The sequence below is a fragment of the Paludibaculum fermentans genome, assembly GCF_015277775.1.
In the GTDB taxonomy this organism is placed as follows: domain Bacteria; phylum Acidobacteriota; class Terriglobia; order Bryobacterales; family Bryobacteraceae; genus Paludibaculum; species Paludibaculum fermentans.
In genome coordinates, this window is record NZ_CP063849.1 from 4436990 (window position 1) to 4552332 (window position 115343).

The window sequence follows — 115343 nt, forward strand, 5'->3', positions numbered from 1 at the left end:
CTGCAGCACCGGCACGCCAAACGAAATGTTGGGCACAAAATGCCCGTCCATCACGTCGAAATGCAGAAAATTCACCCCCGCTTCGGTCACCTGGGCGATCTGTTCGCCAAGGCGAGCGAAGTCCGCGGCCAGAAGGGACGGCAGGATTTCGATCATCGGGAGGATCCCTCCATCTTAACCTTTCGTGCGGCAGCCGCGCGCGTTCGAAGTCGTCATTCCTACTCCGGCTGTACCAGGACTGCGGCGAAGAATCCGTCACCCGGATCCCGCCCCGGCAGTCTCTGTACCACGCGTTGGACGCGCGCCGCCGCCACCCGGTTAACCACTTCTTTGTTTTCTTCCGGTTCCAGTGAACAGGTGGAGTAGACCAGGCGCCCACCCGGACGCAGGCACGCTAATGCATTGCGCAGGATACGGATCTGCCGCTCCGCCTGGCGCGTGATCTCTTCCGGAGCCAGCCGCCACCGGATCTCCGGATTCCGCGCCAGCGTCCCCGTCCCCGAACACGGCGCATCCACCAGGATCCTGTCGAACACCCGCCCGAACGGCAGCGCCTTCTCCGCATCCAGTTGAACCCGCGGACATTGCGCCATGAACGCCCTCAGACGCGCCGCGCTGGAATCGCACGCCACCACCTTCACCGGCGTCTCCATGGCCTGCAGCGTCTTGTTGCCCGGAGCCGCGCACAGATCCAGAAATCGTTGACCCTCTTGCAGTTGCAGGTAGGGCACAATCGACTGCGACCCCACGTCCATTACCCGTGAACCCTCCGGCACCGGCCCCTCCAGGGTGTCGCCGGCAACGGTTTCGCCACTCGCGGTACGCAGCCAGGTCTCCGGCTCGTGCAGTCCCGCTTCGGCCACCAGCACAGCCGCCGCGCCGCCCAGGTTCTTGCGCCAGCGCGCCCACAGCCACTCCGGCATGGAGTACCGGACTTCATCCGACGGCCACTCCGCCGGAATCTCCGGCAGCCGCCGCAGCACCGCATTCGCAAAGCCCGCGGCCGACTGCTTCCCCGCCATCTTGACCAGGTCCACACTCTCGCCCACAGCGGCATGCGGCGGAATCTTCGACAGAAAGCGCAGTTGGAACGCGCCCATGCGCAGGGCGCGCACGACGGAAGAGTCCATTTTCGACACCGGCCGCGAGGCGGCTTGGGTGATCAGGTAGTCCAACTGGGCGCGGCGGCGGAGGACGCCAAATACAATCTGAGTGACCAACCCCGCGTCGCGGGCGTCCAGGCGCACAATGCGCTCATCCAACAGATCGGCGGCAAATCCCCCTCTGTCCACCGCGCCAAGGATCTCGAAAGCGATACGGCGCGCAGGGGTCACACTTTATAATAGGGATTTGGAACTCCAGAAAGTCATCCTCCGCAAAGTCGGCGAAGCCATCACCCGGTTCAAGATGATCCGGGAAGGCGACCGCGTGGCCGTCGGCTTCTCCGGCGGCAAAGACTCCCTCACCCTGCTCGAAGCGTTGTTGCTCCTGCGCGACCGCGCTCCCATCAATTTCTCCGTCTGCGCGTTTACCATCGACCAGGGTAAGTTCCTCAAACCCATCGAGCCCTTTCGCGAGTACCTCACCAGCCGCGGCGTCGACTGGACCCTGCGCGTCGACGGCCCCTCCGTGCGCCTGATCACTGAACAGCCCGAGCATGGCTGTGACGTCTGCAGCCGCTTCCGCCGCCGCGCCGTTTACCAGATCGGCCGCGAACTCGACGCCAACGTCATCGCCTTCGGCCACACCGCCGACGATTTCTGCGAATCGTTCCTGCGTAACGCCATGTTCACCGGCCGCATCAGTGCCCTGCCCCCCGTAACTTACTCCAGCAAAAAGGACTTCCGGCTCATCCGCCCGCTCCTCTACGTCACTGAGGACCTCACCCGCGCCTTTGCCGGTGAAACAGGAGCCCCGGTCATTCCCTGCGGCTGTTCGCTGAAAACAGGCACCGTCCGGCGCTCGATTCGTGATATCTTTGCGGACCTGGAGAAAGACTACCCGCACTTAAAGCACACTCTTCTTTCCGCCATGGGAAACATCAATCCCAGCCGTCTGTTAGACCTCCGTTACCTGGACCTGGACAACGCCACCGACGAGGCCGAATCCAGCCTCCTGCCGGTGCTGCAGGACGAAGTATTCACCAAATCGTAACCCTGCACAAGTTGACCCGGCCCCCGCTCCCTCTGAGATAATCTTGTTTCCGCCCCGAACTGTAGATAGGCCTTCCGGCCGACCCTCCCAGGACGGATGAGTTTGCATTGAGGCTGTATGAGGCTTCTTCCTCGCGAAGAAAAATTCTTCCACTACTTTGTTGAACAGGCACGGCTGATCGCACAGGCATCCCAGGTGCTTCGCCAAGCCGCGGAAAAGGGCCCCAGCGCGCTGCGCGAGGCCGAAGTCGCTATTGCTCGCCTGGAACAGAAGGGCGATGAAATCATCCACGAGATCTTCACCCGCCTGAACCAGACGTTCATCACCCCCCTGGATCCCGAGGATATCCACTCCCTCGGCTCCCACATGGACGACGTGCTGGACGGTATCGAAGACTCGGTGCACCGCCTGGTCGCCTACAAGATCGATCCCATCCCGCAGCCCATGATCGAGGTCTGCCGCGTCATCGAGGGCTGCGCCCTCATGCTCGAGAAAGCCTTCGAGGCGCTCAACGCCGAGAAGCCCCTGCTCGACCACTGCATTGAGATCAACAGGCTGGAGGATACCGCGGACCACATCGTGCGCGCCGCCATCGCCGACCTGTTCGATAAGGAGAAGGACCCCTTCTCCCTCATCAAGCAGAAAGAGATTTACGAGTTCCTCGAAATGACCACCGACTACTGCGAAGACGTCGCCGACGCCCTGCAGAACGTCATCGTCAAGAACGGGTAGCACCACGGTGGCGATCGACTCAACTTTGATTCTGGTGACGCTGATCGTGGTGGTCGCCTTGGTGTTCGACTACATCAACGGCTTCCACGATGCCGCCAATTCCGTGGCCACCGTCGTGGCCACCCGCGTTCTTACACCTTTTCAGGCCGTCCTTTGGGCGGCCTTTTTTAATTTCACGGCCGCCATCCCGCTGCTCTTCTGGGACGAAGCCGGCGTCGCCAAAACCGTCGGCCAGGGCATGGTCAAGATGGAAGTCGTCTCCGAGTACGTCCTGCTCGCGGGCCTCATCGGCGCCATCTTCTGGAACCTCTTCACCTGGTACTATGGCATCCCCTCCAGCTCGTCGCACGCCCTCATCGGCGGCTACGCGGGCGCGGCCATGGTGAAGGTTGGACTCACGCAAGGCTTCGGCCACTGCATGGAAGCCATCGTGGTCTCCGGCTGGATCACGACCATGACGTTCATCGTCGTGGCTCCGCTGCTGGGCCTCGTCCTGGGGTACGCCCTCATGGTGGCGATCTACTGGATGTTCCGGCACTCCTCGCCCAAAAAGATGGACCGCTGGTTCCGCCGTCTGCAGTTGGTCTCCTCGGGCCTGTTCAGCTACTCCCACGGCTCCAACGACGCCCAGAAGACCATCGGCATCATCACGGGCGTGCTGCTCACCGCCGGCTACATCAAGACCTTCCACGTGCAGTGGTGGGTCGTCCTCGCCGCCTTCTCGGCCATCGCCCTGGGCACCATGAGCGGCGGCTGGCGCATCGTCCACACCATGGGCGGCAAACTCACCCGCCTGAAGCCCCGTGGCGGCTTCTGCGCGGAAACCGCCGGCGCCATCGCAATCCTGTTCCCCACTTACCTCAAGATCCCGGTGTCCACGACACACGTGATCACGGGCGCCATCGCCGGAGTCGGCTCCATCCAGCGCATGAAAGCGGTGCGCTGGGGCCTGGCCAAGAATATCCTCTGGGCCTGGATCCTCACGCTCCCGCTCTCCGCCGCTGTCGGTGGACTGGCCTTCGCCTTCATCCACATGGTGTCGGGCAAACAGTAACTGCCGTTCCGAAGTCGTAAGTGACGGGCTGGGCCCGTCCTTACGGCAGCGTCTCCGCCAGAATCTTCTCCGTCTGCGACGCCCGGAACTCATCCAGCTTCGCCGCCAGTCCGGCATCGGCCAGCCCCAGCGTCGCCACAGCAAACAGCGCCGCATTGATCGCCCCGGCCTTGCCGATCGCAAACGTCGCCACGGGAATACCGCCCGGCATCTGCACAGTGGACAGCAGCGAATCCAGGCCGTCCAAAGCCCAGCCCTTCATCGGAACGCCCAGCACCGGCAGAGGAGTGTGCGCCGCCACGACGCCCGCCAGGTGGGCCGCTCCGCCCGCCGCCGCGATAATAATCTTCACGCCGCGTTCCTTCGCGGTGCGTGCAAACTCGGTCGCCGCCTCCGGAGTCCGGTGCGCCGAACAGACCCGCTTATCGTGCGCGATCCCAAACTGCGCCAGCGTATCGCAGGCGTGCTTCATCGTCTCCCAGTCGGACTTACTGCCCATAATTACGGATACAAGTGGAGTGCTGCTCATAGTGGTGTCTTGGTTGTGGTCAGGAACGAGGTGGGGGCGCGAGGCCCTCTTCTCTAGTATCCGATAGCTTTGCGCCGCGCGCAGCCCACAAATGAGTCAGGAACAATCCCGCCCGCACCTGGTGTCTATCCAGGCATCATGGCCTTCACCAACAGCAGTGCCCGCGGAGCTGAACTGAATGTCACGCCCCTCATCGACATCCTGCTCGTGCTCCTGATCATCTTCATGGTGATCACACCGCCCAAAACCCTGGGCCTCTCCGCCGCCCTGCCGCAGCCCGGTGGCGACCCGCCCACCAACAGCCCGGCCGACCGCTCCGTCGTCATCCAGCTCGATGGCGATTCCAACCTGCGCATCAACACCGAACCCATCCGCCTACCCGACCTCGGAGCCCGCCTCCTCGACATCTTCAAGACCCGAGCCGAGCGTGTCGTCTTCGTCCAGGCCAGAGCCGACACCGAGTTCCAGTACGTCGCCCAGGTCGTGGACATCGCCAAAGGCGCCTCCATCGACCATGTCGGCCTGCTCACGGCCCGCCTCGACGACGGACGCTGAAACGCGAAAGAGGGCCGGCATGCACCGGCCCCCTTTCATCCTCAAGCTGACAACTGCTTCTAGAACTCGATCCGCGCGCTCACCTGTCCCGTACGGCTGCCGCCAAATTCGGAAGCCCGCGCGGAAGTGATCTTGCCGAAACTGCTGCTGTCGATCGACAGATTCGGATCAGCCAGATTCGTGTGATTCAGCACGTTGGTGAACGTACCCTCCACCTTCAGCTTGAACCGCTCCGTCAGGTTCACCGTCTTGGCCAGGCCGGCCGACAGGTTGATGGTGCTGGGACCGTGGATGATGCCCACCCCCGAGTTCCCAAACCGCCCGATCGGAGCCGGATCCGACGTTGGGCTGATACCCGTCCGGCAAGGCTTCGTCGCCTGCCAGTTCGGCGATCCGGGACACACGAACGCCCCGATATCGGCCCACTTGTCCCGAGTCGGATTCGACAGGTTCCCGTCGCCCACCCGATCCGGGTGCTGCGTCCGGCCGATGCGGCCCGAGCCCGTACCCGAAGGATCACCGCCGCTGAACGTCGGCGTCATGTACGGCCCGCTCTGCGCCAGGAAGCTCGAGCTCAGCCGCCATCCGCCGATCACCGCGTCCGCCGCCTTGTTCATGTGCGAGCCATACGTCCGCCCGCGCCCGAAGGGCAGCTCGTACACCGCCGTCGTGATCCAGCGATGCCGCCGCGTCGCATACACCGGACCATGCTCCGACGCCCGGTTGTACGTATCCATGCTGCGCCCGCCGCCCGTCTCGCCCGCGAAACCCGTCGAACTCGGCCCCTGGTTGTCCGCCAGGTTGCTGGCAAACGTGTAGGTCGAATTCAGTTGCAGCGTGCTGCTCAGGTGATGGTTCAGCTCCACCTGGCCGGCATGGTAGATGGCGCTCGCGCCCGTGGCGCGCGTATTCACCACACCCCAGTTCGGGAACGGCCGCCGGCTCAAGGGCTGCGCCGCATAGAACTGCGTCGAGTAGTACGACTGGTTCAGGTCCGGAGCCCACACCAGCGACAACGTCCGCTGGCCGATGTACGACACACGCAAGCCGGTCGACCGCGCAATCTCCCGGTCCACCGAGAAGTTCCACTGGTACGACTTCGGATCCTTGAAGTCGATCGAGTTCGCCGTGCCGAAGTACGCATTGCCAAACGAGTCGCTGACAATGCCGCTGCCGCCCGCGTTGATGTTCGGCCAGGCAAACGTCGGCTTGCCCTGCAGGTCCGGATTCAGGAACTGCCGCGCATCCGACTGGAGCGTCCCGGTCAGCGAGTAGAACACGCTGCCCAGCACGACCACGTTATACAGGCCCGCACCGCCGCGGATCACCGTCTTGCCGTTCGTAAACGGCCGGTAGGCGAAGCCAAAGCGCGGCAGGAACCGCAGCTTGGGCACGAATCGCAGACCTTCCGGAAGACCCGCCGCCGACGCCGAGAACACCGGTGTACACGGAGCCCCGTTCGCCGACGGACCCGCCGTACTGTTGAACGCCGGGCAGGCATTGAACGACGCCAGGTACCCCGGAGCCAGGTTCGCCTCCGTCCCCGTCGGATACACTACCCGGCCCGACTTCGGCACGCTGGGATCGAAGTTCCCGATATTGCCGCCCGAGTCCTTGTACGACGGGTGGTACTCATACCGCAGCCCGAACTCCAGCGTCAGCTTCGGACTCACCCGGTAGCTGTCCTGCGCATACACCGCATAGTGGTTAGTGCGCCCGTCATTGTCGTTCTTCACAATCGCGAACGCCGTGCCCACCGGCAGCCCCAGCAGGAAATCACCCACCGCGTTCTGCGAAAAAGTGCCGTCAAACGAGTAGTTGCCGTAGTTGTCGCCACCGATAAAGCCCAGGTCCGACCCCGCCCGCATGTGCCGGATGTCGCCGCCGAACTTCATCGTGTGCCGCCCCTTGATCCAGGTCAGGTTGTCCGTGTACTGGAAGGTGTGCGACTTCCCAAACCCGTCCACGCGGTCGACGTCCAGCGACTGGACCTGCCCGTCGATGTCGATGTCCGGCAGGCCGTTGTAGGGGAACTTCGGCCCAATGCCCACCAGCCCCAGCGAGTTCGTGAACCTCGGCCCGTCGAAGGGCATCGCGTTGGCGTTGTCGAATAGCGAGAACCCGAAACGGAACTCGTTCAACAGATTCGGCTTCAGCGTGTAGTTGTGCGAGACCACGAACATCTTGCTGTTCTCGTCCGCGGTGCCGGAAGGCAAAGCCAGCGGCTTCGGCGTGTTGGTGGTCGTCTTGAGCCACGTCCAGCGCGCGTACACCGACTGCTTCGACGTCAGGTAGTGGTCCACCCGGATGTCGTACTGGTTCGAGTTGTAGCTGTTGTCGCGATTGGCGATGAAGTTGGCATCGTGGATCTTCGTCAGGTCGCCCGCGTTCGGCAGCGGGTACAACGACAGCAGCTTCTTCGACACATCGCTGATGCGATTGGCCGGTATCACATTGTTGGCGAACGGCTGGCCCGTCGTCGGGTCGTACACCGTCACACCTTCATTGCGGAAGTCGCCGTTGCGTACCGCTTCGGTCGGCACGCGATTCTGGATCGTCGCGCCGCGCGGGAAGGTGAACCGCTCGAAGTCGGCAAAGAAGAATGTCTTGTTCTTGCCGTTGTAGACGTGCGGGATCGTCACCGGACCGCCGCCGCTGCCCCCAACATCGTTCGCGACCTTCTGCGGCTTGGTCAGCGCGCCATAGCGGTTCGCGTCCAGCGCGCGATTCTGGTGATACCAGAAGGCCGCGCCATGGAAGTCGTTCGTCCCACTCTTCGAGATCGTCGTGACGTCGCCGGACTGGCCATACTCAGCCGTATTGCCCACGCCCTGCACCTTGATCTCGGCGATCATCTCCATCGACGTGAAGCTCTTCCGCGACGGCCCGTTGCCCGTCACCTGCGTCGTCGAAATGCCGTCCACCGAATACTGCGTCTGCGACGGCAGGTTGCCCTGGATCGTGAAGTTGCCGCTGTTGTCAGACTGCACGCCCGGCAGCAGTGCAATCAGGTTGTACGGACTCGTGCTGTCCGCCGCGCGCACATTGCCCGGCAGCGTCGCCAGCTTCTCCGCATTGATGGCCGTGGCGACCATCTGCGTGTCAGTCGTGATCACGCCGGTCGACCCTTCCACGTTCACCACTTCACTCACATCGCCCACCTTCAGCGCCATATCGACGCGCAGCGTCTGGCGGGAAGTCAGCGTCAACTCGGACGCCGTGGACAATTGAAAGCCCTTTGCCGAAGCCTCCACTTTGTAATGCCCCGGCTTCGAATTCACGGCTTCAAATGAGCCGCTTTCGTTGGTCGTCAGTTCGCGGACGGTATTTTCATCTGTGTTTGTAATCCGGATCACGGCGCCGGCGACCGCCGCACCCGAAACGTCCGTCACCGTTCCGAGTATCACGCCGAAAGTCGACTGTGCTATCGACACAGCCGACAACACTGAACACACGACAAGCGCGCGCAGCCAGTGGTTGCGAATTCCCATGTTGCTTACTCCCTTGGTTACGTTCGTCCACCCCTCAGGCGAACGACTCAGCGGCGAGGATAGCAACGGAGCATTGACCAGCCGTGAATAGAATATTTCTATTCCATGAAAGGAACTAAATCAAGAGATTCCGCTACCACCGGATCTTCGCCGGGAAATACTCGGCGATCAGTTCCTGGTAATAGGGGGTCAGCTTCTCGGCGTCAGGCTTGGTGTTGCCCTTGGAGTACAGATCGTACGGGTTGAACTTCCGCACCCAGTCGAACATGGCTTTGTCATGCTCATTCATGAGGTATTCGTACTCCCCCTCACGGTGGATCGGGTAGCAGGAGTGATACCGGATCATGTAGAGCGCCTCTTCCGGCATGTAATTCTTCACTACATGGTAGAGATACTCGTCATGGCCGAAAGAGAGGTTCACCTGGTCCAGCCCGCAGTTTTCGGAATAGACGCCCAGCCGCGTCTGGTACTCCGGCACCGCCGCATCGGAATTGGCCTGAAAGTACTCGGGGAAGACGATCTTGTTCGACCACGCGCAGCCCACCGGGAAGGTGTCGCCCACCACGGCCCACTGCGGTTCGCCCCACAGCCATAGAACCTTGCCCAGGTCGTGGATCAACCCGGTCAGTTGGAACCAGCGAGGATGCCCGTCCGCCCGGATGGCTTCCGCCGTCTGCAGGTTGTGCTCGATCTGGGAGAGGTCAGTGTCGGGATCGGAGTCGTCCACCAGCTTGTTCAACTCGACCATCAGGTCCCACACGCTCATCTCAGCATGGTCGAGATTCAACCACTTACGACGCATCTGCTGATTGAACGCGACCGTCTGGTTAGTGTGGTTGAGCCGGTAAAACTCACGCACGACGGGCGGCGTGGCATCGTCGTATTGACGGTACTCTTCGGTCTTTCGGCCCTCTTGATAACGCGCGGCGAGTGTCGACATGGCATCCCCTCCTGACTGCTCTCAGCATATCAGGAGGGGTGCCTCGTTGTAAGCCGTACTCTTTGGGCTAGATTGCCCAGCGCCAGAGATTGGCGCCTACGGTAAAGCCTGCTCCAACGGCCGCGAACAGCACCAGATCGCCCTTCTGCAGACGGCCCGTGTCGATCGCTTCCCGCGTGGCGATCGGGATCGTCCCGGAAGTCGTATTGCCGTAACGCTCGATGTTGATCAGCACCTTGTCGTGCGGAATGCCGAGGCGGTCAGCGCAGGCCAGAATGATCCGGCGGTTCGCCTGGTGCGGAATCATCAGCTTCACATCCGAAGGCTTCAGGTTGTGGGCCGCCAGCAGCTCAGAGCTGATCTCGCCCATGCGGCGCACCGCGAACTTGAAAACGGCCTGCCCTTCCTGGTGAACGAAGTGCAGCCGCTGGTCGATGGTCTCGTGCGTAGGGGGCATTCTGGAGCCGCCGGCGGGCATCTTCAGCGCTTCCCCGCCCGATCCGTCCAGTTCATTCCGGAACCCGATGAATCCCGGGCCGCCCTCTTCCCCGGGCTCAATCAGGAACGCGCCCGCGCCATCGCCGAAGAGCACGCAGGTCGAACGGTCCGTGTAGTCGATGATCCGGCTCATCGTGTCCGAGCCGATCACCAGTACCTTCTTGTGAGACCCACTACCCACCAGGTGGGCAGCGGTGGTCAACCCGTAAACAAAACTGGAACACGCGGCCACTAGATCGAATCCCCACGCATGCTTCGCCCCGAGCTTGTGCTGGATGATGCAGGCCGTGGACGGGAACATGTGGTCTGGCGTTACCGTGCAAAGGATGATCGCATCGACATCCTCCGCCGTCGTGCCACGCTCTTCCAGCGCGATCCGCGCCGCATTCAGGGCCATGTCCGACGTGGCGATCTCAGGATCGGCAATGTGCCGCTCCCGAATTCCGGTTCGCTCCAGAATCCACTCATTCGTGGTATCGACCATCTTCTCCAGGTCTGCATTGGTGAGTACGCGCGGCGGCACCCACGCGCCAACCGCACTGATCTTAACGTTCCGCAAAATGCCTCCCGTCCGTGCAATGCCGCCGGGCTGGCAGAGCCAAGGCTCCGCGGCCGGCGACGTGGCGACCGGTTCCGGATAAAGTTGTGTGAATCAGACGCAAAACTCCATTGATATGCTATTCAGAAGAGGGATGCAAGTCCTGGGCGATTATCCTACCGAATCCACCGAGCAGATCTTTGCCCGCGTGTACTCCGACATAGCACGCGGAAAGTCCGTGGGTGCAGTGGTTTGCATCGTCCGGCCCTACGTCAACACAATGGGTAAAATCCATTTGAAGGGCGATGATCTGGAAGTGCGCCTCAGCGAGCTCATTGCGGGCGCGCCCGGCACCGTGCGCGAAGCTTTGGCCTGGATCCTGATCTCCAAACTCTTCCGCCGCCAGGTCCCCCAGCACTGGCTGCTCCACTACCGCCGCTACATGAACCGCCGCGAGGTCCGGCGGACCCACCAGGTGGTCCGGCAGTTGCGTGGCCGCAAGTACGTCTCCGGGCCAAGCGGCGATCACCACGACCTGGATCCGCTTTTCGATGCGATAAATCTGAAATACTTCGGCGGCTTGATGCAAAAACCCCAACTGGGTTGGAGTCGTAAACCCTCCCGCTGGCTGCTGGGTCACTTCGATTCAGTGCACAACGCCATCATCATCAGCCGTATCCTCGACCAGGAGAATATCCCTAGTCTCGCGGTGGAGTACGTGCTCTATCACGAGATGCTGCACCTGAAGCATCCCGTGGAACACAAGGGCTCCCGGCGGTGTGTCCATTCACGAGAGTTCCATCTGGACGAGAAGCTGTTCGACGGGCTGAAGGAAGCGAAAGCAATCTTAAAGCATCTCTGACGGTCGCTCGCTGACCCGCCTGCTCGTGGATACAAACCCAATGCGCAGCCCGGAATATCGGCCGCCAATCTTCCGATATAAGAGAATTTGTGAGCCGAAAAACCTGAAGAATTTCCTAAGGTCCCCGACTGCGGGCGGCTCAGGATTGACTCAATTGAGTAGCGAAAATTTGGACAACTGCGCCGCATGCCCCGGCCCAACGGCAGCAACGGCAGCAACGGCTAACCGTAGCATCCACCACGGGTTGCTAGGCTGCGGTAGGTGCAAACATTGGTTCCGGAACGAACAGCTTGGCCGCACCCTGGAAGGTCTGGACCAGCTTGGCCGGATCCACTTCGCAGATACCGAACTGGTACAAAGCGAGTTCGGCCCGCACCATCCACCACGAGCGGAGGAATTCCAGCCGCAGCCGGAAAAGCTGGTCCTGCAGGCCCGGCGTGTGGTGGCCAGAGATCAGTAACGCTTGTCCTACCGAGTGCAGCCGGTCAAAGTCCTGCCGCATGCCCAGGAGATAGGCGGAGAAAATGGCAATCCGGCGGGAGCGAAGCCGTTTCTCCAGGCCAGGCCGGTAGCCGGCCAGTGTCTGGACAAACTCGAAATCTTCCTTCGCCAACAACCGTGTCAGGGGGGCGTACCGGTCCGGCGAAAACTCCTGCCACCACTGCTCACTGACACCTTCGCCAGAGCGCGAGACCGAGATGCGCCTGTAGATCCACCCGAGGACAAGGATGAATGCGGCAGAGCTCAGAATGGTGATGACGAACGGTGACATGGCTTCTCCAGCTCTATACGATTCGCACTATCGTACTCCCGATCCACTCCAAGGGCAATAAAAATGTTCCACTATTAAGAAAGTTTTTCCACGAATCAGGCGGATTTCCTGACGCTGAGAATTGCCCGATTCATCGACTCCAACCGCTGTAATACCTGCACTTGATGTGCACTGCTCACCGCAAATACCACCCCCGTCGACTTCTCCTCCCATTCGCGCCGGAAGAGGAATACCCAGCAGCCCAGGCAGGCCGTGTCGATGCCCATGCGCAAGGTGCTGCCCAGGCGGGCGCCCATTCCGCCCGGCGATTTCCGCCCCATGTAGATTCCGACGGAACTGGCGGCGAAGAAAACAGAAAACACGAAAATGTAGTGCAACAGGTTCTTCCGCAGCGGCCCCGGATACCAGAAGAGGAACAGGCCCAGCGCCGCCAGAAAACCCAGCAGCATGACATAAAGCGCGCTCTCACCCGCCAGGTACAGGCTCAGGATCTTCTGGGGGCTGGATTGCACACCGAACTCGGTCACGTGGATCCACAGCGATGCGGTAATGCTCACCGCGAATACGGCCACCACAAAACCGCGCCCTAGAAAGGAAATGCCCTGATAGGCCTCGAACACCTGGCCGTATATCTCCAGCGCCACGAAGAGGTAAGCCAGCAGCAGCAAAGGCTGGGAAAGCAGGTACACATACGCGTAAGGCAGTGAGTTCACCTTCAGGGGTAGCAATACCAGCGTGCGCGCCGTCGCCAGGATCATCGCAATGCACAGGGCCTTGTACCGCGGAGCCAACCCAATGGCGAAAAGCTTCCATAGCAGGACGACCTTCAGGATCAGATTCGCGTACCAGAAAAATTGCTCAATCGGGAGGATTTTCACCATTCAATACGTCACCTGGATCCGGCATCCTACGCAGTCCAGAATATCAAATGCCTTGGCCAGGGATGACGTAGACCCTACTGTTGGCACGGCCCAGGCCGTGCATGGATCTGGCTCCGGGCGGAACCCCGTTTCCGGCCGCCCCGCCCGGACACCGAACTAGAGCGGGTTCACCGCGGACGCTGCGGCACTCGACGTGACTTCAGGCCCAATTGGGCACGACGGGAAGCAACCGGGCATAGGGTCGCTCCGGAGGTCGGAATTGGCGGTACCCACCACCGGCAGAAGCAAGAAAACAAGGAGAAGAAGGCGTTTCATCTGGGGTCTCTTTGGGTGGAAAAGTGTTTCCGAACAAAGCGTACCCAGGGTTTGGCGCGATCTTGATCTTTTGGTTTACATTTTCGGAAATCGGAACAGGCTGCCGTTTCACCGCAGCCGGCACGTCAGGCGCGCCGGCGCGCAGTTCCTCTGAAATATCGATTGACGACAGGATATGGATTCTGAATAAGATGGAGTTCGAGAGAGGTGGCTTGACCAGCGAAGGCAGGATGGAAACCGGACGGCGGCCCGCCGAGGACCTGTGGCGCAGGACGCTGTCACAGCTACCGACAATTTACGGCCGGCTGGTCTACCTGTCGACCCTGCGCAATTCAGACAGCGGCCGCTATGAACACCACGGCCTCAGTGTCTTGTTCGGGGAGGATCAGGCCGATCAGGCCATGCGCGAAAGCCATTTGGCTAGTTTTCGTGAATGGCTGAAATTGAATCTCGAACAGCAGAAAGCCGACCTGGATCTGTACCTGTGCGGCCTGCCCACCGATCGCCGGACCCTCGTCGAAAGCTGGTCCCGCCTCGCGCCTTACCGCAATCTCTCGCCCGCTGCAGCCTCAGATCCGGAAAGAATGTTGTTTCTCGAAGACCTCGAGATTCTTCTCGAAACCCTCAGGAACGAGTACGCCTCGGCGGCCCGGCGTCCAGACGATTCGCGACGCCAGTAACCTGGCCGATCACATCCACCTCGGACGGGTACTGAAACACAACAGGTGCGCACCCTGATGCAGGATGGGGCTGCACAATCAGCGTATCTTCCACCAGGCTGCACCACCCGCACATCCACCCATCCCGATGCTCCAGGAAATAAACCGGACGGTCGACCATGCCCGCCCAGGGTCCGGCGGCGATCTTCTTCCGGCTTTCATCCAGCAGCAGCAGGCTGCCTGGCAGCAGCATCGGATACATGAACCAGTCGTCCGTCCCGACATAGGCGTACCGGTGGCCCTTCAAATCCAGGCCCGCCACCAGCATCAGGGGCAGGACACCCCAGCTTTGGATGAACCTCGTCAGGAACGTGGTTTTCGACAGATCCAGACCCGGGTCCAGCGACAACGGAACCTGGATATCACCCGACTGCATCGATCCGAATTTCTCGCGCCCCAGGCCGATCAGATGCGACTTCTCCGGACTCAACGCCGCGGCATCCGTCACTAACTGGCTCACTTCCACGCCATACCAGCGCACCACTTCCGCCAGATCCAGCCGGTAAATCGCGCACAGCGAGTAGAGCTTGAAGATGCTTGGCACTACACCGCGGTTCTCGATATCGGAGAGCCGGCTTAGCAGGATACTGAATTCGCTGTTCTTCCGGCGGTCGGCAATCTGCTGGCTGAACTCCTCGACGTCCCGGTAGCGTAGCCCCAGACGCTCCCGCGCACGCTTTAGCTTTTGACCTGGGTCGTCCATGTTAGGTTCGGGGGCGCCTTGAGACTCTCTTCAGACCGCTCGGGGATGTTACTGTAGACAAGGTCAACTACTTTTCTTGCAGTAACATACTGAGAGGGGACCGGCTTCGTCTGCAGATGTCTTATTCGATTCTGTTCTGAATTCGGAACAGTTGCAAGCTGCATCAATGAAATTCGCCACCGCCAGACGCTTCTGTAGTACTCTTTCTCTCATCCCTGACTTCTATGCCTCCTAAAACTAAACCGTTTCAGGCTGCGTTCCAAGGCGAACTCGGCGCTTTCAGCCAGGAGGCCGCTATGCGGCTGCTCGGCCCCGAAGTCCATGTCCAGCCTTGCCAGCGCTTCGAGGAAGTCTTTCAGTCTCTACGAGATGGGAAAGTCGATGCCGCCGTCATCCCCATCGAGAACACACTCCACGGGTCCGTTCACGAGAACTACGACCACCTTTTGCACTTCGATCATAAGATCGTCGCCGAGACCAGCGTCCGCATTGTTCACAACCTGATCGCGCCGCCCGGCGTCCGATTCAAAGATATTCGACGCACTTTCTCGCACCCGGTCGCCCTGAACCAGTGCCTCCATTTCCTCGCCGCCAACCCCCAGGTGGAGCGCGTCCCCTTCTACGACACCGCCGGTAGCGTCAAAATGGTCATGGAAGACGGCCTCAAAGACGCCGCCGCCATTGCCTCCGCTGTCTCGGCCACTATCTATGGAGCCCATATCCTCAAGCGCTCCATCGAGGACGACCGCCAGAACTTCACTCGCTTTTTCCTGCTGCGCCGTTCCGATCAACCCGAACTCAAGCTGGAGGAGCCCGCGAAGAAGGGCTGGAAAACTTCGCTCGTGTTTTCCACCAGGAATCAGCCCGGCTCTCTCTTCAAGGCGTTGAGCGCCTTTGCCCTCCGCGATTTATCCCTGACCAAGATCGAATCGCGGCCCCTGCGCGGCAAACCCTGGGAATATCTCTTCTATGTCGATTTCCTCGGTAGCGTCGAGGAAGAGCGCGTCAAGAAAGCCCTCGGCCATTTGCAGGAATTGGCCGACCTGCTCCGCGTCCTCGGCTGCTATCGCGCCTAAACGACAACTGTTGTTTAGTGTACCGGTCCGCCAATAGCCCTAAACGACAAGTGTTGTTTAGGGCTAGGAACCGTTCGGCCGGCGGCCTGGAACACCGGCCACAATCCGGGCCTGCACCGTCTCAGGCCGCAGCACCCGTTGACCGTTGAGCGCAAAGCCTTTACGGTTGTCGAACGGGTCCATCGTGGCCTCCACCGCCACCACCGGTTGCACCGTCAAATGACCGTAATTGCGGTACACCTGGGCAAACAGCGAAACCTCCACAAAACCCGTCCAATCCGCCAGCGTCAGGAACTTCATGGTGCCGTTCTCCGTCGGATGATGGCGGTCCGCCACCACCAGGCCGGCCGCCCGCACTTCTTTCCCGTACAGGCTATGCTGGTGCGCCGCCAGTTCGGAAGACGACTGGAACCGGTCCCAGTTCAGCCCCGGCGCGAAGTAGTCCAGCGGATGAATGCTCACCGGGAACCCCAAAGTCTCGTGCTCCCAACGCGCCCGCGACTCCGGCGTGGCGTCAAACGACTCCGGTAGGTCCGGCTCGATCATCGGCTTCCGCTCCACCTGGGACGACGCCTCCAAACGCTGTAACCGCCAGAAAATACGGCCCCGCGGCTCCTGAAAGACGTCCAGCGCCCCGGCCTTCAACAGCGACAGCCACTCAGCCCGGCTCGGTTTCACCGCCCGGAAGAAGTCGCCGATGTCCTCGAACGGCCGCCGCCCGGTAATCCGGTCCAGCGCCGCCGAACCCAAACCGCGCACCTGGTCGATGGGCAGCCGGATCGTGTTGTCCTTCACCAGAAACCGATGCGGGTCAGAGACATGCAGGTCGGGCAGCAGGAACTTCGCGCCGTTGCGCAGCGCCTCCATCACGTACAGCAGCGGCGAATAGAAGCCGCGCCGCGACGACAGCACAGCCGCCAGAAACTCTACCGGATAGCGCGTCTTCAGCCAGGCGCCTGTAAACGCCTCCACCGCATACGCCGCCGAATGGGCTTTATTGAACATGTAGCCGGCGAAATCGTGCAGCAGCTCCCAGACCCGCTCGGTCTCCTCGGCCGTGCGGCCCAATGCCTGGGCGGCCTCGCGGAACTCGCGGCCCAGCGACTCGATGCGCTCGCGGTCTTTGTTCTTCACCAGGGCTCGGCGCAACAGGTCGGCCCGGCCCCACGGCATGCCGGCAAAGCCGTTTGCTACCAATAGGATATGCTCCTCGAACGCCATCAGTCCGTAGGTGTCGTGCAGCAGATTCTCGAGCGACGGATGGGCATAGGTCACCGGCTCCAGCCCCTGGTGCCGGCGCGCATAAGCCCTTTTCTTCCCTTCGTTTGCAGCGCCGGGCCGGATGATCGATTCCACCGCCGTCAGGCAGTCGATGTCGCGGCAGTTGGTCATCACCAGCAGGTTCGTCATGGCCGGAGACTCTATGTGGAAGACACCACGGGCTTTACCGGTAGCGATGGCCTCCCAGGTCTCGCCGTCCGTCCAGTCGAGCCGCTCCAGATCCGGCTTGGGCTGACCGTTCTCCTCCAGATTCACGAGCGTGTCGTGCAGCACGGTCAGCCCAGCCTGCCCCAGTAGGTCCAGTTTCAAAAGCCCTAATTCCTCAACGTCATCCATGGCATAGTGCGTGGTCATCAGGCCCTTGGCCGATTCAAACAGGGGGATGCGCTCAGTGATGCGGTCGCCGCTGATCACCAGGCCGCACGGGTGCATCGAGAAGTGGCGGGGGATGCCATCGAAGCTGCCGGCCATGGCCAGTACGGTCTTGTACGGTTCCTGGTCGAGGGGCAGGTCGCGGCACTCGGGTGTCTGGCGGGCGGCCTCGGCCGTGTCGCCGCTATGCCAGGGCAGATGCGCGGTAAAACGGCGCACTTCGCGCTCCGGAATACCGTAAACTTTGGCGATATCGGCCACGGCGGAGCGGCCCTGGAACGTATGGACCGCCCCGATCATGGCGACATGCTCGCGCCCATATCGTTCAAAGACATACTGGATCACTTCGTCTCGCCGGTCCCAGGGCAGGTCCAGATCGATATCGGCCAGCTTGGCGAACTGCATCCGCTCGCGGTTCAGGAACCGTTCAAAGCAAAGGCCGAAGCGGAACGGGCAGACATTCGAGATGCCCAGCAGGTAGCAGACGAGGCTGCCGGCCGCGCTGCCGCGCGCCAGGGTGGCGATGTTCTTCGTGGCGCACCACTCGACAATGTCGGCAAAGACAAGAAAATACTCGGCATAGCCAACCTCTTCGATGATCGCCATCTCGCGCTGCAGCCGCTCGTGGACCTTCGCCTCCGGCTCGGCTCCATAGCGCCGCAGCAGCCCCTGCTCCAGCTTCGACCGCAACAGCGCCACCGGCTGGTCGCACGGGAATTTGGGGAAACGGATGTCGCCCAGCTCGAAGTCGAAACGGCAGCGTTCGGCGATACGCACTGTGTTTTCAATTGCTTGCGGCAGGGCTCCGAAAAACCGGGTGATGTCCTCCTCGGTATGCCAGTGGTGGCGGCCGGGCGGCAGTTTCTCGGCATGCCGTTGATTCAAAAGCGTCAGCGTGCGCATGCTCTGCAGGATGTCGTAGCGCAGCCGCTCGTCCGGATTGGCGTAATGCACGTCGACCGAGGTCGTCAGGGCAATGCGATTCTTGCGGGACAGATCAGAGAACAGGCGTGCGATGCGCAGGTCGTCTTCGTTGTGCGGCGAGATCTCCAGGGCCAGGTTCCGTCCATAGATATCAAGCAGTTGCCGCAGCGACGGCTCCACCGGCCGGTTCCCTCGCAACGCCTGGGCCGGCGCGCTGCGCGGGCCTGCCAGGCAGATGAGCCCTTCCTGAAACTGGCCCAGTGTCTCCGGATTCACCCCGGCCGTCAGCAACTGGCACAGGTTGGAGTAACCGCGCTGGTTCTCCACCAGCAGCACCAGTGCGGACTTGTCAGGCAAGGTCACTTCGCTGCCGATCACTGCGTGCAGGCCTAAGGCCCGTGCTTTCTTATAAAACAGGACGGCACCGGCCACCGTATCGCGGTCTGTGATCGCCACGGCGCTCATGCCGGACGCGTGCGCCGCTTCGGCAATCAGCTCGGGCGGCAGCGTCGAATCGAGCATCGAGTAGAAGCTATGGCAGTGCAGCGCAGCGTATGGCATGGCTCTGTATAGTGTAAACATTTACAGTATACCGTCTACTTCCAGGAGGCGAACATAAATCGAATATCAGAGTAGTCCTAGGCAGTACCCCAACAGGCTGGGCGGGCTAGGCGAAGGCCGGAAAACGACCAGGATGTCCGGGCTGTGACATAATTACGACTTCGAGGTCTTTATGGCAAATCCCAAGTACGCCGAGGCGACCCGGCCCATTCCGCAGGCCCAGGAGCTTGGCCTGCTCAGCGACGGAACCAAGCTGATGAAGCGCGCTCCGCGCATTCGTGCGTGTGGGTTGAAGGATGAAAAAGGCAAGCTGTGCGCCGGCCATCTGAAGCGCTGGTACTTCTATGGGGAAGAGCTGAAGGAGAAGTTCGGCGCGGAGGCGGAGTTGTATCGCTGTGAGAAGTGCAAGGCGGTCTATTTGCCGAACGAGGAAGAAGAGCCGCGCAGCGGCACCATCTGTTACTGACGGGCTGTTACTGACGGGCTGTTACTGACGGGATCATTACTGGACGGGTGAGGATTGACGGGGTGGGTGGATTTTCACTTCCATCCTGTCGCGGCGGTCATGCCGCCGCGATCAGGTTGGACTGAGAATCAGCCGCATTGGATCGACTCAGGGAGGAGTCACTCGGATTGAGTCAATCCAACACGGCCAGCCCGGGCTGGGCTTGAGGTACGGCGACGGTAGCCTGGAATCCGCCTAACTTGTGTTCCCTTTCACATCGGAGAAGAAGCCGCGTTCGACTACCCTTCACCATGCGAATCCTGGCGCTACCGATACCCGCTACCCCATGGGGAGATGAAATCGTTGGATGAACTCGAGGGAATTCTACGCCGATGAAACCTGCCACCTTTCGGGAGTTGCGTCCTACAAAAAAAGGACCCTCTGTTGCAACTTGCAAACGGTTGAACGAATGGAAGAGAACTTTAACACCGGCTCCCGCAAGCACGACGTTTCTAACTCCGGTTCGCTCTCCCCGTCAGCCTGTTGCAGCAGAGGGCAGGTTCAAAGAGAGTTCATCAATTCACTGTTGAGTGTAGCAAACTGGTGGCCACGAATGCTGGAGAAAAAAGCCCTTTGTTATCAATATCCGCGGCCGGATTTGGGCCCTTCGGCGAGGTTGGTCGCCCCATGAGGTGTGGCACTGTGACACAGCTTTCCAAAGTGTCCCGGACCTGGACAAAACCGGTTCTGGCAGCTTTATTTGCCCTGACGGTGATGCCCGTCACGGGTCTCGCGCAGGATGTCGACTATCAGGTCTATACGGAGCCGCCGCGGCTGCTGCTGAACCAGCGGCGGTTACGCCTGCTGAAGCGGGAAAGAGAACGCGAGTCTTTGCGCTGGCAGCAGTTCGACAGCCTGATGCGTGGCAAGGCCCGGATGTCGGAACCGGGTTTCGCCCTGGCGCTGTGGGGGACGATCACGGCCAAGATCGAACCGTGCCGTGACGCCGGCGAATGGAGTTTGAAGTCGGCGAACGTGAACGACCCGCGCGACCTGCGGCAGATGGCGCTGGTGTATGACTGGTGCCAAACCTCGATGGACGAGTCGCGTACGTCGATGGTAGCCCGGAAGCTGACCGCTGTTCTCAAGAATCGGCCCACCGAAACGCTCGCCATCCGTTCCCATCTGTTCGCCGCGCTGGCCGTCGCGGACCTCGAGTCCCAGCCCGCCCAGGATTTCATCAAGTACGTCGCCGAGACGTGGTGGAAGAGCAAGATCATGCCTCAACTCCTGGCCGGGCAGAATCCCTTCCCCAAGCGGGAGGATCTCTACGCCATGCTGGAGATCCTGCACAGCATTCGCGACAATACGCGCACCGATATCCGGGAAGGCGCCGGCAAGTGGTTTGAGGAGCTGGCTCCGATGCAGTTGCTCTCCTACTATCCGCAGCCGTGGCCGGCCGCCGAGAACGAGTACCGGATTCCGGCCTATATCGGGAAGGGCGATCCCAGCATGCAGGAGGCTGCCTATTCGCGGGCGGCGGAGATGGCGCTGGTGGCCTATGACGGCAATGCGCAGCCGCACCAATTTCTGCAGGGCTGGATTCTGCAGGACCGGTTTCTGATGCGCGGCGACTTCGGCATCACGTATGAGCTGCTGTGGGCCAACCCTTACCAACCGGGCCTCAGCTTCACGTACATGCCCGACCTGTTCCATGCGCGCGGCCAGTTGCTGACGCGCAGCAGTTGGGACGAAGACGCCACCTGGTTTGGGTTCTGGAACGGGCAGGCGCAGGTTTTCACCAAGGGGCAGAGGGCGACGGTGCGCCTGGATGCCAAGCCGGGTCCGGTCACGCTGGGTCCGGTCAAGGTCTTCTTTGCGTCGGCCGGCCTACGCCTGGAGAGCGGCTGGCTGCCTCCGCCGGAAGAGGGGACGAAGCCGGTGGGGCAGGTGGCGTTCCTGGTGGGGCTGGAGCCGTCAGCCCGCTATGACGTGGAGATCGACGGGGAAGAGATGTTCGAGGCGCAGGCGGATTCGGGCGGGATTTTGGAGTTGAAGTTTGCTCCGGATCATAAGGCGGGCGTGCGGGTGCACAAGGCGCTGTAGGGGGCTCCATGCGGGCTGAGTTCCGCGGTTGTGCCGTGTGGACGCTGGCCCACGAATGGGAGGGCGGACGCCCTCGTCCGCGGCCGGTCCCCTGACCGGCCATTTTCGAGAGTTCCCGCATCGGTCTCGCACTATTCCGGTGTGACGATGTACACCCGGCGATTGCCCCATGTCCGGGAGACCGCTCTTCCCGTGTTTCTCACGTGGGCTGTCCAGGACAGTCTGCCACCTGGCCGGTGCTTCCCTGAGGTATCGGTTTCTTCGGGTCGCGCCTTCGCCGTGATGGATCGGTTGCTGGATGAAGCTCGGGGTGGCTCGTTTCCTCTGAGGCGACCGGCTGTCGCCGACATGGTCGTCGAGGCCATTCGGTATAACGCAGGGACTCTCGGGCAGTATGAATTGCATGCCTACGTGGTGATGCCGAACGATGTACACCTGCTTGTCACGCCGACGGTGGCCATACCGAAGTTGGCGAAATCGCTCAAGGGGATCACGGCGAAACGGGCCAACCAGATGCTGGGCTCTACAGGGCGGCCGTTCTGGCAGGAGGAGTATTATGACCACACTGTGCGCGCGGTTGGCGGGTTTGAGCGGATTCGTGCGTATATTGAGGGGAATCCAGTTCGAGCTGGACTGGCTAGGGAGATCGAAGAGTATCGTTGGTCCAGTGCTGGTAAGGCGAATGCAGGGTTCGCTGGCCCAGGGGAATAGCGGCGGGGTTCCCGGGTGGGGAAGAGGCGACCAGGGGGTCGCCTGCCGACCAGGGGGGCCGCCCTCCTGGTTGATTGCGGCGTGGTTCCTTGGGTGGGGAAGAGGCGACCGGGGGGTCGCCTGCCGACCAGGGGGTCCGCCCTCCTGGTTGATGCGAACTTTGAGTGGCGGAGGGGCGGCCGGAATGGCGGGTGCGGCCGGCGGACCGGTGCGCGAGAACTTGTCAGCGTATCGACGGCAGGAAACTGGTTCCGGTTTTGATGCTCGTTCCAAAGTTCTCCGCTACCGTTTGGCCGATGTCCGCCAAGGAGCCTCGGGTGCCCAGGTTTGCTCCCGATTGGGCTTTCGGACCAAAGGCAATGAGCGGCACGTATTCGCGGCTGTGATCCGTTGACGGCGTCGTTGGGTCGCAGCCGTGATCCGCGGTCAGCACCACCAGATCCTCCGGGCCTAACGCTGCTTCGAGTTGAGGCACCCAGGCATCGACTGCTTCCAAGGCCTTGGAATAGCCTTCCGGGTCGTTGCGGTGTCCGAAGAGCATGTCGAAGTCGACCAGGTTTACGAAGACCAGGCCGCTCTCGATCGACGCCAACGCCTCCAGGGTCTTCGCCATGCCGTCCGCATTCGTCTTCGTCTTGAGCGACCTCGTCACACCGCGCCCCAGGAAGATGTCCGCAATCTTGCCGACACTCACTACCGGCACGCCGTGCGCGGATAGCTGGTCCAGCAACATACCTTCGGGCGGAGGCACCGCATAGTCGTGGCGGTTGGTTGTTCGGGTGAAGTTTGGAGAGACGCCCTCGAACGGCCTCGCAATGACGCGCCCCACTTCGTGCGGGCCGGTCAGTAATGCCCGCGCTATTTCGCAGATCCGGTACTGCTCGGGGATCGGGATGACGCCCTCGTGCGCCGCGATCTGGAAGACGCTGTCGGCCGAGGTGTAGACGATGGGCTTGCCCGTGGCCAGATGCTCGTCGCCGAGTTGCTTGATGATCTCGGTGCCGGAAGCGGCGTAATTGCCCAGCGTGCCGCGGCCGATGCGGCGTTCGAATTCGGCCATCAGATCGGCCGGAAAGCCGTTGGGATAGAGCGGAAACGGCTTCGACAGATGAATGCCGACCATCTCCCAATGCCCGGTGGTGGTGTCCTTGCCGGGGGAGGCCAGCGTACAGCGTCCGAAGGAACCTCGTGGCGCTGAGGCGGCCGTGAGATGGTCGAACGGGCGGATGTTGGCCAGGCCCAACGAGCAGAGATTGGGCAGGTGGAGCGGCCTCAGGCTGGCGCAGTGGCCCAGCGTGTCGCCGGCCCTGTCGTCGCCGAAGGCCTGCCAGTCTGGCATGGCTCCGATGCCAACGCTATCCAGAACAATCCACGCGATTCGGCGAAAGGCCATATCGATTCTCCAGGTTAGTTTTCGAGAGCGTCGCGGATGCGGTCGCTGAGCATGTCGACGAAGCGATCGGCGATGTAGCCGTTCATGCGGCTGACCACGGCGCCCTGACGGTCGAGAATGACGGTGGTGGGGATGGAGTTGATGCGCAGCAGCACGGCCAACCCATCCTCGTAGAGGAACTGGCCCTTCCACTTCTGGGCTTCCAGGAAGGGCTTGACGGCCCCGCGATCCTCGTCGGTGGACACGTTGAGGAAGATGACATCCGGGTTGTCCTTGAAGCGCAGCTTGGCCTGCTCATAGAGCGGATGCTGCGCGCGGCACGGGCCGCACCAGGTGGCCCAGAAGTCGAGAATCACGACCTTGCCCTTCAGGCTGGTGATGGAGACGGGCTCGCCCGAAACGCCGCCGAGGGTGAAGTCCGCAGGCGCCTTGGCGCCGAAATTGGGGTCGAACTGCTTCAGGCGGGCCTGGCGGGCCGTCGTGGCCTGGCCGACACGCTGGTAGGCGGCGAGGGCAACGGCGCCGAAACCGTTCTCGTCGCCGAAGGCCTTTTTGGAGAGTTCGCCCAGGCGGGCGCCTTCCTTGGCTGCGTCGGTGGGCGCGGTGCGCTCGTCGTTGAGGGCCAAGGCCTCGGCCAGCGACTCCAGCGCATCCTTCGGCTTGCCTGCCTTTTCCAGCAGGCGCGCGCGCTCAAAGGCGTTTTCGGCCGTCGGGCAGACCGCCCAGCCCTTCCTGGCCGCCTCCAGGGCTTCATCGAAGCGGGCGAGGTTGCTGAGGGCGCGCGCTTCGAAAGTGTAAGCGCGAGTGAGGGCGTATTCGGTTTCATCCAGGCGGCGGCCGCGGCCGGAGCCGGGCTCCTTGGATTCGAGCTGCGATTTGCGCTGGTCGCTCACCATTTCGACGAGCATGCGCGAGTACTTCAAGGCCTTTTCGGCGCTCTCTTTGTCGTCGCGGTCGAGCAGGGTGCGGGTGACATTGTCGAGGATGGCGCCGCCGCGCGCGCCGCTCTCAATGGCGGGGACTCCGTAGAGCACCAGGCGCGCCTTGTCACGATTTTCCACGGCCGCCTGGGCGAGGACGCGGATGATCTCCTGACGGCGCGCGGAGTCCGGGTACTTCTTCAAATGGCGTTCGAGGGCGCGGGTGTACTCCACCGGGCTGCCGCCGGATTCGCCGAGGGAGCGTTCCAGTTCCTGATTCTCCCTGGCGGCCGGATCGTCCGCCTGCTTCTCCGCCGGTTCCGGCTGCTGGGCAGGCTCAGCTTTCTCAGCCTTCCTGGCAGACGGCGCTTTGGCCGGGGGCTTCGACTGCCCGAGCAGGAGGACGGAGGAGGAGAGGACGATCAGGAAGAGTGTTTTCATTGAGGCTTCGCTTCCCCGCCCTGCTTGGGTGGGGGCGGTGGATTGCGGAAGGTAACGGCCAGGCGGTCGGCCCGTTCGCGCGCCATGTTCAGATAGCTTTCGTTCTTGGTGATGCGGTCGAGCAGGGGCAGATAGACTTCCACACCGACGACGCGCTTGCGGTCCCAGGCGGCTTCCAGCTTGAGGATCGCCTGATTGACGCCGAGTTTGTCGTAGCGGGCGGCGCGTTCCAGATCGATGAAGAGCTGGGCGGATTCGCACATGCGCTCAAACCAGTCGTAGATGGCCTGGGCATCGGTGTCGGCGGAGTAGTTGAACTTCACCTCATGCGTCTCGGAGCCCTGCTTCCAGCGCAGCAGCTTCTCGCCCATGCGAGCCACTTTGAGACCGGACTCCACTTCATGGTCGAAGTGGCCCAACTTGTCGCTGAGGGCGAAGATCTCGTCGATGTCCGCCTGCTTCAGCTTCATAACGATCGGGTTGTCTTCGTCGGGTCCTTCGCGGTACTCCGCCTTGCCGGTGCGGTCGAGCCGGATTTCCTGGTATTCCGGCTTGCTGCCGGGGAACTTCTTGGAATAGAAGAGCTGGGGCGCATCCTGCGCGAACGCGGCGAGGCTGAAGCACAGTAGGAGCAGAAGTTTCATAGGGCGACTTTCACGGGCCGCCGCATGGCATGGCAGAGGGCGACCGCTAATGCGTCAGACGCGTCCAGCGAGGCAATGGGTTCCGAGAGCCCCAGCAGCACGCGCACCATCCACTGGACCTGTTCCTTTTCGGCCCGGCCATTGCTGGCCACGGCCATTTTCACCTGCGCCGGCGGATACTCGGCCACTTCCATGCCCGCTTCGGCCAGCACGAACATGGCGACGCCGCGGACGTGGGTTAGTTTCAGGGCGCTACGAACGTTGACGGAGGTGAAGGTATCTTCGACCGCGGCCTCATCGGGCGCGAACTCGGCCGCAATTTCGCGCAGGCGCGAACCGATGGTCAGGAGACGGGCGCTAAAGGGATCTTTGGCGCTGGTGCGGATGACACCCGCTTCGACGAGGCGATGGCGCGTGCCGTCCGTATCGATGACGCCGTAACCGGTAAATTGGCTGCCGCAGTCGATGCCCAGGATGCGCACGCGCCCCTCAATTGGCCGTGGTTTCGTTGTTGACCCTTCGCTTAGTCTTCCGCTTCTTCGTCGCCGAAGTCAGCGTTGGTGTAAACGTTCTGGACATCGTCGTGCTCTTCCAACAGGTCCATGATCTTCATCATCGCGTTGGCATGCTTGGCATCGACTTCGACCAGATTCTTGGGGATCATGGCGATTTCCGCTTCCACGGTGGGGATGCCGGCCTTGGATAGCGCCTCGAGCACCGTGTGATGAGATTCCGGCGCGGAGAGGATCTCCCAGTTTTCGCCTTCGTCGCGCACGTCGTCGGCCCCGGCGTCGAGCGCGAATTCCATCAACTGGTCTTCCGTCGCCTTTTCCTTCTCGATGAGGATCTGGCTCTTGCGGTCGAACATCCAGGCCACGGAGCCCACTTCGCCCATGTTCCCGCCCTGCTTGGAGAACATGTGGCGCATTTCGCTGACGGTACGGTTGCGGTTGTCGGTAGCCGTGGAGACCATGATGGCGGCGCCACCCGGACCGTAGCCTTCGAACATGATTTCGTCGATCTGGCCGCCTTCGAGTTCGCCAGTGCCGCGCATGACGGCGCGTTTGATGTTTTCGGCGGGCATCGAAACGGCTTTGGCCGCGGTGATTGCCGTACGCAGGCGAGCGTTGCTGTCGGGATCGCCGCCGCTACGCGCCGCGATCACGATTTCCTTGATCAGCCGCGTAAACGTTTTGCCGCGCTTGGCATCCAACGAGGCCTTCTTGTGCTTGATCGTCGCCCACTTTGAGTGTCCGGACATTGCTCTACCTCTGGCTCTTTAACTGACTGCATGCGGGCGCACTACGGCCCAAAGGGACAGGATAGCAAATGCGACCCGGAGTGCCTAGCCGGATATGGCCTCTTGGGACGGATGCTTCCGACTCAATGACCGGCTGTCGGGACTGCGCGGTTGAGAGAGTCCGACTTGCTGAATTTGGGCCAGCTGTATCCATAGAAGGCCACGAAGGCGAAACAGACGGCCGGCACGATGAAGCCGCGGGACATGTCGAACTCGTCGGCGACCCAGCCCATCAGCTTGGGAAGCAGGGCTCCCCCCATGATGGCCATGACGATGAAAGAAGAGGCCTTCTTGGCGCGGGCGCCGAGGCCGAAGATCCCCAGGGCGAAGATAGTGGGAAACATGATCGACATGAAGAAGTAGCTGAGGAAGACGCAGATGACCGAGATCCAGCCCAGCTTGAGGAAGACCAGGAAGGTGGCCAGGACGTTCATGGCTCCGTAGAGGCCTAACACCTTATGCGCTGAATACTTGCGGAGAATGCCGGCTCCGCTGAAGCGGCCGATCAGGAAGCAGATGGAGCCGAGGGAGGCGAGGTTCGACGCACCCTTGTTGCTCATGGTGAGGACACCCGCCTTGTTCGGTTCAAACCAACCGGAGAGCCAATCGCGCAGGAAGCCCACGCTGGAGCCCACGCCCGCGAGATGCTCCGGCCAGGAGGCCGGGATGGTGGGCAGTTCGGAGGTCATGTAGTTGATGAAGAAGCTGAAGATGCCGGCCTGGGCGGCGACGTAAAGAAACTGGGCGATCACGGCCATGACGAAGTGGGGATGCGACCAGATGGAGTGGGAGACGGGGGCGGCGGAGTCGTCGAGATGGTAGTCGTCTTCGCCCTTGATGTCGGGGATGTTGGAGAAGTAGAAGATGACGGCGAGGACGATGACGAAGATGGCGATGTACATGTACGGGATGTAGAGGGTCTCGCTGCCGGTGCTGCGGCCGGCGGCGTCCTTGCCGTAAAAGAACATGCTGCCGACGATGGGTCCAAAGATCCAGCCGACGCCATTGCAGGACTGGGCGAGGTTGATGCGGGTGGCGGCGAAGCGCTGATCGCCGAGTACGGTTGTGTATGGATTAGCGATGGTCTCAAGGAAGGTGAGGCCGGTAGCGATAACGCAAACACCCGTTAAAAAAGCCACAAATGCCAGGTTGGCGGAGACACGGCCTTCATGAACCATCGAGTTGATGTGCGTGGCGGGGATGAACCAGAAGCCGCCCAGCGCGACGATCAAGAGTCCCATCACGATGCCGCCCTTATAGCCGAGCTTCGTGGCCAGCCAGCCGGCCGGAATGGACATGAGGAAGTAGCCAAGATAGTGCGCGAACTGGACCCATGCCGACTGCGACTTGGACAGACCCAGTTCCTCCTGGAAGTGCTTGTCCATCACGTCGATCATCCCGTTGCAGAAACCCCATAGCAGGAACAGGGAACTGATGAGGATAAACGTGAACATCAGATTCTGGCCGTCGGCGGTGACGAAGATACTCTTCTTGGTATTGCTCATGGCGATTGGAAAGAGTCTATCAACGATCGCCCCCTCCTTTGCGCGCCCCATCTTGACGGCACCGGTTGATATGCTGTTCACCAATGCGGGCTGCTTTCCTTGTCCTCTGGGTACTCTCCGTCCATGCCGCCGAACCGGTGAGCTACCAGCGCAGCGTCCAGCCGATCCTGGCTGAGCGCTGCCAGATGTGCCACAACGCGCGCAATGCCAGCGGGCAGTTCTCCGCCGCCTCGGTGCCGTCGCTGCTGCGGGGTGGGGTGTCGGGTCCGGCGGTAAAACCGGCGCAGGCGGATGCCAGCCTGCTGGTTCAGGTGATCAGCGGCGAGAAGCCGCGGATGCCGAAGGCCGGGGCTCCGCTGAGCGCCGCCGAAGTCGCCACCATCCGGCGTTGGATCGAGGAGGGGGCCAGGGACGATTCCTCCGGCGCCGCCACGACGCAGGCCTGGTGGTCGTTGAAGCCGCTGCAGGCCGTGCAGCCGCCGAATTTGAAGGACCCCTGGATCCAGAATCCGATTGATGCGTTCATCCTCGACAAGCTGCGGGCGAACACGCTTTCGCCGTCGCAGCCGGCGGGGCGGCGCACGCTGATCCGGCGAGTGTACCAGGATCTGATTGGACTGCCGCCGACGCCGGCGGAGGTCAGCGCGTTCGTGAAGGACGAGTCTCCGGATGCTTACGCACAGGTGGTGGACCGGCTGCTGGCGTCGCCGCGGTATGGGGAGCGCTGGGCGCGGCACTGGTTCGACGTCATGCACTATGGCGAATCGCATGGCTACGACAAGGACAAGCCGCGGCTGAACGCCTGGCCGTATCGCGACTGGGTGATCCGCGCCTTCAACGAAGACAAGCCTTACGCGCGCTTTGTGCAGGAGCAGATCGCGGGGGATGCGCTGTTCCCAACGGATCCGCAGGCGCTGGTGGCGACGGGCTTCCTGGCTGCCGGTCCCTGGGATTTCGTCGGCCATCAGGAGTTGCGGGAAGGGACGGTCGACAAGGACCTGACGCGGGTCCTCGATCGAGACGATATGGTGGCCACCACCGTCTCCACTTTCACTTCTATGACCGCGCATTGCGCGCGCTGCCACGATCACAAGTTCGATCCCATCCCACAGCAGGACTACTACAACCTGCAGGCGGTGTTTGCCGGTGTGGATCGTGCCGACCGCCCGTTCGACGACGATCCGGCCCTGTTCCAGAAGAGGCAGGCGCTGCTGCAGCAGAAGCAGGCGATTCAGCGGCGGCTGGATCCGCTGCTGGACAAGGTGGAGTTCGCCACGAGTCCGGCGATTGAGGCGCTGGACAGCTCGATCCAGGACGCCAGCCTGCTGATCACTCATATGGGCGAACCCAAGACGCCGGCCGAGGCCGCGCAGAAGCAGGAATTGGAGACGCGCCGCACGGCCGACCGGGCGAAGCGCAAGCAACTGGTCGACGCGATCGTCGGGCCTGAAACGTATGCAGCGATCGAGCGGGTCAAGGCCGAGTTCGCGCCGATTGACGAGCAGTTGAAGGCGCTGCCGAAGCCGCGGCTGGTGTACGCTCCGGCGAGCTACTTTCAACGGGCGGGTACGTTCCGGCCGGCGCTGCAGCCGCGTCCGGTGACCGTGCTGGGGCGAGGCAATGTGCGCGCTCCCGGGAATCCGGCGTTTGCGGCGGGCCTGAGTTGCGTGTCCGGACTCCAGGCGAGGTTCGAGCTGGCGGATCCCAACGACGAAGGCAGGCGCCGCGCGGCACTGGCGCAGTGGATTACCGCCAAGGACAACATGCTGACCTGGCGATCGATTGTGAATCGCGTCTGGCAGTATCACTTCGGCACGGGCATTGTGGAGACGGCCAGCGACTTCGGACGCATGGGCGCCAAACCGTCGCATCCCGAGATGCTCGACTGGCTGGCCGTCTGGTTCCGCGACGAGGCGCACGGCTCGCTGAAGCAGTTACACCGGCTGATCGTGACCAGCGCGGCGTATCAGCAGGCGTCCGCGCAACGCGAGGACGGCGCGAAGGTCGATGCCGACAACCGGCTGTTGTGGCGGATGAACCGCACGCGGCTCGACGCCGAGGCGTTTCGCGATTCGGTGCTGGCCGTGTCGGGCAAGATCGATCTCACCGCCGGCGGGCCGCCGGTGCAGATGTTCTTCTTCAAGGACGATCACTCGCCGGTGTACGACTATGCCCGGTTCGATCCGGACAGTCCCGGAGCCTACCGCCGCAGCATCTACCGCCTGATTGTGCGTAGCGTGCCGGATCCGTTCCTGGAGCGGCTGGACTGCCCGGATCCATCGGTGCTGACGCCGAAGCGGTCGACCACGATTACCGCGATCCAGGCGCTGGCGGCGTGGAACAACATCTTTGTCCTGCGCATGTCGGAGCACTTCGCGGAGCTGCTGCGCGGGCGGGAGTCCGATGCGGCGGCGCAGGTGCGGGAGGCGATCCGGCTGGCGCTGGGCCGGGAAGCGACGGAGCGCGAGCTGGAGCTCTACGCGAAGTACGCCCAGCAGCAGGGGCTCGCCAACTTCTGCCGCGTGCTGTTCAACACCAACGAGTTTCTGTTCATCGATTGAGGAGCGCCGGAATGAACCGTCGAACTTTTCTGTGGAACCATGGCGGCGGGCTGGGCGGGGTTGCCCTGGCGCATATGCTGGCGCGCAACGCGGCCGCCAGCGGCAAGGGCCGGCCTGAGCTGAACGGCGGGCTGCACCACAAGGCGCGGGCCAAGCGCGTGATCCAGCTCTTCATGTCGGGCGCGGCGAGCCAGTGCGACACCTTCGATTACAAGCCGCTGCTGATCCAGAAGGGCGGGCAGGCCTGGGATCCGGGCGAGAAGGTGGAGCTGTTCCAGAGCAATCCGGGCGTGGTGATGCCGAGTCCGTGGGGCTGGAAGCAGTACGGGCAATGCGGCAAGTGGGTGAGCGACCTGCTCCCCCACACGGCGGGTTGTGTCGACGACATCGCGTTTGTGGCGTCGATGATGGCGAAGTCGAACGTGCACGGGCCCGCCACATTCATGCAGAATACGGGGTTCATCCTACCGGGTTTTCCCAGCGCCGGAGCGTGGGTCTCGTATGCGCTGGGCAGCGAGGCCGAGAACCTGCCGGACTTCGTGGTGCTGCCGGACCCGCGTGGGATGCCGCCGAACGGGGCGGCCAACTGGTCGTCCGGATTCCTGCCCGCGTCCAATCAGGCGACGACGATCCGCGTGGGCACGCCTACGCCGATTCACGATTTACGTCCGCCGAAGGAGGCCGGGTTTATTACGGACGAGAGCGAACGGCAAGGGTTGGCCCTGCTGGACCAGGTCAATAAGATGCATGCGGCAGAGCGGGCCGGTGACTTGCGTCTGGATGCGCGGATTGCGTCGTATGAGATGGCCGCGCGGCTGCAGTTGAGCGCGCCGACCGTGCTCGACATTTCGGGCGAGTCGAAGGCGACTCGCGATGCGTACGGGCTGGACGAGGCGATTACGGCGGATATGGGACAGCGCTGCCTGGTGGCGCGGCGACTGGTTGAGCGCGGCGTCCGATTCGTGCAGGTGTGGAGCGGAGCGGACAATGGCTTCCCGCGCCGCAATTGGGACAGTCACGAGAATCTGGCCAAGGATCACGGCGAATTGGGCCGGGCCTTGGATAAACCGGTGGCCGGCCTGTTGAAGGATCTGAAGGCGCGCGGACTGCTGGAAGACACCATCGTCTACTGGACCACGGAGTTCGGACGGATGCCTTGTAGCCAGGGCAGCAAGGGTCGCGATCACAACCCGTTCGGCTTTACGTCGTGGTTCGCCGGCGGCGGATTCAAGGGCGGTACGACCTACGGGGCGACGGATGAGTGGTCGTATAAAGCCGTGGACAAGCCGGTGTACTGCTATGACGTGCATGCGACGTTGCTGCATGCGATGGGGATCGATCATACGAAGTTGACGTTCCGGCACAACGGGATCGACCGGCGGCTGACGGACGTACATGGGGTGGTGATTCCGGAAATGCTGAGCTGAATGGCCGGACTTTGGCGCGGAGTTTTCCGGGTAGATCTGACATAATCGGGGCGAAGTGAGTCGAAGTAGATGATGCGACCCATGATTGCCCGCTTTGCGCGGTTCGCGATGCTCCTCCCGTCTGTCCTCCTGGCGAACGGAATGGCTTGGGGCTGCTTCTGCGTGGGTACTCCACGCAGGGCCTGCGAAGGCTTCGTTGACAGCGATATTCTCTTCACCGGCCGGGTGACACGCATTGAGCCTCGAACGGATCAGGAGATAACGACCCGTGTGCTCAGCATGCTGTCACCAGCGGCTGGCGCAAAGCTTCGCGCACGCAAACCCCTCACCAATGAGGAGATGCTCGATGCCCTGAGGAAACTGCTGCCGGCGGAGGCCTTTCGGGCGCTCGAGGCGAAGTCGGGAGCGGCTCTGGAGCTGGATTTTCAAGGCGCCTTTTCAACCAGGGCGGCGCACATCCAAGTATTGGAGCGATTTCACGGGGATGTGGCGCACGAGGTGGAAATCCCCTTCGGAACGAGCAGTTGCGATTTTAAGTTCCAGGAGGAGCGCGAGTATCTGATTGATGCCTTCAGGGACCAGAAGTCCGGTGGCCTCAGAACAGGCTCATGTTCAGGGACCGCGGAAATCAAGGATCCGCACCAGTTGGATATGTATCGAAATCTCCTGAGCCGATCGGCACCACCCACGGTGTTCGGGTTTGTTACCAGGCAGCCATCGGACTTGGAGCTCTTCTATCGAGCCTCAAAGCCGGTGGCCCAGGCCACCATCACTATCCGCTCCGGAGAACAGACCTGGCGGGCATCGACAGATGCTCGGGGGGAGTATTCACTGGCCTTGCCAGCACCTGGCTCCTATCAGGTCGAGGCCGGCCTGAGCGAGCTGCCTGAGCGGCAGCGGGTTCTTAGGCTCGACGTGCTGCCCGGCCAGTGCCAGCGTGTGAACTTCTCCGCTATTCCGATGGGCAGTATTCGTGGAAGGCTGCTCGACGCCGACGGCCATGGGGTGGCTGGCGAACTCGTGGAAATTCGCGGGGTGCCTCCTACGCTCGACCCAAGGCACATCAGCAAGGAATACACCCAAGCCGACGGTATGTTTCGGATTCCACGACTCATCTCCGGCGAATACCGGCTGTTGATCAATCCCGGTTTGCCGCCACGGAAGCGGAGATGGATGGGCGACCGTTCGCCTTACGGAGAGACTTTTTACTCAGGAGCCGCCCCAAAGGATCAAGCCGTGACCATTCATCTCGATCCCGGCCAGGATCTCGACAATCTGGAATTCCGTCTACCGCCGGCGGCTCCGGAATGGCGCATGCACGGGGAGATCCAGGCTCCGGACGATGACCTTGAAGCGGTGAAGGTTTGGTTGGTGGAGGAAGGCTGGCCGGAGGATAAGGCGGTGATCGACGGAGTCCGGGTGGGTGTGGATGGGCAGTTCACCCTGGTAGGCGCCCAGGGCCGTTCGTATGCCATCTTCGGCCACTACCGGGATGCAAATGTACACTACCATTCCGCGATTACGCCGCTGATTCCTGGCGCACAGAGTCCCATCCGGCTGGTTCTGGAAGCGGCCCCCGCTAACGAAGACTGCGAACTCTGCCGTAAGTATCAACATCTCGACATCTCGCCAGATTGGAAGTGACGGGAGGCCGATCCCGGCTAACATAGCCATATGTCTCGCCGACGTACTCTCTGTCTCCTGGCCGCTTTTGCGCTGGCCACCCCTGCACTGCCCGCCGCCGAGGGCGACTCCCTCGAAGCCACTGTCCAGGCCGTGTACGCCGTCATCTCCGGACCGGCCGGCACGCGCGACTGGGCGAAGTTCCGCTCGCTGTTCACGGCGGGCGCGCGGCTGATTCCCGTTCGGCACACCGCCGAGGGCAATACGCCTCGCGTGATGACGCCCGATGATTACGTGCAAATGGCCGGCGCCAACTTCGAGAAGGCCGGCTTCTTTGAAACCGAAGTCAGCCGCAAGGTGGAGCGCTATGGCTCCATCGCGCATGTCTTCAGCACCTACGAGTCGCGGCGCGCACCCGATGAAAAGCCCTTCGCGCGCGGCATCAACAGCTTCCAGTTGGTCTTCGACGGCAAGGACTGGAAGGTGATGACGATCCTCTGGGACTCCGAGCGGCCCGAGGCGCCGATCCCGGACAAGTACCTCACCAGGTAGCCCTATTTCAGGATCTTCTTTAGCGCCTTCTGGAACTCCGCCGCCTGGCGCGTGAAGCCGAGGTCGGTCGGGTGCGAGCCGTCGATGGTCGCTTCGCCGTCGCTGCCCAGCAGGTCGTCCGCCTTGAGATAGTGCAGGTGCGGGATCTTCTCCTTCTGCATTTTGGCGTACTCTTCCCGCATGGCGGCGTGGTTCGATTCATTGCGCTCGCGCCGCGAGGCGTTCAGGAAATTGTCCGCGTAGTTGCGGTCTTCCACCAGCAGGATGGGCGTGTCGGGATGGGCCTCGCGCAGGACCTTCACGCACGGGATGGCATTCGAGTGGACCTCTTTGGCCGTGAGGTTCGGCAGGCAGTCGAGCACGAACACGGCCGGATCCAGCTCCGCCACGAACTTCGCGACTTCGGGCTCCATCTTGCCGTTGCCGGAGAAGCCCAGGTTGATCACTTCCCGATCGAAGAGGCGGCCCAACATCGAGACGTGCGTCATGCCGGCGCGCGATGCGGAGAAGCCGTGCGTGATCGACGTCCCGTAGAACACGATCGGCTTGCGGCCCGCCGGCCGGGCGGGTCCGGTCTCCATCGAACTCCCCTTGGGCACGCCGATCTCGACGGAGGTGACCGGGTTGTGCATCGGCAGGTACACCATGTACTCGCGCGGACCGGCCGGCAGGCCGCTGGCCAGCGCGTCGGTGTTTTCCGGAAACTTCGTCGGACGCCCGATGCCGAGCCAGTGCCAGCGTCCGGCGTCGTTCTTCGCGTACAGGTCCAGGCCGCTGCAGGCCACCGGGGTGCTGTTTGGCGTCGTGAGAGTCTTGTTGGTCAGGGTCCAGCGCGCATGAATCGCCGTGGCGTTCGTGATGAAGCGGACCAGGACGCCGGCTGAGTCGCGGCTGAGATCCCAGACCACGGGCCGCACTACACCCTCAGCGCGTCCGGGCAGACGGTCGTAGGGCGCCTTCACGTCCTGAAAGCCCAACCCCTCCACCCTCAGCTTTTTGGCATCGTGCCATTCCAGCTCCGGAGCGGCGGCCGGAGCCTGCGCCAGCAACGGCGACGAACCCAGCAGCAGCGTAAATCGGCGTCGATCCATTCCGCGATCCTCCATGCAGTGAATCCCCATCATATCCGGCTGCCCGGCTCGTTATCCTGGCAGTCAGTGACGCACCATGAGATCGCGCTGCTGCGCCTCCACAACCAATCGCTTTGGACCCAGCAGGACACGCAGCCGGCCGGCCTGCTGGGGCGCCTGGCCGCGGTGCAGGCGCAGGAGTTCGCCTACGCCAAATGGTCCATCGGACAGCGCACCAGCGGAGCCACGCACGAGGGCATTCAACGCGCCTATGTGGAAGGGTCCATCCTCCGCACGCACGTGCTGCGGCCCACGTGGCACTTTGTGCATCCGTCCGACATCGGCTGGCTGCTCGATCTCACTGCCCCGCGCATCCGCATCCTGAACGGCTTTACCCAGCGCGAGCACGGCATCGAGGAAGCGATGTTGCGGCGGAGCAACGCAGTGCTCGCCAAAGTGCTCGCAGGCGGCCATCACCTTACCCGCACAGAACTCGCCTCCAAACTGGCCGCCGCCCGCCTGCCATCCACAGGCGTCCCGCTGGCGTATCTGGTCATGCATGCCGAACTGGGCAAGCTGATCTGCAGCGGAGCCATGCGCGGCAAACAGCATACGTACGCACTGATGGAGGAACGGGTGCCGGCCGCCCCGGCATTGATCCGCGACGAAGCCCTGGCCGAACTCGCCCGCCGCTACTTCGCCACCCGCGGCCCCGCTACTATCCGCGATTTTGCGACCTGGTCGAGCCTGACCCTTGCCGAGGCCCGCCGCGGCCTGCAGGCCGTGCAACATGGCTTGGAACGCCTCCATGCCGATGGCCGGGAGTACTGGCTGGCGCCGGCGGATCCGCGCCCGGCCGTGAAATCGCCACGCATCGATCTCGTTCAGTGCTACGACGAGTACATCATGTCGTATAGCGAGAGCCGGGATGTGTTGGGCTTCGGCGCGCTCGACCGGCCGCAGTTCGTCCATTTCATCATGCTGGACGGCCTCAGGATCGGGCGCTGGAGACATCAACTCGGCAAGGGAGGAGCCGAGGTGCAGACCAGCCTCGATCGCCCATTGAACGCCCGGGAGGCTGCAGCGCTGCAGTCAGCGATTCGCCGTTACCAGCGCTTCCACGGCGGAGACAGCTAGGCCGGACCGGTGAGCCAACCGGTGATCCACGCCGTCAGCGCTTGGCCCGCCAGGCTTTCAGGAACGTTCAGCTTGCCCCTTGGATCCACGATCAGCAGGCGGTCCAGATCCTCCATGGCAAATATCGACACGGTGTGGCCCTGATAGGCGGAGACTCGCTGCGCCGCCAGGTAGACGTACTGCGCGAGGAACGCCGCATCCGTCAACGACCCCGCGGGATCGTCCTGATCCGGAGTCGGGTTCGACCGGTTTTGGTCCTCAAACAGCACCACGCTGCTGAAGGGCTTCAGCTTCTGCCGCAGCCCGAAGCCGGCGAATAGCACCTGGGGTTGGGCCCGCCGCAGGGCCTCGGAAGCGGCCCACTGCACAAACGAATTATTGAATACCAGTGAGCCGTTCCCGCTCAGCAGGATGCCGCGCAGGAACTCGCGCAGCCTTGGGCTCTCGCCGGTTGCCGGGTCCAGCAGCTTGCGGAGGTCCATCCGCTTCAGCTCGTTCGTCGTCTGGTCGGCCGACTTGATGTCGCGGCTGATGCCGTTCAGGCGGTTCAGAAACTCCCGCCGCACCTTCTCCAGCGCGTCCCACGACAGGCTCGTCACGCCGCCCGCCTCTACTGAGAGCCGCTTCCCGCACTCGATCACCCAGGTGGTCTCATCGGCTTCCAGCCCCGCAGGCGCCTTCCTTTTGACGATGGCCGGTACCAGCGCCTCTTCCAGCTTGAGGAATGGCCGGTCGAGTTGTACCCAGCGGCCAAGTTCCGCCAGCTCCGGCCACAACGGATCTGACGGCTTGGGCAGGCCGGAGGGCAGGATCGAGACCACTAGCCTCGGCACGGGCTTCATCACACCTGAAGCCTGCACGGAGTCATCGATGTGCGCGAAGACCTTTTCCACCTGTTGCCGCCACTGCGGATAGAGCGGCGAGCGCGCCATCACGCCCACGTCGTGGATACTCAAGCCGGTGGAGCCCGGCTGCCACTTCGGCAGCTCCATGCGGTCTTCCACCTGCACGATCGCCGCGAACAGCGTCTTGAACTCGGCCGGCGGCAGCGCGGCCAGCCAATCCATCTGCGCTTTCAACTGCCGCTGCTCCGCCGGGAACAGCATCTCCCACTGATGCAACTGGTCGTTCAGCGCCGGGCCAAAGGTCCGTGGCAGCCGGGAGACCAGCTCTTTGTAGTCAGGAGCAGCCATGCCGTCAACCAACGATTTCCGGCAGGTGCGCACCCGCCGCCTTCACAGCCTCGAAGCCCATCCACGAACCCATCGACGGCGCGAAGTCGATCTGCCGCACTACGCGCTCCACCACCTGCGGCTTGCGGATCGCCGGGCCCAGCACCATGCTCCACGCCATGCGGCAGGTCTCGGTGTCGGTCCTGTGATTGAAGAAGCCGTTCGTGCTCGACCCGTCCGGATCGCGCCCGAATTCGTTCATGATGAGCAGCGTCGTATTCTCTTTCAGCTCGGGGCTGGCCTGGATGAACTGCCACAGCTTGTGGCACAGCATGTCCGACCGGCGGATCCCGCCCAGGTGCAGCGAGTAAGAGCCCGAATGCGCCACTTCAACATCGGAGAAGTTCATCATCAGCATCGCCGGAGCCAGCCGCTTCAACACTTCCATACCCACGGTGAGCGTGAGCTCATCGCCGCTGACAGGCGCCGTCGGCCCGTGAATAAAGCCCGCCAGCGCGTCGACGAAGGTCTTCTTCACTGCCGGATCCTGGAAGGTCGAGGTGGCGGGGACGCCCCAGCCGATGCGCTCGTAGTCCGTCTCGAGCACAGCCTTCATCTCCTGCAGTAACTGCTCGCGCTCCAGGGTCTTTCGGGAGCTCTGCCCCATGATGATGCGCTCCACCGCCTCGATGAGAAGCTGCTTTGCAAGGATGACGTTGATGCCGGGGCTGATGTTCGCCGTGAGTTGCTTGTTGCTGGTCACCACCCAGCAGTCGTTGGGATCGGCGGGCCGGCCTGCCTTCAGGTAGTGGAACATCGTCGGATGCGCCGGCTTCTCGGAACCCCAGTCGTCCACATGCTGCCAGACTCCGGTCAGGATGCTGGCGATGGAATTGAAGTGCGATGTCACGCCTTCGTTCACTGTGTACGGATAGAAGAGCGATTGAGGCAGCAGGTCGTTGAAGAGACGCGGGACATTGACGATGCCTTTTTCCGAGAAGCTCTCCTGCCGCCGGATGCCGCCGATGGTCACCAGCACCAGCCTCTTCGATCGGGCGTGAGCAGCCGCGGGCGCCGCCGCCAGGCGCTGCGCCACCGCCGCGATCAGTGTCTGAATCAGGGTTCGACGGTTCATCATCAGTGCTCCCTCCCTGTTGGTCCTCAGCTTACTGCCTTCTCCCGGCACGCACAATGGAGGCCTACTGCACGCCTTCCTTCACCTTCCAGACACGATCAGGACGGACATCCTTCCATTGCTGGACCAGGCCCGAGGGCCAGCGGATCTCCACGAGCGAAATAGCCGAATCCGCGCCGAGGCCGAAGTGGACCGGGCCCGCGCTCGACGAGGCATAGCCCGCGCTGGTCGACGCCTGCTGCCACTGCGTGCCTGCGGCCGTCACCATCCGGATGCGCGCGCCAATGCCGTCGCGGTTGCTCTTCGTCCCTTCCAGTTGGATCTCCAGCCAGTGCGCGGCCGCCGGACTCTCGTTCATCCAGACTTCCGGCGCCGCGCCCAGCGCCGACACCACCGTATCCAGGCGGCCGTCGCCGTTCAGGTCGCCGATGGCCGAGCCCCGGTGCCGCCGTGCGGAACCTGCCGCCAGGCCGGCTTCTGCCGTCAGCGCCGCAAACCGCATCTTGCCGAGATTGCGGAACACCGTATTGTGCTGCTCCACTGTGATCCGCGGAGCCGCCTGCAGCGACTGCACGTGCCCGCGCGTCACGAAGATGTCTTTCCAGCCGTCGTTGTCGAAGTCGCCGATCGTCGGCGAGTAACCCGCCATCGACAGGCTCAACGGCCCCATGCCGCTGGTGCGCGTCACATCCGTAAACTCGCCCTTGCCCGTGTTGCGGTAGAGCGGAAAAGTCTCGTCGTCCAGCGCCACCAGCACGATGTCGGGATAGCCGTCGTTGTCCAGGTCGTTGAAGTCGACACCCATGCCCGAGATGAAGTCTCCGCTGTCCACCAGCGCCACACCCGCCGAGAACGCGACCTCTTCGAACCGGCTGCTGCCCTTGTTATGGAACAGGCTGTTGTACACCTTGTCGTTGGCGACGAAGATGTCCATCAGGCCGTCCAGGTCGTAGTCGGCGATCGCAATGCCCATGCCCTTGCCGGGATGTGCCCTCAGCCCGGAGGAAGCGGATGCGTCCGTAAACGTCCCATCACCGTTGTTGAGATAAAGCTGGTTCGGCGAGCGCTTGTACATCTTTGGATGGCAATACTCGCGCCGGCCTTCGCCCGTGCACGCCGGTTCGGTGGCGAAGTCCCACACCAGGTAGTTGACCACCACCAGGTCCAGCCGCCCGTCATTGTTGACGTCGACCCACGCCCCTCCCACTGACCACAGCAGGCCAAACTCCTTGTCCGGCTGATTCAGGCCGGCCTTCGCGGTGACGTCCTGGAACGTGCCGTCTCCTTTGTTGCGGTACAGCGTATTCCTGTGGACCCCGCCGACAAAGAGATCGGGCCAGCCGTCGTTGTCGAAATCGCCCACCGCCACGCCGTTGTCGAAGCCCGTTCCGGCCAACTTCGCCTTCTCGGTGACATCGGTGAAATGCCCCTTGCCGTCGTTCGCCAACAGACGATTGGAGTACTTCGACGACGACTTCTTCAGTGTCTTGATGTCGGCGCCATTGGTGAGGAACAAGTCCAGGTCGCCATCGCGATCGTAGTCGAACAGGGCCACCCCGCCGGCCATGGTCTCGGGCGCATGGCGCTCCGGCGTCTCGCAACTCTCCAGCGGGAAGCCCGCCGTTTGCAGGGAGAAGCGGATGGGGCTCTCCGCGCTGTGCGCCGGCACGCCCAGCCAGACAGCCAGTGCCACACCTGCAAGCAACGTGAACATCGCCGGTGCCGCTGGTCTCATTGCCCCTCCAGGGACTTCAGCGCCCTCTGCGCCATGGCATTGCCGGGCTGCTTCGCCAACAGTTCGCGCATGACGCCGCGCGCGCTTTCGCGTTGCCCCAACTGCACATGGACTCGCGCCAGATTCAGATACAGCGTCTCGTTGTCCGGAGCCACCTGGATGCCATAGCGGAACGCCGCGATCGCGTCGTTCGGTTGCCCGATGTTCATGTAGAGCACACCCAGGTTGTTGATGGCCGAGGAGTCGTCGCGCCTGATCGAGATCGCCTTCTCAAACAGTTTGCGCGCCTCGTCGGTTTTGCCCTGTTTCGCCAGGAAGAGCCCCAGGCCGTTCGCTGCATCGACATTGTTCGGCTCCAGTTCCAGCAGGCGCCGGAAGAGCCGCTCAGCTTCGATTCCATGACCGGCCTCCTCTTGGGCGTGCGCCGCATTCAGCAGGACATACGGCAGCTCCGGGGCCAGCGCCAGAGCCTTCTCGTAGTACTTCAAGGCCTCGGGCCACCGCCCCGCCTGCGCCTCCACCCCGCCTAATTCGTTCCATCCTTCGGGCAGGCGGGGGTCCAGTTCGACGGCGCGCTGCAACACTCCGCGGGCGAGGTCGAAACGCTTCCCTTCCAGATGGATCCGGCCCACCGCCAGCAGCGCTTTGGGGTTGTCGGGCGTGCGCCGCAGCATCTCCTCGAGATAGGGCAGCGCCTGCTCGGGGTAGCCGGCTTGCAGCAGCGCTCCACCAAACTTGTAGTAGTCGCGTCTCGGCCGGCCGGTGTAGATCCCGGGGAACGGCAGTCCGCGCGGTTCCGGCAGCGGTCCGCCCAGCGACTGCAGGTCGGCCTTTAGCTCGCCGCCGTCTGGGGCCTCCGCATAGATCTTCCGGACCTTGCTTTCCCCATCGACCAGCAACCACAGCGGTGTTTCCAGTTCCACCCGGTGGTCGAACAGATAGCGCCGCAGAATCGAATAGGCAGCCGCCAGTTCCACCGGTGCCTGCCGCAAATCCAGGCGGTCCACCGGGCCATCGATGGAAGGCAACGTCTCTCCGGCATGCACAACCAGCAGGCCCGGACCGCGCCGCTTCTCGGGCAGGGGTACCGGCTCCCAGAACCAGGTGGAATGCAGCCGCGACACGTTGTCGGCCACCACCGCGGGTCCCTTTGGCCACGCCGATGGCTTGGCCAGCGGTTTGGCGGCAACCTGCGCCTGCCCCTCCACCACTTCATACAGGAATCCCGCCGCCAGCGGACCCAGGTCCTGCCTCTCGCCTGTCGGCCAGAGGACGGTCACCTTCTCAGCCTTTGACTTGTTCGACAGCCCGAAATGGAGCCGTTTCGTATGCTGTGACAAGTAGCCCGATCCGGCCGCGATCCACTTCACCTGCCCGTCCACTTCGACGCGCGCACCGATGGCATCACGATTCGACTTCGTCCCGCGCAAGGCAAGCACCAGCTTGTTCCGGTCCACGCCGCAGTCGTTCTGCAACACCCGCACCTGCGGCCCGCACCGGCTCTTCAGGACGATGTCGAGATTGCCGTCGCCGTCGATGTCGGTGAAGGCGAAGGCCCGGCTGTCTTCGGCCAGATCCAGGCCGCTGACACCGGAGAAGTTGTAATAGCGTCCGGCCCGCCGTGCGAAGAACATGTTCGGCTCCGGAGCCGCCCACGAGTAATCCTGCCGGATCAGTTGATTGATCGCGTTCCAGCCGTTCTCATACGCCGGAGCGGCCGTCTGGCGCACCGGCGACTTCGCCACCACCTGCCGGTAGAAGTAGCTCATCAGGTCAGTGGATCCGCCGTTGTTCACCATCCCGCACGCGACATACAACTCGGGCGAGCCATCGTTGTCGACGTCCGCCCCGTCGCACGACCACGACCACGGGCACATCTCAATCCCCTGCGCATCGCCCGTATACTCAAACCGCCCGTCTCCCAGGTTGCGGTACAGCGAGTTGCCTTTCACGTGGTGCCGGTAGGAGGACAGCAGCGCCGGATCCTTGCGCACCGGCCCGAAGGCCGCATCGTTGACAACACGTTGCCCGCAGGCGCTCCACATGTTCGACACCAGCAGATCGGGCCGGCCGTCGCCATCGTAGTCCAGCCACGCCGCGCTCATGCCCGGACCAAGATCGACGACGCCCGCCTCTTCGGCCACATCGCGGAACTGCCCTTCCACATTGCGGTAGAGGTTCTTCCGCCCGAAATCGTTCGTCACATACAGGTCCGGCCAGCCATCACCGTTGTAGTCGCACCACGTGGCCGCGAAGCTGAACCGGTTGTTGTTGTGGTTCATGCCGGTGGCGGCCGTCACGTCTTCGAAATAGCCGGGTTTCTCGTTCAGGCGATTCCGGAACAGGAAGTTGGGCGGACCATTCTGCGCATCGTGATAGGGCACCGGATAGCGGTATTGCGCCTCGCTCTGGTAGTAGACATAGCAGCAGAAGTAGAGGTCGAGCCGCCCGTCACGGTCGAAGTCGGCCGCCGCTACGCTCGTGAACGAGCCCTGGGGTTTCGTAGCGAATCGAAACACGTCCGGCGCGAGTTGGAACTTGCCGTGCCCGTCGTTCAGGAAGAGCAGCGGCTGGTTCGACCGGACTAGCACGAGATCCTGGCGGCCGCTGTTCCGCAGGTCCACGAAGAGCGCACAGGCGGTGTCGTCCAGCAGGTCAAGCCCGGCCGCGGCCGAAATATCCTTCAGTCTGCCGCCGTCCCATTTGTACAGGCGGTTGGGCAGTCCGCCCGGCTGGCAGATATAGATCTCGTCGAGCCCATCGCCGTCGATGTCGGCCACAGCGACGCCGTTCTCACCGTATACATCCAGCCCGCAGGCCGGATCCAGCCGCGCCCGCCAATAGGGCACTCCGCGCGCCAGTTGCTCGCGAAACGCTGGATCGTCTTCAAACGCATGCCCCGTCACATCGTGAAACCAGGGCTTTTCGCCGCGCACCAGCGTCTCTTCCAACGGCTCGAGCCGCGAGATTTCCGCCCCATCCCACTCGACGCGCCACGCGCCGGTACGGTGCTCCAGGCGGCCGTCGCGCAGGGCACGAATATCGAAACGGGCGATGTTGTCAGGCAGCGCGTAGAATCGCGCCGATCGAACTTCCCCTAACGAGGCCCGCCAGCGGGTCCAGCCCTCGGCGACGCCTTCCTCAGCCCCAAATGCTCCCCGGGAAACGCCCTCGGCCAGCGTCTCGTACGCACGAGGGGCGGGCGATCCTCCGCGGCAGTTCTTCGAGAAGGGGAGTGTTCCCTCACGCACGGCGCGTGACAGTTGGTGCTCCTGGTCCAGCGCCGCCTTCTCTCCCGTGAACTCGTCGGACCCGGCCTCCACAAACGAAAGCGCGGGCGCATACGGCGCCGCCAGCCGGAATTTCAGGGGGTACGGCGCGAAGGCGTGAGCCCGTTCGGTCAAGAGGCCGCCGGCCGCGAGACCCGCCAGGAATTGCCTGCGTTTCACGAGGCTCTGACCTTCGCTTTAGCCACCATGCTCTTTAGCTTCCCATTCATTCCGGCGCGATTGAATCCCTTCCCGCAAAAAGGCCCCACCCCGAAGGGTGAGGCCTTTCGTATCGTACACTCGCTCAGACTGTTCTCCCGATCCTGGGGGATCAGAATTGCAGCCGGAGAGCGAACTGCATGTGGCGTTCGGTGCCCGAATTGGTGCTGTTGATCACACCAAACGTCGAGTTCTGCCGGTTATTGTCCGGGATGCCGAACTGAGGCGTGTTGGCCACGTTCGTACCCTCGGCACGGAACTGCAGCTTGATCCGCTCTGTGAACGCGAAGTCCTTAAAGAGGGAGAAATCAAGCGTGCGGCCCGCGGGGCCGGTGTTGCTCTGCAGTCCAAGGTTGCCGCCCGTGAGGGAAGCCGGCGCCGTGACGGCAGCCGTGTTGAACCACTTATCCGGATTCCGTCCGCCGGTCGGTGCGGCCTGCGGATCCTGACCAGCGACCAGGTCAGGCATGCAGGAATTCCAGATGCCCTGGCAGCCATTCGACCGGAGGGTGAAAGGCTGGCCGGTGCGTAGCGTGAGGATGCCGTTGGCCTGCCAGTTGCCCACCAGAGCGTTGACTACCGTGTTCATGTGGGTGCCATACGTCTTGCCCTTGCCAAACGGAATTTCGTAGGTGAAGTTCGACACGAAGTTGTGCCGGATGTCCCACGCTGCCGTCGAGTAGCTGCTGGAATAGTTGCGGGGATCAAGAGTCCCGAAGCCGGTCGAACCGCTGAGGGTCGTGCCGGTGTTGGCCAGCGCGTGGCCGTAGGTGTAAGACGCCATCAACATGAGACCGTTCGAGTAACGCTTGTCGAACTTGGTCGTCATGCCGTGATAATCGCCGAAGCCGAACGAAGCGGTTCCGGAGATGCCACCGATATAGGGCGTGGGCCGAAGCGCCGTGCTGCAACCCTGCATCGTCGACGAAGTCGTACCGATGTTCGCGCAGGCGTTCCAGTCAGGCTGGAACAATTGATGCGCCTGGTGGTTGCCGACGTAGGCGATTTCCAGCGAGGACTGCCAGGGCAGCTGTCTCTGCACCGCGAAGTTCCACTTGTGGACCAGCGAATTGCGGAAGTTCACTGCAACGCCGCGGAACGAAACCGGGGCATTCAGGGAGAACACGTTGCTCGGGAAGCCGCCGGCGAGGCCGTTCGTGAAGAACGGGTTCACGTCGAAGATGGCCGAGGTGGGACGGGCCAGATCGGTGGATTGGTTGAAGGGGACGGACTCACCGCGATTCGGATTGCCGCCCTGATTCTCTTCACCACCGTAGAAGGCGCCGTAACCCAGGCGGATCACGGTGTTGTCACGCCAGTTGTAGGCAAGACCGATACGCGGGGCGAAGTTGGTCTTGTCCCACGGGATCATGTACTTGTCCACTTCGCCGCGCGAAACTTTGACGTTCGGGAAGGCCGTCGGGAAGTTCGGAGGCAGCGGTGCGTCCTGGTCCTTGCCCTTCGGGATGAACAGAGTCAGATTGTCGTAGACGAAATTGGACTGGCGGGCGAACTTCTCGCCGATGGGCGAGAACAACTCGTAGCGCATGCCGATGTTCAACGTCAACTTGGGAGTCAGCTTCCAGTCGTCCTGGAAATAGAACGCCCAGGCAACCTTCTCGGAGGAGATGAAGTTGTTTGTCGAAACACGGCCATTGTTGATGTTTCCGAGCAGGAACGACGCATAGTCGTCGCCAGTCAGCGTATTCAACGCGCCCTGTGTGCCGGTAGCCGAAGGATATGCCGTCTCGTTCCGGTTGAAGTTCATTTCGCCGTGCGGGTAAGGCACCTGGAAGAACGGGAACTTGATGGGGCGGTACTCGGCGCCGAACTTGTAGGAGTGGTGGCCCTTCATGATCGACACGTTCTGGATGAAGTCCCAAACGTTCGAATATTCCTTGGAAGGCAGCCAGTCGTTCGCGCCAATCTGCGTGTAGCCAGTCGAGAACTGCATCTGCGGCAGGCCGCCGTTCAGGGCCGTCATCGGATTATAACCGCCGATGCCGAATTCCTTGAACAGGTCCTTGTCCGGATTCGCACCAACGCGCGAGGTGACCAGGCGGCTGAAGCCGACACGGGTCTCGGACACGATGGAAGGATTCCATACACGCGTGTAGCTCAACTGAGCGTTGCGGCTCAGGTCCTCTTCCGTGACGGCGTTGAACGGGGTGCCGTCCAGCGCGCCGGGAAGAAACGGCTCGTTGAATTTGTTGGTATTCTGCCAGCTCAACGATCCGAACAGCGAGTCCTTGTCGCTCAGGCGGTAGTCGACGCGGCCGTCACCCTGATCGGTGTTCTGCCGGCCGGCCGTGGAAGCGAAGTAGTCGTTGAACGGGGTCACGCCGGCTTTGACGGGCTGGTTCTCGTTGGGAAACAGACCCATCAGTTTCGCAGCCGCCGGGTCAAAACGGCTCGACGGAATCATGTTCCCGGTAAACGGGGTCCTGATCAGCTGTCCGTTCACCGTCGCATTCGATTTTGGATCGAAGATCTGGTTCGCGACAATGTTGTTTCCGTTTGCGTCCGTGCCTACCGACGATCCCAGCAGTTTGGAAAAATCGCCCTGCCGCATTGCTGCCGTCGGGATCGTATAGAAACCGCCGTAGCCCAGATTCTGGATGCTGCCGCCGGAGGAGGTGATGCGAGTGCCCTGATAGTCGCCAAAGATGAATAGCTTGTTTTTGATGATGGGAGCACCGATCGCCGCACCGTACTGGTTCTGCTTGAACGGGCCACGCGGCTTGCCGGCTTTGTTGTATTCCCAGCGATTCGCGTTGATCTTGTCGTTCTGCAGGATTTCGAACAACACGCCGTGCACTTCGTTCGTGCCCGACTTCAGATTGACGTTGACCACGCCGCCGGCGCCGCGTCCGTACTCGGCGTTGTAGCCGTTTGTCAGCACGCGCATTTCGCCGATCGCTTCCACGGAAGGTCCGACCACAAAAGCGGTCTGGTTCAGGAAGTCGATCACGTTGACGTTGTTGTCAACACCGTTCAGCAGGAAGTTGTTCTGCCCGTTCGAACGCACGCCGTTGGCGGAAAAGCCGCCGCCGACAGCATCACGTGCGCCACCTTCGGCAGGGACAACACCCGGTGACAATCTGGCCAGAAACGAGAACGTCCGCTGGCCGCCGAGAGGCAGCTCGCTGACGGCTCTTCTACCCAGGTCGGCGCCCAACGTCGTGGTCTCCGTCTGAAGCAGAGGCGCCTGGGCCGATACTTCCACCGATTCGGAGACGTTGCCGACAGGGAGCGACATCGGCACGGCAACACGGTCACCGCCCACCAGAACGACGTTCTGCTGCGCAACTCGCCGGAAGCCGGTCGCTTCCGCTGTGACTGTATAGTTGCCGGGTTTCAAGGCGGGTCTTGCGAACTCGCCTGATGAGTTGGTTGTCAGATCGTAAGTGAGCCCTGTGGCCTCTTCTTTGATCGTGACTTTGGCATTGGGAATCACCCCACCCTGGGGGTCTGTCACCGTACCAGCGATTGTTCCTAGATCGCGCTGTGCCATCAGGCAGAACGCGAAGAGCAATCCGACGATGAGCAGTCGCGTGACTCTCACATGGAGCATAGACTACCTCACTTCTTGACCCCTGTCGGGGCCAATTCTCGAACCCCTGTTGCTTCGAACAACAACCAGACCACCGGAAGCCATCCCGCAAATGCGAACCGTGCTCTTCGGCACAGCTATCGGGGACGGAATGTAAACGCTTCCGCCGGTTTCGATTCTCAATCAGCTTAATGACAGTCCGATACTGAGTCAAGCGCTTTCATTAGTCTTTTTGCACTAGGTCAGAGTACGCCACAGGACGTACAAGGCTCCGCATACCGGCCTGTTCTGGCTTGCGGCAACTTCTGCAAAATGTTGCGGTTATCTAACGATAGGCACGTTATACTATTGTCCGATGTGGCGGCTCTTCCTAATCACGTCCTTTTTGCTTCAGCCTGATTCGAAACTAATTCAAACTCGGGTCCAGGAAGCTCTGGCCGCCCTCCAAAGAAATGAACCCGCGGCGGCCGAACGATATCTTCAGGCAGTCGTTCAACTCGAACCATCCAGTGCTCCAGTCTGGTTTTTGATGGCGCAGGCCCAGGCTCGCCAGAACAATATGAAGGCAGCCCTCATCTCCGCCGATAAGGCCGCCCGCTTCGCCGGCAAGGACCCTTCGTTGCTGTACAACTTGGCCCTCTTCAATCTGGAGGCAGGCCGCATGGACGCATCTCTTTCGATAGGTCAGCGCGCTCTCGATGTGGAGGATTCCTCCGACGTCCGCAATCTTCTGGGCCGGGCTTATGAGGCGAAACAGGACTGGAAACAGGCCATCCTCCAATACGCCCAGGCGCGCCGCCTTGCCCCCTATAGTGAAGAGGCAATCTTTCGCCTGGCCCAAGCCCAGATGCAGTCTCAGGACTTTCCCTCCGCCATCTCCACCTTGGAGGACGGCCGCAAGATCTTCGACAAAAGTCCCCAACTGGAACTGGCCCTGGGCGTCGCATATTACGGGCAAAGGCAGTTCCCCAATGCGGTGGACCGGTTCCTTCGTGTCATGCAGTTGGCGCCGGATGTGCCCCAGCCGTACTACTTCATGGGCCGTGTTCTGGAACATGCCGCCAACCGGATTCCGGAGGTGTTGACGCTTGCCGCGCAATTCGAAAAAGCGCATCCCCAAAGCCCGCTCGGCTATGTGCTCCATGCCCGCGCAATTCTGCTCCGGCCCTCGCCCGAAGACCCGGCCGCCGATGATGCACTAGCCGAGTCACTTCTTAAAAAAGCGTTAATTATCAAGGAGGATCAGGCGGATACCCATCTTCTGCTAGGCATGGTTTTTGAGCGCCAGAAGAAGATGGAAGGCGCAACCGGAGAATTCAAACGGAGCGCTGCTCTCAATCCCGCCGACCCTGCTCCTCACTTCCGATTGGCGCGCATTTATGACCGCCTTGGACGCAAAGAGGATGCCCTCCGTGAGCGGGCCCTGCACGAGAAGCTCAGCCAGGAAAGTGGCGCGTCCCTGCCGCCCGATTTGAAAGGGCTTGCAAGATGACCTACCCCTGCTATCATCAACTTGGATCGTCCGCGCCGGCCGGTGGCCGGAGGGGGCGCCGAGGGTTTGAACCGCGATGTCCACGCTCCTCCTCTACTTTCTGCTCGCCCAGCCGGACCAGTCCGCTCGCGAAGAGCGCATCCGGCAGTTGACTTCGCAAATCGCCGAATCCGGCCGCATCCTCCTCGACGCCAAGCCCGCTGACCGTCTGGCCGACCCCCGTCGAACCATCGCCCCCGGCGCACCCCCCATGATCCGTTTCCGGTACTTCGCCGGAGCCGACCGTCACCGTTTCGGCAAACTCGATCTCATGCTCGACGATGCCGGCCATTAGGAATTCGAGGCGCTGCTTGATCCGAGCCACACTGCCCTTCCTCTTCGTCACCCTCGCCTGCGCCCAAAGCGACCCGCTGATTAGCGGCCTTGAGGCCTTCCATAAGGGCGACATGCCCGCCGCTGAACGCAACCTCCGCTCGGCCGCCAAGGGCAACGACCCACGAGCCTCCGCCTTCCTCGCGCTCACCCTGGCCGCCACAGGCCGTTGCGACGAGGCCGCCCCTGCGCTCAAACAGGCGTACCGGAGCCCGAATGCCGAAATCGCCCGCCTGTCCGGACTTGCCTTTGTCCAATGCCGGCTGGCCTCCGGCTCCATCGAGGACGCGGCTGCGATACTCAATGAGCTCAAAGCGAAATTCCCCTCCGACGCCGATGTGCTTTATCAGTCCGCGCGCCTCTATATGCGTGCCTGGAACGACACGATTTACCTGCTGTACCAGAAGGCGCCGTCCTCTTTCCGGGTGAACCAGCTCTCGGGCGAGGTGCTCGAAACACAGGGCCAGTTCAATGAAGCAGCGGCCGAATACCGCAAGGCCATCGCCAAGAATCCCAAAGCGCTGAATCTCCACTTCCGGCTGGGCCGCGCCCTTCTGATGAGCACCCATTCACCGGAGGTGCTCGAAGCCGCACTCCAGGAGTTTCAGGCGGAACTCGCCCTCAATCCTTCCGACTCTGTCGTCCTCTACCAGATCGCCCAGATTTTACAGAATCGCCAGCAAAACCAGGCCGCCGCGGAGAAACTGCAGCAGGCCCTGGAGCTCAACAAAGACTTCCCGGAAGCGCTCATAGCCCTGGGCAAGATCCGCACCGACGAGAAGAAAAACGACGAGGCAATTTCGCTGCTACAGCGCGCCGTGAAACTCGCGCCGCGCAGTGAATCCGCCCACTACAGCCTCATGATGGCCTATCGCAACGCCGGGAAAATGGCCGAAGCCCGCCGCGAAAAAGCAGAACTCGATCAACTCCAGAAAGCGCCCGAAGGCGAGTTCACTGAGTTCCTGAAGAAGCTGGGAGAGAAGCCGCCCGGCCAATGAGAGCGATCCTCCTTCTTCTGGCCGCGGCCGTTGCACCCGCTCCTCCGCCCGAGGCGCCCTTGCCTGAGTTCCGTGACGTGGCCGAAGCCGCCGGCCTGACCCAGGTCTTCCCGAACGGCGGCATGGTGACCAAGGAATTCATCATTGAGACCACCGGCAGCGGGGTGGCCTTCCTCGACTACGATAACGACGGCTTGCCGGACGCCTTTGTCATCAGTGGCGACGGCGCGCTCAGCCGCCTCTATCACAACGAAGGTTCTGGCCGGTTCTCCGACGCTACGGAAAAGATGGGCCTCAGCCGGAAGGGCTGGGGACAGGGCGCCTGCGCCGGCGACTACGACAACGATGGGTTCGTTGACCTGTTCGTCACCTATTGGGGCCAGAACTCGCTCTACCACAACGAAGGCGGCAAACAGTTTCGGGACGTAACGAAAGAGGCAGGCCTTCAGCAGGATCGGGTCCGCTACAACACCGGCTGCGCCTTCTTCGACTATGACCGCGACGGCCGTCTCGATCTTTTCGTGGCCAACTATCTTAAGTTCAGCTTTGAGGAGACGCCCAAACCCGGCGCTAATCCCTACTGCTGGTATCTCGGCCTGCCGGTCAATTGCGGCCCCCGCGGACTGCCGTTCGACCGCAACATTCTGTACCACGCCAACGCCGATGGCACCTTTACCGACGTCTCCGCCAAGAGCGGGGTGGGCCTGCCCGCCCAGCACTACGCCCTCTCCGTCGTCACGGCCGACTTCGACGGCGACGGCTGGCCCGACGTGTTTGTCGCCTGCGACCAGACGCCTTCCCTGCTCTACATGAACCAGCACGACGGTACCTTTGCCGAGGAGGCGGTCCTCCGCGGCGCGGCCTTCGACGACAACGGCAAGGCGATGTCCGGCATGGGTGCGATCCCAGCCGACTACGATCACTCCGGCTGGCTCAGCATCTTCCGCTCCAACTTCTCGGACGAGCGCGAGACCCTCTATCACAATCGCGGCCAAGGCGAGTTTGAGGACATCACCATCTCGTCCGGACTGGCCCACAACACCCGCTTCGTGGGCTGGGGCCCCGCCTTCCTCGACTTCGACAATGACGGCTGGAAGGATCTCCTCCTGGTCAATGGCCATGTCTTCCCCGAGATCGACCGCAAACAGACCGACATCCGCTTCCGCGAGCGCCGCATCCTTTATCGCAATCGCCGCGATGGAAAGTTCGACGATATCTCTGAGCGGGCGGGTCCCGGCATCACGGACCTTCACTCCTCTCGCGGCGTGGCCGTGGCCGACATCGATAACGACGGCGTCCCCGAGATCCTCATCAACAATCAGGGCGAGCGCCCGTCTTTGTTGAAGCTCTCCACGAAACCGGCCGGCAACTGGCTCTCCGTCAAACTCACCGGGGTCAAATCAAACCGCAGCGCCATCGGCGCCCGCGTCCGGGTCACCGCCGGCGGCACGACCCAGACCGACGAGGTGCGCAGCGGCGGCGGCTATATTTCGCAGAACGACCTTCGCCTCCATTTCGGACTCGGCACGGCCGCTCGCGCCGAGTTGGAGATCCGCTGGCCCACCGGCAAGCTCCAGACCACGGTGGTGGAGCAGGTCAACCGTACTGTCTCCATCCAGGAGGCGCCCTAGTGGCCGGGTTGTCACACCCGCGCCGGAACAGTAAGCTGGGGATCAAAGGGGCAGCAGTCGCAACCGGCATCCCGCCGGAATCAGCGCGCCAGGAAAACGGCATCATACAATGACTCAGAACGAAATCATCCAGGCGCTCTCCAGCGCCACCTCCATCGCCAAGTCGAAGATCACCAACACAGCCGTCCTGAACGAGGCATATGACTACGCCAAACCCAGCTCGTTTTCGCGGGGGCTTCGGCTCGAGTTCGGCAACGTTGTGGTTCTACTGATCTCGGGCACCGCCAGCATCGATGAGAGTGGCCGCACCGTCCATGTAGGCGACTTCCGCGCACAGCTCGCCCGCACCTATCACAACATCACCGGACTGCTGGCCGCCGAAGGGGCCACCTGGAAGGACATCGTCAAGACCACCTGCTACCTGCGCGACATTGAGCGCGACTACGAGGCCTTCAACGAAGAGCGCACCCGATTCTTCCAGGAACAGGGACTGGACCCGCTGCCCGCCTCGGTCGGCATCCAGGCCATTCTCTGCCGCTCCGACCTCCTGGTGGAGATCGAGGCCATGGCTGTCTTCCTTAAAGCCGCCTGAACCGCGGCGGGCGGCTACCACTCCGAGAAGGGGAAGCTATATGATTCCTGCAAGGATTGATTCGGACAAATGCGCCTCATTAGCTTCCTCTCGGCCGTTCTTGTGTTTGGCACCGCCGCCGCCCAGACCATCACTTCCCCCGACCAGCACCTCACCATCGCCTTCCAAACGGTCACCCCCGCCACAGCCTCACCCGGCCAGTCTTTGACGGGACTCCCGCCGTCTCCTCAGGGACAACTCGTCTATCGTGTGACGTTCCACGGCAAGGAGTTGGTCGAGTCTTCCGCCCTCCGCCTGGAGCTGAGGGACCAGCCGGCGCTCGGCACGGCGGTCCGCATCGTGAACGTCTCCACATCCTCCATCGACGAGACTTACCGTCTGCCGCACGGGAAAACCAGCACGGCCCGCGACCATTGCCAGGCCCTCCGGCTGGATCTGGAGGAGACCGCCCCGCCAGCCCGCAAGTTCATCGTGGAAGCGCGCGCCTACAACGATGCCGTCGCGTTCCGTTACGTAATTCCTGCCCAGCCCGGACTCAGCGAGTATGTCCTGACCCGGGAAGCAACCGAGTTCCGCATCGCCAAGGATCCCATCACCTACGCCTTGGTCCTGCCCAATTACCGCTCCATGTACGAGAGCGAATTCCTCAAGCTCCCGGCCAGCGCCTTCTCGAACCAGGGCGGCGTCAAAAGCTCCTCGCTCATCGGCCTGCCGCTGCTCATGGAAGTCCCCGGCGTCGCCTGGGCCGCCATCACCGAGGCCGATATGCGGGGCAATGCCGCCATGTACCTCGAGAACCCCTCCGGCAGCTGGGCGGGGCACTACTTCGAATCGCGCCTGGCTCCGCAGGTGGAAGACCCCGCAGTCGCAGTACGCTCCACCCTGCCCCACAACTCTCCCTGGCGCATCATCCTGGTCGGCACGGAGCCCGGCCGCCTCATCGAATCCACCGTCATCACCAATCTGAATCCGCCGCCGGCCATCTCCGACATCTCCTGGATCCATCCCGGCAAAGCCTCGTGGGATTGGTGGAATGGCAGCCAGGGCCGCGACGGCAAGCCGGCCTTCACCACCGAAACGATGAAGTATTACGTCGACTTCTCCGCCCACTCCGGCTTCCCCTACATGCTGGTGGATGCCGGTTGGAGCAGCCTCGACAACATTACCAGGATCAACGGCCGTGTCGACGTGCCGGAACTCGTCAACTACGCCGCCCCGAAGAACGTCAGAATCTGGATCTGGCTGCACTATCGCGGCGTAGTCAAACAGATGGAAGAGGCCTTCGCGATCTATGAGAAGTGGGGCGTCGCCGGCATGAAGATCGATTTCATTGAACGCGACGACCAGGCCGGCATCGACTTCTACTACAAAGTGGCCGAATGCGCCGCCCGTCACCACTTAATGGTCGACTTCCATGGCTCGACGAAGCCCACCGGCATGGAGCGCACCTGGCCCAACGTCATGGGCTATGAAGCAGTGCTCGGCATGGAACAGTCCAAGGCCGGCGCCCGCGACAACCCCGACAGCCACGTCACCTTGCCCTTCACCCGCATGCTCACCGGCCTGATGGACTACACGCCCGGCGGCTTCGAGAACGCCACCAAGGCCGATTTCGTGCCGCGCGGCCTTGCGCCCATGGTGATGGGGACCCGCGCCCACCATCTCGCGATGTACGCAGTCTACGATGCCCCCGTGCAGATGGTAGCGGACAGTCCGGCCGCCTATCGCGACCAGCCTTCGTTCGAATTCATCAGGAGCGTCCCTGCATCCTGGGACGAGAGCAAGGTGCTTGCCGGGCTGCCTGGAGAGTTCATCGTCATGTCCCGCCGCCACGGCAATGAGTGGTTCCTGGGCGCCATGACCAATTGGACCCAGCGGGAGGTGGAAATCCCGCTTTCGTTCCTGCCGTCCGGCTCGTTCACCGCCGAGATTTATGCCGACGCGGCAGACTCCGCCACGTCGCCCAAGAACATCTCGATCCGGAAGCAGGGCGTCGATCGCGCCAAGACCCTGAAGCTCAGCATGGCGCCCGGCGGCGGTTACGCAGCCCGCCTCGCCCCGGCCAAACCCTGAGGCGACAGCGGAGCCAGTTCGCACGGGAAACCGCGCACAAATGCAAAGGCGGCTGGGTTGCCCCAACCGCCCTTTGCTCGCAGGATCCTGTGAGCCTCCTCAAGCCCACCGGACAAATCAAACTAGTCTCCGAAGTAGCCTTGTGCCAGCTCCGGCTTCATCTCCAGCGCCTGCCGCCAGCAGGAGCGCGCTTCCTCGGCCCTGCCCTGGAGCTTCAACGCATGGCCCAGGTTCAGCAGCGCCTCGGGGAAGTTCGGCCGCAGGCCCAGGGCTTCCCGGTACAGCGACACCGCGTCGTCCACATGGCCCTGCTTCTGCAGCAACAGGCCCGTATTGTAGAACAGTTCCGGAGTCCGCTCGCCCAGGTCGATCAGCTTGCCCTGCAGGTCCAGCGCCTTCGGATGGTCCTGGCGCTCGATGGCCAGCGCGGCCAGTCCGCGCATCGCTTCCACGCTGTCCGCCTTCACTGCCAGCGCGGCCTCGAAGCTGCGGATCGATTTCTCGTTCTCGCCGATCTGCTTGTAGCCGAGGCCCAGGTTGATCAGCGCCTCCAGCCAGTCCTTCCGCTTCGCGATGCAACGCTCGAACGCCTGAATCGCGTTCATCGCATCGCCGCGGGTCAGTTGCAGATAGCCCAAACGGAACCAGGCATCGTCCCATTCCGGATTCTTGTGCAGCAGCCGTCCGTACATCTCTTCGGCTTCCGCCGTCTGGCCCTGCTCCTCGAGCAGGCCCGCCAGGTTCGACAACACTTCCGGCGTGTCGGACTTCAGCCGCAGCGCGCTCTCGTAGGATTCGCGGGCGCCCTTCGGGTTGCCCAGGTTTTGCCGCACCACGCCCAGGTTCGCCCACGTCTGCGGATGCTCCGGCTTCAGCCGCGCCGCCTCGACGTACGCCTTCTCCGCCTGGTCGTGCTTGCTCAGCTTCTGATACGCCACGCCCAGGTTGTACCAGCGCTCAAAGTGCTCCGGCGTCAGTTCCACCAGCTTCGCGCAATACTTCGAAGCCGCTTCATAGTCTTCCGCCGCGAACGCGCACCAGGCCAGGCCTTCCAGCGCGGCCTGCGAGAACGGCCGCAGCGTGAGCAACTTCTCGCTCATGTCGCGGACGAGGGCTGTGTCGCCCTTGCGCATGCCGATGTGCACGATGTTCGCCATCGGCTCTTCGGCGTTGGGATTGGCTTCGATGATCTGGCGGTACAGTTCCAGTGACTCGTCGTAGCGGCCCAGAAGTTCCAGCGCCACGGCCTTGCCGAACAGCGGGGTCTCTTCGTTGGGCGTCTTGCCCAGGCACGCGTCGAAGCATTCCAGGGCCTTCTCCGCGCTGCGCGTGTGCAGCAGGCAGATGCCCAGGCCCAGTTTCGCATCCATGCGCTTGGGGTCGCTCGACAACGCGCGTTGGAAATTGCTCGCCGCCTCGTTCCAGCGGCCCAGCTTCTCCTGGCACACGGCAAGATTGAAGTACGCGGAGGTCGAGTTCGGATCCAGCCCGATCAACGACTCGTAGCTCTTGACAGCCTCTTCGTAAAGCTCCAGCTCAAACTGGATGTGGCCCTTGGCCGAGTACACCTCGCGCGGCGGATCACCTGATTCCACAGCCCGGTCCAGCTCCCGCAGTGCTTCCTTGCCCTTGCCTTCCAGATGCAGCGCCACCGCCCTCGCCAGCGCGGTTCCGCCGTCGATCGTGGCCTGAATGTCTTTTGTTTTGTTCGAGTCCCGCATAGAATCCGCCTTTTCGCGCTTTCCGCTCATTCCGTCTTCCTCCCCTCGGCCTGCACGTTGTACGGTGCCAGGAACGCACACAGTCGCCCCAAAACGTCGTATTGATGGGTCACTTCCACCCATCGCAGATAGCTCTTGTCGCCCTTCGGGCTGAAGAAGCCGATGCCTCCGCCTTCCAGTCTCGAGTCGCTGAAGTTATCCACTACCTGGCTCTGAATGTAGGTCGTGAACGAGTCTCCCCGGACCTCCATCTTCACCAGATACAACGTGTCACTGTGAACCGGGAATGGAAGCGGTAGGGTTTTTGTGCCCACTTCCTTCCCATTGATCACTGCGTATCGCACCACGCTGGCTTGGGGAAGCGGTCCGGTCTTCGTGATGACAATCCGCATCGCGTAATAGTTCTTGTTATCCGTCGCGCGGAACACCCAGTTCAGACTGCGCCGTTCAATCTGTCCAAGGAACTGCATCGTGTAGTCCCTCATGTTGACCGTCGGCGAGTACAACGCCAGCTGTCCCGGTTCCAGGAAGGAGGCTTCGCCATACTTCCAGGTCTTTGCCCAGCCGTCGGATCCATGCCAGGAACCGAGGCCTCCACGGAAATCGTCATACAGCTTGATCGCCGCCCGGTCCAGAATCACCTTCTGGATCGAGTTCAATTCGCCGCCGATCACCGAGTGCGCTCTGCTGTCTGCAACAGGTCGCCCTGTTTCAGACTTCGGCGGAGATGCCTTAAAGCTGTAGACTATCAATGCGAGAATCAACGGCAGGCCCACCGCCACCCACTTCAGGTCGGAGGGCGCATGCGCCCAGAATCGGCGCCCGGGCAGCTTCCGCGTGTCAAACCGCAGCAGTCCGGCTGAGTGCTTTGCCGCTCGCTCCGCGTTCGCCCGCCGTGGACCCGAGCCGTCCGCCTGGTCGATCAGCAGCCGCGACTTCGGCCGCAACGGTTCCGCGGACAGCGAATCCGGCCACAGGCCATGGTCGTCCGCCCTGCTGAAGTGCGGCTTGGCCGCCGGTCCGGTCTCGCCGCGCCCGGCGTAGATGCGCAGTTGATCGCATTCCGGCGGGCCAGTCAGCTCCCCGGCCTCCAGCCGCTCCGCCTCAACGGCCGCATCAACAGCCGCCGGCTGCGCCTCTCCGGCCAGCGAAGCGGCTGCGGCCACCGGCGCCACGGCCTCGGCTGCCATCGCTGCCGGATACACGCCCGCTTCAGTTTCGAGGTTCGCCCGCTGCTCTACCACCGTCCACTGGGAAACCGCCGCCACTGGCTCTACCGTCTCCCCTTCGGGCCTGACTGCCTGCACGGCCGCCAGGGCTTCGACCGCCGCCGGCTCGGCTTCGGCCAGGACTGGAGACACAACCGCCTCTGTTTGCAGCGATTCCATCCCGGCGTCCGGCGGTGCCGGAGGTGCAGCCATCGCCAGCTCCTCCGCAACGGGAGTCCCTTGAGCCGGCTCGTCAGTCTGGGCCGCCAACGCGGCCACCGGAACGCCTTCAGCCTCCGGTTCAGCCGCCAAAGGCAGCGCAGCCGCCTGAAGCCCGGAGTCGGAGATTGGAGTTTCAGCAGTCAAGGCTTCCGCGGCTGGCTCCGGCGCCAACTCCCTTATCGCCATTTCCGCCGCGAAGGCCGCCGCAAATTCGTCCTGTGCTGAGCCTGATATCGCGTCCGGCGCTTCATCGTCGATCAGCGGCCGCACGACTCGCACGAACACAGCTTCGCCAAACTCTTCCGCCGCCAAACCGCCGGCGGGTTCCTCGATCTTCGGCGCGCTCACCACCGGATCGGGCACTGCGGGCCTGAACCGCCCGCTGGGCATGCATGGGGCCGCGGCAGCATCCAGAATCCCGGACCCTGGCGCCTCGGCGGGCAACGGCCGCGCCGCACTCAGCGCCGCGCAGACCTCGATCCCACGCAACGTGTGGTCCTGGGCCAGGTCGATTCCGCCCTGAAGAAGGACAAGCGTTTGCGGCTTGTCCGGCATCCGCTCACTCGGCAGGGCCTCCACGGCAATCTGCCCAAAACCGGCCGCCGCGGCCATGGCCCTAAGCTTCATCCGCGCCGTACGCTTGGACGTCGCCATCACGGCCTCAGGCGGCGCGGCGTTCCACAGCGGAAGGGCCGGTTCCAGCAGCTCACACTGCGCGGTGATCTCGGTTTCCGCAAGCAGCGGCTGTACCGTCAGCGCACCAGGACCGGGAATCCTCGCCATTTCGGTTTCCGTGCGGAGCTCCGCGCCGAAACGGGGCGACGGATTCGCAGGCAACGCCGGATCCTGTTCGGCCCCCCAGCCCGGCAAGGCAAGCGGGACTTCCAGTTCTGGCAGGGCAATGCCGCAAACGGAACCACGCTCTAGTGCTGGCAGCGCTACAGGGAGCAGCGCCTCGGAGATCGGCAGGGGATCCGCATCGGGCTCCGCTGCGCGATCCGCCACGATCGCCGGCAAGACCGCCCAGCGTTGCGGCGGGTGAGCCGTATTCAGCTCCACTTCCGTGACCGTGCGCACCGGCACGGGTCCTGCAATCGGACAGGCCAGCGGCAGCAGTGCGTCCGCCAACCCCAGGGATTCTGGCGCCAGGGCATCCTGTCGGTCGGGAGCCACCGTCCCGCAAAAAAGAACCGGTATACAGGCTGCCCCGGCAAAATCCGCAATCTCCGCCGGCGTCTCCCGGACGACGGCGGCCATCGAAAGCCCAGTCTTTGTTGATAGACGCGCCAGGCCCGCTGCCTCGGGCTCCAGTTCGGGCTGGACCGGCTTGGCGCCGGCGGGCAGCCGAATGCCCAGGCGGAAGAGTGGATTGAGAACCACCTGCCGGGCGTTGCGAGCCAGGGGCGAAAGCTCCAGGCCCAATCTCAGCCCTTCCGGCGCCTCAAACCCTTGATGCTGCAGCGCCACCTGGCAGCCTGGCTTCGAGCTGCTCAACTTCGGATCAAAAGGGAGTGCGTGAGGGACGAATAGGACCTTGCGTCCATTCGGTTTAAACCATTCGGCGATCGGGCGCGCTTCCGGCACCGCCTGCTCCGCCTCGGCCACCGCGGCCTTGGTTCGCATCACGGGCTTCGGAGCCGGTTTTGCCATCGCGGGCCGCTCTATCCGGTTCTGCGATTCAATCAGACGGGCCAGCGCCAGATCGCTCTGTTGCTGTTGGAAGATCTGCCGGTGTTCAGCCGTGCAGAACTCTCCGTCCGAGAATTTTCGCAGCAAGGATAATCGCTTGCCGCAGTGCAGACAACGCATGCGTCGATCCGTACCCTTCCATCACAATAATCGGCACGCTTTAAAGTGAAGACTATGCGCGATAGCGCTTAGTTTTGGGGTAGGTAGACTAAGGCTCAGCCCAAGTACTAGGTGCGTTTACCTAGAGGATCCGCCTCATGCCGGATACTGGCGGGTTTCTACGTCATCCTGCTTCAGCCGGTCCTCATTCAGGCGAACACCCAGCCCAGTGCCTTGCGGCAACGGCAGCCAGCCGTCCACGGGCAGCAGCTCCGAATCCATAAGGCCTTTATATTCATCCAGGTAGTGCCGCCGGACCGTCTCGCAGATCCGCAGATTCGGCACCGCCGCCGCATAGTGCGCGCTGGCCCAGTGCAGCACCGGCCCGCCGCAGTTATGTGGAGCCACTGGAAGGTATTGCGCCTCGGCCAGCACCGCGATCTTGCGCCCCTGCGTGAAGCCGCCGCACCACGCCAGGTCGGGCATTACTACCCGCGCCGCCCTTAGCTCCAGCAGCTCACGAAACTGCCAGATCGTCATCAAACGCTCGCTCAGGTATAGAGGCAGGCTCGTCGCTAAGGCCAATTCCCGGTAGGCCGCCATATTGTCCTGCGGCAGCATCTCTTCCAGCCACATGGGTTTGAGCGGCTCCAGCGCCTTGGCAATCTCGATGGCGCAGGGCAGATTCCAGAAACCGTGGAACTCCATCGCCACTTCCATGCTGTCCCCAAACTCGGCCCGGATCGCCTCCAGGCCCGCCAACCCGCGGCGCATCTGCTCCGCCGTGATCCAGTTTCCGCCCGTCTCCTTGGCAATCGGGTCGAACGGCCAGATCTTCATCGCCCGCACACCCATCTCCCTCAACGACCGCGCCAGTTCCACCGGCTGCGTCAGGAAGTCGTAATGGTCATAGCACGTGTTGTAGATCCGGATCCGGTCCCGGCACGGCCCGCCCATCATCTTATAGATGGGCTGCCCCGCCGCTTGCCCAGCCAGGTCCCAAAGCGCAATGTCGATCGCACTCATCGCCCGCATCTCGGCGCCGGCCCAGCCGCTATAAGCGACCTCGAGAAACAGGTCGGCCCAGATCTTTTCAATGGCAAGGGGGTCGCGGCCGATCAACAGGGGGGCCAGGCGGTCGAGGATCACAGCCTGTTCACTAGCGGGGTGGGGATACGTCTCGCCTAAACCAATCAATCCTTCATCGGTATGAATTCGAACCCACAACCAGCCGATGGGGCCTGCGTGCACGGTCAAACCGCGACGCAGGCGCACCGTTTCGACTTTTGTAATCTTCATCCTTGAAGGATTCTGGGCGGACTAGCTACCAAAGCTGGCCTGGGAGGGTTACAGGGGCTCTGGGAACTTTAAGTTGGACTTCGAAAGCGCACGTCCTAGTACATCTGCCGCCTCGGGCTCTTTCATAGCCCGCGACGTCGCCAGTTCGGTCACCAGCATGATCCGCGCTCGGTCGAGCATCTTCTTCTCGCGGAAAGACAACGGCTTCGCGGACTGAAGCCTGACCAGGCACTTCAGAACCTCCGCCACTTCGAGCAGACTACCGCTCTGCATCTTGGCGGAATTTTCCTTGAATCGATCTTTCCAGTCCTGGCAACTCTTGCTTTCGCCGGTTGCCAGATAGTTGAGGACCTTGGTGATCTCACCGTTCTTGGTCACTTTGCGCAGGCCGACCACGTCGACATGCGAGAAGGGAACCATAACGGTAAGACTGTTATAGGAGAGACGGAGGAGATAAAACTTCTCGGATTGAATGCCGAAGGAACGAGAGCTGATGTTCTCGATTGTGCCCACCCCATGGTTCGGGTAGACCACCTTCTCACCGACTTGAAAGGTCATGCACGGACCTCGCTGCCACTATCCTGAGGTTGTAGATAAATCTACATTACGGTAGATCCCAACTGTAAACTGCCTGCACCTGAATGTCAATGGGAAAGAGTGGCAAAGCTTTCATTCGCTGGCATTTACCCTAGTTAATCCGAGCTGACATTACAGCTGCCGACGTTACATTTCAGACCACCAAGTCCTCTGTATACAAAGATACCACACCCCGCAAGTGTTACCTTCGTCGTGACTTTGTAAGGGGTTACGGCAAACCCCCTTGTCACGTCATTGACTTGCGAATGAAGTCAAGATTCCGCTTCATGTCGTTAGCGATCACGTTGGACGGCGAACCCGTCTCCAGGTTCGCAAACCCGGTAAACCCAAGGGCCATGATTCGGTTCATGACTTCCGGGAAGTTAATGCTCCCTTCGCCCAGGTAACCCTTGTCCTTCAGGTGGAATTGGCACACCCGCGAGGCCCCCAGCCACGGGATCTCCTTCAACACATCGAACCCGTTGTTGGTCGAATTCCCTACGTCGTAGTAGACTTTCAGGTTCCTGCTCGCCACCCGCTCCAGGATCCGCACGTTGTCCTCGGCCGAAATCGTATCTTCCAGTCCGAGCAGGATCCCCGCCTTCTCCGCTTCCTTGGCGTACTCCTTCAACGCGTCCCCGACATACTCCTGCTCCGCCCGCGTCTCCAACGCGCCCTTCCCGAAAAACGGCAGCAGCACCACCTTGGCGTTGAGCTTCTTCGTGATCGGGATCGAATCCCCCACCCACTTCTGCCCCAGCTTGTCGTTCTTCAGGTAGTTGACGTGCAGAATGTCCAGGCAGGTCCCGGCCAGGCCAATCTTCTGCGCCTTCGCCGCCGCGACGTATTTCCCAATCAGCTCATCGTTATCCAGCGGCAGCTTGCCGTCCACCGGCTTCCGGCCCAGGCTCACTTCGACGCCCTCGAATCCAAGTTGCGCCGCCGTCCCAACCGCCTCCACCTGACCGGTCATCCGTAGATTCCAGTCCGTCACTCCGATCCGGAGCTTGCTTTTGGCCCCGCTCAGAACAGTGCCCGAAACAAGGGCCGAGGAAACGAGGAACTGCCGGCGGTTCAGCATGGATAATGCACCTTTCGATAGTGTTGAGCCAAACAGCAGCTTAGCCCACTGGAAAGCCCGGCGCAATGCCCGCCAATAGCCTGTTTTCCAGTCTTGGTACTGGACGCGCATCCCCCTGGAAATCCGCGTTGTGCTGCTCCACGGTCTGCACTCGGGTCGAAGCCGCCAGCTTCAGTTCACCCCACTCCGCACGCAGTACAGATCCGTCTAGTTTCGAAACAGGCATCGAATCGGGGAATGTGCCATCCCCATCGGCCATCTCCAGGGCGAATGCGGCATACGCCGCCCGCACCTCGCTCCATCGCACCCGCTTCGGAGCATCGACCGGCTTCAGGTCCAGCGTCACCGTCACACTCTGTGTCGTCTTCGACACCTTCAACTCGGGCCGGTGCGCCCCCCACCGGGCATCCAGCACCCGGAACCGCAGTTGCAGCCCCTTCGACTTCACGAACACCGTGTTCTCGATCTGCTCCGTCGTGAACGCGTCCAGCCCTTCGATATCGAACTCGACGAACAGCCGCCCGCAGTCGAACGCTCCGTCCTTAATAGGATCCAGCGAGATGTGCTTGTCGCCGCCCGGACTCCGGAAGTTGATCATGCCCAGCACCCGCGGACCCCGCTGCGTACTGAAGAACAGTGCCGACGAGAAATCGTACCCGTCCTTCACCACCCGCAGTTGCACCGTCCGCGCCGGCCTCGAATCGTCCCCAAAGAACCCGATCAGCGGCCGCCGCTGCACCCAGAAGTCCCCGCGATTCACCGTCCCCATCGAGAAGTCCTTCGAGAAATACGTCGTCCCGGCCGTCTCGGGCTTGGCCAGGAACAGCTCCCTCTGCTCGCGATCCGGCTCCGCCTTCAGAAACCGGTCAGCCAGATCCACCGGACACCGGTACTCGTGAATCCCCGTATCCCCGTCATCCGTCCGGTTCTGCGGAGTCACCAGCTTCAACCGCCCGCCCAGCGCCTTCTCCAGCCACGCCGGATACCCAATGTCATTCCGGTAACAGCGGCTCATCGGACCCGCGAACTGCTTCCGCGCCGCGTCCCAGTGCGCCGCCATATGCAGCCACAACCGCCGCTCCAGCAGCGCCGCCCGCCGCTTCGCCTCTTCATCCTTCACGAACATCCGGATCCGCGTCAGTGCCGTCAAACTCACCAGCGCATACGTCGGCGAGTTGTACTCCGCAAAACTGCCCGTCTCATCAATCGCCTGGCACAGCCGCACCATGCGGTCCTTCGCGTAGACCCGCAGCTCTTCGTCGTTCAGCAGCTCCGCCGCCGCCTGCGTCACGAACGTGCCCTTCATCGCGATGTTCGTATACGACATCGACACGTTCCGCCGCTTCACCGAATGCGCCGCATGCCGGATCGACTCCCGCACCCGGCCGCGCAACTCCGCCCCCAGCTTGCCCCCGTTCCGGAACTCGATCACCAGCAGCAGCGACCCGTTGAAGTCCGCCCAGTTCCAGTCCGCCGGAGCCATCTTGTCCGGAGGCTCCTCCATATACCAGCCCCAGAGCCCGTACCACTTCGATTCCGGATCCACCACCTGCAAATTCAGGACGCGATCCAGGATCTCCTTCGCCCGCTCCACCCGCTCCTTCGAACCTTCTTCGAGCAGGAACAGCGCATACGCCAGCGAATCCCGGGTCGGATGCGCCCGGCACTCCCGCATCTTCGTGTGATAGCGGTACTCCGGCCCCAGGATCACCGAGATCATCTTATGTTCGGGATCGAACTTCTCATCGGAGATCTGGACGGATTTGCGGACCAGCTCGCGGTCCCACTTCGCCGGCCACCCGGCTTCAGGCGTAGCGCGGCCGCAGGCGGTGAGCAGCAAAGGAGCAGCAGCAAATTCCCGGCGGTTCATGGTGCCGTCACCAGTGTAAGTGTTTGGAAACCCGAACGGCGCCGCGAATTGAGCCGCGACCTTGAGCCGCGACCGTAAGGGAGCGGAGGAGCAACAAAGAGTCCCCAACCAGCCACCGAGGGGCGAACGCAACCCACCCCGTCTCGTCCTCAACCCACCAGTGAGAAAAAACCCCAGTCCCGGAGCGTAAGCGACGGGCTACCCGTCTACCGGTCCCGGTCCGCCACCAAATCGGTAGCCGCAAACAGCGCCGTCCGCGCCGGACACTCATTGAACGTCTGCAACAGCGTACGAGCCTTCGCCGTAAACTCATGCGCGCGCACCCGGGCCCGTTCAATCCCGTGATGCTTATCGAGAATCCCCCGGATCTCCCCGAAGGCAACCTTCTCGTAGTTCCCTTCCTTCAGCACGATCTCGACCTTCGCCCGATCCCCCGGACTCGCATCCTGCAGCGCATAAATCAGCGGCAAGGTCACTTTGCCTTCCCGCAGATCGTTCCCCACCGGCTTCCCGAGAATCGACTCCCTCGACGTGAAGTCCAGGATGTCGTCCACCAGTTGGAACGCCATCCCCAGGTTCCACCCGAAGTCGCCCAGCACCGTCTGTTCCGACTCCGTCGCCTCGGCCGCAATCGCACCCAGCTTGGTGCAGGCCGAAAACAGCGTGGCCGTCTTCCGGTCCATCAGCTCCATCGAATCCGCTTCCGTAATGTCGATGCGCCCGATCCGCTCCAACTGCAGCAGCTCGCCATCCACCATCTGTTGCGTCAGCGTGATCAGCAGGTCCAGCACTTCGAAACTGCGCATGCGCAAGGCAATCTGGAACGCCTGCATGTACAGCCAGTCGCCGGCCAGAACGGAAGTATGGTTCCCCCACAGAACATTAGCCGAGGGTTTGCCGCGCCGCGTCTTCGCGTCATCAATGATGTCGTCGTGTACCAGCGTCGCAGTGTGGATTAACTCCACAACGGCCGCCAGGCGGATCGCTTCCGGCGACGGCTCGCGGAACAGCCGGCACGACACCAGCAGCATGATCGGCCTAAGCCGCTTGCCGCCATTGCCTTGCAGGTACTGCGCAATCTGCGAGACGGCATCCACAGAGGCCACCGACTCCAGGCGAAACTCCTGCTCCACCTTCTCGAGATCTTTCGAGACGAGGCTTAGAATTTCACGAGTAGTGAGTGCGAGACCCAGCTTGCCGGTTGCCATCGACTGACTCAAGTTTATCCGTTGCGCCTGCCTGCCTGCAAACACAGACGCCGCCAATTCTCCGATGTTTGCTCCGCCAGCGCCTCAAAAGAGACCCCGCGCAGCTCCGCAACCCGTTTCGCCGTCTCCACGACATACGCCGGCTCGTTGCGCTTCCCCCGGTACGGGATCGGCGCAAGATAGGGCGAATCGGTCTCCACCAGGATCCGGTCCGCCGGCACCATCCGCGCCGCCTCATGAATATCCGTGGCCTTCGGGAATGTCACGATCCCCGAAAAACTCACATGGAACCCCAGGTCCAACGCCTCCTGCGCCTCCGCCGGACCACCCGAAAAGCAGTGGAAGATCCCGCCCAGCTCCACCGCCCAATGCTCGCGGATCAGCGCCACCGTATCCGCCCAGGCCTCCCGGGTGTGAATAATAATCGGCTGCCCGGCCGCCCGCGCAATCTCCATCTGCCGCACGAACACCCGCTGCTGCACGTCCCTCGGCGAGAAATCGTAGTGGTAGTCGAGCCCGATCTCCCCCACCGCCACACACTTCGGATGCGCGGTCAGCGCGATCAGCGCCGGCCACGTCTCCTCCGTCACCTTCGCGGCTTCGTGCGGATGCACCCCCACCGTCGCGTAGATAAACGGATACGCCTCCGCCAGCCGGATGCCCGCCTCCAGATCCGGCGGACCGTCGCCCGTCCCAATCGCCACCATCAACTCGACCCCGGCCGCCCGCGCGCGCTCAATCACAGCAGGGCGGTCCTCCGCGAACCGCTCCCCGTCCAGATGGCAGTGGCTGTCGATCAGGCTCGTCATCACTTCAGGCGCGCGCCCACCGGCACGGACTCCAGGAACGCGGCCAGCACCGGCGACCCGTCTTCCAGCGAAGCGGCCACAATCATGCCATTCGACTCAATCCCGCGCAGCTTCCGCGGAGCCAGATTCGCCACAATCACCACCTTCCGGCCCACCAACTGCTCCGGCTCATACGCCTTCGCAATGCCGGCCACGATGGTCCGCGGCTTCTCTTCCGCCACATCCAGCGTCAGGTGCAGCAGCTTGTCCGCGCCCTTCACCTTCTCGGCGGTCAATACCTGCGCCACTCGCAGATCCACCTTCACGAAGTCTTCAATCGTGATCACCGGAGCCAGCGGCGGTACACCCGCCGGCGGCGTCCAACCCGTGCCAGGCGTGGCCGAGGCCTCAGTGGCGGCAGCGGGTTCAGCAGCCACCGGAGCAGCAGCCGGCGTGGCAGCAGGCGCAGCAGCCTCAGCCGCCGGAGTTTCCGTCTTGCCTAACAGAACATTGATGCGATCAGCTTCCATATCGTCGATTTCCTGAATTCTGTCGATTGCGGTCTTTGCGTCGATGCGCGGGAAAATCCCCTCCGCCGGCTTGATTTTCTGCCCGGCCGGCAGGTCGCCCCACGCCAGCGTCGTCGGATTCGTCGTCGCCAGCTCCGTCGTCATCCCCAACTGGCTCCACAGCTTCTGCGTCGCGTCCGGCATCACCGGATGCACCAGCACACAGATGAACCGCAGCGCCTCGGCCACGTTGTACAAGGTGGCCGCCAGCACCGCCCGGCTCTCCGCATCCTGCTTCTTCGCCAGCACCCACGGAGCCCGCTCCACAATGTGCTTATCCAACCGGCTGATCATCGACCACAGATTCTCCAGCGCCCGGTTGAACTCAAAGCGGTTGAACGACTCCAGGTATTGGTCCCGCGTCTGCTCAGCCAAAGTATTGAACTCGGCATCGCCGGCGCTCGCCGGAATCTCGCTGTTGAAATATTGCCGGATCATCGTCAGCGTCCGGCTCGCCAGATTGCCTAACCCGTTCGCCAGGTCCGCATTGATCCTCGTGATCAGCACGTCGTAGCTGAAGTTCCCGTCCTGCCCGAAAGGAATCTCGCGCAGCAGGAAATACCGCAGCGGATCCGGCCCAATCACCTGCCGCAGCGGCTCCGGCCGCACCACATTCCCCCGCGACTTCGACATCTTGATCGAGTCTTTGAGGATCCACCCGTGCGCCAGGATCTTCTTCGGCAGCGGCAGGTCCGCCGCCATCAGGAACGCCGGCCAGTAGATCGCGTGGAACCGCAGGATGTCCTTGCCGATCAGGTGCAGGTCCGCCGGCCACAGCCCCTCGTCCTTCACCGCCGACAGGTAGCTGATCAGCGCATCGAACCACACATAGAAAACGTGGTTCCCTTCCACCGGCACCGGGATGCCCCAGGCGATGTTCGTCCGCGTGATCGACAGATCCCGCAGCCCGCCCTTCACAAACGACACAATCTCGTTCTTGCGGTACTCCGGCTCCACCCAGTCGGGCTGGCTCTCATACAGGGCCAGCAGCCGGTCCTGGAACGCCGACAGCTTGAAGAAGTAGTTCTCCTCCGTCACCGTCTCCGTCGGACGCCCGCAATCCGGACACGGATCGCCCGGCTGCGCATCGTTCACATACAGTTCGTCGTTGACGCAGTACTGCCCCGTGTACGTGCTCGGATAGATATACCCGTTCGCCCGGCACCGCTCAAACAGCCACTGCACCGTCTTCTGGTGCTGCGGATCCGACGTGCGGATGAACCGGTAGGGGATCTCGAACTTGTCCCACTGCGCCTTGAACTCGTTCGACAGCTCCGTCGAAAAGTCGAACGGCGACAGGCCCTTCTTCCGGGCCGCCCGCTCCACGTTCTGGCTGTGCTCGTCGCTGCCCGTCACCAGCAGCGTCTCTTTCCCGAGCATCCCCTGGTAACGGCGGATCGTGTCCGCCGCCATGGTGGCATACGTCGTGCCCAGGTGGGGCGCCGAATTCACGTAATAGATGGGCGTAGTGAGATAGTATTTCCCGGACATGCGCTAGTTCCTGTAAGCCGCGATCGCGGCCGCGTAAATCGTCTTCAACGGCTGCCCCGTAGCCTGGGCCAGCTCGCGGCAATCTTCAAATTCGGGCGAAGCCGTACCGTTCCCGGCCACCTTCACCCGCACCTGCCCGAACGGCGTCTCCACCTCGACATGCTTCCGTGGCTCCACTCGCCGCTCCGCCTGCGTAATCCTCAACCCAAAGGTCGACGTCTCTTCCAGAATCAGGGCCGCCAGCCGCTCCTGGTCCGCCGGCATCGCCAGCACCTGCATCAACGTACCCGGCCGCTGCTTCTTCATGAACACCGGCTGCAGCGTCACATCCAGCGCGCCGGCGCAGAACAGCCGGTCCATCGCGTAGCCCAGCACCTCCGGCGACGAGTCATCAATGTTCGCCTCAATCACCGAAATCACCGTAGCCTCGCTGGCGTTGTGATTCGACCCGATCAGGATCCGCACCACATTCGCCATCCCCGGGAAATCCTTCGTCCCCGCGCCGAACCCGCCGCGTTCAATCGTCATCGCCGGCATCGGCCCGAAGCTCTTGCCCAGCGCCGAAACAATCGCTGCACCCGTGGGCGTCGTCAATTCGGTCTCCGGACCCCGCGCATACGCCGGCTTCCCGCGCAGCAGCAGCGCCGTCGCCGGAGTCGGCACCGGCATCACCCCGTGATCCGCCGTAATCGTTCCGCTGCCTGTATTGATGGCCGAGCAGTGCACCGACTCCACCCCCAGCAGGTGGAACCCCAGGCACGCCCCCACGATGTCGCAGATGGAATCCACCGCGCCCACCTCGTGGAAGTGGACCTTCTCGATCGATGTCCCGTGGACCCGCGCTTCCGCCTCGCCCAGCACCTGGAACACCTGGATCGCGTTCGTCTTCACCGCGTCCGGCAGCATCGCCGCCTCGATCATCTTCACGATATGCGGCAGGTGCCGGTGCTTCTTCTGGTCCTCGAACTCGATATCGAACTTGGTGGCCGCGATCCCCTGGCGCTTCGTCTTCTCGAAGCGGAACTTAGCCGCCGTCCCGAGCGAATCCAGCCCCGCAAACAGCGCGGCCGTATCAGCCCCGGCATCGATCAGCGCGCCGACTGTCATATCGCCGGCAATCCCGGCAAACGCATCAATGTAGGCAAGTCTCATGGTTAATCTTTGGAAGCCGACTCGATCAGCAGCGGCAGCAATTCGCCGGAAGGCCCGCGAAGCGAAATGGCCGCCGCGCCGCTGAGCGGCGTCTCCTCCGTATTGATCTCAATCACCCGAACCCCGCGGCTTCGTGCCAGCGGAGCCAGGCTCGCAGCCGGATACACCACCGAACTGGTCCCGGCCACCACCAGCAGTTCGCACTCCGAAACAGCAGCCTCGGCCTGCGCCCAGGTCGCGGTCGGCAGCGACTCCCCGAACCACACCACCCCGGGCCGCAGCAGCCCGCCGCACGAGCAATGCGGAGGAATCTCCGGCAGCGGCACCCGCAGATCCGTAGTGATCCGGTTACAAGCCAGGCACAGGACCCACCAGATATCCCCATGGATCTTGAGCACCCGCTGGCTCCCGGCCCGGTTATGCAACCCGTCCACGTTCTGGGTAACGAGCGTCAACCCGGGCTTCTGTTTCTCGAGCTCAGCCAAAGCGTAGTGCCCCAGGTTCGGCCGGCAAGCGGCGATAGTCTCCCGCCGCCAGTTGTACCAGGTCCAGACGAGGGCCGGATCCCGATGAAACGCCTCGGCGGTAGCCAGATCCTCAGCCCGAAAGTTCCGCCAAAGCCCCTCCGATGCCCGGAAGGTAGGAACCCCGCTTTCAGCGGAGATCCCGGCCCCGGTAAGCACAGCAACGCGAGACGCCAAGCGCAGCCAATCCCGAGCCACCGACAACTGAGAAGTCTGGATCAACCCCCATTATCGCCCGATGGGCCGGGGCGGTGCCGGGAAGGGTGGCAGTATCAAGCGACACTCACGCCCGCGGATGCGCCCACTTTCTGAGCCAGGCGCAGAAAATCATTCCGGCAGTCCCGAACGGCCTCCACGTGAGCCCCAATCGCGCCGTCAGCCGGCTTGAGGTGAAACATCGGCTTGTGCGCCTCCATCGCGAGAGGCATCAAGCTTCGGTAGTGCTTCAACTGCGCAAGACAGTTTGGATCCTGTTCCACTTTCGGCACCCCGTCGGTTGCGGCCTCCCCTAAGACGACGGCGCGGTAGACCTGAGGAATCCGATCCATCCACCGTTGGTAGGCCTTCACTGGTCGGCTATCCCGCATACTGTGCTGCATCACTACATACCCCGTTGGGGTCATTGATCCAATAGGTAGCGAGAGACCAACCGGTGCCTTGAGCTTCATCTCAGCCCAGGTAGTGCGCCATCGCATAAGTGTCGGCCCCAGGTTTCTCAGCCCCTGGAGAGAGTAGAGGTCGGGGGCCAATGGCAGACACACTCGGTCTGACGCTATGAGGGCCGCTCGATTGATTGCTCCGAGATTCGGGCCAACATCAATTAGAACCAACTCGGCCCAGTCACCTGCCATCTCAGCCATAATTCGATGAAACGCTGACATGGTGCGAAATGCTGCCTCATCCGAGTTGTGACAATTCGGCCAGGCGGCGGAGAGCTTATCCTCAAATCGGGAAAGACCGAGGTCTCCGGGAAGCAATCCGAGATTGGGCTGAATCCGCACCACAGGAGGCGCCTCAATGTCACCAAGCCCGCGCAATATTGGCCGAACCGCGCCATAGATAGTAGCAGGATGCTCTTCAGCGTCCGGCCAGATCCCCTCCAATTCCTCCTCGTTGAGGAACATGGCAGTGAGGTTCGCTTGCGGGTCCAAATCGACCGCCAGAACAGAAACACCGCGATCTGCGAACATCCACGCCAGATGGTACACCAATGACGTTTTGCCAACACCACCCTTGTTATTGAAGAACGCAATGGTATTCATGTCCGTGCTCGGATAGTTGCGCCGAAGTGCAGATCCCCAAAAATAAACTCTGCTGGCGGGTTGCCGCTTCGCGCGAGCGCTGCCTGAGCTCGGACCACTCCCCGCCCAAAGCGATTCACCACTCCGAGTGTCTTCATCGCTTCGGCTAGAACCGGGTTCCGATAGCTGGTTTGCGTCGGGAAGTTCTCTGGGCGTGCAATGCCGTAGAGAGGACCTGGATTCTGAATCTCAATTCGGTCGGAATACTGGTAAAATCGAACCGGCGAGGGGACTTCGTACGATCGGTGCAGCACTGCGTTCATCAACAATTCTCGAACGGCCACCTCCGGATAGTCAGCGACCATCGTTTCTTCCAGCGGAGAACTGCGCACCGGACGATAATCTGTGATCAATTGCACATAGGCGGCGAGATCCCGCACCACCGAAAGCAGATCGCCCTGAAATCGCTTCTCAACGAGAATATCATCGTCCATTTTCGCGCCTCGGAAGCGCACGTATTGGACATATGCGTTCGGCAGCCACGCGGCCAGATCCTTGGCAAATAGAACCAGTCCTGCATAGGTTGGATAGTTGCGTGACAGGTCGAAAAAGCGCAATGACGCCAATTGGTGCTCGATCGGGCGGTGGTTCTCAGCAATCGTCTCTGCGTCAATCGCCAGCGGTCGGTAGGTGTTCGTAAAGAGGTCTAGCGCCAAGTCAGCAAGGCCCGACCCGGGGCAGGCTTGAGCATCGAATGTCCTCGCGGCCGCGGTGCGGCGCTCGATCAGAATCGACTCTTCCGCCTCATTGGCTATGCCCTTTCGCGGACCACGCCTAATCCATGTCTGCCCCCTGTACCGCACAGGAGGGAGGTCTGAAGGTTGTACCTCTACGACCGCTATCTCGCCCAAACCGGATCCGAGTGTCACACGATAGACCATCAGTGCGGGAGCAGGAAGAATGTTGCCGTCGGAACTTAGCCCGGCCAGATTTCGCAGCAACTCGTCTGTCACTTCCAGGCCAGACGGTGCTCCAGTTTTGTCGTCGGCACCAATTAACAGGTAGCCTGGAAGTCCAGATGCGGGCATGTCATTAGCGAACGCGCAAACCGCCTGGCTGAACTTTGCCGTGTCGGCTATTGCCACCGTGCGCTCCACCCGAAACGACTCCAGGTCGGCTAGCAGTTCGATCAGTTCGGCTTCAGTGATCATAGTGTGGTCAGTCGCCGTTGTAGTACTAACTGCTGAAGGTCTTCCCATGCGCCTGTTCCCTCGCACGATTGCCTGCCGCTCGAGGTTCGCACGTAGTGATCCATCTCGGAACCTTCAACTCCTCCACGATAGCAGGGTGACACAGCCAGTCGACCTCTAGACACCGGTGACAGCCGGCCTGCGGTGGAAGTCCCGGCCAGGGCCGATGATTCCCCTTAACACACCGTCGGTGCTTCTCGCGGGAATGACAATTCTCTGATCCTCCGCAAGTGCTCTCCCAATTGCCCCGCAACCTCCTCAGCCACTCCAGCCATAGGCACCGCCGTCAACCACAACCGAACCCGCCGCCCCCGATTCGGAAGCTCCGACTGGTGAAACAGCCGCCCCCGCCTCTCCAGCGAGGCCCATGTCGTCATGGAACACGGATACACCAGACAACAGACGACCTCCCGAGCGCTCACCAGATTGGCGTACGCCAGCACCTGCAATACATCCGCTCGGTGCTCTTCCCGCAGTTCATCGGTCTGGCCCCGCCAGTCGCCTACCTGCATCTCCTCCCAATGCCGCTTGTACTTGGCATCGACAATGATGGCCGTGTCCTCCGTCTCCAGGATCAGATCCGGTACCAACGACCGCTGTGAACCCACATAAGGCGGATCCCAGGCAATCGGAGCCACCGTCTCCCTCTTACGGCCAGTGCGGAGCACGCCCCCGGTACGCTGAGCCACCGAACGGACAATCGTCTCCACCCACGCCTCGAAGAACTGCTCCATCGGCATGGTCCACGGGATGCCCTCCAGATCACTGCTGCCGGCCAGACCCCGTTCATCAATTGTCCAATCGACCGCCTGCAACCCCTCCAGAAAGGCATCCGCCCGCAACGGTCGTCGTAACCAGTTCTGGACTTCCCCGACGCCCGGCCGCCGGCCCGCCACATCTCGAACCCGCTGCAATAGCGCCTCCGCGAAAGCAATCAACCGGTGCACAAACGACCCTTGCCCCGATTGCGTCTCAAGTGACCGGAGTTGCTTCTCCACCGCGAACCGGATGGCGCCTTTCAAAAGCCGGTCATCCCGAAGATCAGGGAACGTGCACGGTACCGCCAGGAAACGCCCCCGTGGCATCTCACGCGTCACATACTCGGTCCATTCGATCCGGCCCCTCGGACTCGACCTGGTCTCCTTGGTCACCTCAAACCGGCGCTCCAACTTGTCCAGCAGCGCCTTGAACCGGGTCAGCACCATGTACGAGAGGACCCACAGAGGCACCCGTCGCTCCGACCGCTTCAGCAGCGGCAGCTTCAATGGAGTCGGGCTGATCAGCCACCCCATCTCGGCCAGCATCGGCCCAATGCCCGCCCAGGGGAATCGCGGCTGGACGACCAAACCGAAGTCATTCTTAGAGGTCAGCGGAGATCGCAACGGAACAGCCCCCACCGCGCTGTGCGATTCGATGTTGAGCAGGACATCGGAGCCATCGAAGTCCCTCTGTACATCCACCTGCAGCAACTGAAAGATCGGCAGATTCTGACGGATGAACAGCTCCGAAAGCCGCGCTGCCTGCGCCTGCGGGTCGGCTGAGTTCTTGCTCCCAAACAACTCGATCGCCGACTTGGTCACCCGGCTATGGTCCTGCAACTCGAGGCAGATGTCCCGCGTGGGCTTGACACCGTTCAGCGGTGAGACGTCAGCGCGCCGGGGTCGACGCGAGCCCGCTCGCACGGCTGCCGCTACAGGCTTTCCAGCCACTGCATGTACCCCCGAATCGACTCGGCAAACCCACTCACGTAACCTTGCGCCAGGTACTCATCAAGCAAGGGGGCCAGGCTGGTCCGCAGACTGACGCGCGCTTGTGCCTCATCTTTGTCCAGGAAATACGAATGACCGGGCACAAGCGCCAGCGCCTCATCCGGAGCGTGCTCCACAAAGATGGAGAGCAGATCCTTGAAAGCGTCTGACATCGTTTTGCAGCCATGTTCTTCGACAACAGCAAGGCTCGGCCACAGCGACAGGAACGCGAATCGTCGGCGCACCGCGACATCCAGGATCGCGATACTCCGATCCGAACTGTTCATCGTACCCAGAACATGCAGGTTCTCTGGCAGATGCAGCCGCCCGTGGAAAGGCGCGCCAAAATCGTACGGTAGATCGATCTCGCGCCGTGATTCCTGCTTCGACTCGAACAGATAGATCGCTTCTCCCAGAATCTTCCCCAGGTCCGCCCGGTTGATCTCATCGATATGCAGCAGATAGGGCGCGTCCTTTTCCGCAGCCTGCGCGGCGGCCTCGATCAAAAAGCCGGGCTTCGGCGCGAATCGAAATCCGAGCCCGGCGCCCCCGTCCTCGACCCCATGAACCGGAGCCAACCCTCCAATGAAGTTCTCATAGGTGGTGCCAGGGTGAAATTGAATGGAGCGACCGAACCCGGCATACCGTCCCTCCAGAATTCGCCGTGCCATCCGCGTCTTGCCAGTTCCTGGAGGACCCTGCAACACCACAAATCGGCGGTGGTTCAACAGGTCAACCACCTGGTTCTCATCCGTCTTCGGCATCAACTGCGAAAACCACGCCGACTGTATGCCATCCGACTCGGCCTCGAACTCTTTCAGCGGAGAGTGGCCCCGCTCCTCAAACATCAGGTCGAGCAGCGCGGCCACGGCAGAGGTGGTCGCTTGACGGTCCGAGGAGGGTTTGTACAACGCGTACAGGACTCGCCCATACCGCCCGAAGACGCGACTGTAGCTGGACCAACCCTGCCGGAGCGACTCCGGCACATCGATATCCACCCGTGTGGGATCCTGCTTGGCCCAGGCCACTTGGCTGCCGCTGCCAAACTCGTGATTCAGCCACTTGGCAATCGCATTGAGCTTCCGAGCGTGCCCGGGCCGGCCCAGAATCGACTCATCGGGCGCCAACCCCTGAGTCCCAATCACCAAACCAACCAAGCAAGGTCCGTCTTCAACCGGAAATGTGACGAAGCTCATTCCCCCATAAGCGCCAGAGTCGGCGTTCGAAGGATGGATGTAGGCCGCATAGGGGACATTGGTGTCATTCCCCTTCATCTCAGGAGCTCGCAAAGCCACTGAATCCTTGGCCTTCTTCGGGTATCTGCGCCCGAACAACTCTGCCAAAGCGGCTTCGTTTCGGGCTTTCCAGGATTCCAAAGTTTCAGAATGAATCAGGTCAACGAGTGGGGCCAACGGGTTTGTATTGGAAGCCATATCAGTCACGCGTTTCTTCGCCGAAATAGGAACAATACCAGGTTCAGAACCTCAAGACCCCGCCGGCTAACCACGGCACGAATCATCCGCCCTATTCGATGCTTTGGCAACGCTAATAAGGGGGCCGCCCCTGGGCGGTCGTTTCGACGCTCAGCAGACTTACGATTACTGCCTTCAGGCGTGTCTTGGGACTCAATTTGGCGGGCCCAGCAGGAACCTCCGTCTTTTTGCATTAAGCGGCTTTCATTCACTGCACTTCCAACTAAATCGACATCCTCTTTTCAATCGGTTGCAGACTCTATCTCCTTTTCTTCGCTTCTGCGCAGTCTACACTCCAAAGCGAAAGGAGGCACTATGCCTGCAAATGATTCGACTCGGAGGGGGGCGCTCACCGCGACCCGCCGCCAAGTCGCTCGCTCAGCCCAGACCGCCCATTGGCGGTTTCAGGCGTCGAACGGCACCAACCCCATCGGAGTCACGCCCGAGGACCGCGCGGACCTCCACGGACTCCTCTCCTCCATCGGCATCCAGTTCCACCCCCAAGCACCAGTCGAACGCAGGCTCGCCCAAACCATCGCCGCCGAACTCATCCACGAACTCCAGCGGCGCAGCCTCAACCCCATCCAGCCAACGCCCAGTGCCCACGAATCCTCCGTACAGGAGGCAACAAACCCAATTCCAGATTCACAGCCCCAACCCTTTGGGGCATCCGCCCTCCGGATCCGCAGCCAACCTCTCGTCGCCTTATTCCAAACGAAGCCAAACCTTGCGCCGTTCCCCCGCGAAGCCGGCCAGCGCAAAATCCGATTCTCCAAACGAAGCCAACCGATCTCCAAAGAATCCAGTCCCCTCGACCCCGTCCACCCTGTGGAGGGTTTCCGCGAATCCAACCAGCAGGTGGCAACAAACCCACCGACGGCTTCACATCGCCAACCAATGAGGACGGCGGACCCCCTGGTCCGCAGGCGACCCCAGGTCGCCTTTTCCCAAGCGAAGCCAAGTCCAACACCCTTCCCGAGCGAATCCCGTCCACACCAGACCCCGGACTCCAAACGAAGCCACTCGCATCCGACGCGAATCAACCCGTTCCACCCCGGCCGCCCAACGGTGGCTTCCCGCAACTCCGCCGAAAATGAGCGAACAAACCCACCTGCGGCTTCACACCTCCACCCTATTAGGACGGCGGACCCCCTGGTCCGCAGGCGACCCCAGGTCGCCTTTTCCCAATCAAAGCCAAACCCAACGCGCTTCCCTCGCGAAGTCGGCCCGTACCAGACCCGGCATTCCAACCGAGGCCGCTCCTATCCCAACGAAACCAACCCCATCCACCCCGGCCACCCCACGATGGCTTTCCGCAACTCCACCGAAAATGAGCGAACAAACCCACCTGCGGCCTCACACCGCCAACTCGTTGAGACGGCGGACTCCCCGGCGCCTGCACCCAACCAAAGCCACTCCTATCCCAACGAAACCAACCCGTTCCACCCCGGCCACCCCACGGTGGCTTTCCGCAACTCCACCGAAAATGAGCGAACAAACCCACCTGCGGCTTCACCCCTCCAACCCGTCGGGACGGCAGACCCCCTGGTCGACTTCATCCAAACGAAGCCAATCCCGTCCCACCCCGTCGCCCCTCGGACCGCGTACGGCACGGCAACTCATGTTCGTCGGCGGTTTGGCGGCCATCGCAATTGGCGCTTTTCCCGGAATCCCGGCGGCTGTGCCGGCAACGGAAGTGGTCCCGTCGAATCAGGCCAAGTGGATGTTTTCCGCCCCCAGCCCCGGCGCGATCATAGGGACAGACAGGCGGAGGGGCTCCGCTGGAATAGGAGATGACGATGAAAGAACGAATGAACTACGCAAAGGCGTCGCCCGAGGTCTACCAATCGATGCTCGGGCTCCACCACTATCTGGAAAACTGCGGTCTGGACAAGAAGTTGATGGACTTGGTCTACCTCCGGGCCTCCCAGATCAACGGCTGCGCCTTCTGCATCGACATGCACTGGAAGGACCTGCGAGCCATGGGCGTCAGCGAGCAGGACCTCTGCATGCTCAGCGCCTGGCATGAGTGGCCGGCCTTCACGGAAAGGGAGCGCGCCGCCCTGCAGTGGACCGAGTCGGTCACCCTACTGACCGAAGGCTTCGTCCCGGACGCTGTCTACGAAACAGCCCGGGCTCACTTCTCGGAAACGGAGCTCGCCCAGCTCACCCTGGCCGTAGTAGCCATCAACGGCTGGAACCGCCTGAACGTAGCCTTCCGCAAACCCGCCGGAGCCTACCAACCCCAGGCCGCCGCCGCCTCGGTGCCCTCCCCCGTCTAATCAACCGAGCCGCAATCGCAGCCCCGATCGGAGCCGCGAGTAAACGGAGCCGCGAGTGTCAACGAGCGGGTAGCCAGCAGAAAGCCCCCACCAACCGGGGCAGCGCGGCTAACCCGGCCCCCACCCCGTCACCCCGCCTCCAGAATCTGGCTCAACCGCCGGCCCAGATCGGCCTTCCGGTACGGCTTGTTCAGGATCGCCCACCGCGCAATGTGCGGCACCCGGCTGTTCATCGTTTCCAGGGGATACCCGGACGTCAGCAAAATCCGCAGCGTGGGCTTCAGCGCCTGCGCCCGCTCCGCCAGCTCCCAGCCGCTGATGCCGCCGGGCATCACCACATCCGAGAACAGGATGTCGATCTCCGGCCCTTGACTGGCCAGCTTCGCCAGGGCCTCCCGCCCGTCGGCGGCCACTACCACCCGGAACCCGAGGCTCTCCAGGCTCCCCACCGCATACCCGCGGACAAAGGGATCGTCCTCCACCACCAGGATGGTGCCGGACCCGCGAGGAACTTCCGCTTCCGGCTCCTCCGGCGGGGCCTCCCGGTCGAGGTTCTTCGCAATCGGCAGGTACAGCTTCACGTTCGTACCCAGCGACGGCTCGCTGTAGATGGCCACATGACCGTTGGATTGCTTGATGAATCCATACACCATGCTCAGGCCCAGGCCGCTGCCCTTCCCCACCTCCTTGGTGGTGAAGAACGGCTCGAACACACGCTCCCTCACCTCGGCCGGCATGCCCATCCCGTCGTCCGTCACCTGGATCAGGACGTACCCGCCGGGCAGCACCTCCGGATGTTCGTCCTGGTAGCGCGGGTCGAGCGTCGCGTTCGTCGCCGAGATCGTCAGCGTGCCGCCCTCCGGCATCGCGTCCTGCGCGTTCAGGGCGAGGTTCAGGATGGCCGATTCCAGTTGCGCCGGGTCGGCAAAGGCCCGCGTCAGCTGGCCGTCGATGTTGGCCTGGATGTCGATATCCTCGCGCAGCGTACGGCGCAGGATCACGCGCATCCCTTCCAGCAGCCGGCCGCAGTCGAGGGTCACCGGCTGCAGCGCCTGCCGGCGGCTGAAGGCCAGCAGCCGGCGCGTCAGTTCCGCGCCGCGCTCCCCGGCGTTGATGACGGTCTCGCAGAACTGGCGCAGGTCGGGCCGCGCCCGCAGCTTCTCGGCCAGCAGTTCGGCATTGCCGATCATGACGGTCAGCAGGTTGTTGAAGTCGTGGGCGATGCCGCCGGAAAGCTGGCCCACGGTCTCCATCTTCTGGGCCTGGACCAGTTGCTCCTCGGTGCGCTTCCGCTCCGTCAGGTCGTGGATGATGCCGACGAAGATCGGCTCGCCGTGCTGCTCGGCCTCACCCACCGAGAGGTCCATCGGGAACGTGGTGCCGTCCTTGCGGCGGCCCACCACCTCACGGCCGATGCCGATGATCTTCGGATCCCGCGTCCGGTGATAGTTGTCCAGGTAGTGGTCGTGCTCCTCGTGAAACGGTGAGGGCATCAGCATCTTGACGTTCTGGCCGATCACCTCCTGGCGGCTGTAGCCGAATAGGCGCTCGCACGCGGGGTTGAACATCTGGATGTCGCCCTTGGAGCCGATCAGGATCACGCCGTCCACGGCGGTATCCACCACGGCGCGCAGCCGGGCGGCGGCCTCCGCCACCTTGCGCTCGTTGCGCTCCCGCTCGGTCAGGTCGTGGATGATGCCCACAAAGATCGAGGCGCCGTCCTGCACCGCCTCGCCGACGGATAGGTCCATCGGGAACGTCGTGCCGTCCTTGCGGCGGCCGATCACCTCGCGCCCGATGCCGATGATCTTCCGTTCGCCCGTCCGGTGGTAGTTGTCGAGGTAACGGTCGTGCTCCTCGTGGAACGGCGAGGGCATCAGCACTTTGACGTTTTGCCCGACAACCTCCTCACGGGAGTATCCGAACAACCTCTCGCAAGCGGGGTTGAACATCAGGATGTCGCCATGGGCGCCGATGAGAATCACTCCGTCGACAGCAGTATCGACCACCGCACGCAGACGAGTCTCTTGTTTGTGGTCATCCGAGGTAGGCACGGGACAAAGGCAGTATACTTGACGACTAAGTAAAGTCAACAACGATGGCTACTTCCTTGAAAACACAGGCGGAATTACCGGCCGTCGCAGACACGCTGTCCAACCCGGCCATCTTCGCAACAACGTCCGGCCGGGTCGCTGCATCAAATCGGGAATGGGATGCAATCGTTTACTGATGGCCCTGCGCCGGCCCGCGAAGAGAGCCGGCACTTGCTAGGCGCTGAAACGGAGTCCAGGCCGGCCAATTCAACTACATCTGCCGTACTCCCCCCCTTCCTGGCACGGCTCGCCGCATCGGCCTTTCTCTGCTATCTCACGGTAGGGATTCCTCTGCCCGTGCTGTCGCTTTACGTCCACGACACCCTGGGCTTTGGCGACTTCGCGGTCGGCACCGTGGTGGGCATCCAGTTCGCGGCCACCGTCCTGACCCGCAAGTACGCCGGCACCCGATCGGACCTGCACGGCGCCCGGGGCGCGGTCATGCGCGGCCTCGCCATCTCCAGCCTGGCAGGCTTCTGCTACCTCGCCGCGGTGCTGGTGCCGGGCTCCGCCTGGACCAAGCTGATGGTCCTGATTGCCGGCCGCCTGATCCTCGGCGCCGGCGAGAGCCTGATGATCACCGGCACTCTCACCTGGGGCATCGCCCTGGCGGGCCAGTCGCGGGCCGGACGAGTGATGTCCTGGACCGGCATGGCGGTCTACGGAGCCCTGGCTCTCGGTTCGCCCATCGGCTTGGCCATCCACTCGCGCTACGGCTTCGGCGCCGTGGCCTGCACGGTCACCCTACTGCCGCTGCTCGCGATGGCCGTGATCCGCAACGTGGAACGCGCCCCCACCCGGGCCGTCCGGCAGCCCGTGCCGTTCCGGCAGGTGGTGGTCAGCGTCCTGCGTCCCGGCGGCGTGCTGGCCTTGCAGGGCGCCGGCTTCGGCTCCATCGGAGCCTTCATCTCGCTCTACTTCCTGTCGCAGAACTGGTGGGGCGCCGGGCTCGCGCTCAGCGCCTTTGGCGGAGCCTTCGTCCTCGTGCGCCTGCTGTTCGGCCACCTGCCCGATCGCCTGGGCGGCTACCGCGTCGCCTGGGTTTCGCTGTTGGTGGAGACCGTCGGACAGCTCCTTCTATGGAAGGCACAGGGACCGCTCACCGCGCTCGCCGGAGCCGCCATCACGGGCCTGGGCTGCTCGCTGATGTTCCCCGCGCTGGGCACCGAGGTGGTCCGCATCGCGAAGGAAGAGAGCAGGGGCGCGGCCCTTGGCGCCTTCGCGGCCTTCCAGGACGTCTCCTACGCCATCACCGGCCCCATCATGGGCATTGTCGCGACGCATGCGGGCTATGCCTCCATCTTCCTGGGTGGAGCGGCTTTGGCCGTCGCTGGCGCGGTCCTGGCCTATCCGAGGGAGAACGTAGCGGGCGCCGCCTTGCCAGTCGCGGAGGAGATCGCCGGATGACCAGGGAAGCCGGGACGCCGTTCCGGCACAGCTAAGGACGGCGGCCGGCAGGGACGAGCGAGAGCATGGGAACAGGGCACATTACGGCGGAAGCGTTCCACCAGCGGTATGAAGCGCTTTCCAGGGTGTCGCGAGCCATCCACCTCTATCGCGACCCAAAGGAGTTGCTGCGCGTTCTGGCCGAGGAACTGCGCACCTCGGTCAACTTCAGCCTGATTGGGTTATACCTGTACGACGAGAAGACCAATCGGGTCTACAACCCGGTTCTCGAGACGGTACGGGGGCCCGGCTTCGCCATCCCCGATGATTTCCCCGCCGAGGACACCATCACGTGGAGCATCTACCGCCACGGCGAGGCGGTGGTCATTGCCTCCAGCGACAAGGAAACCCGCTTCCCGCGCATGATGGAGGTCTACCGGACGTACGGTGTCCAGTCCGCCTGCCTGCTGCCGCTGGCAACGGCACACCGCCGGCTCGGCACGCTCCTGTTTGCCGTGGAGGAAGAGAACGGCTATGCCCAGGACGACGTGCGCTACCTGTCACTGGTCGCCGATCACGTAGCGCTGGCGGTGGACAATGCGCTGCGGGATGAGGAGCAGCGTCAGGCCGAGACCGAGCTTCGCAAACAGAAGGCGCACCTGGAACAGCTCTTCGAACTGGCGCCGGAAGCCATTGTCCTGCGGGACATTGAGAACCGCATTCTGAGCGTGAACCGGGAGTTCTCGACCCTCTTCGGCTACACACAGGATGAGGCGGTCGGCCGTAGCATCATCGACCTGATTGTCCCGGAAGACCGCCGGATGGAATCGGAGCGGATGCGGGCCGGGCTCAAGCGGGGCGAGCGCATCAACGCGGAGCTGATCCGCCGGCGGAAGGACGGCACGCTGCTGGATGTCTCGCTGGTTGCCGCGCCCGTGTCAGTGGGCACGGAAGTCGCGGCGATCTACGCCATCTACCGCGACATCAGCGAGCGGAAACGGGCGGAGGCCGCGTTGCGCCGCAGCGAAGCCTACCTGGCGGAAGGGCAGCGGCTGAGCCACACCGGCAGTTTGGCCCGCAACGTGGCGACGGGAGAAGTCTTCCTGAGCCAGGAGAGTATCCGCATGTTCGGGCTGGATCCGGAGGCCGCCCGGCCGACTTTGGAGGACGTGTTCCAGCGCGTCCACTCCGAAGACGTGGATACCTTCCGGAATATCGTGCGTGCGGCGCTGGTGGGCAAGAGCGACTTCGAATACGGGTTCCGCGTGGTGCTGGCCGACGGGCGCATCCGCCATGTTCAGGTGACCGGCCATCCGGTAACCAATGCCGCGGGGGTCGTGGTCGAGTTCGTCGGAACCCACATGGACGTGACGGAGCAGCGCCAATCCCGGGCTGCCCTGGAGAAGGCACTGGAAGGGATCAAGGAGCTGAGGGATCAACTCTATGAGGAGAATGTGGCCCTGCGCCGGGAGATCGACGAGACCGCCATGTTCGAGGAGATCATCGGCAAGAGCGAGGTGCTCCGCAGCGTCCTGAAGCAGATTGAGGCCATCGCGCCGACAGACTCGACGGTGCTGATCCACGGCGAAACTGGAACCGGCAAGGAACTGATCGCGCGCGCCATCCACAATCTCAGCCCTCGTCGCCCCAATGCGTTCGCGAAGCTGAACTGCGCCTCGATTCCAACGGGCCTGATGGAGAGCGAGCTCTTCGGCCACGAGAAAGGCGCGTTTACCGGCGCCATCGCGCAGCGGGTAGGCCGCTTCGAACTCGCCAACCACGGCACGATCTTCCTCGACGAGGTGGGCGAGATCCCGCTCGAACTTCAGCCCAAGCTGCTAAGGGTTCTGCAGGAACGAGAGTTCGAACGGCTGGGCAGTTCGCGTACCCTCCACACCGACGTCCGGCTGATCGCAGCCACAAATCGCGATCTGGCGGCCATGGTGGAGGAACAGAAGTTCCGGTCGGACCTCTACTATCGCCTGAACGTAATCCCCATCCGCGTACCCGCCCTGAGGGAGCGCCCGGAAGACGTGCCGCTGCTGGTCCGGCATTTCGCTGAACTGTTCAGCCGCCGCATGAATAAGCCCATCCGGAAGATCCCCGCTGCAACGATGGATGCCCTGGTTCGCTACCAATGGCCCGGCAACGTGCGGGAACTGCAGAACATCATCGAACGAGCCGTGATCCTGTCGGAAGGCGGCGTCCTGCGAGTGCCGATGTCGGACCTGGCTGACGACACGCGATCCAGGAAGCCATTCAAAGCAGCCTCAGCCCAGAACCGGGAGGGCAACACTGTACCCGGCCGGGAGCAGATCGTCCAGGCGCTCAAAGAGTCCAAAGGGCAGGTGGGCGGAGCCGACGGAGCCGCCGCGCGCCTGGGGCTGAAGCGCACCACATTGATCGCTTACATGAAGCGGCTCGACATCACCCCAAGGACTGTCATCAACCACTTCTGACAGTGTCATGACACTCCGTGACACTGTCACTGCGCGTTGCGGCTTCTGCAGCTCCCGCCCATCTTCAAGAATTCCCTCCACTTAGCGACTGAACACAAGAGCGCGGCATTGGCCATGCGAGTGCATCGATCCATGGCGAAGCTGGTGTCCGATGCCCCCTCTGAACAGACGTGAGCCTCGCCGCACTGCAAGGAGAGCAGGGGTGAGGCTACCTCAAGCAACCGCCACTCCAGCCATCCGCCAGCTTCGCAGGAAGGAAAGAGTGAACCCGTGTGGATCATTAACGTCGCTCTCAACCGCCCCTACACGTTCATCGTGCTGGCGCTGCTCATTCTGATCATTGCCCCGGTGATGATCCTTCGTACGCCGACCGACATCTTCCCGAACATCGATATCCCCGTCATCTCCGTGGCGTGGACTTATACGGGACTGAATCCGGAAGAGCTCGAAGGACGCCTGACGTCTCCCTACGAGAAGGCGCTGACGGCACTGGTCGACAACGTGGAGCATCTGGAATCGACCACTTACAACGGCATCGTGGTGGTGAAGCTGTTTCTCCAACCCAATGCCAGCCTGGATACGGCCAACTCGCAGGTAACGGCAGCATCGCAGTTTCTGTTGCGCCAGTTGCCGCCCGGCACACAGCCGCCCATGATCATCGACCTCAACGCCTCCAGCGTCCCCATTCTGCAACTGGGCATCTCGGGAGAAGGCCTCGCCGAGCATCAGCTTAACGACCTGAGCTTGAACCTCCTCCGGACCCAACTGGTGACGATCCCCGGAGCCGTGGTGCCCTTCCCGTTCGGGGGCAAGCAGCGCCAGGTAATGATCAACATGAACGCCGGACTGCTGCAGTCGAAAGGGCTGTCCCCACAGGACCTGCTTTCGGCGGTGAGCCTGCAGAACCTGGTGCTGCCCTCCGGCACGGCGAAGATCGGCCCGGCGGAATACGACATCCGCCTGAACACAAGCCCGCGCAAGGTGAATGAACTGGGCTCGATCCCGATCCGGCAGGTCAGCGGCTCGACAGTTTACCTGCGGGACGTGGCCAACGTGGCGGACGGATTTGCGCCGCAGACCAATGCTGTCCGGCAGGATGGCAAGCGCGGCGTGCTGGTCACCATCGTGAAATCCGGCAAAGCCTCGACGCTCGATGTCGTGGCCGGAGTGAAGAAGATGCTCCCGCAGGTCGCCACGACGCTGCCGCCCCAGTTCCGGATGCAGCCCCTCTATGACCAGTCCATTTTCGTGAAAGGCGCGGTCACCGGCGTGATTCGGGAAGCGGTCATCGCTGCCGCACTCACCGGGCTCATGATCCTGCTCTTCCTGGGCAGTTGGCGGAGCACGTTGATCATCGCGGTCTCGATCCCGCTATCGATCCTGACCTCCGTCATCATGCTGGGTCTGCTGGGGGAAACGATCAACATCATGACGCTGGGCGGCCTCGCCCTGGCCGTGGGCGTGCTTGTGGACGATGCCACAGTGACCATTGAGAACATCGAACGCTTCCTGGAAGAGGGGCGCGATTTGCGCACCTCGATCCTGGAAGGCGCGGGGCAGATCGCCTTGCCCGCACTGGTGGCAACGCTGTGTATCTGCATCGTGTTCCTGCCCATGTTCTTCCTGGGCGGAGTGGCGCGCTACCTCTTTGTGCCGCTGGCGGAGGCCGTCGTCTTCGCGATGCTGGCCTCTTATATCCTGTCGCGCACCCTGGTGCCGACCCTGGCCATGTACCTGCTGAAGCAGAAGCAGCACGGCGTCGTGACCCGCAATCCGCTGGTCCTGTTCCAGCGCGGATTCGAGCGGGCCTTCGAACGGCTCCGCGGCTTCTACAGCACGATCCTGTCGCGCCTGGTTGCCACGCGCAAGGTGTTCGTGCCCGTATCCCTGGCGGCCTGCGTCGCCGCCTTCGCGCTGGTTCCCTTCCTCGGCCAGGACTTCTTCCCCAACACGGATAGCGGCCAGTTCATCCTGCATGTGCGCGCTCAGAGCGGCCTGCGCATTGAGGAAACCGCACGGCTGTGCGACCTGGTCGAGAACCGTATCCGCAAGACGGTGCCGGCTGACGAACTGGGCACCATCATCGACAACATCGGCCTGCCCTACAGCCAGCTCAATTTGCAGCGCATGGTGTCGGGCACCATCGGAGCCGGCGACGCCGACGTCATGGTCTCGCTGAAGGAGAATCACCGCCCCACGGCAGACTATGTGAGGCGGCTACGCACAGAGCTCAGGGACGAGTTTCCCGGCACGACGTTCTCTTTCCTGCCGGCCGACATTGTGACCCAGATCCTGAACTTCGGCCTCCCCGCGCCCATCGACATCCAGATCGAAGGCGCCGATGGAGCGGGCAATCACAAGGTGGCGAACCGCATCCTGCAACAGCTGCGACAGGTGCCGGGCCTGGCGGATCTGCGCATCCAGCAGCCGGAAGACTACCCGGTGTTCGACGTGACGGTCGACCGGACGAAGGCGCTGCAGGGCGGGTACACGCAGCGCGACGTCGCCGTGAGCCTGCTGAACACGCTCAGCGGCAGCTTCCAGACCCAGCCCATGTTCTTCCTGAACTACCAGAATGGCGTGAACTACAGCATGGTCGCCCAGACGCCGCAGTATCAGATGCAGACCCTGCAGGAGTTGAAGGCGATTCCCATCACAGCCACGGGCATGACGAGACCCGAGATCCTGGCCGACGTGGCCTCGATCACCCGCGGCAATGAGAAGGCCGTCGTGTCGCACTACAACATCCGCCGGGTGCTGGATGTCTATGGCGCCGTGCAGGATCGCGACCTCGGCGCCGTCGGACGCGACGTCCAGCGGATCGTGCAGCAGAACGCGCCGTCGCTGCCGCGCGGCAGCTTCCTCCACGTGCGGGGCCAGCTGCAGACGATGCGCACCTCGTACATCGGGTTGCTGGCGGGCCTGGGCTTCGCCATCTTCCTCGTCTACCTGCTCATCGTGGTGAACTTCCAGTCCTGGCTGGATCCGTTCATCATCATCACCGCCTTGCCCGCGGCCCTGGCCGGCATCGTGCTCTTCCTGTTCTTCACGCACACGACCCTGAGCGTGCCGGCGTTGATGGGCGCCATTATGTGCATGGGCGTCGCCACCGCCAACAGCATCCTGGTCGTCTCCTTCGCCAAGGAGCGGCTCGCCGTTCACAAAGACTCGATCCGGGCAGCGCTGGAAGCCGGGTCGGCCCGCTTCCGCCCCGTCCTGATGACGGCCACCGCCATGATCATCGGCATGATCCCGATGGCGCTGGGAGCGGGCGACGGCGGCGAGCAGAACGCCCCGCTGGGCCGTGCCGTGATCGGCGGCCTGATGCTGGCCACCCTGGCTACTTTGGCCTTCGTACCGGCGGTCTTCGCGTGGCTGCACGGCCGGGGGAACGCACCATCCCACAAAAACCCTGAAGAACCCGCGCAGGAGCTCGCGGGCGCCTGAACAAGGAGAACCGATATGACATCCGAAGTGGAACCAACCCAAACCGAGACACCGCCCGAGGTGCGCCCCGCCAATGGGGCAATGCGGATATTGAGCATGATTTCCCTCACGATCCTGGCCGGACTCGCCGCCCTGGTGTTCACTGGCGTGCGCGCCCGCAGCGCGGCCACCGAAACCCTGTCGCACTCGGCGCAGGATGGCGCGGCCCGGCGTGTCTCCGTGGTCCGCCCGCAACTTGCCGGCGACCAGGAGGAACTGGTGCTGCCCGCCAGTATTCAGGCCTATGCGGAAGCTCCCATCTACGCGCGCACCCATGGCTACCTGAAGCGCTGGTACTTCGACATCGGCGCGCACGTCAAGGAGGGCGACCTGCTGGCGGAGATCGAGACGCCCGAGGTCGACCATCAACTGGCCCAGGCCCGGGCCGACCTCCAGAGCGTGCAAGCCAATCTTGAACTGGCCCGCACCACTGCGGCCCGCTGGAACGGGCTGCTGGCCCGCCACGCCGTGTCAAAGCAGGAGACCGACCAGGCCGTCAGTGACCTCACCGCCAAGCAGGCCGCCGTTGACGCGAGCATGGCGAACGTGCGGCGACTGGAAGAGCTGCAGGGCTACGAGAAAGTCTACGCTCCCTTTGAAGGTGTCATTACCGCGCGCCAGACCGACGTGGGCGCCCTGATCGACGCCGGATCCTCGCCGCGCGAGCTCTTCCACCTGGCGTCCATCCGGAAGCTGCGCGTCTTCGTGGCGGTTCCGGAGGTCTCATCGGCCTCTGTGCGCAACGGCGCGCCGGTGAGGCTCACTGCCGACCAGTTCCCGAACAGGGTGTTCCAGGGAGTCCTGGTGAGGAACTCGAGCTCCATCGATCCGGCATCGCGCACCCTGAATGTGGAGGTGGACATCGACAACTCCTCAGGAGAGCTGCTGCCGGGCTCCTATGCCTTCGTCCACCTGCGTGTGCCCGGCGCCGCCAAAGCCTGGGAGATCCCATCGAGCGCGCTGCTGTTTCGCGCGGAAGGCCTCCGGGTCGCGGTCGTTCGAGGCAGCCGGGCCGAGCTGGTTCCCATCTCCATCGGGCGTGACTTTGGAGCCATGGTGGAGGTCAATTCAGGACTGCGGCCGGACGATGAGGTGGTCCAGTCGCCGTCCGATTCGCTGATCACCGGCACGCCGGTCCAGATCGCAAAGGCGGCTCAAAAATGAGACACATTCCGCTGGTGATTCTTTGCGCGGCATTGCTGCTGCTCTCGGGCTGCATGGTGGGCCCAAAGTACGTCCGGCCCCACGTACCGGCCACACCCCGGTTCAAGGAGACCGGCCCGGATTCGTTCAAGGAGATGGATGGGTGGAAGACGGCGCAGCCGGGCGATGCGCAACTGCGCGGCAAGTGGTGGGAGCTGTTCAACGACCCCAAGCTCAATGAACTGGAGGAACAGGTCGACGGCGCGAACCAGACATTGAAGCAGGCCGAGGCTGCGTTCCAGGGCGCCCGGTCCGTGATCCGCGCGCGCAGGTCCGAGATGGCGCCAACGGTCACCGCGGGCGCCTCCACGGGAGCCGAGCGGCTCTCTGCGAACCAGCCCTACTTCAACAAATCCGCCGCCAACAACGGCGTGGGCTCCTTCTCGCTGCCCTTTGACCTGAACTACGAAATTGATCTTTGGGGCAGGATCCGGCGCCAGATCACCAGTGCCGCCGAGCAGGCCCAGGCCAGCGCGGCGGACCTGGAAACCGCCCGTCTCAGCCTGCACGCCGAACTGGCCATGGACTACTTCGAGCTCCGCAGCGCGGACGCACAGAAGCGCCTTTTGTCCGATACGGTGAAGGCCTATGCGGAGGCGCTCCAATTGACACAGGATCGTTTTGACGGCGGAGCCTCGCCGCTCTCCGATGTGACCCAGGCGCGCACCCAGTTGCAAACGGCGCAGGTAGCCGAAACCGACGTGGCCGTCGACCGCGCGCGTTATGAGCACGCGATCGCCGTGCTGGTGGGCAAGCCTCCGGCCGAACTCAATCTCGAGCCAATGCCGCTGACCATCCAGCAACCGATGCTACCGGCCATCCCCGGTGTCCTTCCTTCCCAGTTGCTGGAACGGAGACCCGACATTGCCGCCGCCGAGCGCCGCATGGCCTCGGCCAACGAACAGATCGGAATCGCGCGGGCCGCCTGGTTCCCGACGCTCAGCCTCTCGGCGGTGGCGGGATTTGCCGGCACTTCCGCCCTGAACTGGTTCAGTTGGCCGAGCCGGATGTGGGCGGTGGGCCCCGCGGTTTCGCAGACCCTGTTCGATTACGGCCTGCGCCGGGCGACTTCGGAAGCAGCAAGGGCCGGCTATGAGGCGACTGTAGCGAGCTACCGCCAGTCGGCGCTGACGGCGTTCCAACAGGTGGAAGACAACCTGGCCGCCCTGCGTGAACTGGAGAAAGAGGCACGGCAGCAGACCGCGGCCACCGATTCGGCCCTGCAGTCGCTCGACATATTCAAGGTCCGTTACGAAGGCGGGGTGGACACCTACCTCCAGGTGATCACCTCGCAAACGGCCGCCCTGCAGAATCAGCGGAACGAGATCGACATCCTGCGGCAGCGCATTGAAGCGCATATCCTGTTGGTTAAGGCCTTAGGCGGGGGCTGGACCTCGTCGAGCCTGCCGCAACTGGCGAAGGTTCCCTAGGCGCCGCGCCAGGTGCCTGCATCGCTGGACGGAAGATGCCCCACAGCCTGTGGAATTACCCCCGAGGATGTCATACAGTGGGCCGGTGAGATCGCGCGAAGCAGAGGAGCGGTAACTCTATGCGGCTTGATCGGGAACCAGAGTGGAATCAGGCAGGGCGGAGGCGTCCTGGCCTGCGATCATCGATGCGAACCTCATTGCGAATCCTGATCGCCGGCCTGGCCCTGGCGGGCATCGCCCAGCCTCAACCCGCGCCGCCCGTGGACAACTTCAACGGCCACCCGCGCGTCATCGTCCTGAGTGATATCGGCAACGAGCCGGACGACCAGATGTCGTTAATCCGCTTCCTGCTCTACTCCAACGAACTGGATATTGAAGGCATTGTCGCGACCACTTCCACGTGGCAGAAGAAGGTCGTGCATCCGGAGACCATGCACACGCTGGTGCAGGCCTACGGCAAGGTGCGGCCCAATCTGCTGCAGCACGCCAAGGGCTGGCCGGCCGCGGAGGATCTCGACCGCCTGATATTCTCGGGGCAAGCCGCCTACGGCATGGCCGCGACAGGCGCAGACAAGCTCTCAGAGGGAGCACAAGCGATCATCCGGGCCGCTGACCGGGACGATGCGCGTCCCTTGTGGATCAGCCTGTGGGGCGGAGCCAATACACTGGCGCAGGCGCTGATCCAGGTGAAGGCGACGCGCGATCCGGCCGCCGTCCAGAAGTTCGTTGAAAAACTGCGCGTCTATTCCATCTCGGACCAGGACGATGCGGGGCCGTGGATCCGGCGTGAGTTCCCCGCCCTGTCCTATATCGTCCTTCCCTCGACACCAACCAGCGGCGAGTATTACTACGCCACCTGGACAGGCATCAGCGGCGACGTCTACTACCGCAACTGCGCCGGCGCCAACGGGGCTGTAGTGACGAACGAATGGCTGGATGCCAACATCCGCAGCAAGGGGCCGCTGGGCAAGCTCTACCCGAAGTTCGCCTTCATCATGGAGGGCGACACGCCTTCCTTCCTCGGCCTGCTCGACAACGGGCTCAACGCGTACCGCCGGCCGGACTGGGGCGGTTGGGGCGGCCGCTACCTTTACCGCCAACCCTACGGCGAGAGCCACGCGATCTGGACGCAGGGCGGGGACATGTTCTCCCGCGTGACTTCGCAGGACACGGTAACGGGCCTCGACGGCAAGGAGTACATCTCGGATCATGCCACCATCTGGCGTTGGCGGGACGCCTACCAGAACGACTTCGCGGCACGCATGGACTGGACGAGCACCGACTTCGCGCATGCCAATCACAACCCGCATCTGGTGGTGAATGGCTACGCGGGCACGGCTCCGGTGGTCCTCGATGCGGTGGTGGGCCAACCTCTGCAGTTGGACGCGACCCGCAGTGCGGACCCCGACGGCCAGAAGCTGAACTTCACCTGGTTCCATTACGGAGAGGCAGGCGCCACCGGCGCGAACCTGGCAGCCGTCACCCTGGCCGGAGCGGACACGTCGAAGGCGGTGGTGACCCCCACGGCCGTCTGCCGGCCCCAGTGGTTTGCGGGCGTGGGCCGGTGCTCAGGCATCGGCGTCGCGCACATCATTCTCGCCGTGACCGACGAAGGTTCGCCAAAACTGACCTCGTACCGGCGGGTGATCCTGAACGTGCGCGCGGCGCCCCCGCGCCAATAGGCATCCGGGCGGCTATGTTAAACTCCAAAGCTGCCCACGTGGAGCCCGGCCCCGTACCGCCGCCCTGACAGGAATCCAGAGTTCGCAGCAGGTGAGCGGAGGTCTATCCGATGTTTACGCGTCGAGGTTTCATCCACAGTTCGGCAGCCGCCGCGCTAGGCGCCGCGGAGACGAAGCCGGCCCTCCCCGACAAGGCGAACTTCCGCGTGCAGGAGTTCCAGACCTGCCTGAACGCCGGGCGCTGGCATCCGTTGAGCAATGGTGCGCGCGCCGCCGCAAACCTGTACCAGGAGTACAAGCAGCGCGGGATCTGGGATCGCAATGGACTGAGATCCGGCGCCAATCCCAATGCCCACGGCGGCTCGCAGGCCGAAGCCAAACAGCTCTTCGCGAAACTCATCAACGCCGCGCCGGAGGAGATCGCCTTCGTCCAGAGCACCACGGCGGGCGAGAACCTGGTGGTGCAGGCCCTGGGGCTTCCTGCCGCTGGAGCGAACATCGTGACCGATGGACTGCACTTTGAAGGCTCGCTCTACCTTTATGACGCGCTGATGAAGCAGGGGCTGGACGTCCGCCTCGTGAAGCCGAAGAACTGGCGCATCGAGATGCGCGACCTGGAGCAGGCGATCAACAAACAGACGCGGCTGGTGGCCATCTCGCTTGTCTCCTATATCAACGGCTTTCAGCATGACCTGAAACGGATCTGCGACGTGGCGCACGCCAACGGAGCCCTGGTCTATGCGGACATCGTGCAAGCGGCCGGCGCCGTGCCGGTGGATGTCAAAGCGTCGGGCATCGACTTCTGCGCCACGGCCAGCTACAAGTGGCTGATGGGCGACTTCGGGCTGGGCTTCCTCTACGCCCGCAAGGACCTGCTGGAAGGGCGGCTGAAGCGTACGGTCTACAGCTACCGGCAACTGCGCAGCTTCTCGAACCACATGTTCCCCTACGACAGCCCGGGCCCCTCAGCCGTGGGCTGGGAGCAGGACCACTCAGCGGCAGGCTACTTCGAACAGGGCACGCTGGCCAGCGCGGTCTCCGAGACCCTGGCTTATTCGCTGCAGTACATCCAGACCCTCGGAGTGGAAAACATCCGGAGGCACAGCCAGTCGATGATTGCGCACCTGCGGCGGGAGGTGCCCAAGCTGGGCCACCCGCTCATCACGCCCGAGGGCTCGACCGGTCCGCTGGTCGCCTTCCAGTTGGAGAACCCGCAGTTGGTCGAGGCGAAGTTGAAGAAGGCGAAAGTGGACGTGGCCATCACGGACCACCGCATGCGCGTTTCGCCGTCCGTCTACAACGACCACGAGGATGTGGAGCGGCTGCTGCGGGCCCTCGGCAGCTAGGGCTCACCGGGTCAGGCCTTGATTGGGATCCAGATCTCGAAACCGCCGCTGCCCGTACGCCCATCGAACTCTTCGCCGTAGCGCTCGAACTCCGGCCCTTCCGCGATCTGCAGTCCCGCCTCGGGCAGCCCTTTGTTCCAGATGGTGGACCACGCCTGCCGGATGGTGGAGACGTGGCCGCGATGGGTGAACACGGCGTAACGCTGCTCAGGGATCCGCAGCCGGCTGAACTCCGGCGGCGCCAGGGTGAAGTCGGAGACCTCCACGCCGGAGATGTACTCGATGTTGCCCGAGTCGTCGCTGTTGCAGACGACGCCATAGGCGGCGCGGCCTACCTGGCTGGGGATGTGGCTCAGGTAGGGTCCGAAGCGTTGCCATTGCGCGGGGATGGCCGCGCAGGTTTCCGCCGTGTAGCGTTCGCTCAGGCCGGCGATCAACAGGGTCTTGCCTGCCTCGATGCGCGGCGGATCCAGGTGAGTCAGAAGGGTCTCGTCCATCTTGATGGGCTCCATGAGTTCGATATCCTGCAGCGTGCCTCGCGCGCGGAAGGCCTCGGGCGTGAGCCCGAAACAGTCGCGGAAGGCGCGGGTGAATGCCTCGTGAGAGCCGTAGCCAGCCTCCAGCGCGACGGCCAGGATATCCGGAGCGCCCCCGGCCAGCGCCCGAGCCGCCTCAGTCAACCGGCGGCCGCGCACATAGCGCATCACCGTAGCGCCCGTAACACTGCTGAAGGCGCGAATCAGGTGAAAGCGGGACACGCCAGCGGCAGTGGCGACAGCGTCCAGCGTGAGCTCTTCCGCGTAGTGGCTCTCAATGAACCAGAGGGCCTTCGCCACGGGATTCATGAATACGCTCTCCTCGGCACCTGGCCAGAATAGCTGTCGCGAACAGTATCGACTTGATCTGGATTGCGGTTGACGGGATCAGATCCGGATTAATCCTGGCGCAGGGCGCCGACGGGATCGATGCGGCTGGCCCGCCGGGCCGGCACATACGTAGCCAGTAGGGCGGCGGCCACCAGCAAGCCCGTCATCGCCAGCAGGGTGAGCGGTTCGGTGCGCTGCACTCCGTCCACCAGATGCTGCAGCAGCCGGACCGCGCCCCATGCGGCGGCCAGGCCCAGCAGCACTCCGGCCGCGATCATCGCCAGGCCCTGTTTCAGAACCAGCCGCAGCAGATCGGCTGCCGTGGCGCCCATCGCGATGCGGACCCCAAATTCCGGCACACGCCGGCCGGTGAGGTAGGCCATCACTCCATAGATCCCGATGCAGGCTAGCAACAAGGCCAGGCCGGCGAAGAGACCGAACAGGAACAGCAGGAAGCGCTGCCGAGCCAACATGCTGGTGGCCAGTTGCTCCATCGTGCGGATCTCATAGAGCACCTGGTCGCCGGTGGTGCCGCGCACAGCATTGGTCAAGGGCTCCACCACACTCAGGGGAGACCGGCTGGTGCGGACGGCCACCGACATCAGTTCGGACCAGCGCCGCACAAACCGGTCGGGCACCTGGGCGAAGGGGTAGTAGAACTGGGCCCGCACGCTGGCCTGATCGTCGACGGCCGGGCCCCAGTGACGGACGTGGCTCACCACGCCGACCACCAGCAGCGCGCTGTCTGACAGGTCGGGCATCCAGAGATGCTGGCCGACCGCCTGTTGGCGCGGGAACGCGCGCTGGGCCAGGACCTCATCGATCACGACGACGGGCGCGCCGCCGAGCTGGTCCTGATCAGTGAAGAAGCGTCCCTGGCGCAGCGCGATGCCCATCACCTTCAGGTACTCAGGCGTCACGCTGGTCGCGAGCGCGACGTTCTGATCGTTGGGGGCGATGACTCCTGGCACCGTGGAGTACCCAACCTGATTGTTGCCCTCGCGCATTGGCACGGTGTCGACCAGGGAAACCGCCTCCACGCCGGGCACCTGGCGCGCGCGGTCGAGCACATCGCGCCAGTTGGAGCGCATCTTGCCGGGCTCGGTGACGGCGCTGGGCGACAGGGCCATGCGGGTGACCAGCACATTGTTGATGTTGAGGCCGGGATCCAAAGCCGAGAGCCGCAGGAGAGTGCGGCCCAGCATTCCGGCGGAGACCAGCAGGACCACGGCGAGAGCGAGCTGGACGATGACGAATCCGCCATGGACCCGTCGCGACGCGCCGGCCAGGGTGCGCCCGCCGGCGCGCAGGGTGCGGTCGAGGCCGCGGGCAGGTGCGCGCAGGGCCGGCATCAGGCCGAACAGGAAGCCGCACGCGAGGGAGACGCCCACGGCCGCCAGCGCCACGCGCCAATCCAGCCGGATCTCCTCGATGCGCGGCATGATGCCGGGCCAGAAGTAGAGAAACGGGCGGACGCCGAAGGCGGCCAGGAACAGGCCGGACAAGCCGCCCGCGAGCCCGAGCACGGCACTCTCCGTGAGACACTGGCGGATCAATCGGGCCCGGCCTGCGCCCAGCGCGACCCGCATAGCGAGTTCCCGCTCGCGGGCGACGGCGCGCACCAGCAGCAGGCTGGCTACATTGGCGCACGCGATGAGCAGCAGGAGGCCGGCGGCGCCCAACAGCAGCCACAGCGTGGAGCGAACATCGTCCACCTGCGGTTTGAGCGGCGCGGCGACGAAACTGCGGGCGGTATTGGAGTCCGGATACTGGCGGGCTAGCTGGCTGCCGAGCAGTGACAGCTCCGCTCGGGACTGTTCGAGAGTGGCCCCCGGGCGGAGGCGGGCCACGACATTGATGCCGGGATGCGCCTTGCGGAGCGCCATGACCGGCTCAGTATTCTGGCCGAGCGGAGTGAAGACGTCGACCGCCTCGTCATCCAGCCGGAAGCCCACAGGCGCGATGCTGACCACGGTATGGGGCTTGCCTTCAAAGAGGATCGACGTGCCCAGCACCGCCGGATCGGCGGCAAAGCGGCGGCGCCAGAAGCCCTGGCCCAGGATCACGGCCGGCGCGGCGCCGCGGGTGTCCTCCTTCGGCAGAAACTCGCGGCCCAATGCCGGAGGGAGCCGCAGGACCGAGAAGAGCCCGGCCGAGATCTGACGGGCGGAGACATACTCCGCGTCGCCACGGCTGCCGAAGGTCCCGCCGCTGAATCGCCAGGCCGCCATCTCGAGGGATCGGCTGGCGCGCTGCACGTCCAGGAAATTCGGATAGGCGAAAGCCCACTGGTTGCCGAAACGGGTGGAGAACTCCGTCTGTTCGTGCAGCGAAACCAGGCGATCGGCCTCGGGATAGGACAGTGGTTTCAGCAGGACACCATTCACGATGGTGAACATCACCGTCGCCGCCCCGATGCCCAGCGCGAGCGTCAGCAGCGCTACGGTGGAGAAGCCCGGCTGGCGGCGCAGGGCGCGCACGGCGTACCGCACGTCCAGCACGAAATCCTCCAGCCAGCGGGTGCCCCGCGAGTCGCGGCAGGCTTCTTTCACCTGCTCAGGACCTCCGAGATCGAGGCGGGCCAAGCGCTGCGCCTCGGCCGGATCGTACCCCTGGGCAATGAGTTCGTCGACATGCAGGGCCAGGTGGAACTCAAGCTCCTTCTCGAGTTGCTGCTCAGACCGGGACCGGAACCACAGATGGCGCCAGCGGCTCATTCGGCCGCTCCTTCGGGCACCTGCAGGATGAGTCCCACAGCCTCGGCCAGGCGCTTCCAGCTCTCGGCTTCCGTCTCCAATTGTGCTCGCCCCTTGCGGGTGAGGCGATAGAACTTCGCTTCCCGCCCGGTATCGGTGAGTTTCCAATCGGCGGCCAGGTAGCCGCGGGTCTCCAGCCGGTGGAGCGCCGGATACATCGAGCCTTGCGGCACCTGGACGACGTCCTGGGAGACCTGCTGCAGGCGCTGGCCGATGGCATAGCCATGCACGGGCCCCATGGCCACGGTCTTGAGGATCAGGAGGTCAAGGGTGCCTTGCGGGAGATCGGATTTTGGCGGCATGGTGGATACTTTGTGCTTCTACATATTACACGCGGACATGTAGAAGTACAAGGTGTGCACGGAGGAGTTGATGATTGCGAACGGAGAGGCTGGTTGAGCCGCGGAATGCCCTTTGTATCCTCTTCGCTCATCGGCAGGCCGGCAAGCACGTGCCGGCTGTCAACCCACCGTGGGATTCGATGGGCCGGACTGCGCGGTCGTACTGCGCCGGTAGGCACCGGGCGGGACCCCGATGATGCGGCGAAAGGCTTTTCCAAAAGCGATCTCCGAGGTGTAGCCGGCGAGTTGCGCCGCCGCGGCGAGGGTGAGCTTCCTTTCCCGCAATGCGCGGGCCGCGCGGTGCATGCGGAGGCGGGTGAGATAGGTGAGCGGCGGTTCTCCGACAAGGCGGGTGAAGCGGGCGGCGAAGGGCGAGCGGGAGAGCCCCACCTTGCGACTGAGGGTCTGCAGCGTCCAGGGATGCTCGGGTGTCTCGTGCATCAGGGAAAGGGCGGTGTGGATCTGCCGGTCGTTGAGGGCGGCCAACCAGTGGCTGTCGGTGGGCTGATCGCGAAGCCACGCCCGGATGACGCGCACGAAGAGAATGTCCATCAGGCGCGTGAGCACGGTCTCCCAGCCGGGTAGCGCATCCTCCGATTCCACCACCAGGGCGCGCATCACGGGCTCCAGATGCGTCCGCGTGCCGCTGGTGTCACCCCGCAAGTGCAGCACAGCCGGCAACAGTGCAAGCAACGGGACCCCATCCCGCAGGAAGCTAAACGAGCCGCATAACATCGACGTCAATGGACCCGAGCCGCCTTGTATCAGCAGCCGGCAGCGGCCGGTTGTACCTCCGCCGACCAGGTCGAGCACGGGCACGGCCTCACCGCCGGGCCGATCGGAGAGGTAGTAGGCATCGCCATAGGGAAGCACCACCAGATCGCCGGATTGCAGCAGGCGCGGCTCCGTGAGATGGCCCGGGCAGTGCAGCCAGCAGGTACCCTGATCGATCCAGTGGAAATGGGCCGAGTCGCCTTTCTCGAAGCTCATGCCCCAGGGTGCGTGCAGTTGCGAACGGCAGAACAGGCGGGACTGGAGGCCCAGTCCGTTGAGGACGTCAGTGAGCACATCTGCGCCGCTGACCTCGATGACACGCCGCAGTTTCCGTCCGGCAGGACGATTGGTTTGTTTTCTCGGACTCTTGCTCATTTACAGTTCTGGCCGCTGAACGAGAATGACTATAAGCCAGCTCGCCGGCGCACTGCAAGCTTGCAGCGCAGCAGGCACGGCTGACGACGGAGCAGTGCCTCGAAATCCCGGCCAGGAGGGGAAGGATCATGAAGCTCGCTGTCATAGGCGCAGGAAATGTGGGCGGAACGCTGGCGCGGCGCTGGTCCGCGCTGGGCCATGAGGTGGTGCTGGGCCTGAGGGAGCCCGCATCCGCAAAGTCCAGGGCGCAGGCCGCTGAACTGGGCCTCGCCGCGATGGACCGCGCCGCCGCCGCGCGGGGTGCTGACATTGTCCTGCTGGCGACTCCAGGCGGTGAAGCGGCGGTCGAGGCCGCCCGCGCCTGCGAACTACAGGCAGGGCAGATCCTGGCCGATGCCACAAATCCGCTGAACGCGCGGCTGGATGGCCTGGATCATCCCAACGGACTTTCAGGAGCCCAAGAATTGGCCAGGGCATTACCGAACGTGCGGGTGGTGAAGGCGTTCAACACGGTCGGCTTCGGCATCATGGCCCAACCGGTGCGGGAGGGCCGCCGCAGCGTATTGTTCCTCTCCGGCGACGATCCGGACGCTGTGGAGAAGGTCTCCGCCCTGGCCGCGGAAACCGGATTCGAACCGCTCTACCTGGGCGGGCTGCCGGCGTCGCGGATGCAGGAGGAACACGCCGTGCTGTGGATTCACATGGCTATCAAGGCCGGGCTTGGCGTCGACTTCATGTTCTCCATCTGCCGGGGCGCCGCCTAAGGACGACGGCCCGTCACGGTTCGCATGGCCAGGGTCTGGCGGATCAACTCCGTCCGGACCCATTCGCTATAGAGAGAGCGGACCCGCGGCAGTTCGGCCTCTGGAAAGAAGCCGCCCTGGGCCACCTGCGCTCCGACACTGTCGATCACTTCGACCCAAAGCGTGGTGCGCTGGGGGAAGTCGGGCTGGCCACGTTCTGAAACTTCATCCTGGAGATGAGTTTCGACCTCCACCAGTCCGGCCGCCTCCAGCAGGGCGGGCAGGTGGTCGGCCATGCGGTTGTCCAAGTGGTGGGCCTGCCGCCAATCGAGGAACGCCTGGTAGAAGCGTTGGAACTCGCCCGGCGGCGCGGGATCCCAGGCGTTGTCCGCGTGGTTATAGTCGAGGATGACAACCAACCCGCCGGGCTTTACGGCGCGGGCCATGGCGGCCACAGCCTGCCCCGGCTCGGCAATCCACTGCAGCGTGCGGGCCGCGGTCACGACATCGAACTGAGCGGGATAGTCGAGGGTCGTTGCATCGCCCTGTTCAAAGTGCAGGTTCGCGAAGTCCCCGCAGCGGACCCGGGCCGATTCGAGGTGAACCGGATCCCGGTCGACGCCGACCACCTGACCTTCGGACCCGACCGCTTTCGCGATGCCCGCGGTGATCGCGCCGGCTGCGCAGCCGACATCCAACACGGAGAGACCCGGCCGCAATAGCCGGGCCAGGTGGCGGTGATCCTGTTCCAGCGTGCGGCGGCCCAGAATCCGGGCGTCGGAGCGGTGTGATTGTGCGTGCATCCCTAATTCACGATAGAACACCCCAGAACCGCGGCTACCACTTTCCGTGGAGGCGCGGACTACCCCAACTGGGTAGCCGCCTCTCACCGCATTGCGGCATGTGTCGCGGAGCCCAATCCCCGACACTGGGTAAGTCGCGGAACTGGGATCACCGATGACTGCACCTGTCATTCGACCCAGCGCCGCCAATTCCCGGCAAGGAGCCACGAATCATGATGCTCGGTATGAGCCTTTCCACTTTCACTTTCGTTCACGTCCTGATCAGCCTCATCGGCATCGCCTCGGGCTTTGTGGTCGTAGCCGGGCTGCTTGGATCCAAGCGGATGGACGGCTGGACGGCGATCTTCCTGTCGACCACAGTCCTGACCAGCGTGACCGGCTTCGGCTTCCCGGTGAAGCAGTTCCTGCCGTCGCACGCCATCGGCATCCTCTCGCTCATCGTGCTGGCGGCGGCGATCCTCGCGCGCTACACCTACGGTTTGGCGGGCGGCTGGCGGCGGGTGTATGTGGTCTGTTCGATGATTGCGCTTTACTTCAACGTGTTTGTGGCCGTCGTGCAGTCGTTCCTGAAAGTGCCGGCGCTGCACGAACTGGCGCCTACGGGGTCGGAGCCGGCCTTTGTAGTAGCGCAGTCAGTGGTCCTGCTGCTCTTCGTCGGGTTGGGGATCCTGGCCGGCAAGCGCTTCCGGATCGGATCGCTGCTGACGGCCTAGTGGTGAGTATGCGGCCGGGCGAGAGCACAACTCCTTCGCCCGGCCGCGGGCCTGCTAGTCGGCGGGCTCCGATGCCCAAACCGAGCGCAGGCTGAACAGGCCGGCTCTGCGTACCGTCTCCTCTGGCCATTCCTGGAGCCATTTCGCCCCCAGGCGCAGCAGCACGCAGAGCACGACCAGCGTGAGTCCGCCGAAAGCAAGCAGGCCTGCGCCATAGCTCCCCGCGTGGTCTTTCAGATACCCCATCTGGGATGGCAGCAGGAAGCCGCCGATGCCTCCGGCCGCGCCCACCAGTCCGGTGATCGTTCCCACCGAGCCCGCAAAGCGCTGCGGCACCAACTGGAAGATCGCACCATTGCCCAGGCCGAGCATCGCCATGATCAAACCCAGCACCGCCACGGCGATCCCCAGGGCAGGCAGCGTGCTGAGGGCGCACAAACCGGCACCCGCCACAAGCAGCACGCCCAGCAGGACGCGGTAACCGCCGGCACGGTCGGCCAGCCAGCCGCCCACCGGCCGCAGGAAGCTGCCGCACACGACGATGAGGGTCACGAAGTCACCGGCCTGCACCTTGGACAGATGGTACTGGTCGACGAAGAAGACGGTGAGGAAACTCGCCAGGCCGACGAAGCCGCCGAAGGTGATGGAGTAGAAGAGGCAGAACCAGCCCGTGTCGGCCTGCGCCAGCAGGGCCTTGTACTGCTTCCACGTGACCGGCGCTTTGGGCGCGGGGCTTTCCCTGGCCAGCAGGGCGAAGGCGACCAGCACCAGAAGCACCGGGACCGCCGCGAAGGCGAAGGCGTTATGCCAGCCGAAGTGAGTGGCGATGCGGGGCATGAACAGTGTGGCCAGCAGGGTACCTGAGTTCCCCGCTCCGGCGATGCCCATGGCGAGCCCCTGATACTCCGGCGGATACCAGCGCGACGCCAGCGGCAGGGCCACGGCGAAGCTGGCGCCGGCCACGCCCAGCAGGGCTCCGATGCCCAGGAAGTGCTCGAAGGAGGAGGCGTAGCGCCAGCCCAGCAGCAGCGGCAGCAGCGTCACCGAAAGACCCAGCAGACCCGCGCGGCGTCCGCCGATGCGATCGGCCAGTGTACCGAGGACGGGCCGGAAGAACGAGCCCGACAGCAGCGGGATGGCCACCAGCAGCCCCTTCTGCGAAGCCGTCAGATGCAGTTGCTCCGCCAGAAACGGGCTGAGCGGACCCAGCAGCACCCACACCATGAAGCTCACGTCGAAGTAGAGGAACGAGGCGAGCAGCGTCGGCCAGTGGCCTGCCTTCAGAAAGGCCTTGGAAGTCATGCGACGGCCTCCTTCATCTCCGGCAGCTGGATCTCGACAATCCCTTCAATCACGCGCACGGGATAGGTGGTGACACCCACGGGCACGTCCGGCTTCAGCACCTTGCCGTTCTCCAGGTTGATGTTCCAACCATGCAGCGGACAAACGACGGTTGTGCCCTTCGTGATGCCGTCGCACAGCGGCCCCAGATTGTGCGGGCAGCGGTTGTCGATCGCCTTAAAGCCGTCGGTCAGATGGAAGATCGCGATTTCGCGCCGTCCGATGCAGACGCTGCGGCCTTCGCGCAGGGGTACGTTTTCAGCGGGAGTGACTTTCAGCCAGCTCATCGGTAGGAGACCTCCTCGGGTGCTTCCATGGGTTGAATCTGAACGAACTGCGTGGCGGTCTTGGGTTGTTCGCGCTCCAGCCACGCGTCATAGGAAGCAGACTTGGCTTTCCTCAATCGATCCAGCAGGCCGGCTCTTGCCTCCGGCACTGCGTAAACGGTTTCGCGGCGGATCTTGTCCATGCCGGTGCGCTCGACGAAATCGTAGGTGCGCTCCAGGTAGTTGGCGTGTTCGCGGTAGTACTGGAAGAACAGCTCCGCCGATTCCAGGGCCTCTTCCGTCGAAGCCACGGTCACCAGCACGTCAGCCTTGCGCACTGACTTGCCGGCCGCTCCGCCCACCACCACCTGCCAGGAGCCTTCCTGGCCCACCAGGCCGATGTCCTTCACCGTCGCCTCCGCGCAGTTGCGGGGACATCCGACCACGGCCAGCTTGGTCTTGTGCGGGGTGAAGAGATTCTCCAGCCGCTTCTCCAGTTCGACGCCGGTGCTGATGGCGTCTTGCGTGCCGAAGCGGCAGAACTCGCTGCCGACGCAGGTTTTCACCATGCGCACGCCCTTGGCGTAGGCTTGCCCCGAGGGCATGCCGAGATCGGCCCAGATGCCCGGCAGATCCTGTTTCTTCACGCCGAGCAGGTCGAGCCGCTGGCTGCCGGTGACCTTGACGAGTGGAACGTTGTACTTCTCGGCCACCTCGGCGATGCGCCGTAGCTCCGCCGGCGATGTCACTCCGCCGCGCATGCGGGGGACCACGCTGAAGGTACCGTCCTTCTGGATATTGGCGTGGACACGGTCGTTGATGAAGCGGGAGGAGCGGTCTTCCTCGTGCTCCCCGCACCACACCATGTCGACCATGTAGCTGAGCGCCGGACGGCATTTCTCACAGCCCGTCCCATTGCCGTAGATGTCGAGCACCTGCTGTACGGAACGGATCTGCTGCGTGTGGACCATCTCCCGCAACTGCTCTTCCGGGAACGGCACGCAACTGCACAACACCTGTTTGACGTCGGGCTCAAAGCCGGGCGCCACAGCCGCCAGCAAGGCGGTACAGGTCCCGGCGCAGGATCCGCAACCGGCCGATGCGCGGGTCGCCTCCTTCAACTGGGAAAGCGTGCAGATGCCGCGATCGTGGATGGCCGTGATGATGGTGCCCTTGCTGACGCCCATGCACCCGCAGACCACTTCGCTGTCGGACATCTCCGCGATGGAGGCGCCAGGGTCCTTGGGCGGTTCGGGGATCAGCAGGTTGCGGCGCTTGGCCGTGAGATCCTCTTTCGAGCGGATCCACTCCATGTAGCGGCCGCTTTCCGAGGTATCGCCCACGAGGATCGCGCCCACCATCTGTCCGCCCTTGAGCACCAGCTTCTTGTAGATGCCGAGGCCCGGATCCTCATAGCGCACGATGTCGAGACCCGCTTCGGTCTCTTCGATCACACCGGCGGAGAAGACCTCCACCCCGGCCACCTTCAACTTGGTGGCGGTGGAGCTGCCTTCGTACGTCGGACCCTTATTGCCGGTGATCGTGGCCGCCAGCACTTTGCCCTGTTCGATCAGCGGGGCCACCAGGCCGTAGGTCATGCCGCGGTGTTCGACGCACTCGCCCACGGCAAAGATGTCGGGATTCGAGGTTTCCAGGAAGTCGTTCACGACGATCCCGCGCTTCACTTCCAGACCGGCCATGCGACCCAGTTCCGCATTCGGCAGGATGCCGGCGGCGACTACGACGAAATCGGCCGGCAGGATCTTGCCCGTGTTCAGCTCGACGCTCTCGACGCGCTCCTTACCGTGGATCGCGCGCACCGTGCACTTGGTGCGCACGGTAATGCCGAGGTTCTCCATCTTGCGCTGGACGTAATGGCCGCCGGTGCTGTCGAGCTGGCGGTTCATCAGCGTGTCCAGCAGGTGGATCACGGTCACCTCGCAGCCCTGCACCTGCAGTCCGCGAGCCGCTTCCAGACCCAACAGCCCGCCGCCCAGCACGATGGCGTGCTTGCCCGGAGCCGACCACTCCAGCAGCCGCTGCGTGTCATCCAGCGTGCGCCACGCGCAGACGCCTTTCTTTTCGAGACCCGGCACCGGCGGCACGAAGGGATGGCTGCCGGTGGCGATCAGCAGCTTGTCGTAAGAGGTCACGGCGCCGTCGTCGCCGCTGATGGTGTGGGCCACCGGATCGACGCCGGTGATCCGCACGCCCAGGCGCAAGGAGATGTTGCGCTCGCGATACCACTCCAGCGGGTTCAGCGTGATGTCGTCGAAGCCATGGACGCCGGCCAGGACGTTTGACAGCAGGATGCGGCTGTAGTTGACGTGCGTTTCATCGCCGAAGATGGTGATGTCGAACATGTCGCCATAGCGCAGGATCTGCTCCAGACAGGCGATGCCTGCCATGCCGTTGCCGACCAGAACCAGATGGGGCTTCTTTGCTTTGCGGGGCTTCATTTCGGTTAATGGCTCCTTTCGACTCGTACGGCACACTGCTTGTAATTCGGTTCGCGTGAGATGGGATCGTAGGCGCTGAGCGTCAAACGGTTGGAGTTGTACTCGAAGTAGTGGAACGGCAGAAAGACGTGGCCGGGCGCGATGATCGAGGTGACACGCAGCTCCACGCCGTCCACCTGGCCGCGCCGCGATACCAGCGTGACCTTGTCGTGCATCTCCAGGCCCAGCCGCTCGGCGTCGGTAGGATTCATCTCGAGCCAGGCCCGCGGGCTCATGCGGTGCAGCATCTCCACCTCGCCGGTCTTGGTCCGCGTATGCCAGTGCTCCACGGTGCGGCCGGTGTTCAGGACGAACGGATACTGGCGGCTCGGCTGCTCCGGCGCGGGCTGCCACTCGATGCAGAACAGCTTCGCCTTTTCGTCGGAGTGCTCGAAACGGCCATCGGCGTAGAGGCGGCGCGTGCCTGTCGACTCCGTCCCTTGCGGATGCGGCCACTGGATCGGTCCGGCTGTCTCCAGCAGCTCATAGCTGAGCCCCGAGTAATCGCACAGGCGCCCCTTCGAGACCTGGCGCCATTCCTCAAAGGCATCGCGCGGCCCGGTCCAGTTGGGGAAGAGTTTGTCCCGCACGCCCAGCTGGCCGGCGGTGCGGAGGAAGATCTCGAAGTCGGATAGCGCCTCACCGGGTGGCGGCACGGCTGCATTCACCTTGCTCACACGCCGCTCGGAGTTCGTGTACGTGCCTTCCTTTTCTCCCCAGATCGCAGCGGGCAGGACGAGGTCGGCATGCAGCGTGGTGGGGGTGGGATGGAAGCCGTCCTGCACCACCAGGAACTCCAGGTTGCCCAGGGCCTGGGTCAACACGTCGTAGTTGGGGAACGAGACCAGCGGGTTGGTGGCAATGATCCACAGAGCGCGGATCTCCTTCTTCACCATGCCCTCGACGAGGTCGGGGTAGGCGTGGCCGCGTTTCGTGGGGATCACCGAAGGATCCACATTCCACAGCTTCGCGATCTCGGCCCGGTCCTCGGCACTCTCGAACTTGCGGTAGCCGGGCAGCGACGACGTGCAACTCGCCTCGCGTGAGCCCATCGCATTGCACTGGCCCGTGATGGAGAACGGAGCCGCGCCGGCGAAACCGAGCTTGCCCGTCAGCAGCGACAGGTTGCAGATCGCGTTCACCGTCTCCGCGCCCTGGGTGGAGTGATTGACGCCCATTGTCCAGGCCACGAAAGGAGCGCGCGCCCGGCCAAACCGGCGGGCAATGTCCAATACCTGCTCTTCTGTGAGGCCCGAAATCCCCGCGACGTGCGATGGAGTGTAGGCGGCCAGGTGCGTGCGCAACTGTTCAAAGCCCGTCGTGTGCCGCTCGATGTACGCCGCGTCGATCATGCTTTCCGCGATCAGCACATGTCCGATGCCGTTGAGCAGCGCGATGTCGGAGCGGGGCTTCACCGGCAGATGGAGATCGGCCAGCATGGCCGTTTTAGTAACGCGCGGATCGACGACGACCACGGTGCCCTGCCGGTTTTCGGCCAGCCGCTGGCAGAGGATGGGGTGATTGTCGGCGATGTTCGCGCCGATCAGGATGACGAGATCGGACTCGGCCAGGTCGTCGTACGCGCCGGGCGGTCCGTCGGAGCCGAAGCTGCGCTTGTAGCCGGCCACCGCGCTCGCCATGCACAGCGTGGTGTTGCCGTCGTAGTTGCTGGTGCCGAACCCGAGTTGGATCAGCTTGCCCAGCGCATAGAACTCTTCGGTGACCAGTTGCCCGGTGGAGAGAACGCCCAGCGCCTGCTTGCCGTACTTGGCCTGGACCGAGAGGAACTTCTCCACCATCGTGTCCAGCGCCGTATCCCACGACACAGGCTGGAACTCATTCTTCTGTTTCAGCAGCGGCCGCAGGGCCCGGCTGCGCGCCTGCAGCGTGTGGTGCTCGCTCAAGCCCTTGGGGCAGAGCTTGCCGCGATTCACGGGATGATCTTCGTCGCCCCTCACAGCGACAGCCCGGTCACCGCGAACGCCCACCTTCATCCCGCACCCGACGGAGCAGTAGCCGCACGTGGTCTTCACCCACTTCTCGGGGATCTTCTCCGTCGCCACCCAGCCATGCTCGGCGTCGTTCGAGTAGGCGTATTTGTCGCTGAGGATATCCAGCCCCAGCAGGCGTTTCCAGCTCTTCTTCATGCGGCTTCGGCTCCCGAAAAGAAGGTGGCGGCCATGTTGCGAGGCACCACGCTGACGAAGAAGAGGTAGCGGCCCAGGATCTCGGAGCCCAGCGCCGCGGCCAGTGCCAGAGGCGCCGGAATCCCAGGCAGGAGGCACAGCGCCAGCAGCGCCAGCCGCCAGGCGAGGTGTTGCCGCAAAGTCCGCGTCAACAGCCGGGCGCTCTGCTTCATCTCGAATTCGGCCGAAGTGCGCATCGCGTAGATCTTCCAGCCGGTCAGCGCGGCCTGCGACACAGCGGCGGCGAGAGTGAACCAGGCCGGCCCGCCCGCCAGCAGCGAACCCAGCAACGCGCCGGTCAGCAGGAACTCAACGAGCGTGCGTGGACTGTTCCAGCCCGGACGCGCCGGAACCATGTAGATGCGTGCGCTCGACACGACGCCTGCCAGTCCGGCCAATACGGTAGCGGCCAAAAGCGGCATCACAGGCCCGACTCCGAAGAACGCAGCGGGCGCTGCCACAGCCGTCAAACCGGCGAACAGCGAGAAGAACAGCACCTCCCGGCTCAACCACGACCGCTTCCACATCTTCAAAGCCCGGATCGCGTGCGCCGGCCGTCCCAGGTGCAGCAGAGAGAAGCCCAGCGCCGCATGGCCGGCCGCGGTCGCAAACAGGAACGACAGCTTCGGAGCGGCGGCGCCCATCGCCAGCAGTACCGCAAACGCGCCCACGGACATTTGTGTCAGCACCAGCAGGAAGACCAGGGGCCAGTGCGGATGCTCCGGCCGCACCCGGTGATAGTCGGCCTTCCGCAGCGAATCGTCGATGTGCTCCGGCAGCGTGATCCGAGTCGTCGACATCGTCTCGAAGGCAGGCGGCAAACCGGGCGCATTGGCCGCCGCGGCATTGGTCGCCCGCCACGCATCAATCTGAACAAGCTCGATGGCGATTGCGCCCTGCGGGCAGGCGTTGACGCAGGCCGGTTCACGGCCCTCGCTCAACCGGCCGTGGCACATATCGCACTTGCCCACCACGCCACGCTCTTCGTTGAACTGCGGCACGCCGTAGGGGCAGTTCCAGGTGCAGTACTGGCAGCCGATACAGGTGTCCGCGCTGTGCAGCACGATGCCCGTATCCGGCATCTTCGTATAGGCGTCCACCGGGCAGCCGATGAGGCACGCCGGCTCCAGGCAGTGGTTGCACCCCATGGAGAGGTGGAACCGCTCAGCGAACGGATAAGTGCCGCCTTCCAGTTCGCCTACGCGCCGCCACCGGATCTCGGCCGGGTTGTTGTTCTGCTCGTTGCACGCCACTTCGCAGCACTTGCAGCCGATGCACTTCGTCATGTCGAAGTGAAAGCGGTACTGCTCGCCTTCCACCGGCGCACGCACGGGGATCCTGAGTTCCAGCGGCTCCGCCTCCGCCGGTGTGTACCGGCAGAACGAGGGATCGGCCGTGCGCTGCAACAGGGGCAGGCTCATGCCATGCTCCGGGCGCACAGGGCGAGCATCGCTCCGCGCAACTTCACCACCGCGCCGAGGACGAGCACGGCCGGAGACTCCACTTCCACCTTGCCCGCCGCAATGGCGCCCAGTGTGGTCTCGACAACCCGCTCACGGGCGGTGGTCGCCCGCTCGATGAACGCCGCCGGTTCCTTGGCCGGCCGGCCGCATGCCAACAGGTGCCGCGCAATGCGCTCGCGCCATTTGACGCCCATCAGGATCACCAACGTGTCGACCCTGGCCACCTTAGACCAGTCGGCCTCTGTCCCGCCCTTGCACCGCGCCGTCATCACCGTGACCGAAGCGGCCACACCGCGATGCGTCACCGGGATTCCGGCCAGCGCCGGAGCGGCCATCGAACTGCTGATGCCCGGCACCACTTCCACGTCAATGCCGTGCTGACGAAGAAACAGGACCTCTTCCCCACCCCGTCCGAACACAAACGGATCGCCACCCTTCAACCGCACCACTCGCTTGCCTTCCCAGGCGTACTGCAGCAGCAAACGGTGAATTTCCTGCTGGATCGCCTCGGCGTGCCCTTCTTCCTTGCCGGTATCGATGAAGATTGCCTCAGGATCGGCCAGCGTCAGGATTTCGGCACTGACCAGACGGTCGTAGAGCACCACTTCCGCCTCGCGCAGGCGGCGGGCAGCCTTCAGCGTCAGCAGTTCCGGGTCGCCCGGTCCGGCGCCAACCAGGCACACTTTTCCCATGCTTTCAGGCATTTACGTGGTTTCTCCCAGTTTCCAGAAGTCAGAAGGGTGAAGAGTGAGGAACGGTGGATCCGATCAGACAGGAGACCGGAGACAGGACGGGTAGGGCTCCAACGAGGAGGTTATGGCCTAACTGTACTCGGGGTTCGAGTTTTCAGTCCAATCGAAATTGCTGATCTGGGGCAATCAGCGGGCTTATACGGTTCCAATTAAGCTTTTTTCATGAATGCGGTAAATTCATGAATCAAAAAGCCCAGCTTGGAAGTGGAAGGTTCCACGGCCGGTTCCAGCCCGGCGGCGCGCAGCGCTTCGGTCATGGTCGGGCCGATGGAGGCGATCTTCAGCTTCGCCAGTCCGGCCAGCACATCCACGCCGAGCTCCGCCGCTATCTGCTGCAAATGATCGAGTTGCACCGACGACGTGAACAGCACCGCCTCCGCATCACCGGCCGCAATGCGCCGCGCGGCTTCCTGCAGGGGTTTAATGTCCTCCGGCAGCGCCCATTGGTAAACCGGCACCTGCGTCACCTGGCAGCCGAGCTCGGCCAGGCCGCCCAGCAGCCGCTGGTCCGGCCGGCCATACTCCTGCACCGCCACGCGCCGCTCCAGTCGACTCGCCAGAATCGCCAGGACTTCGCGATAGGTGGCCGGATCCGGAGCAATCGCGGTAGGCTGTACGCCCAGTTCGCGCAGGGCGGCCGACGGCTTTGGTCCGCGTGCGATCGTGGTCGTCCGCTTCAGCGCGCCGAGGAGCTCCGTCTCGTCGAATCGCGACTTCAACAGCGTGAACAACTGGCGGACCCCCACCCCGGTGAGGCAGATCACGGCCTCGAACTCGTTTCGAATCAGCGATTCCCCGAAAACGACAGCCGTCGGGTTGGCCTCCAGCCCCACTTCGCGCACAGAGGGAGCCACAAACGGCTCGAACCCCTGGCGCCGCAGCAGCTCTTCCATCTCACGCGCCCGTCGGGATTCCAGCGCTATCACTCGCATTCCCTCATGGTAACCGGGCGGTTGAGGGACAATCGAAGGATGGCCGAGGGCTATCCGATCATTCTGGACGTCGAAGGCAAGAAGTGCCTCGTGCTCGGCTCGGGCCGCGAAGCGGATGAGAAATCCGCGGCCCTGGCTCGCGCCGGAGCCGTGCTGCACCGCCGGGCAGAGTACGATTCCGCGGATCTGGACAGTTGTTTTGCGGTGATCTCCGCCGGACCGGACCGTTCCAGAAACCCCGAGATCTTCGCCGAGGCCGAGCGCCGCGGCATCCTGGTCTGCTGCGTCGACGATCCGCCACATTGCCGGTTCACCTTTGCCAGTGTCGTCCGCCAGGGCGAACTCGTCATCGCGATCTCCACCGGCGGCGCCTGCCCCGCCCTGGCCGTCCGCATCCGCGAGAAGCTGGAGCGCGAACTCGGTCCGGAGTACGCCGAATTCCTCAAGCTGGCGCGGCGCCTGCGCGGCCGCCTGGCCGAAACGGTGCCCGACTTTCAGGAGCGCAGGAAGCTCTGGTATGCGCTGGTCGATTCCGAAATTCTGGACCACTACCGGAGCGGCGACGAAGAGGCGGTGAACCGCGATCTCGCGTCAATCTTGCCGCCGGACGCGCTAATCTAATTCCACATGCGGCTCGGCATCGATTTCGGCACGACGCGAATCGTGGTAGCGGCAGTAGACCGGGGCAACTACCCCGTAGCCGCCTTCGAATGCCCGGACGGCGCCTCGCGCGAGTGGATTCCGCCCCTCATCGCGGTGAGCGGCGAGACCCGGCTTTACGGCTGGGACGCCTGGGCGGCTCAAGGCACGAACGGGGTCCTGCTCATCCGCAGCATCAAACGCGTCCTGGCCGACGCCGGTCCCGAGACCCGCATCGACCTCGGCACGCACCATTTGCCCATGCGCCAGTTGCTGGCGGAGCTGCTCGGCTATGTGCGCGAACAGCTGCTCCACCATTCGTCCCTCCCCATCCTCGACGGCGAGCCGCTCGAAGTCATGCTCGGCGTACCCGCCAACGCCAACTCCAACCAGCGTTTCCTCACCGCCGAAGGCTTCCGCCAGGCCGGCTTCACCGTCGCCGGGCTGCTCAACGAACCCTCGGCCGCCAGCATCGAATACGCACACCGGCTGGCGGCGGATGACTCCAAAGCGCCCGAGCGCGTCCTCGTCTACGATCTCGGCGGGGGCACCTTCGATGTCTCGCTCGTCCTGAAAGAGGACCGCAGCCACACCGTGGCCGCCACCGAAGGCATCCCGACGCTGGGTGGCGACGACTTCGACGAGATCCTGGCCGAACTGGCGCTGGAAAAGGCCGGCTACGCGCTGTCGGAACTGAGCGGCCACGAAGAGTTCCTGCTGCTGGAAGAGTGCCGCGAGAAGAAAGAATCGCTGCACCCCAACACACGCCGCCTCATCGTCGACCTCGACAGCGTGCGCGAGGGTTGGCCCCAAGTGGCCGTCCCCGTGAACGAGTTTTTCGACCGCTGCCAGCCGCTGGTCCAGGAGACGCTGCACGCCACACAGGACCTGCTGCAGCGCGTACCCGAAGGCGAGTCGGTTTCTCTATACATCACCGGCGGAGCCAGCGAGCTGCCCTTGATCGGCCGGCAGCTCCGCGAGGAGTTCGGCCGGCGGGTCAAGCGCTCCGCCTATACGCGGTCCGCCACAGCCATTGGTCTCGCGATCCAGGCCGACGCGCAGTCGACCTATCAGTTGCGCGAGCGGTTCACGCGCTTCTTCGGAGTCTGGCGCGAAAGCGAAGCCGGACGCGTAATGCTCTTCGACCCCCTGTTCGAGCGCGGCCTGGAGCTGCCCGGCCCCAGTGAACCGCCGCTGGAGCGCGTGCGCCGCTACTCCCCCGTTCACAACGTAGGTCATTTTCGGTATCTGGAATGCTCCAGCCGTGGACCGCAAGCCGAGCCCACGGGCGACGTCACCGCCTGGGACGAGATCCGCTTCCCCTTCGATCCGTCGCTGGCGGAATTCGACGATCTGGCCAGTGTTCCGGTGACCCATCGCGACGGCGAAGCGCCACAGGTGATCGAAGAACAATACACGGCCGACGCAAGCGGCGCCGTACTTGTGCGAATCTCGAACCTGACCTCCGGCTATGAGCGAAAATACCGGCTGGGCCGGTGGGCGGCGGACGAGAGGCCGGTGCAACAGGTGAAATCCAGGAAGAGGGCGGCGCGCAAGGGATGAAGATCAGATTTTCGTTGGATTGGTTTCTGGTATTCGTGCCAGTGACCGTGGCGCTGGAGTATCTGCGTCCCACGGATCACGTCACCATTTTCGTGTGTGCGTGTCTTGCCATCCTGCCCCTGGCGGGCTGGCTGGGCCATGCAACAGAGCATCTCGCGGCGCACACGGGCGAAGGCGTGGGCGGGCTCCTGAACGCTACCTTCGGCAATGCGGCCGAGCTCATCATCGCCCTGGCCGCCCTGCAAAAGGGGCTGCACGACGTCGTCAAGGCGTCCCTGACGGGTTCGATCATCGGCAACATTCTACTTGTAGCCGGCGCCTCGACCTTCGCCGGCGGCCTCAAATACCGCGTGCAGCGCTTCCAGGCAACGGCGGCGCGCACCCAATCCACCCTGCTGACCCTCGCGGGCATCTCGCTGGTGGTCCCCGCCATGTTTCACCATCTGGCCGGAGCCAAGGGCATCGCCAAGGAAGGCGGCCTCAGCGTCGAAATCAGTGTCGTCCTGCTGCTCATCTATACCGGCCACCTGATCTTTTCGCTCGTCACCCACAAGCAGCTCTTCAAAGGTCTGCCGACCAGTGAAGAGACGGAATCCCGGCACGACCACCACCCAGGCTGGAGCGTCACCAAATCCGTGACCGTGCTGGCCGTGGCCACCGCCTTCATCGCCTGGATGAGCGAAATTCTGGTGGGCAGCGTCGAACAGGCCGCCCACACTTTCGGCATGACCAGCGTCTTCGTCGGCGTTATCGTGGTAGCCATCATCGGCAACGCGGCCGAACACTCCACCGCAATCCTGATGGCCCTGAAGAACCGCATGGACCTCAGCCTGTCCATCGCCATCGGGTCCAGCATCCAGGTGGCGCTCTTCGTCGCCCCCATCCTGGTTCTGGCCAGCCAGTTCATCGGTCCCCGTCCCATGGACCTCGTCTTCTCTCCTGCCGAGGTTCTGGCTGTGGTACTGTCCGTGGTGATCGTCGGCGAAATCGCCAGTGACGGAGAGTCCAATTGGCTGGAAGGCGCGATGCTCTTGGCGGTGTACATCATCCTCGGCATCTCGTTCTACTTCCTGCCGGAGATGGGGAGTCATGAAGCAGTTACTGGAGCAGCTCAGGCAGGCGCGAGTCATTGATCTGGCGCAAACCTGGTTTGTGGGCATGCCGCACTGGCCCACGCATCCGCCCTTCGCGATGGCGATGACGAAGGAGCACGGCGACTACGTCCTGCCCGGCGGCGTCTCGGCCGCGGCCGAGCTGATCGCCCTGGGCACACACGTCGGCACGCACATCGACGGACTCGGACACTTCTCGTGCAACGGTCTGTTCTATCAGGGTAAATCCTCGCGCGAAGTCGGCATCGACCTCGTTCCGCCCGTCGTGCGCCGCGGCGTCCTGCTGGATGTCGCCGGTGACCGCGAACTGGCCGAGGACGAGTCGATTGGCGTACCCGAGTTGGAACAGGCCGTCCGATGCCCTATTGAACCCGGCGACGTCGTCCTGATCCGCACTGGCTGGGGCCGCCATTGGACCAACGCCCGGGCCTTTGTGAACGAGCAGCGCCAGCCCGGCATCACGCTGGAAGCGGCGCACTGGCTGTCATCGCAACACGTCTTTGCCGTGGGCGCCGACAATGTGGCCGTTGAGCGCATCCCCTCTCCGCGCATGGAGGTCCACATGCACCTGCTGGTGGAAAGCGGCATCCATCTCATCGAGTGCCTGAACCTGGAACAACTGGCCCAGCAGAAAGTGACGGAATTCGCCTTCATCGCAGCTCCGCTGAAAATCGTCGGTGCGACAGGTTCCCCCTTGCGCCCCTTCGCGTTAGTGGAAGAATAAGGCATGGCTCAAGAGTTTCAAGGCAAGACGGCGCTGGTGACCGGCGCATCCCGGGGGATTGGCGCGGCCACCGCGATCGCGCTGGCGCAGGCCGGCTGCGCGCAGGTTCTGGTGCACTACGCCAGCGGAACTGAGGGCGCCAAGGTAACGGCCAAGGCCGTGGAAGCCGCCGGGGCGAAGGCCGTTCTGTTGCACGGCGAGCTGGCCAATGAAGCCGGCATCACGGCGTTCATTGAGACTCTCAAGCCGTACTCAGGCCACATCGATTTCCTCATCAACAACGCCGGCTCACTGCAGAAACGCGCCAAGTTGGAGGACATGGACCTCGCCACCTACAACCAGGTGATGGATCTCAACGCCAAAAGTGTCTGGTTCATCACCCAGGCGATCGCGCCGGGCATGATCGCCCGGGGCTCGGGCGTGATTGTGAACGTCAGCTCCATCGCGGCGCGCAATGGCGGCGGCCCTGGCGCCACCATCTACTCAGCGTCGAAGGCGGCCGTAGCCGCCATGACCAAGGGCCTGGCCAAGGAACTGGCGCCAGCGGGCATCCGTGTCAACGCCATCAGCCCGGGCACCGTGGACAACGACTTCCACGCCCGCTTCTCCACCCGCGAGATCCTCGACGGCGTAGTGAGGATGACGCCGCAAGGCCGCCTCTCGACAAACGAGGACATGGCGGAAGTGGCGCTGTTCCTGTGCTCGAATGCCGCCCGCAACATCATCGGCCAGACCATCGAGATCAACGGCGGCGCGTTCATGGTGTGACGCGGCAGCAGGACGTCCTTCGGACAGCAACTCAAACCTGTTGGTGGCGGACTCGTGCTTTCCAGATATCTCTGTCCGGCCACAACCCCAATCAGTGGAGTCTCCGCCCCACCAGCGGCT

General features: G+C 63.2%; 87 protein-coding genes (1 of these 87 cut by a window edge). 36 read left to right on the forward strand and 51 right to left on the reverse strand.

Translation table 11 applies throughout. The features are described 5' to 3' along the window. Positions 1–156, reverse strand: partial view of a ribulose-phosphate 3-epimerase gene (rpe, locus tag IRI77_RS17410; RefSeq protein ID WP_194453306.1) — the 5' portion only. Its footprint begins 519 nt before the window's first position; 156 of the gene's 675 nt are visible here — the first part of the coding sequence; its start codon is at positions 154–156; its stop codon lies beyond the left edge, outside the window. A gap of 62 nt (positions 157–218) precedes the next feature. After that, positions 219–1334, reverse strand: coding sequence for a transcription antitermination factor NusB (locus IRI77_RS17415; RefSeq protein WP_194453307.1), 1116 nt, complete (start codon positions 1332–1334; stop codon positions 219–221). Positions 1335–1350: 16 nt separating this feature from the next. Here IRI77_RS17415 and IRI77_RS17420 point away from each other — a divergent pair, with 16 nt between their 5' ends. The 3 genes from IRI77_RS17420 to IRI77_RS17430 all read left to right on the forward strand — a co-directional run bounded on the left by IRI77_RS17420 (position 1351) and on the right by IRI77_RS17430 (position 3940). Next, positions 1351–2154, forward strand: a complete 804-nt coding sequence (locus IRI77_RS17420) for an ATP-binding protein (protein WP_194453308.1) — start codon at positions 1351–1353, stop codon at positions 2152–2154. Between the two features lie 117 nt (positions 2155–2271). Continuing rightward, positions 2272–2886: a DUF47 domain-containing protein gene (locus tag IRI77_RS17425; protein ID WP_194453309.1), complete on the forward strand. Its 615-nt coding sequence runs from the start codon at positions 2272–2274 to the stop codon at positions 2884–2886. A 7-nt stretch (positions 2887–2893) separates the two neighbouring features. Then, complete coding sequence (locus IRI77_RS17430) at positions 2894–3940, forward strand: inorganic phosphate transporter (protein WP_228486787.1); 1047 nt, start codon at positions 2894–2896, stop codon at positions 3938–3940. 40 nt (positions 3941–3980) lie between these two features. Here the strand turns inward: IRI77_RS17430 and purE are convergent, their stop codons facing one another. Beyond that, the gene (gene purE, locus IRI77_RS17435; protein WP_323745372.1) at positions 3981–4439 is read right to left on the reverse strand and encodes a 5-(carboxyamino)imidazole ribonucleotide mutase; all 459 of its coding nucleotides are present in this window, start codon (positions 4437–4439) and stop codon (positions 3981–3983) included. 168 nt (positions 4440–4607) lie between these two features. Here purE and IRI77_RS17440 point away from each other — a divergent pair, with 168 nt between their 5' ends. Continuing rightward, complete coding sequence (locus IRI77_RS17440) at positions 4608–5024, forward strand: ExbD/TolR family protein (protein WP_194453311.1); 417 nt, start codon at positions 4608–4610, stop codon at positions 5022–5024. Positions 5025–5083: 59 nt separating this feature from the next. Here the strand turns inward: IRI77_RS17440 and IRI77_RS17445 are convergent, their stop codons facing one another. The 3 genes from IRI77_RS17445 to IRI77_RS17455 form a co-directional block, all read right to left on the reverse strand. After that, entirely contained in the window at positions 5084–8515 is a 3432-nt protein-coding gene (locus IRI77_RS17445) for a TonB-dependent receptor (protein WP_228486788.1), read from the reverse strand. Between the two features lie 133 nt (positions 8516–8648). Then, the gene (locus IRI77_RS17450) at positions 8649–9455 is read right to left on the reverse strand and encodes an inositol oxygenase family protein (protein WP_194453312.1); all 807 of its coding nucleotides are present in this window, start codon (positions 9453–9455) and stop codon (positions 8649–8651) included. 67 nt (positions 9456–9522) lie between these two features. After that, complete coding sequence (locus tag IRI77_RS17455) at positions 9523–10512, reverse strand: beta-ketoacyl-ACP synthase III (protein ID WP_194453313.1); 990 nt, start codon at positions 10510–10512, stop codon at positions 9523–9525. Positions 10513–10645: 133 nt separating this feature from the next. On the opposite strand from IRI77_RS17455, the gene IRI77_RS17460 reads away from it, so the two are divergent. Next, a complete protein-coding gene (locus tag IRI77_RS17460) occupies positions 10646–11353 on the forward strand; it encodes a SprT family zinc-dependent metalloprotease (protein ID WP_194453314.1) in 708 nt (235 codons plus the stop codon). A gap of 247 nt (positions 11354–11600) precedes the next feature. Here the strand turns inward: IRI77_RS17460 and IRI77_RS17465 are convergent, their stop codons facing one another. Both IRI77_RS17465 and IRI77_RS17470 read right to left on the reverse strand, forming a co-directional pair. Next, positions 11601–12125 carry a hypothetical protein gene (locus IRI77_RS17465; RefSeq protein ID WP_194453315.1) on the reverse strand — a complete coding sequence of 175 codons (525 nt, stop codon included), beginning with the start codon at positions 12123–12125 and terminating at the stop codon, positions 11601–11603. A 95-nt stretch (positions 12126–12220) separates the two neighbouring features. Then, on the reverse strand, positions 12221–13006 hold the full coding sequence (locus IRI77_RS17470; protein ID WP_194453316.1) for a hypothetical protein: 786 nt from the start codon (positions 13004–13006) through the stop codon (positions 12221–12223). 338 nt (positions 13007–13344) lie between these two features. On the opposite strand from IRI77_RS17470, the gene IRI77_RS17475 reads away from it, so the two are divergent. Further along, the gene (locus IRI77_RS17475; protein ID WP_194453317.1) at positions 13345–14001 is read left to right on the forward strand and encodes a hypothetical protein; all 657 of its coding nucleotides are present in this window, start codon (positions 13345–13347) and stop codon (positions 13999–14001) included. Here IRI77_RS17475 and IRI77_RS17480 read toward each other — a convergent pair. Next, the gene (locus tag IRI77_RS17480; protein ID WP_194453318.1) at positions 13946–14743 is read right to left on the reverse strand and encodes a helix-turn-helix domain-containing protein; all 798 of its coding nucleotides are present in this window, start codon (positions 14741–14743) and stop codon (positions 13946–13948) included. The two genes, IRI77_RS17475 and IRI77_RS17480, sit on opposite strands and share 56 nt — an antisense overlap. A 224-nt stretch (positions 14744–14967) precedes the next feature. On the opposite strand from IRI77_RS17480, the gene pheA reads away from it, so the two are divergent. Then, entirely contained in the window at positions 14968–15819 is an 852-nt protein-coding gene (gene pheA / locus IRI77_RS17485; protein ID WP_194453319.1) for a prephenate dehydratase, read from the forward strand. 63 nt (positions 15820–15882) lie between these two features. Here pheA and IRI77_RS17490 read toward each other — a convergent pair whose 3' ends face one another. After that, on the reverse strand, positions 15883–18957 hold the full coding sequence (locus IRI77_RS17490) for a DNA polymerase III subunit alpha (protein WP_194453320.1): 3075 nt from the start codon (positions 18955–18957) through the stop codon (positions 15883–15885). A 172-nt stretch (positions 18958–19129) separates the two neighbouring features. Between IRI77_RS17490 and IRI77_RS17495 the strand changes: the two genes are divergently transcribed. From IRI77_RS17495 to IRI77_RS38665, 3 genes are all read left to right on the forward strand, one after another. After that, complete coding sequence (locus IRI77_RS17495; protein WP_194453321.1) at positions 19130–19423, forward strand: hypothetical protein; 294 nt, start codon at positions 19130–19132, stop codon at positions 19421–19423. Positions 19424–20089: 666 nt separating this feature from the next. Next, positions 20090–21508, forward strand: coding sequence for a hypothetical protein (locus IRI77_RS17500; RefSeq protein ID WP_194453322.1), 1419 nt, complete (start codon positions 20090–20092; stop codon positions 21506–21508). 348 nt (positions 21509–21856) lie between these two features. Continuing rightward, positions 21857–22219: a transposase gene (locus IRI77_RS38665; protein ID WP_194453323.1), complete on the forward strand. Its 363-nt coding sequence runs from the start codon at positions 21857–21859 to the stop codon at positions 22217–22219. Positions 22220–22442: 223 nt separating this feature from the next. Here the strand turns inward: IRI77_RS38665 and IRI77_RS17510 are convergent, their stop codons facing one another. The 6 genes from IRI77_RS17510 to IRI77_RS17535 form a co-directional block, all read right to left on the reverse strand. After that, positions 22443–23612, reverse strand: coding sequence for a phosphopentomutase (locus tag IRI77_RS17510; RefSeq protein WP_194453324.1), 1170 nt, complete (start codon positions 23610–23612; stop codon positions 22443–22445). Positions 23613–23626: 14 nt separating this feature from the next. Further along, positions 23627–24973: a redoxin family protein gene (locus IRI77_RS17515; protein WP_194453325.1), complete on the reverse strand. Its 1347-nt coding sequence runs from the start codon at positions 24971–24973 to the stop codon at positions 23627–23629. Then, positions 24970–25617 (reverse strand): hypothetical protein, encoded by a 648-nt coding sequence (locus IRI77_RS17520; RefSeq protein WP_194453326.1) that lies wholly within the window; start codon positions 25615–25617, stop codon positions 24970–24972. The genes IRI77_RS17515 and IRI77_RS17520 overlap by 4 nt, the downstream gene beginning before the upstream one ends. Continuing rightward, positions 25614–26099, reverse strand: coding sequence for a crossover junction endodeoxyribonuclease RuvC (gene ruvC / locus IRI77_RS17525; RefSeq protein WP_194453327.1), 486 nt, complete (start codon positions 26097–26099; stop codon positions 25614–25616). Before ruvC ends, IRI77_RS17520 begins: the two co-directional genes overlap by 4 nt. Positions 26100–26140: 41 nt before the next feature. Next, complete coding sequence (locus IRI77_RS17530; RefSeq protein WP_194453328.1) at positions 26141–26878, reverse strand: YebC/PmpR family DNA-binding transcriptional regulator; 738 nt, start codon at positions 26876–26878, stop codon at positions 26141–26143. A 122-nt stretch (positions 26879–27000) separates the two neighbouring features. Continuing rightward, positions 27001–28422, reverse strand: a complete 1422-nt coding sequence (locus IRI77_RS17535; protein WP_194453329.1) for a sugar MFS transporter — start codon at positions 28420–28422, stop codon at positions 27001–27003. Positions 28423–28505: 83 nt separating this feature from the next. Here IRI77_RS17535 and IRI77_RS17540 point away from each other — a divergent pair, with 83 nt between their 5' ends. The 4 genes from IRI77_RS17540 to IRI77_RS17555 all read left to right on the forward strand — a co-directional run bounded on the left by IRI77_RS17540 (position 28506) and on the right by IRI77_RS17555 (position 34585). Beyond that, a complete protein-coding gene (locus tag IRI77_RS17540; protein ID WP_194453330.1) occupies positions 28506–30983 on the forward strand; it encodes a PSD1 and planctomycete cytochrome C domain-containing protein in 2478 nt (825 codons plus the stop codon). Between the two features lie 11 nt (positions 30984–30994). Further along, the gene (locus IRI77_RS17545; protein ID WP_194453331.1) at positions 30995–32410 is read left to right on the forward strand and encodes a DUF1501 domain-containing protein; all 1416 of its coding nucleotides are present in this window, start codon (positions 30995–30997) and stop codon (positions 32408–32410) included. A 69-nt stretch (positions 32411–32479) separates the two neighbouring features. Further along, on the forward strand, positions 32480–34054 hold the full coding sequence (locus IRI77_RS17550; protein WP_194453332.1) for a hypothetical protein: 1575 nt from the start codon (positions 32480–32482) through the stop codon (positions 34052–34054). 30 nt (positions 34055–34084) lie between these two features. Continuing rightward, on the forward strand, positions 34085–34585 hold the full coding sequence (locus IRI77_RS17555) for a hypothetical protein (protein ID WP_194453333.1): 501 nt from the start codon (positions 34085–34087) through the stop codon (positions 34583–34585). 2 nt (positions 34586–34587) lie between these two features. On the opposite strand, the gene IRI77_RS17560 is transcribed toward IRI77_RS17555, so the two are convergent. Beyond that, entirely contained in the window at positions 34588–35676 is a 1089-nt protein-coding gene (locus tag IRI77_RS17560) for an SGNH/GDSL hydrolase family protein (protein ID WP_194453334.1), read from the reverse strand. Between the two features lie 18 nt (positions 35677–35694). On the opposite strand from IRI77_RS17560, the gene IRI77_RS17565 reads away from it, so the two are divergent. After that, positions 35695–36792 carry a winged helix DNA-binding domain-containing protein gene (locus tag IRI77_RS17565; RefSeq protein WP_194453335.1) on the forward strand — a complete coding sequence of 366 codons (1098 nt, stop codon included), beginning with the start codon at positions 35695–35697 and terminating at the stop codon, positions 36790–36792. Here IRI77_RS17565 and IRI77_RS17570 read toward each other — a convergent pair. The 5 genes from IRI77_RS17570 to IRI77_RS17590 all read right to left on the reverse strand — a co-directional run bounded on the left by IRI77_RS17570 (position 36789) and on the right by IRI77_RS17590 (position 47896). Beyond that, on the reverse strand, positions 36789–37985 hold the full coding sequence (locus tag IRI77_RS17570) for a hypothetical protein (protein ID WP_194453336.1): 1197 nt from the start codon (positions 37983–37985) through the stop codon (positions 36789–36791). The two genes, IRI77_RS17565 and IRI77_RS17570, sit on opposite strands and share 4 nt — an antisense overlap. Positions 37986–37989: 4 nt before the next feature. Then, positions 37990–39102, reverse strand: a complete 1113-nt coding sequence (locus tag IRI77_RS17575) for a hypothetical protein (RefSeq protein WP_194453337.1) — start codon at positions 39100–39102, stop codon at positions 37990–37992. A 61-nt stretch (positions 39103–39163) separates the two neighbouring features. Then, positions 39164–40834, reverse strand: a complete 1671-nt coding sequence (locus IRI77_RS17580; RefSeq protein ID WP_228486789.1) for a CRTAC1 family protein — start codon at positions 40832–40834, stop codon at positions 39164–39166. After that, positions 40831–44283, reverse strand: a complete 3453-nt coding sequence (locus IRI77_RS17585; protein ID WP_194453338.1) for an FG-GAP-like repeat-containing protein — start codon at positions 44281–44283, stop codon at positions 40831–40833. Before IRI77_RS17585 ends, IRI77_RS17580 begins: the two co-directional genes overlap by 4 nt. A gap of 151 nt (positions 44284–44434) precedes the next feature. After that, positions 44435–47896 carry a TonB-dependent receptor gene (locus IRI77_RS17590; protein ID WP_194453339.1) on the reverse strand — a complete coding sequence of 1154 codons (3462 nt, stop codon included), beginning with the start codon at positions 47894–47896 and terminating at the stop codon, positions 44435–44437. Between the two features lie 334 nt (positions 47897–48230). Between IRI77_RS17590 and IRI77_RS17595 the strand changes: the two genes are divergently transcribed. From IRI77_RS17595 to IRI77_RS17620, 6 genes are all read left to right on the forward strand, one after another. After that, a complete protein-coding gene (locus IRI77_RS17595) occupies positions 48231–49367 on the forward strand; it encodes a tetratricopeptide repeat protein (protein WP_194453340.1) in 1137 nt (378 codons plus the stop codon). Positions 49368–49443: 76 nt separating this feature from the next. Next, complete coding sequence (locus tag IRI77_RS17600; RefSeq protein WP_194453341.1) at positions 49444–49701, forward strand: hypothetical protein; 258 nt, start codon at positions 49444–49446, stop codon at positions 49699–49701. A 16-nt stretch (positions 49702–49717) separates the two neighbouring features. Beyond that, positions 49718–50737 (forward strand): tetratricopeptide repeat protein, encoded by a 1020-nt coding sequence (locus IRI77_RS17605; RefSeq protein WP_194453342.1) that lies wholly within the window; start codon positions 49718–49720, stop codon positions 50735–50737. Then, positions 50734–52368, forward strand: coding sequence for a CRTAC1 family protein (locus tag IRI77_RS17610; RefSeq protein WP_194453343.1), 1635 nt, complete (start codon positions 50734–50736; stop codon positions 52366–52368). Before IRI77_RS17605 ends, IRI77_RS17610 begins: the two co-directional genes overlap by 4 nt. Positions 52369–52477: 109 nt before the next feature. Beyond that, positions 52478–52960, forward strand: coding sequence for a Rid family hydrolase (locus tag IRI77_RS17615; protein ID WP_194453344.1), 483 nt, complete (start codon positions 52478–52480; stop codon positions 52958–52960). Between the two features lie 69 nt (positions 52961–53029). Next, entirely contained in the window at positions 53030–55033 is a 2004-nt protein-coding gene (locus IRI77_RS17620) for a glycoside hydrolase family 97 protein (RefSeq protein WP_194453345.1), read from the forward strand. 122 nt (positions 55034–55155) lie between these two features. Here the strand turns inward: IRI77_RS17620 and IRI77_RS17625 are convergent, their stop codons facing one another. From IRI77_RS17625 to IRI77_RS17700, 16 genes are all read right to left on the reverse strand, one after another. Continuing rightward, positions 55156–56784, reverse strand: coding sequence for a tetratricopeptide repeat protein (locus IRI77_RS17625; RefSeq protein ID WP_194453346.1), 1629 nt, complete (start codon positions 56782–56784; stop codon positions 55156–55158). Further along, the gene (locus IRI77_RS17630; protein ID WP_194453347.1) at positions 56781–59960 is read right to left on the reverse strand and encodes a hypothetical protein; all 3180 of its coding nucleotides are present in this window, start codon (positions 59958–59960) and stop codon (positions 56781–56783) included. Before IRI77_RS17630 ends, IRI77_RS17625 begins: the two co-directional genes overlap by 4 nt. Before the next feature lie 168 nt (positions 59961–60128). Beyond that, on the reverse strand, positions 60129–61271 hold the full coding sequence (locus IRI77_RS17635; protein WP_194453348.1) for a mandelate racemase/muconate lactonizing enzyme family protein: 1143 nt from the start codon (positions 61269–61271) through the stop codon (positions 60129–60131). Between the two features lie 48 nt (positions 61272–61319). Then, complete coding sequence (locus IRI77_RS17640; RefSeq protein ID WP_194453349.1) at positions 61320–61829, reverse strand: CarD family transcriptional regulator; 510 nt, start codon at positions 61827–61829, stop codon at positions 61320–61322. A gap of 265 nt (positions 61830–62094) precedes the next feature. Next, entirely contained in the window at positions 62095–62928 is an 834-nt protein-coding gene (locus tag IRI77_RS17645; RefSeq protein WP_228486790.1) for a sugar phosphate isomerase/epimerase family protein, read from the reverse strand. A 40-nt stretch (positions 62929–62968) separates the two neighbouring features. Continuing rightward, positions 62969–64798: a hypothetical protein gene (locus IRI77_RS17650; RefSeq protein WP_194453350.1), complete on the reverse strand. Its 1830-nt coding sequence runs from the start codon at positions 64796–64798 to the stop codon at positions 62969–62971. 206 nt (positions 64799–65004) lie between these two features. Next, positions 65005–66006, reverse strand: a complete 1002-nt coding sequence (locus IRI77_RS17655) for a polyprenyl synthetase family protein (RefSeq protein WP_194453351.1) — start codon at positions 66004–66006, stop codon at positions 65005–65007. A gap of 14 nt (positions 66007–66020) precedes the next feature. Next, on the reverse strand, positions 66021–66815 hold the full coding sequence (locus tag IRI77_RS17660) for a TatD family hydrolase (RefSeq protein ID WP_194453352.1): 795 nt from the start codon (positions 66813–66815) through the stop codon (positions 66021–66023). Then, complete coding sequence (metG, locus tag IRI77_RS17665) at positions 66815–68854, reverse strand: methionine--tRNA ligase (protein ID WP_194453353.1); 2040 nt, start codon at positions 68852–68854, stop codon at positions 66815–66817. Before metG ends, IRI77_RS17660 begins: the two co-directional genes overlap by 1 nt. A 3-nt stretch (positions 68855–68857) precedes the next feature. After that, positions 68858–70006, reverse strand: a complete 1149-nt coding sequence (larC, locus tag IRI77_RS17670; RefSeq protein WP_194453354.1) for a nickel pincer cofactor biosynthesis protein LarC — start codon at positions 70004–70006, stop codon at positions 68858–68860. Between the two features lie 2 nt (positions 70007–70008). Continuing rightward, positions 70009–70728 (reverse strand): SIR2 family NAD-dependent protein deacylase, encoded by a 720-nt coding sequence (locus IRI77_RS17675; protein WP_228486840.1) that lies wholly within the window; start codon positions 70726–70728, stop codon positions 70009–70011. A 74-nt stretch (positions 70729–70802) separates the two neighbouring features. Next, positions 70803–71792 carry a ParA family protein gene (locus IRI77_RS17680; RefSeq protein WP_194453355.1) on the reverse strand — a complete coding sequence of 330 codons (990 nt, stop codon included), beginning with the start codon at positions 71790–71792 and terminating at the stop codon, positions 70803–70805. Then, the gene (locus IRI77_RS17685) at positions 71789–72982 is read right to left on the reverse strand and encodes an ATP-binding protein (RefSeq protein WP_194453356.1); all 1194 of its coding nucleotides are present in this window, start codon (positions 72980–72982) and stop codon (positions 71789–71791) included. The genes IRI77_RS17680 and IRI77_RS17685 overlap by 4 nt, the downstream gene beginning before the upstream one ends. A 215-nt stretch (positions 72983–73197) precedes the next feature. Continuing rightward, the gene (locus IRI77_RS17690; protein WP_194453357.1) at positions 73198–74601 is read right to left on the reverse strand and encodes a 5-methylcytosine restriction system specificity protein McrC; all 1404 of its coding nucleotides are present in this window, start codon (positions 74599–74601) and stop codon (positions 73198–73200) included. A 110-nt stretch (positions 74602–74711) separates the two neighbouring features. Continuing rightward, entirely contained in the window at positions 74712–75638 is a 927-nt protein-coding gene (locus tag IRI77_RS38080) for an McrB family protein (protein WP_228486791.1), read from the reverse strand. Between the two features lie 981 nt (positions 75639–76619). Beyond that, positions 76620–76847: a hypothetical protein gene (locus IRI77_RS17700; protein WP_194453358.1), complete on the reverse strand. Its 228-nt coding sequence runs from the start codon at positions 76845–76847 to the stop codon at positions 76620–76622. Between the two features lie 1193 nt (positions 76848–78040). Here IRI77_RS17700 and IRI77_RS17705 point away from each other — a divergent pair. Beyond that, on the forward strand, positions 78041–78523 hold the full coding sequence (locus tag IRI77_RS17705) for a carboxymuconolactone decarboxylase family protein (RefSeq protein ID WP_194453359.1): 483 nt from the start codon (positions 78041–78043) through the stop codon (positions 78521–78523). 128 nt (positions 78524–78651) lie between these two features. Here the strand turns inward: IRI77_RS17705 and IRI77_RS17710 are convergent, their stop codons facing one another. Continuing rightward, a complete protein-coding gene (locus IRI77_RS17710) occupies positions 78652–80532 on the reverse strand; it encodes a hybrid sensor histidine kinase/response regulator (protein ID WP_407674094.1) in 1881 nt (626 codons plus the stop codon). A 204-nt stretch (positions 80533–80736) separates the two neighbouring features. Here IRI77_RS17710 and IRI77_RS17715 point away from each other — a divergent pair, with 204 nt between their 5' ends. The 7 genes from IRI77_RS17715 (at position 80737) to IRI77_RS17745 (ending at position 93608) form a co-directional block, all read left to right on the forward strand. After that, positions 80737–82023 carry an arabinose transporter gene (locus IRI77_RS17715; protein ID WP_194453360.1) on the forward strand — a complete coding sequence of 429 codons (1287 nt, stop codon included), beginning with the start codon at positions 80737–80739 and terminating at the stop codon, positions 82021–82023. A 65-nt stretch (positions 82024–82088) separates the two neighbouring features. After that, positions 82089–84461, forward strand: coding sequence for a sigma 54-interacting transcriptional regulator (locus IRI77_RS17720; RefSeq protein WP_194453361.1), 2373 nt, complete (start codon positions 82089–82091; stop codon positions 84459–84461). Between the two features lie 270 nt (positions 84462–84731). Further along, entirely contained in the window at positions 84732–87908 is a 3177-nt protein-coding gene (locus IRI77_RS17725; RefSeq protein WP_194453362.1) for an efflux RND transporter permease subunit, read from the forward strand. A 96-nt stretch (positions 87909–88004) separates the two neighbouring features. Continuing rightward, positions 88005–89111 (forward strand): efflux RND transporter periplasmic adaptor subunit, encoded by a 1107-nt coding sequence (locus tag IRI77_RS17730; protein ID WP_228486793.1) that lies wholly within the window; start codon positions 88005–88007, stop codon positions 89109–89111. After that, on the forward strand, positions 89108–90580 hold the full coding sequence (locus IRI77_RS17735; RefSeq protein WP_194453364.1) for an efflux transporter outer membrane subunit: 1473 nt from the start codon (positions 89108–89110) through the stop codon (positions 90578–90580). Before IRI77_RS17730 ends, IRI77_RS17735 begins: the two co-directional genes overlap by 4 nt. Positions 90581–90765: 185 nt before the next feature. Continuing rightward, on the forward strand, positions 90766–92262 hold the full coding sequence (locus IRI77_RS17740) for a DUF1593 domain-containing protein (RefSeq protein WP_194453365.1): 1497 nt from the start codon (positions 90766–90768) through the stop codon (positions 92260–92262). Positions 92263–92372: 110 nt separating this feature from the next. Then, positions 92373–93608, forward strand: a complete 1236-nt coding sequence (locus tag IRI77_RS17745) for an aminotransferase class V-fold PLP-dependent enzyme (protein WP_194453366.1) — start codon at positions 92373–92375, stop codon at positions 93606–93608. Between the two features lie 11 nt (positions 93609–93619). Here the strand turns inward: IRI77_RS17745 and IRI77_RS17750 are convergent, their stop codons facing one another. The 4 genes from IRI77_RS17750 to IRI77_RS17765 all read right to left on the reverse strand — a co-directional run bounded on the left by IRI77_RS17750 (position 93620) and on the right by IRI77_RS17765 (position 98720). Further along, a complete protein-coding gene (locus IRI77_RS17750) occupies positions 93620–94453 on the reverse strand; it encodes an AraC family transcriptional regulator (protein WP_194453367.1) in 834 nt (277 codons plus the stop codon). Positions 94454–94542: 89 nt separating this feature from the next. After that, positions 94543–97191, reverse strand: a complete 2649-nt coding sequence (locus IRI77_RS17755) for an ABC transporter permease (protein WP_194453368.1) — start codon at positions 97189–97191, stop codon at positions 94543–94545. Next, positions 97188–97532, reverse strand: coding sequence for a PadR family transcriptional regulator (locus tag IRI77_RS17760; protein WP_194453369.1), 345 nt, complete (start codon positions 97530–97532; stop codon positions 97188–97190). Before IRI77_RS17760 ends, IRI77_RS17755 begins: the two co-directional genes overlap by 4 nt. A gap of 159 nt (positions 97533–97691) precedes the next feature. Beyond that, positions 97692–98720 (reverse strand): AraC family transcriptional regulator, encoded by a 1029-nt coding sequence (locus tag IRI77_RS17765; RefSeq protein ID WP_194453370.1) that lies wholly within the window; start codon positions 98718–98720, stop codon positions 97692–97694. A gap of 128 nt (positions 98721–98848) precedes the next feature. On the opposite strand from IRI77_RS17765, the gene IRI77_RS17770 reads away from it, so the two are divergent. Continuing rightward, entirely contained in the window at positions 98849–99484 is a 636-nt protein-coding gene (locus IRI77_RS17770) for an NADPH-dependent F420 reductase (protein WP_194453371.1), read from the forward strand. Here IRI77_RS17770 and IRI77_RS17775 read toward each other — a convergent pair. Beyond that, positions 99481–100266 (reverse strand): methyltransferase domain-containing protein, encoded by a 786-nt coding sequence (locus tag IRI77_RS17775; protein WP_194453372.1) that lies wholly within the window; start codon positions 100264–100266, stop codon positions 99481–99483. The two genes, IRI77_RS17770 and IRI77_RS17775, sit on opposite strands and share 4 nt — an antisense overlap. A gap of 224 nt (positions 100267–100490) precedes the next feature. On the opposite strand from IRI77_RS17775, the gene IRI77_RS17780 reads away from it, so the two are divergent. After that, entirely contained in the window at positions 100491–100979 is a 489-nt protein-coding gene (locus IRI77_RS17780; RefSeq protein WP_228486794.1) for a hypothetical protein, read from the forward strand. Between the two features lie 54 nt (positions 100980–101033). Here IRI77_RS17780 and IRI77_RS17785 read toward each other — a convergent pair whose 3' ends face one another. From IRI77_RS17785 to IRI77_RS17815, 7 genes are all read right to left on the reverse strand, one after another. Continuing rightward, on the reverse strand, positions 101034–102281 hold the full coding sequence (locus tag IRI77_RS17785) for a nitrate/nitrite transporter (RefSeq protein WP_194453374.1): 1248 nt from the start codon (positions 102279–102281) through the stop codon (positions 101034–101036). After that, a complete protein-coding gene (gene nirD / locus IRI77_RS17790; RefSeq protein ID WP_194453375.1) occupies positions 102278–102607 on the reverse strand; it encodes a nitrite reductase small subunit NirD in 330 nt (109 codons plus the stop codon). The genes IRI77_RS17785 and nirD overlap by 4 nt, the downstream gene beginning before the upstream one ends. After that, entirely contained in the window at positions 102604–105045 is a 2442-nt protein-coding gene (gene nirB / locus IRI77_RS17795) for a nitrite reductase large subunit NirB (RefSeq protein ID WP_194453376.1), read from the reverse strand. Before nirB ends, nirD begins: the two co-directional genes overlap by 4 nt. Before the next feature lie 5 nt (positions 105046–105050). Next, positions 105051–107231: a molybdopterin oxidoreductase family protein gene (locus IRI77_RS17800; RefSeq protein WP_194453377.1), complete on the reverse strand. Its 2181-nt coding sequence runs from the start codon at positions 107229–107231 to the stop codon at positions 105051–105053. Continuing rightward, entirely contained in the window at positions 107228–108691 is a 1464-nt protein-coding gene (locus IRI77_RS17805; RefSeq protein WP_194453378.1) for a DmsC/YnfH family molybdoenzyme membrane anchor subunit, read from the reverse strand. The genes IRI77_RS17800 and IRI77_RS17805 overlap by 4 nt, the downstream gene beginning before the upstream one ends. Beyond that, the gene (gene cobA / locus IRI77_RS17810; protein WP_194453698.1) at positions 108688–109425 is read right to left on the reverse strand and encodes a uroporphyrinogen-III C-methyltransferase; all 738 of its coding nucleotides are present in this window, start codon (positions 109423–109425) and stop codon (positions 108688–108690) included. Before cobA ends, IRI77_RS17805 begins: the two co-directional genes overlap by 4 nt. A gap of 209 nt (positions 109426–109634) precedes the next feature. Next, positions 109635–110417, reverse strand: coding sequence for a uroporphyrinogen-III synthase (locus tag IRI77_RS17815; RefSeq protein WP_228486796.1), 783 nt, complete (start codon positions 110415–110417; stop codon positions 109635–109637). 39 nt (positions 110418–110456) lie between these two features. Here IRI77_RS17815 and IRI77_RS17820 point away from each other — a divergent pair, with 39 nt between their 5' ends. Genes IRI77_RS17820 through IRI77_RS17840 form a run of 5 tightly spaced genes read left to right on the forward strand, consistent with a single transcriptional unit; the run spans position 110457 to position 115223 of the window. Next, positions 110457–111038: a precorrin-2 dehydrogenase/sirohydrochlorin ferrochelatase family protein gene (locus IRI77_RS17820; RefSeq protein WP_194453379.1), complete on the forward strand. Its 582-nt coding sequence runs from the start codon at positions 110457–110459 to the stop codon at positions 111036–111038. A 6-nt stretch (positions 111039–111044) separates the two neighbouring features. Then, on the forward strand, positions 111045–112619 hold the full coding sequence (locus IRI77_RS17825) for an Hsp70 family protein (RefSeq protein ID WP_194453380.1): 1575 nt from the start codon (positions 111045–111047) through the stop codon (positions 112617–112619). Then, positions 112616–113752: a calcium/proton exchanger gene (gene cax / locus IRI77_RS17830; protein ID WP_194453381.1), complete on the forward strand. Its 1137-nt coding sequence runs from the start codon at positions 112616–112618 to the stop codon at positions 113750–113752. Before IRI77_RS17825 ends, cax begins: the two co-directional genes overlap by 4 nt. Then, positions 113709–114455 (forward strand): cyclase family protein, encoded by a 747-nt coding sequence (locus tag IRI77_RS17835; RefSeq protein WP_194453382.1) that lies wholly within the window; start codon positions 113709–113711, stop codon positions 114453–114455. The genes cax and IRI77_RS17835 overlap by 44 nt, the downstream gene beginning before the upstream one ends. 3 nt (positions 114456–114458) lie before the next feature. After that, the gene (locus IRI77_RS17840) at positions 114459–115223 is read left to right on the forward strand and encodes an SDR family NAD(P)-dependent oxidoreductase (protein ID WP_194453383.1); all 765 of its coding nucleotides are present in this window, start codon (positions 114459–114461) and stop codon (positions 115221–115223) included. The last annotated feature ends 120 nt before the right edge of the window (positions 115224–115343 follow it).

Coding starts and splice junctions, on each gene's coding strand:
- IRI77_RS17610 (WP_194453343.1), top strand. CDS start 50,734: ATGAGAGCGATCCTCCTTCTTCTGGCCGCGGCCGTTGCACCCGCTCCT.
- IRI77_RS17495 (WP_194453321.1), top strand. CDS start 19,130: ATGGCAAATCCCAAGTACGCCGAGGCGACCCGGCCCATTCCGCAGGCC.
- nirB (WP_194453376.1), bottom strand. CDS start 105,045: ATGAAGCCCCGCAAAGCAAAGAAGCCCCATCTGGTTCTGGTCGGCAAC.
- IRI77_RS17625 (WP_194453346.1), bottom strand. CDS start 56,784: ATGAGCGGAAAGCGCGAAAAGGCGGATTCTATGCGGGACTCGAACAAA.
- IRI77_RS17650 (WP_194453350.1), bottom strand. CDS start 64,798: ATGAACCGCCGGGAATTTGCTGCTGCTCCTTTGCTGCTCACCGCCTGC.
- IRI77_RS17705 (WP_194453359.1), top strand. CDS start 78,041: ATGAAAGAACGAATGAACTACGCAAAGGCGTCGCCCGAGGTCTACCAA.
- nirD (WP_194453375.1), bottom strand. CDS start 102,607: ATGAGCTGGCTGAAAGTCACTCCCGCTGAAAACGTACCCCTGCGCGAA.
- IRI77_RS17510 (WP_194453324.1), bottom strand. CDS start 23,612: ATGGCCTTTCGCCGAATCGCGTGGATTGTTCTGGATAGCGTTGGCATC.
- IRI77_RS17745 (WP_194453366.1), top strand. CDS start 92,373: ATGTTTACGCGTCGAGGTTTCATCCACAGTTCGGCAGCCGCCGCGCTA.
- IRI77_RS17545 (WP_194453331.1), top strand. CDS start 30,995: ATGAACCGTCGAACTTTTCTGTGGAACCATGGCGGCGGGCTGGGCGGG.
- IRI77_RS17560 (WP_194453334.1), bottom strand. CDS start 35,676: ATGGATCGACGCCGATTTACGCTGCTGCTGGGTTCGTCGCCGTTGCTG.
- IRI77_RS17645 (WP_228486790.1), bottom strand. CDS start 62,928: ATGCTGAACCGCCGGCAGTTCCTCGTTTCCTCGGCCCTTGTTTCGGGC.
- IRI77_RS17480 (WP_194453318.1), bottom strand. CDS start 14,743: ATGGACGACCCAGGTCAAAAGCTAAAGCGTGCGCGGGAGCGTCTGGGG.
- metG (WP_194453353.1), bottom strand. CDS start 68,854: ATGTCCGGGAAATACTATCTCACTACGCCCATCTATTACGTGAATTCG.
- IRI77_RS17465 (WP_194453315.1), bottom strand. CDS start 12,125: ATGTCACCGTTCGTCATCACCATTCTGAGCTCTGCCGCATTCATCCTT.
- IRI77_RS17740 (WP_194453365.1), top strand. CDS start 90,766: ATGCGAACCTCATTGCGAATCCTGATCGCCGGCCTGGCCCTGGCGGGC.
- IRI77_RS17835 (WP_194453382.1), top strand. CDS start 113,709: ATGAAGCAGTTACTGGAGCAGCTCAGGCAGGCGCGAGTCATTGATCTG.
- IRI77_RS17530 (WP_194453328.1), bottom strand. CDS start 26,878: ATGTCCGGACACTCAAAGTGGGCGACGATCAAGCACAAGAAGGCCTCG.
- IRI77_RS17800 (WP_194453377.1), bottom strand. CDS start 107,231: ATGAAGAAGAGCTGGAAACGCCTGCTGGGGCTGGATATCCTCAGCGAC.
- IRI77_RS17680 (WP_194453355.1), bottom strand. CDS start 71,792: ATGAATACCATTGCGTTCTTCAATAACAAGGGTGGTGTTGGCAAAACG.
- IRI77_RS38665 (WP_194453323.1), top strand. CDS start 21,857: ATGGTCGTCGAGGCCATTCGGTATAACGCAGGGACTCTCGGGCAGTAT.
- IRI77_RS17490 (WP_194453320.1), bottom strand. CDS start 18,957: ATGCCATACGCTGCGCTGCACTGCCATAGCTTCTACTCGATGCTCGAT.
- cax (WP_194453381.1), top strand. CDS start 112,616: ATGAAGATCAGATTTTCGTTGGATTGGTTTCTGGTATTCGTGCCAGTG.
- IRI77_RS17580 (WP_228486789.1), bottom strand. CDS start 40,834: ATGAGACCAGCGGCACCGGCGATGTTCACGTTGCTTGCAGGTGTGGCA.
- IRI77_RS17655 (WP_194453351.1), bottom strand. CDS start 66,006: ATGGCAACCGGCAAGCTGGGTCTCGCACTCACTACTCGTGAAATTCTA.
- IRI77_RS17460 (WP_194453314.1), top strand. CDS start 10,646: ATGCAAGTCCTGGGCGATTATCCTACCGAATCCACCGAGCAGATCTTT.
- IRI77_RS17425 (WP_194453309.1), top strand. CDS start 2,272: ATGAGGCTTCTTCCTCGCGAAGAAAAATTCTTCCACTACTTTGTTGAA.
- IRI77_RS17600 (WP_194453341.1), top strand. CDS start 49,444: ATGTCCACGCTCCTCCTCTACTTTCTGCTCGCCCAGCCGGACCAGTCC.
- IRI77_RS17540 (WP_194453330.1), top strand. CDS start 28,506: ATGCGGGCTGCTTTCCTTGTCCTCTGGGTACTCTCCGTCCATGCCGCC.
- IRI77_RS17755 (WP_194453368.1), bottom strand. CDS start 97,191: ATGAGCCGCTGGCGCCATCTGTGGTTCCGGTCCCGGTCTGAGCAGCAA.
- IRI77_RS17440 (WP_194453311.1), top strand. CDS start 4,608: ATGGCCTTCACCAACAGCAGTGCCCGCGGAGCTGAACTGAATGTCACG.
- IRI77_RS17635 (WP_194453348.1), bottom strand. CDS start 61,271: ATGAAGATTACAAAAGTCGAAACGGTGCGCCTGCGTCGCGGTTTGACC.
- IRI77_RS17775 (WP_194453372.1), bottom strand. CDS start 100,266: ATGCACGCACAATCACACCGCTCCGACGCCCGGATTCTGGGCCGCCGC.
- IRI77_RS17770 (WP_194453371.1), top strand. CDS start 98,849: ATGAAGCTCGCTGTCATAGGCGCAGGAAATGTGGGCGGAACGCTGGCG.
- IRI77_RS17555 (WP_194453333.1), top strand. CDS start 34,085: ATGTCTCGCCGACGTACTCTCTGTCTCCTGGCCGCTTTTGCGCTGGCC.
- IRI77_RS17515 (WP_194453325.1), bottom strand. CDS start 24,973: ATGAAAACACTCTTCCTGATCGTCCTCTCCTCCTCCGTCCTCCTGCTC.
- pheA (WP_194453319.1), top strand. CDS start 14,968: ATGCCTCCTAAAACTAAACCGTTTCAGGCTGCGTTCCAAGGCGAACTC.
- IRI77_RS17820 (WP_194453379.1), top strand. CDS start 110,457: ATGGCCGAGGGCTATCCGATCATTCTGGACGTCGAAGGCAAGAAGTGC.
- IRI77_RS17715 (WP_194453360.1), top strand. CDS start 80,737: ATGCAATCGTTTACTGATGGCCCTGCGCCGGCCCGCGAAGAGAGCCGG.
- IRI77_RS17825 (WP_194453380.1), top strand. CDS start 111,045: ATGCGGCTCGGCATCGATTTCGGCACGACGCGAATCGTGGTAGCGGCA.
- IRI77_RS17685 (WP_194453356.1), bottom strand. CDS start 72,982: ATGATCACTGAAGCCGAACTGATCGAACTGCTAGCCGACCTGGAGTCG.
- IRI77_RS17620 (WP_194453345.1), top strand. CDS start 53,030: ATGCGCCTCATTAGCTTCCTCTCGGCCGTTCTTGTGTTTGGCACCGCC.
- IRI77_RS17570 (WP_194453336.1), bottom strand. CDS start 37,985: ATGGCTGCTCCTGACTACAAAGAGCTGGTCTCCCGGCTGCCACGGACC.
- IRI77_RS17575 (WP_194453337.1), bottom strand. CDS start 39,102: ATGATGAACCGTCGAACCCTGATTCAGACACTGATCGCGGCGGTGGCG.
- IRI77_RS17750 (WP_194453367.1), bottom strand. CDS start 94,453: ATGAATCCCGTGGCGAAGGCCCTCTGGTTCATTGAGAGCCACTACGCG.
- IRI77_RS17805 (WP_194453378.1), bottom strand. CDS start 108,691: ATGAGCCTGCCCCTGTTGCAGCGCACGGCCGATCCCTCGTTCTGCCGG.
- IRI77_RS17760 (WP_194453369.1), bottom strand. CDS start 97,532: ATGCCGCCAAAATCCGATCTCCCGCAAGGCACCCTTGACCTCCTGATC.
- IRI77_RS17450 (WP_194453312.1), bottom strand. CDS start 9,455: ATGTCGACACTCGCCGCGCGTTATCAAGAGGGCCGAAAGACCGAAGAG.
- IRI77_RS17720 (WP_194453361.1), top strand. CDS start 82,089: ATGGGAACAGGGCACATTACGGCGGAAGCGTTCCACCAGCGGTATGAA.
- IRI77_RS17735 (WP_194453364.1), top strand. CDS start 89,108: ATGAGACACATTCCGCTGGTGATTCTTTGCGCGGCATTGCTGCTGCTC.
- IRI77_RS17615 (WP_194453344.1), top strand. CDS start 52,478: ATGACTCAGAACGAAATCATCCAGGCGCTCTCCAGCGCCACCTCCATC.
- IRI77_RS17445 (WP_228486788.1), bottom strand. CDS start 8,515: ATGGGAATTCGCAACCACTGGCTGCGCGCGCTTGTCGTGTGTTCAGTG.
- IRI77_RS17595 (WP_194453340.1), top strand. CDS start 48,231: ATGTGGCGGCTCTTCCTAATCACGTCCTTTTTGCTTCAGCCTGATTCG.
- IRI77_RS17765 (WP_194453370.1), bottom strand. CDS start 98,720: ATGAGCAAGAGTCCGAGAAAACAAACCAATCGTCCTGCCGGACGGAAA.
- IRI77_RS17780 (WP_228486794.1), top strand. CDS start 100,491: ATGAGCCTTTCCACTTTCACTTTCGTTCACGTCCTGATCAGCCTCATC.
- IRI77_RS17470 (WP_194453316.1), bottom strand. CDS start 13,006: ATGGTGAAAATCCTCCCGATTGAGCAATTTTTCTGGTACGCGAATCTG.
- cobA (WP_194453698.1), bottom strand. CDS start 109,425: ATGGGAAAAGTGTGCCTGGTTGGCGCCGGACCGGGCGACCCGGAACTG.
- IRI77_RS17520 (WP_194453326.1), bottom strand. CDS start 25,617: ATGAAACTTCTGCTCCTACTGTGCTTCAGCCTCGCCGCGTTCGCGCAG.
- IRI77_RS17840 (WP_194453383.1), top strand. CDS start 114,459: ATGGCTCAAGAGTTTCAAGGCAAGACGGCGCTGGTGACCGGCGCATCC.
- IRI77_RS17660 (WP_194453352.1), bottom strand. CDS start 66,815: ATGACGAGCCTGATCGACAGCCACTGCCATCTGGACGGGGAGCGGTTC.
- larC (WP_194453354.1), bottom strand. CDS start 70,006: ATGAGACTTGCCTACATTGATGCGTTTGCCGGGATTGCCGGCGATATG.
- purE (WP_323745372.1), bottom strand. CDS start 4,439: ATGGGCAGTAAGTCCGACTGGGAGACGATGAAGCACGCCTGCGATACG.
- IRI77_RS17640 (WP_194453349.1), bottom strand. CDS start 61,829: ATGACCTTTCAAGTCGGTGAGAAGGTGGTCTACCCGAACCATGGGGTG.
- IRI77_RS17730 (WP_228486793.1), top strand. CDS start 88,005: ATGATTTCCCTCACGATCCTGGCCGGACTCGCCGCCCTGGTGTTCACT.
- IRI77_RS17815 (WP_228486796.1), bottom strand. CDS start 110,417: ATGCGAGTGATAGCGCTGGAATCCCGACGGGCGCGTGAGATGGAAGAG.
- IRI77_RS17550 (WP_194453332.1), top strand. CDS start 32,480: ATGATGCGACCCATGATTGCCCGCTTTGCGCGGTTCGCGATGCTCCTC.
- IRI77_RS17500 (WP_194453322.1), top strand. CDS start 20,090: ATGAGGTGTGGCACTGTGACACAGCTTTCCAAAGTGTCCCGGACCTGG.
- IRI77_RS17590 (WP_194453339.1), bottom strand. CDS start 47,896: ATGCTCCATGTGAGAGTCACGCGACTGCTCATCGTCGGATTGCTCTTC.
- IRI77_RS17785 (WP_194453374.1), bottom strand. CDS start 102,281: ATGACTTCCAAGGCCTTTCTGAAGGCAGGCCACTGGCCGACGCTGCTC.
- IRI77_RS17535 (WP_194453329.1), bottom strand. CDS start 28,422: ATGAGCAATACCAAGAAGAGTATCTTCGTCACCGCCGACGGCCAGAAT.